This window comes from Enterobacter cloacae complex sp. S3, from assembly GCF_014930495.1.
Classification (GTDB): Bacteria; Pseudomonadota; Gammaproteobacteria; order Enterobacterales; family Enterobacteriaceae; genus Enterobacter; species Enterobacter asburiae_B.
The window spans coordinates 1-115343 of the sequence record NZ_JADBRD010000031.1 but is presented as its reverse complement, the minus strand read 5'-3'; the positions used below and the strand labels follow the sequence as shown (position 1 = coordinate 115343).

The 115343-nt window shown below is 57.6% G+C and carries 104 protein-coding genes and 1 pseudogene (1 of these 105 running past the window's edge); 46 read left to right on the top strand and 59 right to left on the bottom strand.

Features of this window, described 5'->3' with window-relative positions:
* A protein-coding gene (locus IM317_RS18095; protein ID WP_033145655.1) for a TetR family transcriptional regulator crosses the window boundary here: on the bottom strand, positions 1–351 show its 5' portion. It extends 243 nt beyond the left edge of the window; the window shows 351 of its 594 coding nt (coding positions 1–351); the start codon lies at positions 349–351; its stop codon lies off the left edge, out of view.
* A 116-nt stretch (positions 352–467) separates the two neighbouring features.
* Between IM317_RS18095 and IM317_RS18090 the strand changes: the two genes are divergently transcribed.
* Together IM317_RS18090 and IM317_RS18085 are read left to right on the top strand one after the other, a co-directional pair.
* The gene (locus IM317_RS18090) at positions 468–1955 is read left to right on the top strand and encodes an MFS transporter (protein ID WP_033145654.1); all 1488 of its coding nucleotides are present in this window, start codon (positions 468–470) and stop codon (positions 1953–1955) included.
* Between the two features lie 77 nt (positions 1956–2032).
* Complete coding sequence (locus tag IM317_RS18085; RefSeq protein ID WP_033146538.1) at positions 2033–3916, top strand: potassium transporter Kup; 1884 nt, start codon at positions 2033–2035, stop codon at positions 3914–3916.
* 39 nt (positions 3917–3955) lie between these two features.
* Here IM317_RS18085 and IM317_RS18080 read toward each other — a convergent pair whose 3' ends face one another.
* From IM317_RS18080 to IM317_RS18050, 7 genes are read right to left on the bottom strand one after another with little or no spacing between them, the layout of a single operon-like run.
* Positions 3956–5182, bottom strand: a complete 1227-nt coding sequence (locus IM317_RS18080) for a Zn-dependent hydrolase (RefSeq protein ID WP_033145653.1) — start codon at positions 5180–5182, stop codon at positions 3956–3958.
* Entirely contained in the window at positions 5179–5661 is a 483-nt protein-coding gene (locus tag IM317_RS18075) for an L-2-amino-thiazoline-4-carboxylic acid hydrolase (RefSeq protein ID WP_029741099.1), read from the bottom strand. Before IM317_RS18075 ends, IM317_RS18080 begins: the two co-directional genes overlap by 4 nt.
* Before the next feature lie 17 nt (positions 5662–5678).
* Positions 5679–6836, bottom strand: coding sequence for a branched-chain amino acid ABC transporter substrate-binding protein (locus IM317_RS18070; protein ID WP_033145652.1), 1158 nt, complete (start codon positions 6834–6836; stop codon positions 5679–5681).
* 28 nt (positions 6837–6864) lie between these two features.
* Positions 6865–7584, bottom strand: a complete 720-nt coding sequence (locus tag IM317_RS18065) for an ABC transporter ATP-binding protein (protein ID WP_033145651.1) — start codon at positions 7582–7584, stop codon at positions 6865–6867.
* Positions 7577–8344: an ABC transporter ATP-binding protein gene (locus IM317_RS18060; protein WP_033145650.1), complete on the bottom strand. Its 768-nt coding sequence runs from the start codon at positions 8342–8344 to the stop codon at positions 7577–7579. The genes IM317_RS18065 and IM317_RS18060 overlap by 8 nt, the downstream gene beginning before the upstream one ends.
* Positions 8341–9447 (bottom strand): branched-chain amino acid ABC transporter permease, encoded by a 1107-nt coding sequence (locus tag IM317_RS18055; RefSeq protein ID WP_033145649.1) that lies wholly within the window; start codon positions 9445–9447, stop codon positions 8341–8343. The genes IM317_RS18060 and IM317_RS18055 overlap by 4 nt, the downstream gene beginning before the upstream one ends.
* 8 nt (positions 9448–9455) lie before the next feature.
* On the bottom strand, positions 9456–10406 hold the full coding sequence (locus IM317_RS18050; RefSeq protein ID WP_033145648.1) for a branched-chain amino acid ABC transporter permease: 951 nt from the start codon (positions 10404–10406) through the stop codon (positions 9456–9458).
* Positions 10407–10576: 170 nt separating this feature from the next.
* Between IM317_RS18050 and IM317_RS18045 the strand changes: the two genes are divergently transcribed.
* The gene (locus tag IM317_RS18045; RefSeq protein WP_033145647.1) at positions 10577–11521 is read left to right on the top strand and encodes a LysR substrate-binding domain-containing protein; all 945 of its coding nucleotides are present in this window, start codon (positions 10577–10579) and stop codon (positions 11519–11521) included.
* Positions 11522–11576: 55 nt separating this feature from the next.
* Here IM317_RS18045 and IM317_RS18040 read toward each other — a convergent pair whose 3' ends face one another.
* Together IM317_RS18040 and yddG are read right to left on the bottom strand one after the other, a co-directional pair.
* Positions 11577–12686 carry a porin OmpC gene (locus IM317_RS18040; RefSeq protein ID WP_033145646.1) on the bottom strand — a complete coding sequence of 370 codons (1110 nt, stop codon included), beginning with the start codon at positions 12684–12686 and terminating at the stop codon, positions 11577–11579.
* Positions 12687–13316: 630 nt separating this feature from the next.
* Positions 13317–14195 (bottom strand): aromatic amino acid DMT transporter YddG, encoded by an 879-nt coding sequence (gene yddG, locus IM317_RS18035; protein WP_033145645.1) that lies wholly within the window; start codon positions 14193–14195, stop codon positions 13317–13319.
* Between the two features lie 221 nt (positions 14196–14416).
* Here yddG and fdnG point away from each other — a divergent pair, with 221 nt between their 5' ends.
* The 3 genes from fdnG to fdnI are packed head-to-tail and all read left to right on the top strand — an operon-like array spanning position 14417 to position 19009.
* Positions 14417–17464 (top strand): formate dehydrogenase-N subunit alpha, encoded by a 3048-nt coding sequence (gene fdnG, locus IM317_RS18030; RefSeq protein WP_123277438.1) that lies wholly within the window; start codon positions 14417–14419, stop codon positions 17462–17464.
* A gap of 11 nt (positions 17465–17475) precedes the next feature.
* A complete protein-coding gene (fdxH, locus tag IM317_RS18025) occupies positions 17476–18360 on the top strand; it encodes a formate dehydrogenase subunit beta (RefSeq protein ID WP_033145643.1) in 885 nt (294 codons plus the stop codon).
* Positions 18353–19009, top strand: coding sequence for a formate dehydrogenase-N subunit gamma (gene fdnI / locus IM317_RS18020; protein ID WP_033145642.1), 657 nt, complete (start codon positions 18353–18355; stop codon positions 19007–19009). The genes fdxH and fdnI overlap by 8 nt, the downstream gene beginning before the upstream one ends.
* Positions 19010–19080: 71 nt before the next feature.
* On the opposite strand, the gene IM317_RS18015 is transcribed toward fdnI, so the two are convergent.
* The 3 genes from IM317_RS18015 to ppk2 all read right to left on the bottom strand — a co-directional run bounded on the left by IM317_RS18015 (position 19081) and on the right by ppk2 (position 20513).
* Positions 19081–19404: a CcdB family protein gene (locus IM317_RS18015; RefSeq protein ID WP_033145641.1), complete on the bottom strand. Its 324-nt coding sequence runs from the start codon at positions 19402–19404 to the stop codon at positions 19081–19083.
* Positions 19404–19592: a hypothetical protein gene (locus tag IM317_RS18010; RefSeq protein WP_033145640.1), complete on the bottom strand. Its 189-nt coding sequence runs from the start codon at positions 19590–19592 to the stop codon at positions 19404–19406. Before IM317_RS18010 ends, IM317_RS18015 begins: the two co-directional genes overlap by 1 nt.
* Before the next feature lie 102 nt (positions 19593–19694).
* Positions 19695–20513 carry a polyphosphate kinase 2 gene (ppk2, locus tag IM317_RS18005; RefSeq protein ID WP_033145639.1) on the bottom strand — a complete coding sequence of 273 codons (819 nt, stop codon included), beginning with the start codon at positions 20511–20513 and terminating at the stop codon, positions 19695–19697.
* Between the two features lie 261 nt (positions 20514–20774).
* On the opposite strand from ppk2, the gene IM317_RS18000 reads away from it, so the two are divergent.
* From IM317_RS18000 to araJ, 3 genes are all read left to right on the top strand, one after another.
* Entirely contained in the window at positions 20775–21143 is a 369-nt protein-coding gene (locus tag IM317_RS18000; RefSeq protein WP_033145638.1) for a hypothetical protein, read from the top strand.
* Positions 21143–21649, top strand: coding sequence for a YbjP/YqhG family protein (locus IM317_RS17995; protein ID WP_033145637.1), 507 nt, complete (start codon positions 21143–21145; stop codon positions 21647–21649). The genes IM317_RS18000 and IM317_RS17995 overlap by 1 nt, the downstream gene beginning before the upstream one ends.
* A 189-nt stretch (positions 21650–21838) precedes the next feature.
* A complete protein-coding gene (gene araJ / locus IM317_RS17990) occupies positions 21839–23014 on the top strand; it encodes an MFS transporter AraJ (protein WP_033145636.1) in 1176 nt (391 codons plus the stop codon).
* 6 nt (positions 23015–23020) lie between these two features.
* On the opposite strand, the gene IM317_RS17985 is transcribed toward araJ, so the two are convergent.
* From IM317_RS17985 to IM317_RS17930, 12 genes are all read right to left on the bottom strand, one after another.
* Positions 23021–24112, bottom strand: coding sequence for an alkylhydroperoxidase domain protein (locus tag IM317_RS17985; protein WP_033145635.1), 1092 nt, complete (start codon positions 24110–24112; stop codon positions 23021–23023).
* 10 nt (positions 24113–24122) lie between these two features.
* Positions 24123–25112 (bottom strand): putative FMN-dependent luciferase-like monooxygenase, encoded by a 990-nt coding sequence (locus tag IM317_RS17980; protein ID WP_033145634.1) that lies wholly within the window; start codon positions 25110–25112, stop codon positions 24123–24125.
* Entirely contained in the window at positions 25109–26716 is a 1608-nt protein-coding gene (locus tag IM317_RS17975; protein WP_033145633.1) for an ABC transporter ATP-binding protein, read from the bottom strand. Before IM317_RS17975 ends, IM317_RS17980 begins: the two co-directional genes overlap by 4 nt.
* On the bottom strand, positions 26716–27564 hold the full coding sequence (locus IM317_RS17970; RefSeq protein WP_033145632.1) for an ABC transporter permease: 849 nt from the start codon (positions 27562–27564) through the stop codon (positions 26716–26718). Before IM317_RS17970 ends, IM317_RS17975 begins: the two co-directional genes overlap by 1 nt.
* Entirely contained in the window at positions 27561–28505 is a 945-nt protein-coding gene (locus tag IM317_RS17965) for an ABC transporter permease (RefSeq protein WP_024909556.1), read from the bottom strand. Before IM317_RS17965 ends, IM317_RS17970 begins: the two co-directional genes overlap by 4 nt.
* A gap of 10 nt (positions 28506–28515) precedes the next feature.
* Positions 28516–30135, bottom strand: a complete 1620-nt coding sequence (locus tag IM317_RS17960; protein ID WP_033145631.1) for a TIGR04028 family ABC transporter substrate-binding protein — start codon at positions 30133–30135, stop codon at positions 28516–28518.
* A gap of 149 nt (positions 30136–30284) precedes the next feature.
* Complete coding sequence (adhP, locus tag IM317_RS17955; RefSeq protein WP_033145630.1) at positions 30285–31295, bottom strand: alcohol dehydrogenase AdhP; 1011 nt, start codon at positions 31293–31295, stop codon at positions 30285–30287.
* A gap of 196 nt (positions 31296–31491) precedes the next feature.
* Positions 31492–33204 (bottom strand): ABC-F family ATP-binding cassette domain-containing protein, encoded by a 1713-nt coding sequence (locus IM317_RS17950; protein WP_033145629.1) that lies wholly within the window; start codon positions 33202–33204, stop codon positions 31492–31494.
* Between the two features lie 705 nt (positions 33205–33909).
* Positions 33910–35607, bottom strand: a complete 1698-nt coding sequence (locus IM317_RS17945; protein WP_023311897.1) for an NAD-dependent malic enzyme — start codon at positions 35605–35607, stop codon at positions 33910–33912.
* A gap of 176 nt (positions 35608–35783) precedes the next feature.
* Positions 35784–35921 carry a stationary-phase-induced ribosome-associated protein gene (gene sra, locus IM317_RS17940; RefSeq protein ID WP_008501714.1) on the bottom strand — a complete coding sequence of 46 codons (138 nt, stop codon included), beginning with the start codon at positions 35919–35921 and terminating at the stop codon, positions 35784–35786.
* Positions 35922–36016: 95 nt separating this feature from the next.
* Positions 36017–36232 carry a biofilm-dependent modulation protein gene (bdm, locus tag IM317_RS17935; protein WP_023335793.1) on the bottom strand — a complete coding sequence of 72 codons (216 nt, stop codon included), beginning with the start codon at positions 36230–36232 and terminating at the stop codon, positions 36017–36019.
* A gap of 232 nt (positions 36233–36464) precedes the next feature.
* A complete protein-coding gene (locus tag IM317_RS17930; RefSeq protein ID WP_033145628.1) occupies positions 36465–37316 on the bottom strand; it encodes a Vmh family MBL fold metallo-hydrolase in 852 nt (283 codons plus the stop codon).
* 110 nt (positions 37317–37426) lie between these two features.
* Between IM317_RS17930 and IM317_RS17925 the strand changes: the two genes are divergently transcribed.
* Complete coding sequence (locus tag IM317_RS17925; protein WP_033145627.1) at positions 37427–38302, top strand: LysR family transcriptional regulator; 876 nt, start codon at positions 37427–37429, stop codon at positions 38300–38302.
* A 7-nt stretch (positions 38303–38309) separates the two neighbouring features.
* Here the strand turns inward: IM317_RS17925 and IM317_RS17920 are convergent, their stop codons facing one another.
* Complete coding sequence (locus IM317_RS17920; protein WP_033145626.1) at positions 38310–39269, bottom strand: hypothetical protein; 960 nt, start codon at positions 39267–39269, stop codon at positions 38310–38312.
* 115 nt (positions 39270–39384) lie between these two features.
* Between IM317_RS17920 and IM317_RS17915 the strand changes: the two genes are divergently transcribed.
* A complete protein-coding gene (locus IM317_RS17915) occupies positions 39385–39813 on the top strand; it encodes an OsmC family protein (protein ID WP_023311893.1) in 429 nt (142 codons plus the stop codon).
* Between the two features lie 23 nt (positions 39814–39836).
* Here the strand turns inward: IM317_RS17915 and IM317_RS17910 are convergent, their stop codons facing one another.
* Positions 39837–40742: a LysR family transcriptional regulator gene (locus IM317_RS17910; protein ID WP_033145625.1), complete on the bottom strand. Its 906-nt coding sequence runs from the start codon at positions 40740–40742 to the stop codon at positions 39837–39839.
* A 114-nt stretch (positions 40743–40856) separates the two neighbouring features.
* Here IM317_RS17910 and IM317_RS17905 point away from each other — a divergent pair, with 114 nt between their 5' ends.
* Complete coding sequence (locus tag IM317_RS17905) at positions 40857–41606, top strand: SDR family NAD(P)-dependent oxidoreductase (protein WP_033145624.1); 750 nt, start codon at positions 40857–40859, stop codon at positions 41604–41606.
* Here IM317_RS17905 and IM317_RS17900 read toward each other — a convergent pair.
* From IM317_RS17900 to IM317_RS17870, 7 genes are read right to left on the bottom strand one after another with little or no spacing between them, the layout of a single operon-like run.
* Positions 41603–42532, bottom strand: coding sequence for an ABC transporter ATP-binding protein (locus IM317_RS17900; RefSeq protein ID WP_033145623.1), 930 nt, complete (start codon positions 42530–42532; stop codon positions 41603–41605). The genes IM317_RS17905 and IM317_RS17900 overlap by 4 nt on opposite strands.
* A complete protein-coding gene (locus tag IM317_RS17895) occupies positions 42525–43511 on the bottom strand; it encodes an ABC transporter ATP-binding protein (RefSeq protein ID WP_193362516.1) in 987 nt (328 codons plus the stop codon). Before IM317_RS17895 ends, IM317_RS17900 begins: the two co-directional genes overlap by 8 nt.
* Positions 43511–44404 (bottom strand): D,D-dipeptide ABC transporter permease, encoded by an 894-nt coding sequence (ddpC, locus tag IM317_RS17890; protein ID WP_033145621.1) that lies wholly within the window; start codon positions 44402–44404, stop codon positions 43511–43513. The genes IM317_RS17895 and ddpC overlap by 1 nt, the downstream gene beginning before the upstream one ends.
* The gene (locus IM317_RS17885) at positions 44401–45423 is read right to left on the bottom strand and encodes an ABC transporter permease (RefSeq protein ID WP_033145620.1); all 1023 of its coding nucleotides are present in this window, start codon (positions 45421–45423) and stop codon (positions 44401–44403) included. Before IM317_RS17885 ends, ddpC begins: the two co-directional genes overlap by 4 nt.
* A gap of 23 nt (positions 45424–45446) precedes the next feature.
* A complete protein-coding gene (locus tag IM317_RS17880; protein ID WP_033145619.1) occupies positions 45447–46979 on the bottom strand; it encodes an ABC transporter substrate-binding protein in 1533 nt (510 codons plus the stop codon).
* A gap of 15 nt (positions 46980–46994) precedes the next feature.
* On the bottom strand, positions 46995–47570 hold the full coding sequence (ddpX, locus tag IM317_RS17875; protein WP_033145618.1) for a D-alanyl-D-alanine dipeptidase: 576 nt from the start codon (positions 47568–47570) through the stop codon (positions 46995–46997).
* A 12-nt stretch (positions 47571–47582) separates the two neighbouring features.
* Positions 47583–48437 carry a MurR/RpiR family transcriptional regulator gene (locus tag IM317_RS17870; RefSeq protein WP_033145617.1) on the bottom strand — a complete coding sequence of 285 codons (855 nt, stop codon included), beginning with the start codon at positions 48435–48437 and terminating at the stop codon, positions 47583–47585.
* A 266-nt stretch (positions 48438–48703) separates the two neighbouring features.
* Between IM317_RS17870 and IM317_RS17865 the strand changes: the two genes are divergently transcribed.
* The 15 genes from IM317_RS17865 to dsbG all read left to right on the top strand — a co-directional run bounded on the left by IM317_RS17865 (position 48704) and on the right by dsbG (position 65406).
* Positions 48704–50185 carry an alpha/beta hydrolase gene (locus IM317_RS17865; RefSeq protein ID WP_033145616.1) on the top strand — a complete coding sequence of 494 codons (1482 nt, stop codon included), beginning with the start codon at positions 48704–48706 and terminating at the stop codon, positions 50183–50185.
* Positions 50186–50280: 95 nt separating this feature from the next.
* Positions 50281–51492: a diguanylate phosphodiesterase gene (locus IM317_RS17860; protein ID WP_033145615.1), complete on the top strand. Its 1212-nt coding sequence runs from the start codon at positions 50281–50283 to the stop codon at positions 51490–51492.
* Positions 51493–51580: 88 nt separating this feature from the next.
* A complete protein-coding gene (locus tag IM317_RS17855) occupies positions 51581–52471 on the top strand; it encodes an aminoimidazole riboside kinase (RefSeq protein WP_033145614.1) in 891 nt (296 codons plus the stop codon).
* 173 nt (positions 52472–52644) lie between these two features.
* Positions 52645–54162, top strand: coding sequence for a carbohydrate porin (locus IM317_RS17850; protein WP_033145613.1), 1518 nt, complete (start codon positions 52645–52647; stop codon positions 54160–54162).
* A gap of 66 nt (positions 54163–54228) precedes the next feature.
* A complete protein-coding gene (locus IM317_RS17845) occupies positions 54229–55599 on the top strand; it encodes a sucrose-specific PTS transporter subunit IIBC (RefSeq protein ID WP_032656958.1) in 1371 nt (456 codons plus the stop codon).
* A complete protein-coding gene (locus IM317_RS17840) occupies positions 55599–57005 on the top strand; it encodes a sucrose-6-phosphate hydrolase (RefSeq protein ID WP_033145612.1) in 1407 nt (468 codons plus the stop codon). The genes IM317_RS17845 and IM317_RS17840 overlap by 1 nt, the downstream gene beginning before the upstream one ends.
* 28 nt (positions 57006–57033) lie before the next feature.
* Entirely contained in the window at positions 57034–58050 is a 1017-nt protein-coding gene (locus IM317_RS17835) for a LacI family DNA-binding transcriptional regulator (protein ID WP_029741322.1), read from the top strand.
* 89 nt (positions 58051–58139) lie between these two features.
* The gene (locus IM317_RS17830; RefSeq protein WP_049015109.1) at positions 58140–59690 is read left to right on the top strand and encodes a methyl-accepting chemotaxis protein; all 1551 of its coding nucleotides are present in this window, start codon (positions 58140–58142) and stop codon (positions 59688–59690) included.
* A 118-nt stretch (positions 59691–59808) separates the two neighbouring features.
* Complete coding sequence (locus IM317_RS17825; protein ID WP_033145610.1) at positions 59809–60321, top strand: AAA family ATPase; 513 nt, start codon at positions 59809–59811, stop codon at positions 60319–60321.
* 149 nt (positions 60322–60470) lie between these two features.
* The gene (locus tag IM317_RS17820) at positions 60471–60890 is read left to right on the top strand and encodes a hypothetical protein (RefSeq protein WP_029741320.1); all 420 of its coding nucleotides are present in this window, start codon (positions 60471–60473) and stop codon (positions 60888–60890) included.
* Positions 60891–60895: 5 nt separating this feature from the next.
* Positions 60896–61456, top strand: coding sequence for an RNA polymerase sigma factor (locus IM317_RS17815; RefSeq protein ID WP_080277788.1), 561 nt, complete (start codon positions 60896–60898; stop codon positions 61454–61456).
* 87 nt (positions 61457–61543) lie between these two features.
* Positions 61544–61915 carry a hypothetical protein gene (locus tag IM317_RS17810; RefSeq protein WP_033145608.1) on the top strand — a complete coding sequence of 124 codons (372 nt, stop codon included), beginning with the start codon at positions 61544–61546 and terminating at the stop codon, positions 61913–61915.
* A 47-nt stretch (positions 61916–61962) separates the two neighbouring features.
* Positions 61963–63987: a protein-disulfide reductase DsbD gene (locus IM317_RS17805; RefSeq protein ID WP_060568778.1), complete on the top strand. Its 2025-nt coding sequence runs from the start codon at positions 61963–61965 to the stop codon at positions 63985–63987.
* Between the two features lie 7 nt (positions 63988–63994).
* The gene (locus IM317_RS17800) at positions 63995–64606 is read left to right on the top strand and encodes a DsbA family protein (protein WP_033145606.1); all 612 of its coding nucleotides are present in this window, start codon (positions 63995–63997) and stop codon (positions 64604–64606) included.
* Between the two features lie 41 nt (positions 64607–64647).
* Positions 64648–65406 (top strand): thiol:disulfide interchange protein DsbG, encoded by a 759-nt coding sequence (gene dsbG / locus IM317_RS17795; RefSeq protein WP_033145605.1) that lies wholly within the window; start codon positions 64648–64650, stop codon positions 65404–65406.
* 39 nt (positions 65407–65445) lie between these two features.
* On the opposite strand, the gene IM317_RS17790 is transcribed toward dsbG, so the two are convergent.
* The 9 genes from IM317_RS17790 to IM317_RS17750 form a co-directional block, all read right to left on the bottom strand.
* The gene (locus IM317_RS17790) at positions 65446–66738 is read right to left on the bottom strand and encodes a glycoside hydrolase family 10 protein (protein ID WP_033145604.1); all 1293 of its coding nucleotides are present in this window, start codon (positions 66736–66738) and stop codon (positions 65446–65448) included.
* Positions 66739–66745: 7 nt separating this feature from the next.
* Positions 66746–67033: a VF530 family DNA-binding protein gene (locus IM317_RS17785; RefSeq protein ID WP_033145603.1), complete on the bottom strand. Its 288-nt coding sequence runs from the start codon at positions 67031–67033 to the stop codon at positions 66746–66748.
* Between the two features lie 93 nt (positions 67034–67126).
* Complete coding sequence (locus IM317_RS17780) at positions 67127–69298, bottom strand: glycoside hydrolase family 2 TIM barrel-domain containing protein (RefSeq protein ID WP_033145602.1); 2172 nt, start codon at positions 69296–69298, stop codon at positions 67127–67129.
* On the bottom strand, positions 69295–71964 hold the full coding sequence (locus IM317_RS17775) for a response regulator (RefSeq protein WP_033145601.1): 2670 nt from the start codon (positions 71962–71964) through the stop codon (positions 69295–69297). The genes IM317_RS17780 and IM317_RS17775 overlap by 4 nt, the downstream gene beginning before the upstream one ends.
* 11 nt (positions 71965–71975) lie before the next feature.
* Positions 71976–72401 carry a globin gene (locus tag IM317_RS17770; RefSeq protein ID WP_033145600.1) on the bottom strand — a complete coding sequence of 142 codons (426 nt, stop codon included), beginning with the start codon at positions 72399–72401 and terminating at the stop codon, positions 71976–71978.
* On the bottom strand, positions 72398–73792 hold the full coding sequence (locus IM317_RS17765) for a DUF3131 domain-containing protein (protein WP_033145599.1): 1395 nt from the start codon (positions 73790–73792) through the stop codon (positions 72398–72400). Before IM317_RS17765 ends, IM317_RS17770 begins: the two co-directional genes overlap by 4 nt.
* The gene (locus tag IM317_RS17760; RefSeq protein ID WP_033145598.1) at positions 73777–75324 is read right to left on the bottom strand and encodes a DUF3131 domain-containing protein; all 1548 of its coding nucleotides are present in this window, start codon (positions 75322–75324) and stop codon (positions 73777–73779) included. Before IM317_RS17760 ends, IM317_RS17765 begins: the two co-directional genes overlap by 16 nt.
* Positions 75321–76652, bottom strand: a complete 1332-nt coding sequence (locus IM317_RS17755; RefSeq protein WP_033145597.1) for a DUF3131 domain-containing protein — start codon at positions 76650–76652, stop codon at positions 75321–75323. The genes IM317_RS17760 and IM317_RS17755 overlap by 4 nt, the downstream gene beginning before the upstream one ends.
* Positions 76649–78466, bottom strand: coding sequence for a glycosyltransferase (locus IM317_RS17750; protein WP_033145596.1), 1818 nt, complete (start codon positions 78464–78466; stop codon positions 76649–76651). The genes IM317_RS17755 and IM317_RS17750 overlap by 4 nt, the downstream gene beginning before the upstream one ends.
* 281 nt (positions 78467–78747) lie before the next feature.
* On the opposite strand from IM317_RS17750, the gene opgC reads away from it, so the two are divergent.
* Genes opgC through IM317_RS17725 form a run of 5 tightly spaced genes read left to right on the top strand, consistent with a single transcriptional unit; the run spans position 78748 to position 82854 of the window.
* Entirely contained in the window at positions 78748–79965 is a 1218-nt protein-coding gene (gene opgC / locus IM317_RS17745) for an OpgC domain-containing protein (protein ID WP_033145595.1), read from the top strand.
* Between the two features lie 11 nt (positions 79966–79976).
* Positions 79977–80876, top strand: a complete 900-nt coding sequence (locus tag IM317_RS17740; protein WP_080277787.1) for a hypothetical protein — start codon at positions 79977–79979, stop codon at positions 80874–80876.
* A gap of 9 nt (positions 80877–80885) precedes the next feature.
* The gene (locus tag IM317_RS17735; RefSeq protein WP_033145593.1) at positions 80886–82100 is read left to right on the top strand and encodes a PP2C family protein-serine/threonine phosphatase; all 1215 of its coding nucleotides are present in this window, start codon (positions 80886–80888) and stop codon (positions 82098–82100) included.
* The gene (locus IM317_RS17730) at positions 82090–82428 is read left to right on the top strand and encodes an STAS domain-containing protein (RefSeq protein ID WP_033145592.1); all 339 of its coding nucleotides are present in this window, start codon (positions 82090–82092) and stop codon (positions 82426–82428) included. The genes IM317_RS17735 and IM317_RS17730 overlap by 11 nt, the downstream gene beginning before the upstream one ends.
* Positions 82429–82854 carry an ATP-binding protein gene (locus tag IM317_RS17725; RefSeq protein ID WP_033145591.1) on the top strand — a complete coding sequence of 142 codons (426 nt, stop codon included), beginning with the start codon at positions 82429–82431 and terminating at the stop codon, positions 82852–82854.
* Positions 82855–82881: 27 nt separating this feature from the next.
* Here the strand turns inward: IM317_RS17725 and IM317_RS17720 are convergent, their stop codons facing one another.
* The gene (locus IM317_RS17720) at positions 82882–84369 is read right to left on the bottom strand and encodes a UbiD family decarboxylase (protein ID WP_033145590.1); all 1488 of its coding nucleotides are present in this window, start codon (positions 84367–84369) and stop codon (positions 82882–82884) included.
* Positions 84370–84482: 113 nt separating this feature from the next.
* Between IM317_RS17720 and IM317_RS17715 the strand changes: the two genes are divergently transcribed.
* Positions 84483–85367, top strand: a complete 885-nt coding sequence (locus tag IM317_RS17715) for a LysR substrate-binding domain-containing protein (protein ID WP_033145589.1) — start codon at positions 84483–84485, stop codon at positions 85365–85367.
* Here the strand turns inward: IM317_RS17715 and IM317_RS17710 are convergent.
* The 4 genes from IM317_RS17710 to IM317_RS17695 form a co-directional block, all read right to left on the bottom strand.
* Positions 85358–86269, bottom strand: coding sequence for a LysR family transcriptional regulator (locus IM317_RS17710; protein WP_033145588.1), 912 nt, complete (start codon positions 86267–86269; stop codon positions 85358–85360). The two genes, IM317_RS17715 and IM317_RS17710, sit on opposite strands and share 10 nt — an antisense overlap.
* A gap of 1 nt (position 86270) precedes the next feature.
* A complete protein-coding gene (locus tag IM317_RS17705) occupies positions 86271–87257 on the bottom strand; it encodes an MBL fold metallo-hydrolase (RefSeq protein WP_033145587.1) in 987 nt (328 codons plus the stop codon).
* A 141-nt stretch (positions 87258–87398) separates the two neighbouring features.
* On the bottom strand, positions 87399–88148 hold the full coding sequence (locus tag IM317_RS17700; protein ID WP_198922072.1) for a 5'-nucleotidase, lipoprotein e(P4) family: 750 nt from the start codon (positions 88146–88148) through the stop codon (positions 87399–87401).
* 86 nt (positions 88149–88234) lie between these two features.
* Positions 88235–88762, bottom strand: a complete 528-nt coding sequence (locus IM317_RS17695) for a GNAT family N-acetyltransferase (RefSeq protein WP_033145585.1) — start codon at positions 88760–88762, stop codon at positions 88235–88237.
* A 132-nt stretch (positions 88763–88894) separates the two neighbouring features.
* Between IM317_RS17695 and treZ the strand changes: the two genes are divergently transcribed.
* From treZ to glgX, 3 genes are read left to right on the top strand one after another with little or no spacing between them, the layout of a single operon-like run.
* Positions 88895–90682, top strand: a complete 1788-nt coding sequence (gene treZ, locus IM317_RS17690; protein WP_033145584.1) for a malto-oligosyltrehalose trehalohydrolase — start codon at positions 88895–88897, stop codon at positions 90680–90682.
* On the top strand, positions 90679–93147 hold the full coding sequence (gene treY / locus IM317_RS17685; RefSeq protein WP_033145583.1) for a malto-oligosyltrehalose synthase: 2469 nt from the start codon (positions 90679–90681) through the stop codon (positions 93145–93147). Before treZ ends, treY begins: the two co-directional genes overlap by 4 nt.
* A 15-nt stretch (positions 93148–93162) precedes the next feature.
* Complete coding sequence (gene glgX / locus IM317_RS17680) at positions 93163–95238, top strand: glycogen debranching protein GlgX (RefSeq protein ID WP_033145582.1); 2076 nt, start codon at positions 93163–93165, stop codon at positions 95236–95238.
* Positions 95239–95240: 2 nt separating this feature from the next.
* Here the strand turns inward: glgX and IM317_RS17675 are convergent, their stop codons facing one another.
* Complete coding sequence (locus IM317_RS17675) at positions 95241–95786, bottom strand: winged helix DNA-binding protein (protein ID WP_033145581.1); 546 nt, start codon at positions 95784–95786, stop codon at positions 95241–95243.
* A gap of 199 nt (positions 95787–95985) precedes the next feature.
* Between IM317_RS17675 and IM317_RS17670 the strand changes: the two genes are divergently transcribed.
* Genes IM317_RS17670 through IM317_RS17660 form a run of 3 tightly spaced genes read left to right on the top strand, consistent with a single transcriptional unit; the run spans position 95986 to position 98696 of the window.
* Positions 95986–96708: a DUF969 domain-containing protein gene (locus IM317_RS17670; protein ID WP_033145580.1), complete on the top strand. Its 723-nt coding sequence runs from the start codon at positions 95986–95988 to the stop codon at positions 96706–96708.
* Positions 96705–97691 (top strand): DUF979 domain-containing protein, encoded by a 987-nt coding sequence (locus IM317_RS17665; RefSeq protein WP_033145579.1) that lies wholly within the window; start codon positions 96705–96707, stop codon positions 97689–97691. The genes IM317_RS17670 and IM317_RS17665 overlap by 4 nt, the downstream gene beginning before the upstream one ends.
* Before the next feature lie 9 nt (positions 97692–97700).
* The gene (locus tag IM317_RS17660) at positions 97701–98696 is read left to right on the top strand and encodes a DUF2891 domain-containing protein (protein WP_033145578.1); all 996 of its coding nucleotides are present in this window, start codon (positions 97701–97703) and stop codon (positions 98694–98696) included.
* Between the two features lie 34 nt (positions 98697–98730).
* Here the strand turns inward: IM317_RS17660 and IM317_RS17655 are convergent, their stop codons facing one another.
* Positions 98731–100131: an MFS transporter gene (locus IM317_RS17655; RefSeq protein WP_033145577.1), complete on the bottom strand. Its 1401-nt coding sequence runs from the start codon at positions 100129–100131 to the stop codon at positions 98731–98733.
* A gap of 117 nt (positions 100132–100248) precedes the next feature.
* Between IM317_RS17655 and IM317_RS17650 the strand changes: the two genes are divergently transcribed.
* On the top strand, positions 100249–101154 hold the full coding sequence (locus IM317_RS17650; protein ID WP_033145576.1) for a LysR family transcriptional regulator: 906 nt from the start codon (positions 100249–100251) through the stop codon (positions 101152–101154).
* A 3-nt stretch (positions 101155–101157) separates the two neighbouring features.
* Here the strand turns inward: IM317_RS17650 and IM317_RS17645 are convergent, their stop codons facing one another.
* Together IM317_RS17645 and IM317_RS17640 are read right to left on the bottom strand one after the other, a co-directional pair.
* Entirely contained in the window at positions 101158–102612 is a 1455-nt protein-coding gene (locus IM317_RS17645) for a Cu(+)/Ag(+) sensor histidine kinase (RefSeq protein ID WP_033145575.1), read from the bottom strand.
* Positions 102602–103285, bottom strand: coding sequence for a copper/silver response regulator transcription factor (locus IM317_RS17640; protein ID WP_033145574.1), 684 nt, complete (start codon positions 103283–103285; stop codon positions 102602–102604). The genes IM317_RS17645 and IM317_RS17640 overlap by 11 nt, the downstream gene beginning before the upstream one ends.
* A 162-nt stretch (positions 103286–103447) precedes the next feature.
* On the opposite strand from IM317_RS17640, the gene IM317_RS17635 reads away from it, so the two are divergent.
* Genes IM317_RS17635 through silA form a run of 4 tightly spaced genes read left to right on the top strand, consistent with a single transcriptional unit; the run spans position 103448 to position 109616 of the window.
* The gene (locus IM317_RS17635; protein ID WP_033145573.1) at positions 103448–104833 is read left to right on the top strand and encodes an efflux transporter outer membrane subunit; all 1386 of its coding nucleotides are present in this window, start codon (positions 103448–103450) and stop codon (positions 104831–104833) included.
* A 28-nt stretch (positions 104834–104861) separates the two neighbouring features.
* Positions 104862–105203 (top strand): cation efflux system protein CusF, encoded by a 342-nt coding sequence (cusF, locus tag IM317_RS17630; RefSeq protein ID WP_033145572.1) that lies wholly within the window; start codon positions 104862–104864, stop codon positions 105201–105203.
* A gap of 11 nt (positions 105204–105214) precedes the next feature.
* Positions 105215–106465: an efflux RND transporter periplasmic adaptor subunit gene (locus tag IM317_RS17625; protein WP_033145571.1), complete on the top strand. Its 1251-nt coding sequence runs from the start codon at positions 105215–105217 to the stop codon at positions 106463–106465.
* A 10-nt stretch (positions 106466–106475) separates the two neighbouring features.
* Positions 106476–109616 (top strand): Cu(+)/Ag(+) efflux RND transporter permease subunit SilA, encoded by a 3141-nt coding sequence (silA, locus tag IM317_RS17620; protein ID WP_033145570.1) that lies wholly within the window; start codon positions 106476–106478, stop codon positions 109614–109616.
* A gap of 42 nt (positions 109617–109658) precedes the next feature.
* Here silA and IM317_RS17615 read toward each other — a convergent pair whose 3' ends face one another.
* Complete coding sequence (locus tag IM317_RS17615) at positions 109659–110243, bottom strand: hypothetical protein (protein ID WP_033145569.1); 585 nt, start codon at positions 110241–110243, stop codon at positions 109659–109661.
* Between the two features lie 158 nt (positions 110244–110401).
* Here IM317_RS17615 and IM317_RS17610 point away from each other — a divergent pair.
* Together IM317_RS17610 and IM317_RS17605 are read left to right on the top strand one after the other, a co-directional pair.
* A pseudogene (locus tag IM317_RS17610) lies at positions 110402–110560 on the top strand (alpha/beta hydrolase); the annotation flags it as partial.
* A 652-nt stretch (positions 110561–111212) separates the two neighbouring features.
* Entirely contained in the window at positions 111213–111368 is a 156-nt protein-coding gene (locus IM317_RS17605; protein ID WP_016157965.1) for a hypothetical protein, read from the top strand.
* 35 nt (positions 111369–111403) lie between these two features.
* Here the strand turns inward: IM317_RS17605 and IM317_RS17600 are convergent, their stop codons facing one another.
* From IM317_RS17600 to IM317_RS24000, 6 genes are all read right to left on the bottom strand, one after another.
* Positions 111404–111691 carry a hypothetical protein gene (locus IM317_RS17600; protein WP_016157964.1) on the bottom strand — a complete coding sequence of 96 codons (288 nt, stop codon included), beginning with the start codon at positions 111689–111691 and terminating at the stop codon, positions 111404–111406.
* A 345-nt stretch (positions 111692–112036) separates the two neighbouring features.
* Positions 112037–113326, bottom strand: coding sequence for a secretin N-terminal domain-containing protein (locus IM317_RS17595; protein WP_016157963.1), 1290 nt, complete (start codon positions 113324–113326; stop codon positions 112037–112039).
* A complete protein-coding gene (locus tag IM317_RS17590) occupies positions 113307–114368 on the bottom strand; it encodes a zonular occludens toxin domain-containing protein (protein ID WP_015979776.1) in 1062 nt (353 codons plus the stop codon). The genes IM317_RS17595 and IM317_RS17590 overlap by 20 nt, the downstream gene beginning before the upstream one ends.
* A complete protein-coding gene (locus IM317_RS17585; RefSeq protein WP_015979775.1) occupies positions 114368–114709 on the bottom strand; it encodes a minor coat protein in 342 nt (113 codons plus the stop codon). Before IM317_RS17585 ends, IM317_RS17590 begins: the two co-directional genes overlap by 1 nt.
* Before the next feature lie 2 nt (positions 114710–114711).
* Positions 114712–115155 (bottom strand): hypothetical protein, encoded by a 444-nt coding sequence (locus IM317_RS17580; RefSeq protein ID WP_227010945.1) that lies wholly within the window; start codon positions 115153–115155, stop codon positions 114712–114714.
* The coding region (locus tag IM317_RS24000) for a hypothetical protein (protein ID WP_227010944.1) at positions 115128–115343 on the bottom strand (216 nt) is incomplete at its 5' end. The genes IM317_RS24000 and IM317_RS17580, both read right to left, overlap by 28 nt.

Genomic DNA, 115343 nt, shown 5'->3' with positions numbered 1-115343 from the left:
CGCGCCCTTGATATCGGCATCGCGGCTGGCCAGGATCTGCGCCTCACGCCACAGGCGAATATAGGGCTCAAACCTCCCGTCATCGCTGCCGAGCATGGCATGAAGCTGCTCCCGCCAGCTGGCCTGTTTACCCGCGACATCCGCATCCAGCAGCTCGCGAATTAGCCGTACGAAGGCCAGCGATTTTAGCTCGCCGCCGGACGTAAAATGATGATGCACCTGGCCGGTGGCGACTCCGGCTTCGGCGGCAATACGGCGTACCGTCATTGCCGCCAGTCCTTCAGCCAGCGCCACGCGCATGGCAGCCTGTAAGATGGCTTCCCGCCGTTCATCCTTGCTCAGATATCGCATGTTTACTCACTCTCAATGGGAATGAAACGAGTGTAACAAAAAGCTGGACATGCGTTCAACTTTACGTAGGATCGCATCCTGGACATGTGTCCATGTTTTAAAAGAAAAGGAAATTTATGTTTCGTCAGTGGTTAGCGTTAGTGATTATCGTGCTGGTGTATATCCCGGTGGCGATCGACGCGACGGTGCTGCACGTGGCGGCGCCGACATTGAGCATCACGCTGGGCGCCAGCGGCAATGAATTGCTGTGGATCATCGATATTTACTCGCTGGTGATGGCGGGAATGGTGCTGCCGATGGGCGCCCTGGGTGACCGCATTGGTTTTAAACGACTGCTCATGATTGGCAGCACGCTGTTTGGTCTGTCGTCGCTGGCGGCAGCGTTTGCCCCGTCAGCAGGGTGGCTGATTGCGGCGCGCGCCTCGCTGGCAATCGGCGCGGCGATGATCATTCCGGCTACGCTGGCAGGGATCCGCACGCTGTTTATCGACGCGCGGGATCGTAATATTGCGCTCGGCGTCTGGGCCGCGGTGGGGTCCGGTGGCGCGGCGTTTGGCCCGCTGATTGGCGGTATGCTGCTCGAGCATTTCTACTGGGGCTCGGTGTTTTTAATCAACGTACCGATCGTGCTGGTGGTGGTTTCGCTGGCGGCGCGTTTTGTGCCTCCTCAGCAGGGACGCCCGGAGCAGCCGCTGAATATCAGCCATGCCATTATGCTGATAGTGGCGATTTTGCTGCTGGTCTACAGCGCAAAAACAGCCCTCAAAGGCGCACTGTCGCCGTGGGTGGTCGCGTCCGCGCTGGTGACCGGCTCGGTGCTGCTGTTTATCTTCGTGCGTATTCAGCTCCGCGCCCGCGTGCCGATGATCGACATGCGTCTGTTCTGCCATCGCATCATTTTGAGCGGCGTGGTGATGGCGATGACCGCCATGATTGCCCTGGTCGGGTTTGAGCTGCTGATGGCCCAGGAGCTGCAGTTTGTTCATGGCTTTACGCCGTTTGAAGCGGGAATGTTCATGCTGCCGCTGATGGTGGCGAGCGGGTTTAGCGGTCCGATCGCGGGCGTGCTGGTCGGGCGATTAGGGCTACGCATCGTCGCGGCTGGCGGAATGGGGCTCAGCGCCGTCAGCTTTAGCGGCCTGTCCATGCTTGATTTCAGCACGCAGCAGCTGCTGGCTTCTGCCCTGATGGTTCTGCTCGGCTTTAGCGCCGCCAGCGCGCTGCTGGCCTCGACCTCGGCGATTATGGCCGCTGCGCCGAAAGAGAAAGCCGCCGCCGCAGGGGCCATTGAAACCATGTCCTATGAACTGGGCGCCGGGCTGGGGATCGCCATCTTTGGTCTGCTGTTGACCCGCAGCTTCTCGGCGTCGATTGACCTGCCGCAGGGGCTGAACGCCTCGCTCGCAGATAAAGCCTCGTCATCCATTGGCGAGGCGATGAAGGTGGCGCAGGATCTGACCCCGACGCTGGCGGAATCGGTGATTGAGGCGGCGAAAAGCGCGTTTATCACCTCGCACAGCGTGGCGCTGGGCAGCGCGGGCGGAATGCTGCTGTTGCTGGCAGTGGGGATCTGGTTCAGCCTGGCGAAGGCCAGGCCGCAGTAATACAGGGCGCGCGGTTGGCGCGGGTGGGGCAGATGGGCTATGTTTTTTAAAGGATTATCTGACTCTTGCTGGAAAATATGCGCCCTCGCCACAGCAGTGAACCGTCCCAACCGCTCTCCCGGTTAACCCTGCTTGCAGGGGGCGCGCTGGGCGTCGTTTTTGGTGATATCGGCACCAGCCCGCTCTATACCTTCCGCACGGTGCTTTCGCTCTCTGAGCATGACCCGACGCCCGGCGTCATACTGGGCCTGCTCTCCCTGATTACCTGGACACTCATCCTGGTAACGTCCATAAAATATGCCGCCTTTGCCATGCGAATTGATAATCATGGCGAGGGAGGCATCATGGCCTTAATGTCGCTTCTGGTGGAGAAAGGCAAAGGCGGGCGCTGGGTTATTTTTTCCGCCCTGATCGGTGCCGCTTTAATTTACGGTGACGGCGCGATAACCCCGGCTATCTCCGTGCTTTCTGCCCTTGAAGGGCTGGAGATGGTCATTCCTGAATCTCAGCCGTACATATTACCCCTGACGGTGGCGGTTCTGCTGGGGCTGTTTCTTCTTCAGCCTTTTGGCACTGCGCGAATAGGGAAAATATTTGGCCCGGTCATGGCGGTTTGGTTTTTGGCGATTGCTGCCCTGGGCGTGCGGGGGATCGTTCAACACCCCTCGGTATTGCTGGCCCTCAACCCTGCGTACGGCATCGCGTTTTTGTTTTCGAACGGGTACACCAGTTTCCTGGTCCTGGGCGGCGTTTTTCTCTGCGTGACGGGTGCCGAGGCCCTGTATGCAGACATGGGGCATTTTGGCAAAAAGCCCATCTGGCTTGCCTGGTACGGCATAGTCTTTCCTTCGCTGCTGCTCAACTATGCCGGCCAGTCAGCGCTGATTCTGGCCGGTGCCGACAGCAAACAAAACCTTTTCTATACGCTCTGTCCGCCGGTGCTGCAGGTTCCGCTCATCATTCTTGCCGCGCTGGCGACGATCATCGCCAGTCAGGCGATTATTACCGGCGCTTTTTCCATGACGCGCCAGGCCATACAGCTTGGCTGGTTACCCCGATTACGCATCAAGCAGACGGCGGCGGAAAGCTACGGCCAGATTTATATCGGGATAATCAACTGGCTGCTGATGGGGGTGACCATCGGGCTGGTGGTGTTCTTTAAATCCTCCGATAAGCTCGCCGCCGCGTACGGCATTGCCGTGTCGTTAACCATGCTGATGACCACGGGGCTGCTGTTTGTGGCGATGCGCGAAGTGTGGCGCTGGAGCCTGGCCAGCAGCGCGGTGATTGCCCTCTGTTTCCTGGTGATTGATGCCACCTTCTTGTTTGCCAATCTGATTAAGGTCCTGGAGGGTGGCTATATTCCGCTCCTGATGGCCGCTGCTATTTGTACGGTGATGCTGATCTGGCACCGCGGCATTAAGGCGGTATCCGCATCGGTGGGCGAGAAGGGCGTCAGCGTGGATGCGTTCTTTGCCCAGCTTCAGCAAAAAACGGTGCCCAGAGTGGCGGGCTCCGCCGTCTTTTTGACCCGTACGCAGAACAATATCCCGCCGGTCATGCGCTGGCACGTCGCGCGAAACCGGGCGCTCCAGCAGGATGTGTTGTCGCTTACCATTGATATTCTGAATGTGCCCTACGTGGGGGAAGAACAACGCATCAGGGTAGAGCAGCGCGCGCCGGGCTACTGGCACGGCGTGGCGCAGTATGGCTTTATGGAACATCCGGACATCCCGCGTTTGCTGCAGGGTGTCAGCGAGATTAACGCGCTTTTCGCCACGGATGACGCCACCTGGTATGTCGGGCATGAAACCATTGTGGCAGGCGAGGGTGAGGCAGGGATGGCGGCCTGGCAACGGCACATCTTTGCGTTCATGAAGCGCAACTGCACGCACGTCATCAACCACTATCACCTTCCCAGCGATCGGGTTGTCGAAATCAGCCGACGCGTTGCCGTGTAGATTCTGGCGAAAGCAGAGGTCCTCTGCTTTCGCACCGTTCTATCTCTCAAGGGACGCGGACAGGACGCTATGCAATAACACGTTCGCCCCTTTCTCCGCCCACTCTGGCAGGATCCTTTCCGCTTCGTTATGGCTGATGCCTTTCACGCAGGGGATAAAGATCATGCTGGCGGGCGCCATTTTGCTGACATAGCAGGCGTCATGTCCCGCACCGGAGACCATCGGTTTCGATGAATAGCCCAGTTCCGCCACGGCCTTCTCCGAACGCGCCAGGCATTCGGCGTCAAACGCGATGGGCGCGTAGTCGAAAATACGCTCAACGGCAGCCGCGACGCCGCGCAGGCTGAGGCTTTCAGCCACCTTATGCAGCGCAGCTTCCATGGCTTCCAGCGCCTGCTGCATAGGATGGCGAAACTCAACGCTGCATTCCACGCGAGACGGCACGACGTTGCGCGAGTTTGGCGTAACCTTCGCCATACCGATCGTCGCGCGTCCGTCCGGCGCATGCCGGTAGCCAATCTCTTCCACCTTCAGCGCCAGCTCTGCGAAGGCGGTCAGCGCGTCGCGGCGGCTGTGCATCGGCGTCGTGCCCGCGTGGGCGGCGAATCCGTCCAGCGTCAGGGTAAACCAGCGCTGGCCCATTGCCGCGCGGACTAACCCGATATCAATGGCTTCATCTTCCAGGATCGGGCCCTGTTCGATGTGCAGTTCGTAGCAGGCGTGAACCTGAAACGCGCGGGCAGGGGTTTCACCCCGGTAGCCAATGCTATCCAGCGCTTCGCCCACGGTGATGCCATCGTTATCCGCGCGGGCATGGGCGTACGCTTCGCTAAACTGTCCCGTCCAGACCCCTGAAGAGAGCATAGCTGGCGCAAAGCGCGCGCCCTCTTCGTTAGTCCAGTTCACCAGCACAACGTCACGCTCGGTCTCAACGTTATGATCGTTAAGGGTTCGCAGCAGCTCCAGCCCGGCCAGCACGCCGTAAACCCCGTCGTAGTTACCGCCCAGCGGCTGGGTATCCACATGTGAACCCGTCATGACCGGGGCAAGCTGCGGTTTTTTCCCCGCGCGACGGATAAACATATTGCCCATGCTGTCGACCTCGCAGGTGAAACCCGCGTCCAGCGCCCAGTCGCGCAGCAGGTTACGGGCAATCCGGTCTTCCTCGCTCAGCGCCAGGCGGGTCACGCCGCCGGCGGGCGTGCCGCCGATCTGCGCCATCATCTCTAGCGTTGACCACAGCCGTTCGGCGTTGACGCGGATCATGTTTTGTCCTTACTGCTGCGGTAGCGGAAATCACAGCACGAACCGCCCTGCATGATGGTGGTCGTGCGGGTCAGCTTCACGTCAGGCGCATAGCCAACGATGAATTTTTCATCGCGCGCGCAGGAGAGCAGATGACCAATCTCGCCCAGCCCCATTTCGTGATACATCTCCGCGTAGCGACAGCGGGTTACGTTGTAGTTGTACTGCTGGTCGTCGGCGTCGATCACCTTCACGTCCAGGGCGTTATCTTTCTCCCACAGATACTGCAGGGCGATGAAGCTCCTGACGTCCGCGCCGTTGGGTTCTTTGCTGGCAAAAGCTTTGCCAGCGTCAATCGCGGCCTGCTCAATGGCCTCGCCAATGACCGCCTGGGCGCGGGTTTTCCCTATCTCGCGCACCAGGATTTCATAAATTGGCTTTATAATTTCTGCTTCAATTTTGCGGCGGGCGAGAATGCCCAGCTCGTTATTATCACTCATCACATTGCCTCGCTGCGTTACTTCGCTTTTGCGCCACCCAGCACGGTCTGCGGCTGCCATTTGCCGTCGACAACTTTGTAAACGGTGAACGACGGCGATTTCAGGTTACCTTCTTTATCAAACGCGATCTGGCCGGTGACGCCGGAGTAGCTGATGGCGCGCAGGGCGGGCAGATAGTCGGACGGCTCAACGGAGTCTGCTTTTTCCATCGCCGCAACCAGCACGCGGGTGGCGTCATAGGCGAACGGGGCGTGCAGTTCGATATGGGTGTGGTAGCGTGACTGGTACGCCTGTTCGAACGCTTTACCGCCCGGCATCTGCTCAACCGGCAGGCCTGGTTCGAGGGCGACAACGCCTTCGCCTTCTTTCTGCGCCAGCTGCAGGAACGTCTGGCTGACAAATCCGCCTGCGCCCATCAGGGTGGCGTTCATGCCCAGCTGTTTGATACGACGCGCCAGCGGTGCGGCCTGGCTGTCGACGCCGCCGAAGAAGATCAGATCGGCGTTTTTACTCCGGATGGCGGTCAGCACGGCGCTGAAGTCCACCGTTTTGTCATCAACGTACTGACGATCGACAACCTTCACGCCCTGCGCTTCAAGGGATTTAATGAACTGGTCCGCCAGCCCCTGACCAAAGGCGGTACGGTCGTCGATCACCGCAATGCGTTTGGCTTTCAGCGTATTGACCGCGTACTGACCGGCTAGCTGACCGCCGTCGTCGTCGTGGCCCATCACGCGGAAGCTGGTATCAAAACCCTGCCTGGTATAGGCGTGACCGGTCGCGACCGGTGCCACCTGTGCGATGCCCGCATCGTGATAGATACGTGCGGCAGGAATGCTGGTACCGGTGTTCCAGTGACCGACAACGCCCGCCACGCCGCTATCCACCAGACGCTGCGCCACGGCCACGGCGGTGCGCGGGTCGGACTGATCGTCTTCGGACTGCAGTTTGAAGGTCACCGCTTTGCCGCCGATGGTCGGGTGCTGCTTGTTAATGTCGTCAATGGCCAGCTGCGCGCCGTTCTCCAGATCCTTACCGATACGGGCAGACGGGCCGGTGAGCGGGCCTGCCAGGCCGATAACCACGGTTTCACCGTCGGCTGCCCACGCGGCCGTCGAGGCAAAACTGCCGAGGAGGATAGCGGCGCTGAGCGCACTGATTTTTACTGTTTTCATTGTATTTCCCTGATGTTGGCTGGTGTTGTTAAACGGGCATTTCGCCCAAATAAATCTGTGCAATCTGGTCGTCATTGAGCAGCGCTTTCGATTCGCCATGATGAACAATGCTGCCGCTGTCCATCACCCACGCGCTGTCGGTCACCTCCAGCGCGAGACGGGCGTTTTGTTCGATGAGCAGCAGGGCAACGCCGCGCTCGCGCAGGCCGGCAATGACGGCAAAAATGTTCTCGACCATCTTCGGGGCAAGGCCCATCGAGGGTTCGTCGAGGATCAGCAGGCGCGGGCGGCTGAGCAGGGCGCGGTTAAGGGCCAGCAGCTGTTGCTCACCGCCGGACAGCAGGCCAGCGAGCTGATGCTGGCGTTCTCCCAGGCGCGGGAAGCGCTCGAAGGTCTCGTTCATCTCACGCTTAACGGTGACAATGTCACGCCTGAGCCAGGCGCCCATCTGCAGGTTTTCCAGCACCGTCATTCGGGAGAAGATCCCCCGGCCTTCCGGGACCATCACCAGACCGTCACGGAGCAGGGTTTCGGGCCTGTGCTTACGCACCGCTTTACCGTTGAATTCAATACGGCCGCTAAAGCTTTCCAGCCCGGTAATAGCGCGCACCGTGGAGCTTTTCCCCGCGCCGTTAGCGCCGATCAGCGTAGCCTGTTCGCCCTCGCGCAGGGTAAAAGAGACATCGCGTACGGCCTGAATGCCGCCGTAATGCACGTCCACGCGTTCCACCTTCAGTAATTCAGACATGGGCGTTGCCTCCAAGCCAGGCGGCGATCACCGCCGGGTCGCGACGCACGCTCTCCGGCGTGCCGCTGGCGAGCGTTTTGCCGTAATCAAGCACCGTCAGGCGATCGCAGATGCCCATCACCAGCTTGACGTCATGTTCAATCATCAGCAGGGTTTTGCCGTCATCGCGAAGGCGGATAAGCAGCTCGCCGAGCGCCACTTTTTCAGCAGCGTTCATCCCGGCGGCGGGTTCGTCCAGCGCCAGCAGCAGCGGATCCGTTGCCAGCGCGCGGGCAATCTCCAGACGTCGCTGATGGCCATACGCCAGATCGCAGGCGCGGTAGTGGGCGAACTTCGCAATGCCGGTGTACTCCAGCCAGTGCCAGGCCAGCTCCCGGGTCTGTTTCTCTTCTTCGCGAGCGCGTTTGTGACGGCTCAGCGCGGCCCACAGGCCGTTACGGGTGCGCACGTGGCGGCCCACCATCACGTTTTCCAGCACCGACATGTCGTTAAAGAGGCGCACGTTCTGGAAGGTGCGCGCGATCCCGGCGGCGGTGACTTTCTCAATGTGCTTTGGGAAATAGGGCTTATCGGCAATGGAAAATTCACCGCTGTCCGCCGGATAAAGCCCGGTGATCAGGTTAAAACAGGTGGTTTTTCCCGCCCCGTTAGGACCAATCAGGCCGTAGATCTCGCCCTTGTTCACGGTAATCGAAACGTCATCCACGGCGGTAAGCCCGCCGAAGCGTTTGGACATGTTGCGTACGGTTAACAGACTCATGTATTCACCTCCTTGTGGCGTACCGGCCAGATCCCGGCAGGACGCACCAGCATGACCAGCACCAGCGCCAGGCCGTAGAACAGCTGACGCAGCACTTCCGGGTCAATCAGTACCGTACCGAACAGCGCCTGCTGAACCGGGGCTGCCTGACTGCGCAACAGTTCCGGCAGGGCGGTAAGCAGTATCGCGCCGAGGATCACGCCCGGAATGTGTCCCATCCCGCCCAGCACCACCATCGCCAGTACGGCAATGGATTCCTGTAACGTGAAGGATTCCGGGGAGACAAAGCCCTGGAACGCGCCGAACAGGGCACCCGCCACGCCGCCAAAAGAGGCACCCATCGCAAAGGCCAGCAGCTTATAGTTACGCACGTTGATGCCCATCGCGCGGGCCACATCCTCATCTTCACGGATGGCGTGCCAGGCGCGGCCAATACGGGAATGCTGCAGGCGCAGGCAGACAAAAATAATCGCCACAATCACCAGCATCAGCAGGTAGTACCACAGCCACAGCGCGGGCACTTTGAAACCTAACCAGTGGTATACGCCGCTAAACTTCAGGCCGAACAGATTCAGCGTATCCACCCCGGTAATGCCCTTCGCACCGTTGGTGATGTTCACCGGACGGTCGAGGTTGCGCATCAGGATGCGGATGATTTCGCCAAAGCCGAGGGTCACTATCGCCAGGTAGTCCCCGCGCAGCTTCAGCGTGGGAGCACCCAGTAAAATGCCGCAGACCGCAGCGACGAGCGCCGCCAGCGGAATAATCAGCAGATATGAGGTGTGCAGCCCGTCCGGGAACCAGACGTTGAGGATCGGGAAAACCTCCAGCAGGTGTGGCGAGGCCATCAGTGCTGCGAGATAGGCGCCGACCGCGTAAAAGGCGATAAACCCCATATCCAGCAGGCCGGTATAGCCGACCACAATATTGAGCCCCAGCGCCAGCATGATGTAGAGCAGGGCGAAGTCGATAACGCGCACCCAGTAGTTGCCGCCAAGCTGCGTGGCCACCACGGGAGCAACCAGCAGCGCGAGGCAGAACAGAATCATGCCTGACCAGAATTTGCGCGTCGTCGCCGGGGTTTGTAGTTGAAGCGTTGTCATTGTTTCCCTCACGCCCTGTGCGCTACGCGCTCGCCCAGCAGGCCTGCCGGACGGAAGACCAGCACCAGAATCAGAACCATGAAGGCAAAGACGTCCTGATAGTTACTGCCGAAGACGCCGTGGGTCAGTTCACCCAGGTAACCTGCGCCCAGCGCTTCGATAATGCCGAGCAGGATCCCGCCAATCATGGCGCCACGAATGTTGCCAATGCCTCCCAGCACGGCGGCGGTAAAGGCTTTGATCCCGGGCAAAAAGCCCATCGAGAAGCTGGCGTTGCCGTAGTTGCTGGCCATCATGACGCCTGCCAGCGCGGCAAATACGCCGCCAATGGCGAACGTCAGGGTAATAATGGCATTGGGGTTAACCCCCATCAGCGTGGCCACGCGCGGGTTTTCCGCCACGGCGCGCATGCCGCGCCCCAGGCGGGTGTATTCCACCAGCAGCCATAGCCCCGTCATCACCGCAAGCGCCAGCGCCACGGTAACAATGCCGGTGACGGTCGCAATGGCGGGGGGATGCATTTCACTTCCCGACGTTACGGCGATCGGTTCCATGGGCAGGATCTGCGGGAACATCAGCGGATTGCGCGTCCAGATAATCATCGCCACGGTTTGCAGCAGGACCGAGACGCCGATACCTGAGATAAGCGGTGCCAGGCGCGGGGCGTTGCGCAGTCGACGGTAGGCAAAGCGCTCTACGGCCATTGCCAGCAGGGCGCAAACGGCCATGGCAATCGCCAGGGCAACGCCAAGCTGCAACAGCAGCGGCATGTGAGGAAAGGTAGTGTTCAGGGCGTTAATGGCGGAAAGGGTGGTGAGCGCACCGACCATCAGAATATCGCCGTGAGCAAAGTTAATAATGCGCAAGATGCCATACACCATGGTATAGCCCAGCGCGATCAGCGCGTAAATGCTGCCCAGCATCACACCGTTGATCAATTGTTGTATGAGTGTATCCAACGTCTGTTCCCGCAAAGTCTTCTTTCTGCGGCTACCATCCGATAAATGAATTTAATTGTAAAATACACATATATTATTTCTTATGATAAACCGCTATTGTTTTATCTTAATGATTTATATAAAGATAATGTAATCGCGTTCTCTGGTGAAAAGCCTAAAGAAATCAACATATGAATAAAACAGAACAATTGGCGGGTTTGCCTGCGTATGCAGACAGCCGTCTGGCAAACGATCCGCCGCTTCGGGCCGTCCGTGCCTTTGAGGCCATCGCCCGGCTGGGCAGCGTCACGCTTGCCGCGCAGGAGCTGGATATCTCACCGTCGGCGGTCAGCCATCAGCTCAAGGTGCTCGAAGGGTATCTGCAAATGCCGCTGACGGCGCGTCAGGGGCGCAGGCTGGTGCTGAGCCAGCACGGACGGGAATATTACCGTTCGATCCGTGCGGCGTTTAACGTGCTGCGCCAGGCAACGGAGCATCTGGCCGGGCAGGCGCAAACGCGTCAGGTCACCATCAGCCTGATCCCGCTTTTTGGCATGGGGTGGTTTATCCCGCGTCTGCCTGATTTTATGCGTGCCAATCCGCAGACCGAGATCAACGTAGTGTATGCCAACCATCGTAACTATCTGAGCGATGCGTCGGATATGTCGATTCGTTTTGGTAACGGCCAGTGGGCGGGCTATCAGAGCGAAAAGCTGATTTCCGGACAGATGGTGCCGGTGTGCAGCCGCGCGTTTTTGCGCATTCATGGCCATATCGACACGCCTGAGCAACTGCTGCAAATGCCGCTGCTGCATGATGAGGAGCGCACCACGTGGCCGCAGTGGTTTCTGCTGCAGGGGGTAAAACGAGCTCTGCGGCGCAGCGGCCCCCTGTTTGAAGACGGGCTGTTAACGCTGGCGGGCGTGCAGGCCGGGCTGGGCTGCGCGCTGATGCGCGAGCCGCTGATCGCGCCTTATCTTGAGAGCGGCGAGCTGGTGAAGATATTTGACTTACCCATTGATGACGGGCGCGACTATCACCTCTGCGTGCGTTCGGATTCGGAGATGACCGAGGACGGTAAGCTGCTGCAAAATTGGCTGCGTCGGGCGGCGAGCGGGGAGCCGTCAGCCGGGTAAAAGTGACGGATAAAAAAAAGCCAGCTTATTCAGCTGGCTTTTGTACAGACAAGATTTAGAACTGGTAGGTCAGACCCAGCGCAACGATGTTGTCGGTACCGATGCCTGCCTGGCGAGTGAACTGGTTGTCGTCGAGCAGGTTGATTTTGTAATCCACATAGGTGGACATGTTTTTGTTAAAATAGTAGGTCGTGCCAACATCGATGTATTTAACCAGATCCTGGTCGCCGAAGTTTTCGATGTCTTTACCTTTGGACTGCAGGTAAGCGATGGATGGGCGCAGGCCAAAGTCGAACTGATACTGAGCCACAACTTCGAAGTTTTGCGCCTTGTTTGCAAAACCGTAGATGTCGCTGCGGTTACCGTTAGAGGTACCGAAGCGGGTTGCGTTATAGGTCTGAGAGTACTGTGCAGCAAGGTAAATGTTGTTTGCGTCGTATTTCACACCACCGCTGTACACTTCAGCGCGGTCGCCTTCACCGTATACGCCAGCCGCATTCTGGTCAGCGGTACGACGTGAAGAGGACATTGCGCCACCCACGCTGAAGCCTTCACCCAGATCGTAAGTCAGGGACGCGCCGTAACCGTCGCCGTTCTGGTTCAGCAGGCTGCGACCGCTGGTGTTTTCACCGCTTACGCTGCCGTTTTTGCCCTGATACTGCAGAGCAAAGTTCAGGCCATCAACCAGACCAAAGAAGTCCTGGTTACGGTAGGTCGCAACGCCGTTTGCACGAGACTGCAGGAAGTTGTCGGCACCGTAGGTGTCGCCGCCGAATTCTGGCAGGACGTCGGTCCAGGAGGTCACGTCGTAAATTACGCCGTAGTTACGACCGTAATCAAAGGAGCCTGCTTCAGCAAACTTCAGACCTGCAAACGCCACACGGGTCCAGGACTGGTTGTCGCCTTCGTCTTTGTTACCCTGAATCTGGTATTCCCACTGGCCGTAGCCGGACAGCTGGTCGTTAACCTGAGTTTCGCCCTTGAAGCCGATACGCATGTAGGTTTTATCGCCATCTGCGCCAGCGTCATCAGAGAAATAGTGCAGACCTGTTACTTTACCGTACAGATCCAGCTTGTTACCGTCTTTGTTGTAAATTTCGGCAGCGTTAACAACGCCTGCTGCCAGCATGGAAGTGACTGCCACTGCAACTAATTTAAGTTTCATCTTAAATGTTCCTTATAATTTTTTTTGAGTATTTCCTGAACCACTGTAAACGATTTCTAAACGAGGCTGTTCGTCAATGGCATGCTATTTTTAAAAATCTCGTAGTCTTATTTCAATAATAAGTTTCAAAATATTAGAGATAATTTCAATTAGTGTGATCTCGATCGTGCAAAAAGGCTATTATTCAAACAATGCGACCGAATTTCATACGATTAATAATTGTGTATTCTGCGGGACTATTGCTATCGCTATAATTTCTGCGTGTTTTAGTCTATTGCGTTAGATTTCGGTATTGTCGATGCTTTGAGGGGGTTATTATTATTGTTTTGACTTAAGAACAGTAGGTTAGGGGTAAATCACGACGTATATTGCGAATATTGCCATGAACACGTCAGAAATGAATTATTGCATTTAATGCTATCCATGACGTTAATATTCGCAGTTAATTAATTTCATGGTGTTGTCAGTTTGTGTCAATTATCTTTTCGGCCGTTTACAGAAGACGGCAAATATAAACCGAATTTAAACGGAAATGCGATAATTATGATAAATATTCTGAGGAGCGATCACACTTTAAATTTATGTTAATTATGTTGCCGGGCTGAAATTCGCCCGGCCGTTAGAGAAGCATTATTTTCTTGTTGCGTACCAGCAGAGCAACGACCCGGCGCAGACCATCAGCGCGCCTTGCCAGAACGAGAATGAGAGGGGCGAACTCAGCACTGCGGCGGCAAGCGCGGCGGAGAGGACAGGGGTAAAATAGGATACGGCAGCGAGTACCGTGACGTTACCGTGAAGGATGCCAATATTCCATGCGGCGTAACCAAATCCAAGCGCAATACCGCACATGACCAGTTTCACGACCACCGGAAGCGTGAACACCATCTCGGGCTGATCGCTGAGAAAATATTTCACCCACAGGCTCAGCGCGGTCAGTAAAACAAACAGGGTAATGCCGTTTTGTCCTTTCGCAAATTTGCTGGTGACCGTGCAGTAGGCGGCCCAGATAAATGCCCCGGCAAACGCCAGCGCGTAGCTCAGCGGGCTGGAAACGATGTTGCGGGTTATTTCATCGAGATGTAAACCCTGTTCACCGCCCAATACCCAGCATACGCCCAGCAATGAGACGGCTAAGCCGGGGATCACCCACAGGGTCGATTTCTGCCCGTTGAACAAGATGGCAAACACAATGGTCAGGCTCGGCCAAAGGTAATTGACCATGCCCACTTCAATAGCCTGCGATCGCGTTGCGGCATAGCCCAGCGACAGCGCCAGGCATATTTCGTAGCTGACAAATAAAACGCTGCCGGCAATAAGATAGCGGGGCGAAAACCGCCTGATATCAGGAAATCCTACCGTCACCAGACACAGTAATCCGCTGAGGGTGTAGATCATCGCCGCACCGCCTACCGGGCCGAGTCCCTCACTCACGCTGCGAATAAGGCCGACCATGGTGCTCCATAACAGTATTGCCGCCAGCCCAATAAGCGTTGCTCTCTTTCTGTCCATTACTTCGCCATTGCAATAAAAATCAGAGGAAAAATGTATCGCATTCTTCCTGACGCTGTCGCCAATTATTCTCTTAAACCGTTAATCAAAAAGGAGTATTTAAAGGTTCCGGGGGTGACTATTAAGGGGGTGAAGGCAGATGACCTTGATTTGACGCAAAAAAAACAGGGGCTTTGCTGTTAGTTTGCGGCGCGAAGTCTTATATTAAAACGAGGACAACAATGGACGTCAGCCGCAGACAATTTTTTAAAATCTGCGCGGGCGGTATGGCCGGAACAACGGCAGCCATGCTGGGATTTGCTCCCAAAATGGCGCTGGCTCAGGCACGCAACTATAAGCTGCTGCGCGCGAAAGAGATCCGTAACACCTGCACATACTGCTCCGTAGGTTGTGGGCTTTTGATGTATAGCCTGGGCGATGGCGCGAAGAACGCCAGAGAAGCGATTTACCATATTGAAGGGGACCCGGATCATCCGGTGAGCCGCGGGGCGCTTTGCCCGAAAGGGGCGGGGCTGCTGGACTACGTTCACAGCGAAAACCGCCTGCGCTACCCGGAATACCGCGCGCCGGGTTCCGACAAGTGGCAGCGTATTTCCTGGGATGAGGCCTTCTCCCGTATTGCCAAATTAATGAAAGCCGACCGCGACGCCAACTTTATTGAAAAGAACGCCCAGGGCGTAACGGTTAACCGCTGGCTTTCCACCGGGATGCTGTGCGCGTCTGCGGCGAGTAATGAAACCGGCATGCTGACGCAAAAATTTGTGCGCTCTCTCGGCATGCTGGCGGTAGACAACCAGGCGCGCGTCTGACACGGACCAACGGTAGCAAGTCTTGCTCCAACATTTGGTCGCGGTGCGATGACCAACCACTGGGTTGATATCAAAAACGCTAACGTCGTGGTGGTGATGGGCGGTAACGCCGCGGAAGCCCATCCGGTGGGGTTCCGCTGGGCGATGGAAGCGAAAAACAACAACGATGCGACGCTTATCGTCGTCGATCCGCGCTTTACGCGTACGGCATCGGTGGCCGATATCTATGCGCCAATCCGCTCCGGTACGGACATTACGTTCCTGTCCGGCGTGCTGCTGTACCTGATCGAAAACAACAAAATTAACGCGGAATACGTTAAGCACTACACCAACGCGAACCTGCTGGTGCGGGATGATTTTGCCTTCGATGACGGGCTGTTTAGCGGCTATGACGCCGAAAAACGCCAGTACGATAAAACGTCCTGGAACTATCAGTTCGATGAAAACGGCTACGCGCTGCGTGATGAAACCCTGACGCACCCGCGCTGCGTGTGGAACCTGCTGAAACAGCACGTTTCCCGCTATACGCCGGAGGTGGTGGAAAACATCTGCGGCACGCCGAAAGCGGACTTCCTGAAGGTGTGTGAAGTGCTGGCCTCCACCAGCGCCGCCGACAGAACCACGACGTTCCTGTACGCGCTGGGCTGGACGCAGCACACCGTCGGCGCGCAGAACATCCGCACCATGGCGATGATCCAGCTGCTGCTCGGCAACATGGGCATGGCGGGGGGCGGCGTAAACGCGCTGCGCGGGCACTCCAACATTCAGGGGCTGACCGACCTCGGTCTGCTCTCCACCAGCCTGCCGGGCTACCTGACGCTGCCGTCGGAAAAGCAGGCCGACCTGCAAACGTATCTTGAGGCCAATACGCCGAAAGCGACGCTGCCGGACCAGGTGAACTACTGGAGCAACTATCCGAAGTTCTACGTCAGCCTGATGAAATCCTTCTACGGCGACGCGGCGCAGAAGGAGAACGACTGGGGCTTTGAGTGGCTGCCGAAGTGGGACCAGGCGTACGACGTCATCAAGTATTTCAACATGATGGATAAGGGCGACGTCACGGGGTATATCTGCCAGGGCTTTAACCCGGTGGCCTCCTTCCCGGACAAAAATAAAGTCGTTCGCAGCCTGAGCAAGCTGAAGTACATGGTGGTTATCGATCCGCTGGTGACCGAAACGTCCACCTTCTGGCAGAACCATGGGGAATCGAACGATGTCGATCCGGCGTCGATTCAGACCGAAGTGTTCCGCCTGCCGTCCACCTGCTTTGCGGAAGAGGACGGTTCTATTGCCAACTCCGGCCGCTGGCTGCAGTGGCACTGGAAAGGCCAGGATGCGCCGGGCGAAGCGCGTAACGACGGCGAAATCCTGGCCGGGATTTACCATCGCCTGCGCGAAATGTACCGCACCGAAGGCGGCAAGGGCGCTGAGCCGCTGCTGAAGATGGGCTGGAGCTACAAGCAGCCTGACCATCCTGAGTCAGAGGAAGTCGCCAAAGAGAACAACGGCGTGGCGCTGGCGGATCTCTATGACGCCAGCGGCAACCTGGTGGCGAAGAAAGGCCAGCTGCTGAACAGCTTCGCGCTGCTGCGCGATGACGGCACGACGGCGTCGTCCTGCTGGATCTACACCGGCAGCTGGACGGAGCAGGGCAACCAGATGGCCAACCGCGACAACGCCGACCCGTCCGGGCTGGGCAATACGCTGGGCTGGGCATGGGCGTGGCCGCTGAACCGTCGCGTGCTGTACAACCGCGCGTCTGCAGACGTAAACGGCAGGCCGTGGGATCCGAAACGCATGCTGATCCAGTGGAACGGGGCGAAGTGGGCAGGGAACGATATCCCGGACTACAACACCGCCGCGCCGGGCAGCAACACCGGGCCATTCATCATGCAGCCGGAAGGGCTGGGACGCCTGTTTGCCCTCAACAAGCTGGCGGAAGGGCCGTTCCCGGAACACTACGAGCCGATGGAAACGCCGCTCGGCACCAACCCGCTGCATCCGAACGTGGTCTCCAGCCCGGTGGTGCGTATCTACGAAGACGACGTCCTGCGCTTAGGCAAAAAGGACAAGTTCCCGTACGTAGGGACGACCTATCGCCTGACCGAGCATTTCCACACCTGGACCAAGCACGCGCGGCTTAACGCCATCGCGCAGCCGGAACAGTTTGTGGAGATCAGCGAGACGCTGGCGAAGGCGAAAGGCATCGCCAACGGCGACCGCGTGAAGGTAAGCAGCAAGCGCGGCTTTATTCGCGCGGTGGCGGTGGTGACGCGTCGTCTCCAAAGCCTGAACGTGCACGGCCAGCAGGTGGAAACCGTCGGGATCCCGCTGCACTGGGGCTTTGAGGGCGTGGCGCAGAAAGGCTACATCGCCAACACCCTGACGCCAAACGTCGGCGATTCCAACTCGCAAACGCCGGAGTACAAGGCGTTTCTGGTCAACATCGAGAAAGCGTAAGGAGCGATTAAATGGCGATGGAAACACAAGACGTTATCAAACGCTCCGCGACCAACCCGATTACCCCCGCGCCCCGCGCGCGGGACTACAAGGCAGAGGTCGCCAAGCTTATCGACGTCTCCTCCTGCGTGGGCTGTAAGGCCTGCCAGGTGGCCTGCTCGGAGTGGAACGATATCCGCGACGAGGTGGGGCACTGCGTGGGGGTCTACGACAATCCGGCGGATCTGAGCGCCAAATCCTGGACGGTGATGCGCTTTAGCGAAACCGACCAGAACGGCAGGCTGGAATGGCTCATCCGTAAAGACGGCTGTATGCACTGTGAAGATCCGGGCTGCCTGAAGGCGTGCCCGTCTGCCGGCGCAATTATCCAGTACGCCAACGGGATCGTCGACTTCCAGCAGGACAACTGTATCGGCTGCGGATACTGCATCGCGGGCTGTCCGTTTAATATCCCGCGCCTCAATAAAGAGGATAACCGGGTATATAAATGCACCCTGTGCGTGGACCGCGTCAGCGTCGGGCAGGAGCCTGCGTGCGTGAAAACCTGTCCGACCGGGGCGATCCACTTCGGCACCAAAAAAGAGATGCTGGACGTGGCGCAACAGCGCGTGGACAAGCTGAAAGCGCGCGGCTACGAGAATGCGGGCATTTATAACCCGCCGGGCGTGGGCGGTACGCACGTGATGTATGTGCTGCACCATAACGACCAGCCGGAGCTGTACCACAACCTGCCGAAGGAGCCGGCGATCGATACCTCCATCAACCTGTGGAAAGGGGCGCTTAAGCCGCTCTCGGCGGCGGGCTTTATCGCCACCTTTGCCGGGCTGATTTATCACTACATCGGTATCGGGCCAAACAAAGAGGTGGATGAGGACGAGGAGGAGCATCATGAGTAAGTCGAAAACGATCGTGCGCACGAAGTTTGTTGACCGCGCCTGTCACTGGACGGTCGTGATTTGCTTCTTCCTGGTGGCGGTGTCGGGGATTTCGTTCTTCTTCCCGACGCTGCAGTGGCTGACCGAAACCTTCGGCACGCCGCAGATGGGGCGCATTCTGCATCCGTTCTTTGGCGTGCTGATTTTCGTGGTGCTGATGTTTATGTTCGTGCGCTTTGTCCACCACAACATCCCGGACAAGCAGGATATCCCGTGGGTGAAAGGGATCGTCGAAGTCCTGAAGGGCAACGAGCATAAGGTCGCGAAGGTGGGAAAATACAACGCCGGGCAGAAGATGATGTTCTGGACCATCATGAGCATGATTTTTGTGCTGCTGGTGACCGGCGTGATTATCTGGCGTCCGTATTTTGCGCACTATTTTCCGATTCAGGTGATTCGCTACGCGCTGCTGATCCACGCCACCTCGGCCATCATTCTGATCCACGCCATCCTGATCCATATGTATATGGCGTTCTGGGTAAAGGGATCGATTAAAGGGATGATTGAAGGGAAGGTGAGCCGCCGCTGGGCGCAGAAACACCACCCGCGCTGGTATCGTGAAGTGGAACGACTGGAAGCGAAACGGGAAAGCACGGAAGGAATGAAGTAAGACCTGCGCCGTCGGCTTTGCCCGGCGGCGCTGAGTTTGCGCAGACAGGGCAAATGCCTGACCGGCTGGCGTCATGTATTAGTCAATAAACGATCAACTGCCGCTATAACGTCATGACGTGCGTTGCGTAAGTTACAAACAAAGTCTTTAGGATTTATTTTGTTATTGTTAAGGCTGGTTATCATTGGAGAATAAATCAGAAATGTTTCAAAATCGATATTTACGCCTGGAGCCAGATGGCTCTGCCATAACGGTAATTTATTATTTCTCGCGAGCGGCACAATGACGCGCGTGGCAAGATCATCATAACAATCATCCTGAATGAGCATATAATAGGGAAGCTTATCCCGGGTGGCCGCAGATGTATTTCGGAAAACATTAAATTGTCTCAGCATTAAAGCACCCTGAAAAACTCATCATCAGTAATGGTTCCATTTTTTTCGACAAACTCATTCATAGAGCGAATAAATGAACGATCCGCTTCTGATGGCTGACGCGGGTCAGCGGAGTCTGGTGCGGTGTTGCTCGACGGTTTTGCCGATTTTATGCGTTGGGTGGGGGTGTGCTCTGCTGGGTATGTCATCAGTATCTCCTTTGTTGGTGCGGTCATTATCAACCGCAGCCAACAAAAAACAATACCGTATCCCCTGGTAATCTACATTCTGCGAGGCGTAATCCAGTAATTTCAGAACCGCTCCTCCACATACCGGAACGGATATTTTGTGGGTTTGACTTTACCAATTTTACGTTTCGGTAAATCCACTTTTTCGACGTGAATTTCTTTATAGGGGATTTGGGTGAGCAGGTGAGAAATAATATTCAGACGCACGCGTTTTTTATCTTCTGAACGTGCTACAAACCACGGCGCCCAGGCGGTATCTGTCGCTTCAAACATGGCGTCGCGCGCGAGGGTATACTCGTCCCACAGGTTAAAGGATTTAATATCCATCGGCGATAGCTTCCAGATTTTACGACCATCGTTAATACGGTCGCGCAGGCGGCGCTCCTGCTCTTTAGGCGTGACCTCCAGCCAGTATTTCAGCAGGATAATCCCGGCATCCACCATCGCTTTTTCCATCACCGGCGCACCATCTAGAAACTTTTCAACCTGCTCGGGGGTGCAGAATCCCATTACCCGCTCGACGCCCGCGCGGTTGTACCAGCTGCGGTCGAAAATGACGATCTCCCCGGCGGCAGGTAGATGGGGAACATAACGCTGAAAATAGAGCTGGGTTTTCTCTTTCTCGGTGGGTGCAGGGAGGGCAACAACGCGAAACACGCGAGGGCTGACGCGCTCGGTAATCGCTTTAATGGTGCCGCCTTTACCCGCTCCGTCGCGTCCTTCAAAAACAATACACACCTTTAGCCCTTTGGCGACGACCCACTGCTGGAGCTTAACCAGTTCAACGTGGAGGCGACGTAGCTCTTGTTCGTACTCTTTGGTCTTTAACGGAGCATTCTTTACGACATCAACAGCGACACTGGTTTTCTTTTTGCTTCCCATGATGGTCATCCTCAGATTGTCCGGCGCGGAAAAAAGCGAGGCCGCACTATGAAGTGTAATCCACCTGATATTATACGTATTGTTTTTAGGTAATTAATTTAACAACACTTTTTCAAGCAGTTACTTAGGTATTCACGAAGGTGCTTAGCACCCGTTCCCCTTTTAGAACGTCACGGATGCGAAAAATCAGCACGTTTAATCCCACGCGCTAAATGTGGTTATCGTGATAATTTCGTTCTTATTTACTTAAAGGAACTAAGAATGAGTTGGAATAAAGAAGCTGCGGTTTCGTATCTCCGTTCACACGCTCTGGGGCACTCTCATAGTGAATGTGCGAAGTTTACCCGCCTGGCCATTCTGGCTGGAGGCGTTAAGGTGCCGAACACAGATTATGCAAAAGATTATGGGGCGCAGTTATTACGTGCTGGGTTCAGTGAGCTGCCGCCCGGCTCTACTTTAATTTCTGGCGATGTGGCTGTGATACAGCCGTATCCTGGCGGAAATGGCATAGGTCACATGACTATGTATGACGGTACGCAGTGGATTTCTGACTTTGTTCAAAAAAGCATGTATCCGGGGCCTGGGTACCGCAAAATGCAACCATCCTTTAAAATTTACAGGATGCACTGATGAAAAGGATATTTTTATCATTCGTTATGCTGCTGGTGGGATGTAGTTCGGCTGCCCGTCAAGATCAGAGCGCGCAAGACGCTACCGAATCATTTTATAAATCCTATCTTTCCGCATTCGGCAGCGATGAAGCCAGGCCTTATCCTGCCGACGCACTGCGTAAATATGTTTCTGCTGATACTATTGCTCGCATTAGCGCCATTCAGGAAATCTCTGAACAAGAGTTAATCGAATCTGATTATTTTACGTATACCCAGGATTACTCTCGCGATTGGATACCTGCGTTACGAGTGGGAAACGCAAGGCCATTTTTAAACGGTGAAGTAGTCCAGGTCATTGAGGGGGCGGGTGATGGAAGAAGCATACATCTTGAAGTCTTTCTTCGTCGTGAAGGTGATGCATGGAAAATCTACCGCGTTCGTGACATAACGAACAATCACGAGCACCCTATTTTCAATGCTGGCGCTATTACACGCGCTAAATCAGCGGCAGAAAGCGAACTGTAAAAGCTAAACCTTAAAACCTTTGTAGCCCTGACACCAGTCGGGGCTTTTTGTTTGCCATTCCCGCCGCGTAGCAATTGGAGAAAACTCCTGAATTAATGGATTAACCTGCCAGCCAACGGATTTGAACTGGCTCACCATACAAGATTATTCAATAATGTCCGTCGCGTGTGATTAACCAGTGGTTGAAGTATGAAAAAGACAATTTTTTCGTTGGCGCTTGGCACATTTGGCCTCGGAATGGCCGAATTTGGCATTATGGGCGTGTTAACCGAGCTGGCACATGACACCGGTATTTCGATTCCCTCCGCCGGGAATATGATCTCGTTTTATGCGTTCGGCGTGGTGATTGGCGCCCCGATTGTGGCGCTGTTCTCAGGCAAGTTTTCGTTAAAGACCACGCTGCTGTTTCTGGTGGCGATGTCCGCTGTCGGCAATGCCCTGTTTACGTTTTCCACGTCCTATTTCTGGCTGGCGGTGGGGCGGCTGATTTCCGGCTTTCCGCACGGGGCTATTTTTGGCGTCGGGGCGATTATCCTGTCTAAAATTGCGCCTCCGGGTAAGGTGACGGTCGCGGTGGCTGGGATGATCGCCGGTATGACCGTGGCCAACCTGATGGGCGTTCCGCTGGGGACCTGGCTCGGGCACCAGTTTAGCTGGCGCTATACCTTTTTTCTGATTGCCGTGTTCGATGCGCTGGTGATCCTTTCGGTTCTGCTCTGGGTGCCGGACATCCGCGACACATCAGAAATCAAATTAACCGAGCAGTTCCACTTTCTGAAAAAACCAGAACCCTGGCTGATCTTTGCCGCCACCATGTTTGGCAACGCCGGGGTGTTCGCGTGGTTCAGCTTCGTTAAGCCGTTTATGGTCAACGTCTCCGGTTATTCAGAAGGGATGATGACGGCCATCATGATGCTGATGGGGCTTGGCATGGTGTTGGGCAATCTGTTGAGCGGTAAGCTCTCGGGGCGTTTTAGCCCGCTGCGCATTGCGGCCACCACCGACATGGTGATTGTCGCCTCGCTGCTGCTGCTTTTCGCCTTTGGTGAACTGAAAACGGCCTCGCTGATCATGGGCTTTATCTGCTGTGCCGGGCTGTTCGCGCTCTCTGCGCCGCTACAAATTCTGCTTCTGCAAAATGCGAAGGGCGGTGAGATGCTGGGGGCGGCAGGGGGACAGATGGCGTTTAATCTCGGCAGTGCGATTGGCGCGTACTTTGGCGGAATGATGATTGTCCTCGGCTTTAGCTGGCGTTACGTCACGCTGCCGGCGGCAATACTCTCTTTCTCAGCCATGAGTGCACTGCTGATCTACGGTCACCTGCGGGCCAGACGGGCTCAGGCTAACGCTCGCGCGCTAGCCTGACAGGCTTCAGGCAAGCCAGGGCTCACCCAGGGTCAGCATCAGGCGGTTGGCCCAGGCGAAGAACGCGGCGGATTGCACCAGATCGAGCTGCGCTAAGGTATCCAGCCCCTCTTTTTCCAGCGCGGCAAGGTGCAGCGGCGTGGCGGCAGGCGGCGTGACCGACAGCGCCGCCGCAAAATCGATTTCCGCCTGCCAGCGTGCGGATTGCCCCTCGCTCAGGGACTGCCCCGGCCTCACGGCCAGCAGGGCTTCTACCGCCGCGTCATCCTTTGACAGCTGGCTGGCTTTACGCGCATGGACAGATGCGCAGTAAATGCAGCCGTTGATTTTACTGGCGACCGTTGCGGCCAGCTCGCGCTCGGCGCGCGGCAATCCCCCCGATGTATAAAAAATGCCTTTATCCGTTAACGTGCGCTGTTCAAGCACCGGCAGGTTGCGCGCCAGCAGGCGGAAGTACTCGGAATCGGTATGGCCAAATTTCGCCAGGATGGCAACCTCATCGTCACGGAAATCCGCCAGCGGTTTGGCCGCTATCCACGGTTCCCATCCCAGCTCCTGCTGGGTGAACGCGACGGGGGCCGCCTTTCCGGTGACCGTTGTTGCGGTCGTGTGCCAGATGCCTGCCGCCACCGGCGCATCGCTTTTGGCGACGGGCCTGTCATTCAGCAGCCGCAGCCCGGTGATGAGTCGGCTCTGGAAGCTCACAAACGCAATAAGCTGCGCCAGGGTAACAATGCCTTCCTTGCTCCATCCCGCCTGGGTCAGCGCCTTTAACGCTGCGGGCGTCGCTTCGACGGGGGAGAACGTCAGCAGGCGCGCGAAGTTCAGCGCCGGGGTCAGGCGTTCTGAGGTGGGATCGGCCAGGCCAAACCCCGCATAGTGCGCGGCCAGCGCCTCCGCGCTGTGCCACCTGGCGACTTTTGCCGCCACGGCGAAGCGCTCGTCGAGTGCAAAATCAGCATTCTGCTGGCTAAAGAGAATTTCGTAGCTGCCCTGCGCGTGGCGCGTGGCGGCATCACGCGTGGCGCGCGCCTCTGCCAGAGGGGAACCGGGTTTAATTTCCGCCAGCTCGGCGAGAATGTCCTGACTTAACGACATAGGTGTCTCCTCAAAGGATGTGGGGGGCAATACGTTCGGCGATCAGTTCGATGGACCGCAGCGTGTCGCGATGCGTGGGTTCGACCGAATGGACCTGGAATGAGATATCCGTGGCGCGCCTGAGAATGGAGTCGGCATTCAGCGAATGCAGCACCGTATCGGGCGAACCAATATGGGCGTCAAACTGGCGGCGATAATCGGTGACGTTGTCACCTTTAACCACGTGCCCGGCAGCGCGATGCTGCTGGGCCTGTTTCGTGAGGCCCGGCGTTGCGACCCTGAGCGCATAGTCGTCGCTGTCGGCGACGAACGCCGTACGGGAGGCCAGAATGCGCGGTGCGATGCCCGCAGGCAGCGCCTCAAGGTAGGCATCCACAATCGGGTTCTGGATCTCGTCGAGCGTTAAATCCAGCCGATCTGCCGGGCGCGGCTGCGTGCGGGAGAGCATTAAACCGTGTCCGGCCCGGGCGGCGCGAACGGCTCCGTCAACAGAGAAGGTGGCAATCCAGATACGGTCGGCAAGCTGTGGCGCAGGCGGGTAAAGGTGGTTATCCGGATGGGTCAGCGAATCCCCGCGCCAGGCGCTTTGGATAACATGCAAATGGTCAGCAAACGCCGCGCCGCGCTCCTCGAACGTCAGGCCGAACGGCAGAAATGAGGTCGGTGTGCCGCCCGAACCAAAACCGACCTCAAGACGACCATCGGCGAGTAAATCGAGCACGGCGGCATCTTCGGCGACGCGCAGCGGGTTTTCCATCGGCAGGGTGATGATGGCCGTGCCCAGCCGGATGGTTTCGGTATGCGCGGCTACGTGCGCCAGAAACAGCAGCGGCGACGGCAGGCCGCCTTCACTTTCGTGGAAGTGGTGCTGGGCAATCCAGGCGCTGTCAAAACCGTGGCGTTCGGCGTGGCGGATCTGTTCAGTTGCCAGACGATAGCGCTCCTTCGGCGCAGCGTCGTCGAGCAGGCGGGTGAAAAATCCCAGGCGTTTTCGCGTCATGCGAACTCCTCCGTAGCGGGTGAAAAATGGGGAATGGCGTCAATCAGCTCGCGGGTATAGTCGTTCTGCGGCGACGCGAATAAGGTTCCGACGTCGCCCTGTTCGACCACCTGACCGCCGCGAAGCACCGTGACGCTGTGAGCGATCCGGCGGACGGTTGACAGATCGTGCGTGATAAAGAGGTAGGTCAATCCCAGCTGCTGCTGCAGCTGCTGAAGCAGAGCCAGGATCTGCGCCTGCACGGTGACGTCCAGCGCGGAGGTGGCTTCGTCCAGCACCAGAATGGTCGGCTCCAGGATCAGCGCCCGGGCAATGGCAACGCGCTGGCGCTGTCCGCCTGAAAGCTCCCGGGCGGTGCGGGTCAGGAATTCGACGGGCAGGGCAACCCGCTGCGCCACCGTCTCCACCCGGAGCTTTCGCTGCGCCTTACTGAGTCGAGAAAAGTTCTTCAGGGGCTCCTCAATGATCTCGAACAGCGTCTGTCGCGGGTCGAGAGAGGCAAACGGGTTCTGGTAGACGAACTGGATCTTCTGGCGCAGCTGACGGCGGGCCTCGCGGCTGAGCGCGGTGGCATCAATATCATCAATGATGACCTGTCCGCTGTCGGCCTGTTCAAAACCCAGCAAAATACGGGCGAGGGTGGTTTTCCCGGAGCCGGATTCACCGACCAGCGCATGCGTGCTGCCGCGCCTGACGTCAAACGTCACCCGATCCAGCGCCTGAAGCTGATGACCTTTGCCCAGGGAGAATTGCTTGCTGATGGCGCGGGCGCGAATGGCCGGCGACGCGAGCGGGAGACCGGCTACCGGGGCGATGGTCAGGCGCTGGCCCTGGAGATCGCTCAACAGCTGGCGGGTGTAGGCGTGCTGCGGCGTGCGGACGATATCGGCGGTGTTGCCCTGTTCCTGAACCTCGCCATCGCGAAACACCAGCAGCCTGTCCGCGCGCTGTGCGGCCAGCGCCAGATCGTGGGTGACAAACAGAACGGCGGTACCCGACTCCCGGCGCAGGATATCCAGCAGATCGAGAATACGTTTTTGCACCGTCACATCCAGCGCGCTGGTGGGCTCATCGGCAACGATCACGTCCGGGCGCAGCGCTATCGCGATGGCAATCAGCACGCGCTGTTTCATCCCGCCGGAGAGCTGATGGGGATACTGCGTCATGCGCTGTTCGGGATGGCTCAGGCCGACCTTTGTCAGCAGGGCGAGCACCTGCTCGTCGCGCTCGGCGCGGGTCACCTTCTGGTGGAGCTGAATAATTTCTCCGACCTGCACACCGATGGTTTTCACCGGGTTGAGCGAATTACCCGGATCCTGCGGAACCAGGCTTATTCGCGCCCCGCGAAGGGTATCGAGACTCTTTGCGGACCATCGGCTAATCTCCTCGCCGTTGAGCGATATTTTTCCCGCATCGCGCCGGGCGTTATCGGCCAGCAGGCCAATGATCGCCTGCGCCGTGGTCGTCTTGCCGGACCCGGATTCGCCGACGAACGCCAGCATTTCCCCCCGTCCGAGCGTGAAGCTGACGTTATGCACCACTTCTCGCCACTGGCGAGCGGTACGGTAGCTGATCGTCAAATTTTCTACTGAGAGCACGGTCATTAGCGACCTCCGCTGAACTGTTGGCTGATGCGGTTGGTGGCCAGCACCACGGCGATGACGACCACGCCGGGGAAGGTGGTGAGCCACCAGGCGGTAGAGAGATAGTTACGGCCTTCGGCAATCAGTAAGCCCCATTCCGGCACGGGCGGCGGGGTGCCGTAGCCGAGAAAGCTCAGCGTGGAGAGCGCCAGGATGGCCTGACCAAACTGCAGCGTGGCAAAGGCGAGGACGGCGGTTAACGCGTTGGGCAGGATGTGTCGCCACAGCACGGCGAAAAACGTCCCGCCGCTGCCAAACGCCGCCTCGACGTAATCCGTGTGCCGGATGCGCACCACTTCACCGCGCGCGAGGCGGGCGAAGCTGGCAATGGAGGCAACGCCGACGGCAATCGCGGCGTTAACGGTGCCAAACCCGAGCAGAATAATCACCGTCAGCGAGAGTAGCAGAGACGGGATGGACAGCAGCACGTCGACGAAGCGCATCAGCAGAGACTCGACGCGTCCGGCGAACGCTCCGGCAGTCACCCCTAAGCCGGTACCGACCACCAGACCCATCGTCACGGCGGCCAGCGCCGCGCTCAGGGAGTGTGATGCACCGTAGACAATACGCGTGTAAACATCGCGGCCAAGCTGATCGGTCCCGAGCCAGTGACCGGCCTGCGGTGCCAGGCGCTGTGCCCCGGCGATGCCCTCAATCGGGCTGTAGTGGGTTAACAGGCCGGGCGCTACGGCGGCAAAAGCGGCGAGAATAATCACCCCCCATGCCAGCCACAGTCCCGGTTGCCATTCCACTCCCTGCCAGGCAGGAACGCGTTTTCGCGCGGCCGCCGCGTAATCGACCAGACTCATGATGCACCTCCGGTAACGGTTTGCAGACGGGGATCCAGCAGCGGCATCAGCAGATCCACCAGCAGATTGATCAGGACAAAACCGAGGGCGGAAATCATCACTACCGCCTGAAGCACGGCGATATCCTGATTATTCACCGCCTGCTGGGTCAGCTGCCCGAGCCCGCTGCGGCCAAAAACGGTTTCGGTGATCAGCGCCCCGGCAATCAGCTCGCCCAGCAGCAGCCCGGCAATGTTCAGGACCGGCAGCAGGGCGTTGCCGGTCACGTGACGCCACAGGACGGCGGTTTCACTCAGCCCTTTGGCCCGGGCGACGGCGACAAACGGCTGCGTCGCCACCTGGTCCAGACTGCGCATCAGAATTTGCGCCAGCGGGGCGGAAATCGGGATCGCGACGGTCACAATCGGCAGGATCAGCCCCTGCAGCGGCGTCGGGTTAATCACCGGGATCAGCCGCAGCTGAAAAGAAAAGAGCTGGATGAGGGCAATCCCCAGCCAGAACGTCGGTAAGGAGATAAACAGGACCGGCAGAGACTGAAGGGTATTGCTCAGCCAGCGCAGACCCGGCAGACGCGATGCAAAGGCCAGCGCAAAGGCCAGCAGGACCGCGAGTACAAACGCGGGCAGGGCGAGGCTCAGGGTATCCGGCAGATTGCTGGCAATCAGCTCGCTGACCGGCACGCCGGCCTGTAGCGAATAGCCGAAATCCCCGCGCAGCATCGCCAGCAGCGTGTGGCCGTATTGTTGCCACAGCGGGCTGTCCGCGCCGTAGGCCACGCGCATCTCCTCGATTTGCGCCGGGCTTAAGCCCAGGTCCGGGTTCTGAAATTTAATCAGCACCGCGTCGCCCGGCAGCACCTGGAGCAACACGAACGAGAGGGTAAAGGCGGCCCACAGTACCAGCAGCCCGTGCCCAAAGCGTTGAAGAAGTGCGTGGCGCATCGTCAGCTCCTCAGTGTTTCTCAATCCACGCGCCGTAGAACGACGGGCGGCCTACCGCTTCAAAATTGACGCCTTTCAGCCACGGCGCACCGGCGAAGACCTGCGGCTCCTCGAAAATCGGAATGACGTAGGCGTTATCCAGCAGGTAGCGCTGGGCGTCTCCCGTCAGCTGCAGGCGTTTTTGCGGGTCGACCTCAGCCGAAATGTTCACCAGCAGCGCATTCAGCCTGTCGTCACGGAAGTTTTTGACCTTGTCGCTGGATCCGCCTTTTTGCAGCAGCGCGTCGCGGTTAGCCAGGTAGAACATGCTTTTCACCACGTCCGGATCGGCGCGGCCCACTTCGGAGACGGTTAACGGGGTTTTCAGCGGGTCAAGGTTATCCAGCGTGCGGCTGCCTGCGTCTCCGGCTTTGACGCTCAGCGCCACGCCCACCTGGCGCCACTGCTGGGCAACCAGCTGCAGCACCTCTTTGTTTTGCGGCTGCGGCAGGGATTCATACACCGTCAGCGCCAGACGTTGGCCGTCTTTGGCGCGGATCCCGTCGCCGCCTGCTTTCCAGCCCGCGTCGTCCAGCAGCTGGTTGGCTTTTGCCGGGTCAAAGGTCAATTTGTCGCTGAGATCGACAAAGCCTGCGGCGGAACCGGCAATCACGGATTTCGCCTGCGGATAGTTGGCCGAGAAGAGGGTCTCGACCACCTGTTTTGCATTGGTGGCATGCAGCAGCGCCTGGCGAACGCGAATATCGGAAACCAGCGGGTTATCCGGGCGGAAGCTGATGCTGTCGTTCACCCCGCGCGTCGGGGCGGCGTAGATCTTATAGCCCCGATCGGTCGCCTGCTTTTCGTCATACGCCTGTACCTGGCGAATAAAGTCGGCCTGACCGGCCAGCAGGGCGCCCACGCGCACGCTGTCTTCCTGGGTCACGATAAACTTGATGCCGTCGAGATTGGCTGGCCCCTGCTGCGCCAGATTTTTCGGCCCCCACTGGTAGTCTTTGCGCGCTTCGAGCGTCACTTCACGACCCAGCTTCTCGTCCTTCACCACAAACGGGCCGGAACCAATGATGTGGCGGGCATCTCCCAGCTCCTCGAAGTTGCGCTTCAGCGTGCTGAGCGAGACCAGCCCCGAGCCAATGGTGGCGGTGCCCTGCAGGAACCCCGGCGACGGTTTTTTGAAGTAGAACTTCACGGTCAGCGGGTCGATGACTTCGCTGCGATCGTAGTTATTGATCACTTCTGACACCGGCAGGCGCTGCGCCTTGTTGCCTAAACCGTAGGTATCAAAGTTTTTCGCCACGGCGTTGGCGTCCAGCGGCGTGCCGTCGGAGAAGGTGATGCCGGGACGAAGCTTAAAGGTGTATTCGGTTTTATCGGTGTTGGTGGTCCAGCTTTCGGCCACCCAGGGTTCCACCTGCAGCGTCTTTGGGTTCTGCCACGTCAGCTTGTCGGTGATTTGATTCAGAATGCCGCCGTTCGGGTAAAAGCCACCGGCAGGCGGATAGAGGTTGGTGTGCGCCTGTTGCTCCAGATAAATCAGCGTGCCGCCTTTGACGGGCGCATCTGCGGCCCAGGCTGCGGTTGTCGCCAGAATCAGCGCCGTCAGCAGCGGCAGACGAAATGGGGTTTGCATGGTGAATTCCTTTGTTATCTTCTTGTTAGCGTCGGATTCATCATCGGGCGCGGGGGAAAACAAGGGAACAAAGGAATTAAGATAAGGATTGCCGGAAAATGGCTATAAAAAAACCGCCCCAGCGAGGAGCGGTAATGAAAGATGAACGATTATGAACGTAGGTCGATCACCATACGGCCGCGGATCTGGCCCTGTTCCATCTCTTTAAAGATGGCGTTGATGTCCTCGATTGGACGCATCGTGACTTTCGGCACCACCTTACCTTCAGCGGCGAACTGGAAGGCTTCCTGCAGATCCTGACGGGTGCCGACCAGCGAACCCACCACCTGGATGCCGTCCAGCACCAGACGCGGAATGTCGAGGCTCATCGCTTCCGGCGGCAGGCCAACCGCGACCACGCGGCCACCGGCACGCACGGCGTCAACGGCTGAGTTAAAGGCCGCTTTTGCGACGGCAGTGACGACTGCGGCATGCGCGCCGCCGGTTTTCTCCTGCACAATTTTCGCGGCGTCTTCGCTGCGGGAGTTGATGGTTAAATCCGCACCCATGCTGGCCGCCAGCTTCAGCTGTTCGTCGTTAACGTCGAGAGCGATGACTTTGGCGTTAAAGACGTTTTTGGCATATTGCAGCGCGAGGTTGCCCAGCCCGCCCAGACCGTAAATCGCAATCCACTGGCCTGGTTTGATTCCGGACACCTTCACCGCTTTGTAGGTAGTAACGCCGGCGCAGGTGATGCTGCTGGCCGCAGCGGATTCCAGACCATCCGGCACTTTTACCGCGTAATCCGCGGTGACGATGCACTCTTCCGCCATGCCGCCGTCAACGGAGTAACCGGCGTTTTTCACGTCGCGGCACAGGGTTTCGTTGCCGGTATTACAGTATTCGCAGTGGCCACAGCCTTCAAAAAACCAGGCCACGCTTGCGCGGTCGCCGACTTTCAGCGACTTCACGCCGGGGCCGACTTCTTTTACGATACCAATCCCTTCGTGGCCCAGGATAACCCCGGTTTTATCGCCGAAATCACCGTTCTTCACGTGGAGATCGGTATGGCATACGCCACAGCATTCCATCTTCAGCAGGGCTTCCCCGTGCTTTAGCGGGCGTAAGGTTTTTTCGGTGATATTGACCTGATGATCCTGAGTGACAACAGCAGCCTTCATGTGTATCTCCTTGTTCATGATGAGTATCTGCATAGCAGGTGTAATACCCCTCAAGGATTAGTGGTTTGGCGCTGTAATGCAAGGCAACGGCAACATAATGTCATTATTTAATCCATTTTCAGAATAAGAATACGGCGTTCCTCTAATAATTTAGGGGGAAAATACTGGCCCGACGAGAGACTCGCCGGGCGCAGACTTACAGCTGTGCCTCTATCTCCTCAATCTCTTTACGCCATTGCGCCTGCAGCTGCGGCTTTTGATGCTTCGGCTTACGCGCCAGATCGTCTTCCAGCAGCGTTTCCAGCGCGACCAGCCGTTCGAGCAGATCGTCATACGGCGAGGGTTGAACCGTCGCCGCGTCAATGGCGGGCGCGGTGGATGTCGCCAGCCCCGCGCTTTCACGCAGGCGCTCAAACACCGCTTCTGCATCGTGCCACTCGCTCAGCTTTCCCTCTTCAATCAGCCAGAAACGGTTGCAGCTTTGGCTAATTAGCTGACGATCATGGCTGACCAGCAGGACGCCGCCTTCAAACTGCTGAAGGGTTTGCGCCAGCGCCTCTTTGCCTTCCATGTCGAGGTGGTTGGTCGGCTCATCCAGCATCAGCAGGCTGTAGCGGGCAAGCGTCAGGCCAACGAACAGCAGGCGCGAGCGCTCGCCGCCGCTGAGCGTGCTGACCGTTTGCCCGTGACGCGCCCACGGGAAACCCGCGCTTATCAGCGCCATTTTGCGGTTCTGCGGATCCGGCGCGAAAGGCTCCAGCGCGTCGAGCAGCGTGGCGTTGTCCGCAAGCTGGTGAAGCGTCTGGTCGTAATAGCCTGGCGACACGCGCGGATGGATTTTCAACCCGCTGTTTGCGGACTCATCGGCAAACTGTTGCCAGATAAGCCTCATCAGCGACGATTTGCCGCAGCCGTTACGACCGACAATCGCCACGCGATCGCCGCTTTTTAGCCGCGCCATTTCGATGCTGAATAACGCCGGCAGGCCAGGTGCAGGAGGAACGTCGAGATTCTCCATTTCCAGCAAACGGTCGGCCCGCAGCGCGTCGCCGCGCAGGGTTAACGTCCACGGGCTGCCTGCCGTGAGCGCCGTCTGGCTCTCCTTCAGCCGTTCGACCTGTTTTTCCATCTGTTTGGCTTTGCGGGCCAGGTCTTCGTTGTCGTAAACCTTGCCCCAGGTCGCCAGCCGCTTGGCGCTGGCGGACACGCGGTCGATCTCCTTTTGCTCCGCCTTGTGGCGCTGCGCGTCGCTTTCATCCTTTGCTTCAAGCGCCTTGCGGGCGGCCGTGCAGGGAAGGGCGAAGTAGTGCAGCGTTTTATCGCGCAGGATCCAGCTGCCGTTAGTGACGGCGTCCAGCAGCTGTCGGTCGTGCGAGACCAGCACGAAGCTGCCTGACCAGTTCTGCAGAAAGTGTTCCAGCCAGAGCATGGTCGGCAAATCAAGGTGGTTGCTGGGTTCATCGAGCAGGAGCAGATCCGGCTCGTGAATCAGGGCCCGCGCCAGCAGCAGGCGCGTGTGCTGCCCGCCGCTCAGCGTGGCGGATTGCAGCGCCATATCCTGCGGCGTGAAGCCCATGCCTGCCAGCAGCGTTTCGGCTTTCCAGCGCAGGCTATCGCGCTCGGCTAAAGGCAGCTGTGCGAGTACGGCATCCAGCATGGTCAACGGGAAAATGGCGTCCGGAAGATGTTGTTCCACGCGCGCCATCAGGCAGTGCCCGGCCAGCGAAACCGTTCCGGCGGCGGGGGAGTCAGTGCCGTCCAGCACCTTCAGCAGCGTGCTTTTGCCGCAGCCGTTGTCGCCCAGCAGGCCAATGCGGTCGCCTTTTTTCAGCGTAAAGGAGAGTGAGTCGAAGAGCGTGCCAAACGCCGTATCAACGCGTAAAGATTGTGCAGTGAGTAAAGTGCTCATTGTTGCTTACCCAAGAGTTACAGGCATGTTTATGCCTCGTCAAACATCGCTGACGATAACTCAGTAAGCCCGAGAGAAGGGATTTCAGGGGTTGGTGTCTTCGCTCAAGCAGAAGTTATCGCAGCACGATACCGATAACGCTTGAGCTGGTGCGATCACCAAATGTATGTGAAACATTGAAAATTTCACAGTACAGCATAATTGGCCTCCTTATATATTCAGTAGGTTAATGGATGAAGGGAGTGTAGCGGGGGAAAAGGAGTTTGGCTAGTGGGGGGCGAATCTAATTCCCTCTCCCTTTGGGAGAGGGTTAGGGTGAGGGGAACATACGGCTGTAGTGGTCATTCCGTTCACTTTATGTTCCTTGCTACTCTGTAACGACATGACCTGTGAACGTGCCAGGGTGGCTCAGTCGCCACCACCCTGGCGACCCGGGCTCCCGGCGGTAAATCGCCGCTTCGCGGTGCCCTCGGCTTATTCCTTCCGGCTTATCGGGGATGGGCGGAGGTAACATCCCTGTAAAGCCCGCCCTCTCGGCGCATCCCTGCGCCTCGCCCCGGCCTGCAGGAAACGCCTCGGCGATTTACAGCCGGACCAGGGCGTGGCTGCAAGTTAATCATTTCGCTTCGAGAATCTGAATCGCTACTGGTTAATGAATTTATTGAAAGTCCCTCTCCCGAAGGGAGAGGGACCGGTCGGAGCGGATTAAATCGAGGTACGACGATAGCTGCGGTATTCAGGTTTCCAGAAGTTGTCGTCGATGGCCTGCTGCAGCGCGTCGGCAGAGGTTTTCACCGCCACGCCCTGCTGCTGCGCCATTTTACCTACCGCAAACGCGATAGCGCGCGACACCTTGTGAATGTCTTTCAGCTCCGGCAGCACCAGCCCTTCACCGTTGTTGACCAGCGGCGAGTAGCCCGCGAGGGTTTCGCTCGCCGACATCAGCATCTCATCGGTAATGCGGGACGCGCCGGAGGCGATCACGCCCAGACCAATCCCCGGGAAGATGTAAGAGTTGTTGCACTGGGCGATCGGATAGGTTTTATCCTTCCACACCACCGGGTCGAACGGGCTGCCGGTCGCGACCAGCGCGTTACCTTCGGTCCAGGCGATGATGTCCTGCGGGGTGGCTTCCACGCGGGAGGTCGGGTTGGAAAGCGGCATCACGATAGGGCGCTCGCAGTGCTTGTGCATCTCGCGAATGATCTCTTCGGTGAAGAGACCGGTTTGCCCGGAAACGCCGATCAGAATATCCGGCTTCACGTTGCGCACCACGTCCAGCAGGGAAAGGACTTCGTTGTCGGTATCCCAGTTTTTCAGGTTCTCGCGCTTCTGCACCAGCTTGTTCTGGAACGGCAGCAGGTTCGGCATAGCGTCGGTCAGCAGGCCGAAACGGTCAACCATAAAGACGCGGGAGCGGGCCAGCTCTTCGCTTAAGCCTTCGCGCTGCGTCTGGGCGATGATCTGCTCGGCGATACCACAGCCCGCAGAGCCTGCGCCCAGGAAGACGATTTTCTGGTAGCTCAGCTGGCTGCCGGCTGCGCGGCTGGCAGCGATAAGCGTACCCACGGTCACGGCCGCGGTGCCCTGGATGTCGTCGTTAAAGGAGCAGATCTCATCGCGATAGCGGTTCAGCAGCGGCATCGCGTTTTTCTGCGCGAAGTCTTCAAACTGCAGCAGAACGTCCGGCCAGCGGTGCTTCACGGCCTGAATGAAATCGTCGACAAACTGATAGTACTCGTCGTCGGTAATGCGCGGATGGCGCCAGCCCATATAGAGCGGATCGTTGAGCAACTGCTGGTTGTTGGTCCCGACGTCCAGCACCACCGGCAGGGTATACGCCGGGCTGATGCCGCCGCAGGCGGTGTAGAGAGAGAGTTTACCGATTGGGATCCCCATCCCGCCAATGCCCTGGTCGCCGAGGCCGAGAATACGTTCGCCGTCGGTCACCACAATCACTTTGATATTGTGGTTTGGCACGTTCTGCAGAATATCGTCCATGTTGTGACGGTTCTGATAGGAGATGAATACCCCGCGTGAACGACGGTAGATCTCTGAGAAACGCTCGCAGGCCGCACCCACCGTCGGGGTGTAGATCACCGGCATCATCTCTTCGAGATGGTTCTGCACCAGGCGATAGAAGAGGGTTTCATTGGTGTCCTGAATGTTGCGCAGGTAGATGTGCTTGTCGATTTCGGTTTTGAAACCCTGATACTGGATCCACGCGCGCTCCGCCTGTTCTTCAATGGTTTCAACCACTTCGGGCAGTAAACCCAGCAGGTTAAAGCTGCTGCGCTCTTCCATGCTGAAGGCGCTGCCTTTGTTGAGCAGGGGGAATTCGAGTAAAACCGGTCCGGCGTATGGGATGTATAAGGAACGATGTTTTTTCAGTTTGTTGTCCATGTCACTCACTCTTTTTATGAAGATCCGTCCCTGACACTGCTGTTTGTCATCTTTCTGGCCTGTGCGATGGGGTGCGGTCAGGCGGTATTATAAAGGAGCTAAATATTAATTACCGCAACACATAAACAAAAACACCATCGGGATTACCGATGGTGTTCTGGATCTCAGTCTGGAACTTACTTGCCGGCGTGGCGTTTTCTGCCGGTGGCGTGGGTGACCTGCGTTTCGTGGTCGCCTTCAATCACCACTTTACGCTGATTTGAAAGCTTGTAGTTCAGTCCCAGAATATGGCGTGCCTGACGGTTCGATTTCATGTTAACTCCTCAATCCTGTTGATAGTTTTAAGGACCAGTTTGCTTACGCAAACGAAATGTAACCCCTTAGGTTGCAGATCCAGCTTAGCAGGTTTTTACAAGGGTGCGTTTTGCCCGCTAACGACGTAGTTAATGGTCTGCTGGTAGATGTCACTGAGGATGTCATTATCCGTGGATTCCACCCATTTGGTCAGTTCCATCAAAATGTCATCTTCAGTCACAGCACCGTGCTCGGCGTGAAGACCCTGCGCAATCGCGTTAACGAGTTCAGGTTGTGCTGCTGTAGTATTAGCCGGGTAATAAGTAAACATGCTGCCTCCGTGTCGTTGTCTGTTTAATGGTACGGCTCGCAAAAAATTTAATTCATAAACAGAATGGCAAATATTTTCCCGGTTGTGGTTCAGATTCATCTTAGAAATAAAAATGACATAAGTTCATGCTTTTATGCGCTTTTAAAAGGTGTGGCTATATCGACGGGTAACGGCGGGGATATTTTGGCGGGGCTCCTGCTATCGCGGAAATATAGCAGGAGCCGTTTTTAAATTACCACTTCATTTCGCCAGTATTCACTTTGGCGCTTAATTCCAGCGAGCTTTCATCAGCGAGGCCCGGATACTGTTTTTTTAGGGTATTGATAACGCCTGCGGAATCTTTATGCGCGGCTAAAGCCTTTTCAAAGCGCTGCAGATAGTCGCGGGTAAACTCAATCGCGCCAGTGCCCGCTGGCGGGGTGCCCAGGTAATGGCCCGGGATCACGCGTTCAGGTTTGTGCGCGGCCATATTCTCCAGCGTTTCCTGCCACTGCTTGCGGCTTTCTGGCGTCTGGGTGTCTGCTGTCCAGACGTGAATACCCCAGGCTACCCCGGTGCCGCCGAGGATCGTTTTTGCTGACGGGATCCACACATAGGCCGCGTAGCTGTCTGGCTGCTCGATATCGACCTTTTCCCCGTCAACCATGAACGTGGTTGAGGCAAGCACCTGCGGGACAACCAGCTCCGTTGGCGCGCCGTCCTTCATCTGCGGCCCCCAGAAGGCGAGCTTGGCGTCTTTGGTGGCTTTAATATGGTCAACCACATGCTGTGTGGCCACCACTTTGGCATTCGGGAAGGCTTTGACCAGCGGCTGCAGGCCAAAATAGAAATCCGGATCGCCGGAGGTGATCACAATCTTGTTCAGGGTTTTACCGCTGCGGCGAATTTTCTCTACCAGCGCTTCGCCATCCTTCACGCTGAACTGCGCGTCAAACAGCACCGCCTCTTTCGGGCCGGAAACCAGCGTGGAGGAGACCGGGAAAATGCCTTTTTCCTGCGGGTTATAGGTATCAATGGTTAACGGCGCGGCAAAAACCGCAGGAGTGAAAAGGGTGGAAAGCAGGGCAAGGTGAGTGAATTTCATGCTGTTGTCTCTGTTGTTCAGGAATGTGTCTATTGTACGGATATTCTCATTTGCCAGAATTCCTGAAACAAGACATGCTTAGTTTCATAAATCGAGCAAATGGAGCTTATATGGATCGCGTTATCGCCGCTCAGGTTTACAACCGGATATGCGAGCTGGGCAGTTTGAGCGCGGCGGCCCGCGCGTTGGGCATTTCCCGACCGATGGTGAGCCGCTACCTTGAACAAATGGAGAAGTGGGCGGGAACGCGCCTGGTAAACCGCTCCACGCGCAAGCTGACGCTGACCGCAGCAGGGGAAAAGGTGCTGCAAAAAACGCGGACGCTCTCGCAGATTTCGCAGGAAATCGAGGGCCAGTCGGAGAAAGATCTGCCGTCCGGCACGCTGCGGGTGGCCTGCGCCCATTTTACCGCCATGCACCTGATTGCGCCGGTCCTGCCTGAGCTGCTCTCGCGCTACCCGCAGCTGCGCATCGAGCTGGACGTGAATAACCACCCGGTCAGCCTGGTGGGAGAGCGCATTGATGTCGCCGTGCGCATTACCGACAACCCCGAACCCGGCATGATTGCCCGCCGGCTGGGGGAGTGTCGCTCGGTGCTTTGCGCCTCGCCGGAGTACCTGGCACAGCACGGTATCCCCGTCAGCCCTGAAGAATTAGCGCAGCACAACTGTCTGCACTACAGCTTTTTTGCCGGGCAGTCCTGGCACTTTCTGACGCCGGAAGGGGAAAGCCTGAGCGTGGCCGTCAGCGGCAACCTGAGCGCCAGCATCTCTTCGCTGTTGATGGACGCGGCGATTAAGCACTGCGGTATCGCCATGCTGCCGGAGCGCGAAGCGTCTGCCGCGCTGGACCAGGGATTGCTGGTGCCGGTACTGGAGGCGCTTGAGCCGAAACCGCTTGCCATCCATGGCATTTATCAGTCCCGGGAATACCAGCCTGCCGCGCTGCGCGTGTTCCTTGACGAACTGTCGCGCTACCTGGCATAAGAAAGGATTACTTCGCCTTTAGCCAGGGAGACGTCGTGCTCCAGAAAATAATATCGGCACCGAGATAACTTTCGCCGAAGCGGACAAATTCCGCTTTGGTGAACGGTTTTCCGGTCTGAGGATCCTTATAGGTCAGGGTCGGCTCCTGAACCGCCATGGCGATGAGCGGCAGCGTCTGTTTATTTTTATGGAAGAAGGGATAGGCGTTCTTCATGTGGGCCTTGCGGTTGGGAACAATGTCCGGCCCACCCAGGCCGATATTGTTAGCGCTGGCATACGCAAACAGACGCCCCATGTAGTTGTGGTCATTATCCCATTCGCACGGCCAGAAGTTCACGTACTGCACCACGTGAGATTTCTGAAAAGCCTTTCGCGCAAAGGCCAGGTTTTCCATTTCACCCGCGAAATAGCTGTCGCAGGTAAATCCGGCGGGCGGATTTTTTTCGTCGAGATCAATGGCGGTTTCGGGCAGGTTTACCCCATACACCTTGCCATCAAAGCGTTTCGCGAGGGCGGCCAGCAGTGCCTGGTAGCGCTGGCGCACGGAAGGATCCCACTGACGCGCCACCCATCCTGAACCGACCGGCTTGCCTTCGCCGGGGTTATCGAACTGCGGCGCAATCCCGCCACCGTATTGTGTGTCGCGCATGAGATAGTCCGGCACGTAGCGGGCGTCCGGCTCAAAGAAACGATCCTGGATTTGAATAAAGAGTTTTTTTCCGGCGGCCTTAACGCGCGCCAGATCCTGTTCAATCCGCGAGAAGTCATAGCTGTCCTTCTCGGGTTCCAGCAGGCGCCAGTTGTAAACGATCTGCACGCCGCCGATATCGCTTCGCGCAACAAGCGGGAACGCCGCGTCGAGATCGCCCGAGCTGGTATAGATAAAGTTCTCCGGCGTTTTCGCCAGTGAAGAGAGCGACAGAGCCAGCGTGGTGACGGCAACGGCCATCCTGATTTTTAGCGCCATATCATTATCCTTTTTGTCGGTACAGCAGGTGAAAGTCCTGGAATTGTCTGTGTTCCAGGGTGGGTCAGATGCGTAGTCTATACTTAACCCTTTGTAAGCCAAAAGGAGAGCAAGAATGACTATTCATAAGCACGGTTCGGCACACTGGTCTGGCGACATTAAGCGCGGAAAAGGAACGGTTTCCACCGAGAGCGGCGTTCTCAATCAGCAGCCTTATGGTTTCAATACCCGCTTTGAGGGCGAAAAGGGGACCAACCCCGAAGAGCTGATTGGCGCGGCACATGCGGCCTGCTTCTCAATGGCGCTGTCGCTGATGCTCGGCGAAGCGGGCTATACCGCCGATTCCATTGATACCACCGCGGACGTGTCTCTGGATAAAACCGACGGCGGCTTTGCCATCACTAAAGTTGCCCTGAAAAGCAAGGTGACCGTTCCCGGCATCGCCCCACAGCAGTTCGACGGCATTATTCAGAAAGCAAAAGCCGGCTGTCCGGTCTCGCAGCTCCTGAAAGCCGAGATTACGCTGGACTATAAGCTCAATTAAGCCACAGCCGGGTTTGCGCCCGGCTATCCCTTCAGCGCGGCGGGGAACACCTCCGCCAGCCAGGCAATAAACACCTTCAGGCGGTGCGTCAAATGCCGGTTCTGCGGGTAAACCACATGAAACGGATACGCGGCAGGGCGCCAGTCGCCCAGGAGCGCCGCCAGCGTGCCCGCCTGTAAATACGACTTTGCCGAATACTCAAAGGTTTGAACGATCCCCAGCCCCGCCGCGGCAGCCGCCAGATGGGCATTACTTTCATTGACGCCGAGATAGTGCGGAATGTTGATTTCCAGCGCCTCGCCGTTCTGCCGGAAGCGAAACGGAAACGGCCGTCCGGTGACGGGCGAGAGATAGCTAATCAGCTTGTGGCCGTTGCGCAGCTCCTGCGGATAGGCCGGGACGCCGTGATTTTTCAGGTAACCCGGCGTCGCGCAGGTGACCATTTCGGCGTTACCGAGATGACGGGCGATGAGGGTCGAGTCGTCCAGCGGCCCGCCGCGGATCACGCAGTCTACGTTACCGCTGATGAGATCGACCGGCCGGTCGGCCACGCCAAGGTCGATGCGGATCTCCGGGTAGCGCTGCATAAATTCCGGAAGCAGGGGGATGAGCACGTCCCGGGCGGTGGAGCCGCCCACGTCAACCCGCAAATGCCCTTTTGGCGTCGCGCGGGAAACGCGAAACGAGGTGTCGATATCTTCGATATCTATCAAGACCCTGAGCGCTTTTTCATAGTATTCCATCCCTTCAGGCGTCGCGACCACCCGTCGAGTGGTGCGGTGCAGAAGGCGTATCTCCAGGTGCGACTCAAGCGATTTGACCAGCTTGCTCAGCGTGGCGATCGGCATATTCAGCGAGTCCGCCGCGCGGGTAAAACTGCCGGACTCCACGACCCGCGTAAAGGCGCGCATCGCCATGAGCTGGTCCATGATGACCTCGGATTATTTCTGTTTGTGAATAGTCATTTTCATTTTTGCCCGTTTTTCACTAATGCCGCAAGGGCTAAAGTTTGTCCAACGCAAACCCAACAAAAGGTAAATGACATGAACACGACTCTTTCAGGAAAAATTGCACTGGTCACCGGCGGCAGCACCGGCATTGGTCTTGCCACGGCGCAGGAACTGGCGGCGCAGGGCGCGAAGGTGTACATCACCGGTCGTCGTCAGGCCGAGCTGGACGCGGCGGTGGCGGAAATTGCTTCTGATGCTGTGGGCATTCGCGCGGACGTCTCAAAGCTTGCCGATCTGGATGAGGTTTATGCCAGGATAGCCAAAGAAGAAGGCCGTCTTGATATCCTGTTCGCCAATGCCGGTGGCGGCGATATGCTGCCGCTGGGCGCGATAACCGAAGAGCAGTTTGACCGGATTTTTGGCACCAACGTGCGCGGAGTGCTGTTCACGGTGCAGAAGGCGCTGCCGCTGCTGTCCGCCGGATCGTCGATTATTCTGACCGGATCGACGGTGTCCATTAAAGGGACGGCCAACTTCAGCGTCTACAGCGCCAGCAAGGCCGCCGTGCGCAACTTTGCCCGCTCCTGGGCGCTGGATTTGCAGGGCCGCGGGATCCGCGTCAACGTGGTGAGCCCGGGCCCGATCAAAACGCCAGGTCTCGGCGATCTGGTGCCGGAAGAACATCGTCAGGGGCTGTACGACGCGCTGGCCGCGCAGGTACCGCTGGGGCGTTTAGGCGCGCCGGGTGAGGTGGGGAAAGCGGTGGCGTTTCTGGCCTCCGACGCGGCCAGCTTTATTAACGCCACCGAGCTGTTCGTGGACGGCGGGATGGCCCAAATTTAACCCAGACTGCGCCAGCAGCGCACGTTACGGCCCTCGCGTGAGGGCTGTAGCGGCTGCGGCTGTTCACACCCCTGCGCTGCCATCGGACAACGGTCGCGGAAAAAACAGCCTTCGGGCAGATGACGGTTGCCGGGAAGCTCCGTTTTGCGCAACGCCAGATTTTCATCCAGCGGTTCACCGGTGCGGGGAACCGAGTCGAGCAACAGACGGGTATAGGGATGGCGCGGCTCGCCAAGCACCTGCGCGGCGCTGCCCAGCTCCACAATCTGCCCGAGGTACATCACCGCCACCCGGTCGCTCATGTGTCTGACCACCGAGACGTTATGCGAAATTAACACGTAGGTCAGATTACGCTGCTGCTGCAGGTTCACCAGCAGGTTGAGGATTTGCGCCTGCACGGAGATATCCAGCGCGCTGGTGGGTTCATCAAGCACGATAATATCGGGGTCGGAGGAGAGCGCCCGGGCGATGGCGATACGCTGGCGCTGCCCGCCGGAGAAGGCGTGCGGAAGCCTGTCGAGATATTCCGGGCGAATGCCCACCTGCAGCGCCAGATCCTCCGCCAGCTGACGGCGCACGCGCTCGCTGCTGCGTTTTTGCACCCACACCGGCTCGGTGATGATGCGCCAGACCGGCAATCGCGGGTCGAGGGAGGAGAGCGGATCCTGAAACACCATCTGCATGCCGCCCGCGTGGTGCGCCCGCTGGCACGCGCCGGTGCTGGGCTTAAGCATGCCCATCAGCAGCTGGGCCAGCGTGCTTTTCCCGCAGCCGGACTCACCGACAATGCCCAGCGTTTCCCCGCGACGGATCTGGAGATCGAGCCCGTTGAGGGCATGGACCTGTTCCGTTACGCGGCCCAGCCAGTTTTTGCGCGCCGCAAAGTTCACGTGCACGCTATCCAGTTCCAGCAGTACATCAGACATGGTGTTTCTCCCGTTGTGGATACCAGCAGGCAGCCTGTTGGCCTTCTGCGCCATTGGGCTGTAAGCGCGGCGTTTCGCTGCATTTCGCCCCAGCGGCAAAGCAGCGCTCGCGGAAGGCGCAACCCTGCGGAAGCTGGCTGAGGTTGGGCACCGTGCCGGGAATGGCGGGAAGCAGGTCGCGCGGCTGGCCGTTTTCCGGGGCGCACCGCAGCAGGCCGATGGAATAGGGATGCACGGGGCGGTGGATCAGCGTTTGCGTGGCACCGCTCTCGATCACGCTGCCCGCATACATCACGTACATTCTGTCGCAAAGCTGCGACACCACGGCCATATCATGGCTGATAAACAACACCGAGGTACCGCTGGCCCGCGCCTTATGCTTCAGCAATCGCAGCACCTGGAGCTGGACGGTAACGTCCAGCGCGGTGGTCGGTTCGTCGGCGATGATCAGCTCCGGCTCGCAGGAGAAGGCAAGGGCGATCATCACCCGCTGACGCATGCCGCCGGAGAGTTCAAACGGATAACGCTCCATGACCTGCTTCGCGTCCGGGATTTGCATCTCTTCCAGCAGGGTAATCGCCTTCTGCTGCGCCTCGCGCCGCGAAAGCGGCTGATGCTGGCGGATCACCTCCACCATCTGTTTGCCAATCCGCCGCGTCGGGTTGAGGGCGGTCATGGGCTCCTGAAAAATCATCGCCACTCGTGCACCGCGCCACTGGCGAAGCTGCTTCTCGGACGCCGTCAGGACGTTTTCACCGAGTAACTTCACCTGACCGTGATGAATGCGGTAGCTTCCTTCCGGCAGCAGCCGCATGGCGAGCATGGCAGTCACGGATTTACCCGACCCCGACTCGCCCGCCACGCCGACAATTTCGCCCCTGCCGATCTCCAGCGAGACGTGGTTCAGCGCGTGGACCTCTCCGCGAAAAATCGGGAAGCTCAGGTGCAGGTCCTCAATACGTAATACCGGTTCGGTCATTACTGTTTTCCTCCCGATTTCGGATCCAGCAGATCGCGGATACCGTCGCCAAACAGGTTAAAGCCCACGGCGGTAATCAAAATCGCCGCACCGGGAAAGGCGCAGTACCACCACTGGTCCAGCACGTAGTTACGGCCAACGGCCACCATCGCCCCCCATTCGGCGGTGGGCTGCTGCGCGCCCAGGCCGATAAACCCCAGCGTGGCGGCCATCAGAATGGCGCTGCCGATGTCCAGCGAAGCCTGCACAATCAGCGGCGGCAGGGCGTTGCGCAGGATATGCCAGCGGATCAAATGCCAGCGGGACGCGCCAAACGTGCGGGCGGCCTGAACGTAGGTAAACTGGCGCACCACCAGGGTTTGCCCGCGCGCCAGGCGGACGTAAAACGGGATGCGGACAATCGCAATCGCCAGCATGGCGTTGAACAGGCTCGGACCGAGCGCGGCGGCCAGCGCCATGGTCAGCACCAGGGAAGGAATGGAGAGCATGATGTCCATCACCCGCATGATGATGGCGTCGCCGCGCCCGCCCAGTACGCCGGAAAAAGAGCCCAGCAGCGAGCCAATGCCGCCCGCAATCGCCACCACCGCCAGCCCGGCGGTAATCGACTGCTGGCTGCCCGTCAGCACGCGGCTGAACAGGTCGCGTCCCACCTCATCGGTACCAAACCAGTGTTGCGCAGACGGCGCCTGCAGGCGTGCGGTCAAATCCAGCGCGTTCGGGTCATGCGGCACAATCCACGGCGAAGCCACCATCAGGAAGAGCATCGCAATCATAATGACGCCGCCAACGATCGTGAGCGGGCTTTGACGCAGCATCCAGAACAGCTTTGCCCAGTTGATGCGTTGTCCGGCGGTTTTAGCCGGGACGGGCGTTTCCTGCGTTAACATCATTCGGCACCTCCGCGCCCGATTCGCGGGTCAATCCACAGGTAAAGCAGATCGACCACCAGATTAACCAGCACGTAGGCCAGCGAAACGACGACGGCAAACCCCATTACGGCAGGGAAATCGAGCGCCTGAATGGATGTCACCACCCAGGCGCCCATGCCCGGCCAGGCAAAGACGGTTTCGGTCAGCACGGCGCCGTAAAGCAGATCGCCCAGCGCTAGCCCGAGCACGGTAATGGACGGGATCATCGCATTCGGCAGGGCGTAGCGCAGGACGATGTACCAGCCGGGCAGGCCGCTGGCGCGCGCGGTGCGGATGTAATCCTCGCTAAGCTGCTCCAGCATCGCCGAGCGAACCTGGCGCGCCACGATCCCCAGGTGAACAAACGCCAGCGTCAGCGAGGGTAAAATCAGGTGCTGAAGCGCGTTGAAGAACACCTCACCGTTGCCCTCCAGCAGCGCGTCCAGCAGATAAAATCCGGTGACGTGCGTCGGGGGATCGAGCCAGTCGTCCAGCCTGCCGCCGCCCGGCAGGATCTGCAGGTGCCCGTAGAACAGCACGATGACGCCCAGCCCGAGCCAGAAGGCCGGCGTGGAGATCCCGGTCATCGCCATTAAACGCACCAGGTGATCCAGCCAGCGGTTGCGGTACACCGCCGATAAAATCCCCAGCGGCACGCCGATGACCAGCGCCAGCAGCAGAGAACAAAAGGCCAGCTCCAGCGTGGCGGGGAAAAAGGCCTTCAGGTCTTCCGCGACCGGGCGTCCGGTGCGGATGGACGTGCCTAAATCACCGTGCGCCAGAGCGTCCACGTAGCGGCCAAACTGCACATACAGGGGCTGGTCCAGCCCCAGCTGCTGGCGGATGTTCTGCACGATTTCGTCGCTGGCGCGGTCGCCGGCCAGCAGACGGGCCGGATCGCCGGGGATCAGGTGTGAAATAATAAAGGTGATAATACAGACACCGGCCACCACCAGGATTAACCCCCAGCAGCGCTGGCGCACTATGCTCCAGAACGTCATACACTTTCCCCCGGCGAGAACCGTTATTTGCTCATGGTGGCGATGTTGAACACCTGCTCGAGCATCGGATTAAAGGTGAAGCCTTTGACCTCTTTGTTCATCGCCAGCTGGTAGTTTTTCTGGAACAGATAAACGTAGGCCGCCTCGTCGATAACCACCTTTTGCGCCTGCTGGTAATCTTTGGTGCGTTCCGCCTGGTCGGTGGTTTTCAGCGCGGCCTGCAGCAGGGAATCGACCTCTTTGTTCTCATAGAACGAGCGGTTGCCCGGCATCCCTTTTTTGTCCGATTCGAACCAGTAGTTCATGAACATGTACGGGTCGGCAAAATCCGGGCTCCAGTTGCCGATGGCAATGTCGTAATCGCCTTTTCCGACGCGGTCGCGCATGGTGGCGTTGGCCAGTTTTTCCAGCTTGACGCTAATGCCGATCTTGCCGAGGCTGGCCTGAGTGGAGAGGGCGATAGGCTCCCAGTTCGGATCGTTGTCCGAGTAGAGGAAGGTCAGGCTGGCGGGTTTGTCTTTGACCTTCTCCAGCGCGGCTTTGGCTTTGGCCTCGTCAAAACTGTACTGCATTGCCGTGGCGTCAAAGCCCCACATGCCTTCCGGGATCGGGCCGCGCATCTGCTTGCCGTTGCCGCTCAGAATGCCTTTCACCATCCCCTGGTAATCCGTCGCCCAGGAGATGGCCCGGCGTAAATCCACCTGATTGAGCGGCGCTTTGCTGTTGTTGAGATAGAGGTAAGTCACGCGCAGGGACGGGTATTCCGCGACGGCGACTTTGCCTTCCTGCTTGAGGGCCGCAAGCTGATCGACCGGCAGGGAGTCGGCAATGTCCAGATCGCCGCGGGAAAGCTGCAGTCGTCGCGAGGCGCTCTCACCGATAATTTTCACCGATACGCGCTTAAAGTGCGGCTTTTCACCCTGCCAGTGGGGGTTAGGCACCAGGATCAGCTGCTGGCCTTTCTGCCAGCTTTTCAGCATAAACGGCCCGGAACCGGCGGTGTTTTGCGCCAGAAAACCGCGAGCATCGTCTGCCGCGTTGGCCTTCAGCACCGCCGGGTTAATGATGGACGCCCCGTCGTTTGCCAGCGTGTAGAGGAACGGTGCGAAAGGCTGGCTGAGGGTGAACTTCACCGTATGGTCATCGACGGCATCAATTTTCAGGTCTTTCGGGAAGGCTTCAGACGGCCCCTGGCCGAGCTTCAGCAGGCGCTCAAAGGAGAGTTTTACCGCCTCGGCGGTGACCGGCGTGCCGTCGGAGAATTTCGCGTTATCCGCCAGGGTAAAGGTCCACTCTTTCTGGTCGTCAGACGCCTTCCAGCCCGTCGACAGATCGCCTTCCACCTCGGTAGAGCCTGGCTTGTACTTGACCAGACGCTGGTAGGACGGATAGGTGACGGTCCAGTCGTTGTTATCAATAGTGATGGCAGGATCGAGCGTTTGCGGGTCGGCGGCTTTACCGATCGCCAGCATGTCTTTCGGGACCGCAGCCAGCGCCAGCGGTGCGCTCAGGGCCAGCGTGGCGGCGATCAGCGTCGAGAGAAGCGATGTTTTCATGGCAGTGCTCCAGGTTTAGAGAGAAGTGTGCGTCAGGGGAAAACAGGCAAAACGGTCGTCAAGCAGCGGATAGCTGGCGGCGTTCGGCAGTTCGAAGTGCCACCATTCGCTGCTGATACCCACAAAACCACCGCCGAACATGATGGCGTTCAACAGAAGACGGTTGCGCTGGGCGTGCGGCGGCACGGAGGGGTGATACGGATGCGAGCGGTCGTGCATTTCGTCAAAACCGGCACCCATATCCAGCACGGCGTTATGTTCATCCATCAGGGTGACGTCGATGGCCGTACCGCGGCTGTGATTGGAGCCAGTCGCCACGTCGACCACGTATTCCGGATTCGGGCAGGCATCCCACAGCTGGGCCTGCGCCTGCTGCGGCCGATAGGCGTCGTACACCACCAGCTTCAGCCCGGCCAGCGCGGCAATGCTAATGGCTTTTGCCAGCGCGGTGGCCGCGTCGGTATGCAGCAGGCATAGCGCCTCCTGATAGATCGGACGGCCGGTGATGTTGTCGGCGGTGGCGTACTTCAGATCGATATGCAGCGTGGGAAACGTCTTCGCCACATCAATCAGTTCACTCTCTTCGGGCATAGCTCCGCTCCTTTAGCGTTCGAATTGACCAAACTCTTGTTGTAATTGCCGGTTTACCGCCAGACGCGCCGGGAGCGCCTCACCCAGCGCCTCCACCACGCCCGACAGCAGCAGGTTGAACAGACAGCTCACGGGGGCAAGCGAATCCCAGAAGTGACCGGTATCGGTTTTCACCTGCAGTAAATCCATCGGGTAATCCCGCGCCCACGGGCACCAGATGTCGGTGATCAAGGCCAGCGGAATGCCTTTCTCGCTGGCGACGCGGCAGTACTGGCGGGCCATCGCGGAGTAGGTGCGCGTATCGGTCAGCACGACGTACGGGTGCGAAAACCCCGAGTTGAGTGATTCCACCCAGCTCCCGGAAGCGCCTTCCGAATAGCTCACGCGCGGGCGGAGGTACTCGAGGTGGCTGAAGAAGGCGTTGGCAATCCCGCGCGTGGACTGGATCCCCAGCACGAACACCGCGTCGGCGTGGGCGAGGTTGTGCACCACCTGACGGAAGGCGTCCGTTTGCGCCAGCTGGTACACCTGCGTGATGGCATCCACTTCCAGCGACAGGGCGTGCTGAAGGCGGCTGGAAAGGGGGCGCTGCTGCTGCCAGGAGTCCAGCCGCTCGTTCATGCCCCAGGGCTGATACGGATCGCGCAGACTCTTTTTGGCATCTTCCAGGTTGCGATACCCCAGCTTGCGCAGGAAGCGTCCGACGGTAATTCCGCTGGTCCCGCTGGCCTGACCGATGCTCTCCGCCGTTTCAAACGGGATTTGCGCGGCGTGCGCCAGCAGCCAGCTTCCGACCCGCTTTTCGCTGGGCGTGAGCTGGCTGAACGTCGCTTCGATACGGCTCAACATCTCAGGTTTCGTCGTCATACCGCCTCGCTGTTAACAGGCTGTCAAAGGCCGAATTTTTGTTACCTGGTTAACAATGCATGACGCGTGCCATGTTCACGGGGTGGGTGAAACCCGCTGTGCAGTAAACTTCATGCAATATTTAGTTAACCAATGATCAACATTTGTGCAGCGTAGTTCACTTTTGGTGCACTGTCTGACGCGGCAGGTATGAATTTGGTGAATACGTCAGTCCGTTCACATTTTTGATAAGATAGATGTACTGTGAATATAAAAGGGATCCCGGCATGGCAAATCTGCCCTGGCGAGTCAGCGTGCGCCTGATGGCGCTTGCAAAGAAAATAGGGATGGTCGTCGGGATCGTGCTGGTCGTCCTGCTGGCGGTTCGGGTCTATCTCTCACAGAAGGGACCGGAACTGCACCTGTGGCATACCTGGCGGGCCGATGAGATGTCCGTGCGCGAAATGGATAACGCCGATTTTGCCCGGTATATCGCCCGGGAAAACGCCATTTTCGCCGATCTTGATAATGCGGTGACGGCGAAAACAGAGGGCGAGGAACGCACGCCGTTAAACCGCTATTATCGCCAGAGCCTGGTGTGGCCGGGACAGTTTACGCCCGATGCCAACCGCTCCTTTGTGCTGATGCCTGCCGGAAAGCCGCGCGGCGCGGTGGTGCTGCTGCACGGTCTGACGGACTCGCCTTACAGCGTCCGGCGGCTTGCCGTGAACTATCAACAGCACGGCTTTGTGGCCGTGGTCCCGCGTCTGCCCGGGCACGGTACCGCGCCCGGCGCGCTGACGGACGTCGACTGGGAGATGTGGCTCGCGGCAACGCGTCTTGCGGTGCGGGAAGCCACGCGTCTGGCGGGCGAGGCTGCGCCTTTGCATCTGGTGGGTTACTCCAACGGCGGGGCGCTGGCGATGAAATATGCCCTCGATGCGCTGGACGCGCCTGCGCTGCGTAAACCGCAGCAGGTGATACTGCTCTCACCTATGATTGGCGTGACGGCCTTTGCGCGGTTTGCCGGTTTCGCCGGGTTACCGGCGCTGCTGCCGGCGTTTGCCAAAGCGGCGTGGCTGAATATCTCTCCGGAATATAACCCGTACAAATATAACTCGTTCCCTGTGAACGCCGCCCGCCAGTCATGGCTTCTGACGAAGGCCCTGCAGGAGCAAATCGGCCGCGAGGCGCGTGACAACAGGCTGGCGAATTTGCCGCCGATCCTGGCGTTCCAGTCGGTCATGGATTCCACGGTCAGCACCCGCGCGGTGGTGACCGGCCTGTTTGACCAGCTTCCGGCCAACGGCAGCGAGCTGGTGGTGTTTGACATCAATCAGGCAGCCAGCTTCCGTCCGCTGTTCAAACCGTCGTCGTGGACGGCAACTTCGGCGCTGCTGCCGGTTGCGCAGAGGCGTTACGGTGTCACTATTATTACTAATTCGGACGCACACAGTTTCTCGACGGTGGCGAAAATCACTCCGGCAGGCAGCACCCGGGAGACGGTCGTGCCGTTTGCGCAGTCCTGGCCGCAGGATGTCTATTCCCTGTCGCACGTAGCGGTGCCGTTCCCGCCGGATGACGATCTCTATGGCCGTGAGCCTCGGGTGAAAAACCGCTACGGTATCAGCCTGGGGAAAATTGCGCTCTGGGGCGAAACCTCCGTGTTGAGCGTCGGGAAAGAGGCGCTTATGCGGGTGACCTCGAACCCGTTTTACGACTATATGCAGGAGAGGATAGACAGCCGAATTGGCAACGGGGAAAAGTAACGTTCCCCTGTGGTGTGAATATGTTAGGTCGCATTGATTAAGTATGTTAAATAGTAGCTTCAAGGCACCTCTCTTTCTCATCGGAACCCATTTTTGTGCTGACGACTCTGATTTACCGAAGCCAGTTGAATTTATCCCGCCCCTCCACCGAGCTGCGGGAACTGGTGGAGCGCGCCCGGATCCGCAATGCCAGTCTGAATATCACCGGGGTTCTGCTCGCAAAAGGCAGTGACGTGCTGCAAATCCTCGAAGGGTCGGAAGAGAACGTGCTTAAGCTGTTCCATAAAATCCGTGACGACAAGCGGCACAGTGGAGTGGTTGAGCTGATGCGGGACTATGGCCCGCGCAGACGCTTCGAAAACGTCGGTATGCTGCTGTTCGATCTGCAGACGCAGTCACCGAAAGAGGTGCTGCAGTCGGTTCTGAATTACAGCAAGCTGGACAGCTATCTCACATCCGATGACCGGGTGTTCAAATTTATCCAGACGTTTATCACGGGTAAACGTCCGGCCCTGTCGGGTGCACGCTACATACCTGAAAAATGGACGCTTTCACCCGAGGTGTTCCCCTTTGGCGAACACCTGGGGCTGATGGCCAACCAAACCTGTCAGTTTGCGCTTCAGCCCATCGTTGAGCCCTCGGAAGGGAAGATCAGTTCGCTTGAAGCCCTTATCCGCGGCAACGACGGCGGCAGCCCGGAGCATTTCTTCAGCACCCTCGACCCGGACAAAATCTACGAAGTCGATCTCCAGACGAAAGCGTATGCCTTTGCGCTGGCGGAAAAACTGGGGATTGGCAGCCATAAGATTGCGGTAAACCTGCTGCCGATGTCGCTGGTGAATGTTCCCAACGCCGTGGAATTCCTGGTCAGCGAGATAAAAAAACATGGGCTGCAGCCGGAGCAGGTAGTCATTGAAGTGACGGAAAACGAGATGATTTCCGGCTTCAACCAGTTCAATAGCGCCATCAAGCAGCTTCGCGGTGAGGGGATTGGCCTGGCGATCGATGATTTCGGTTCCGGCTATGCCGGTCTTTCGCTGCTGACCCGCTTTCAGCCGGACAAAATTAAGATCGACCGGGAGATAGTCAGCGATATCCACCTCAGCGGCCCGAAGCAGGCGATTGTGCGCTCCATCGTCAGCTGTTGCTCCGATCTGGAAATTACCCTGGTGGCCGAAGGGATCGAGAAGATAGAGGAGTGGTGCTGGCTCGAGTCTGCCGGGATCCGCCGCTTCCAGGGCTTTCTGTTTGCCCGCCCGCAGCTTAATGGCGTCGGTGATATTCACTGGCCGCATCTGGTGCGTTAGCCAATTTTCCTCCCGCGTTATTTCCCCTTCGTCCTGCCTGTGCTTAAATAGCTAAAACGGTTTAACATGGTTTAGCTACGAGGATCACATGAAAAAAATCTGGGTACTTGGCGATGCGGTGGTGGATTTGCTGCCCGATGGAGAAGGCAGATTGCTGCAGTGTCCCGGCGGCGCACCGGCAAACGTTGCGGTCGGTATTGCCCGGCTGGGCGGCCAGAGCGCCTTTATCGGCAGGGTTGGCGACGATCCCTTCGGGCGCTTTATGGCGAAAACTCTCGCTGACGAAAAGGTTGACGTGAAGTCTATGCGCCTTGACCCGGCGCACCGCACCTCAACGGTGGTGGTCGATCTGGATGACCAGGGCGAACGCTCGTTTACCTTTATGGTGCGCCCGAGCGCCGATCTGTTTCTCGAATCCGCCGATCTGCCGACGTTCAGCGCCGGGGAGTGGCTGCACGTCTGTTCCATCGCATTAAGCGCAGAGCCGAGCCGTTCTGCGACGTTTGAGGCGATGGCCGCCATTCACGAGGCGGGCGGTTACGTCAGCTTCGACCCCAATATTCGCCCGGATCTCTGGCCGGATGAGAACGCGCTGCGTCGCTGCCTGGAACAGGCCCTGCAGAGTGCCGACGTGGTGAAACTCTCCGTCGAAGAGCTGGCGTTTCTAACCGGAGATGTAGAGGTAAACGTCGGTCTGGACGCGCTGATGGCGCGCTGCCCGGCGCGTCTGGTGCTGGTCACCCAGGGAAAAGAGGGGGTGATCGCCTGGCATGACGGCGCCGTGAAGCACTATCCGGCAACGCCCGTCGAATGTGTCGATACCACCGGCGCGGGCGATGCCTTTGTGGCGGGGCTGCTCTACGGGCTGGCCGCCGGGCAGGATCTGACGCCGGTCATCGCCTTAGCCCAGCGCTGCGGCGCATTAGCCACCACGGCCAAAGGGGCAATGACCGCATTGCCGTGGCAGCACGATCTGTAATTCCCTCCTTCACTGGCCGCCATCCGGCGGCCTGAATTGTCGCCTCGATCACACTTACTAAAACGGTTTAGCAAAAAAGATTGCCGATCCAAAATTCATAGGTTTAGTATCAGCAACCTAAACCGGTTTAGCAATTTAGCACGTTTAATGACTTCTTTTAGGGATGCGACAAAATGTATAAAAAACGCAGACTTGCCGTGATGATAGGCATGCTGGCCGGAAGTACCTCTGTTTTTGCCCAGACGGATATGACAAGTATCGAAGCGCGTCTTTCCGCGATGGAGCAGCGCCTCCAGGCTGCGGAAACGCGTGCGCAGGTGGCTGAGAAACGCGCCACCGATGCGGAACAAAAAACGCAGCAGCTGGTGGCCGCCCAGCAGCAGACGCAAACGACAGCCCAGGCGGTGGCGCAGCGCACCACCGCGCTGGAGAAGAAGGCGGATCAAAGCAGCGGGTTTGAGTTCCACGGCTACGCCCGTTCGGGCCTTCTGATGAACGATGCGGCCTCCAGCAGCAAAAGCGGTCCTTATCTGACCCCGGCCGGTGAAACCGGCGGCGCGGTAGGGCGTCTGGGTAACGAAGCCGACACCTACGTCGAGCTGAACCTGGAGCACAAGCAAACTCTGGATAACGGGGCGACTACGCGCTTTAAAGCGATGCTGGCCGACGGTCAGCGAACCTATAACGACTGGTCAGCCGATACCAGCGATCTCAATATTCGCCAGGCCTTCGCGGAGCTGGGCAACCTGCCTGATTTTACCGGCGCGCTGAAGGGCAGCACCTTCTGGGCGGGTAAACGCTTCGACCGCGACAACTTTGATATTCACTGGCTGGACTCCGACGTGGTGTTCCTGGCCGGTACCGGCGGCGGCGTCTACGACGTGAAATGGAACGATTCGCTGCGCAGCAACTTCTCCATCTACGGCCGCAACTTCGGCAGCGTGGAGCAGACCGACAATAACGTTCAGAACTATATTCTCAGCATGAACCACTTCGCCGGACCGTTCCAGCTGATGGTGAGCGGTCTGCGTGCGAAGGATAACGACGACCGTAAAGACACCAACGGCGATCTCATCAAAACTGACGCCGCCAATACAGGCGTTCATGCGCTGGTCGGGTTGCACAACGAGAGCTTCTACGGCCTGCGGGAAGGGACAGCCAAAACGGCGCTGCTGTACGGTCACGGGCTGGGTGCGGAAGTAAAAAGCATCGGTTCCGACGGCGCGCTGCTGTCTGAGGCGGATACCTGGCGCTTCGCAAGTTACGGTGTCACGCCAATCGGCGGCGGCTGGAGCGTTGCGCCCGCCGTCCTGGCGCAGAGCAGTAAAGATCGCTACGTCAAGGGCGACAGCTATGAGTGGGTGACGCTTAACACCCGCCTGATTAAAGAGGTGACGCAGAACTTCGCCCTGGCGTTTGAGGGAAGCTATCAGTACATGGATTTAAATCCGGAAGGCTATAAGGACCGCAACGCCGTCAACGGCAGTTTCTACAAGCTGACCTTTGCGCCGACGTTAAAAGCGAGCAAAATCGGCGATTTCTTCAGCCGTCCGGAGCTGCGCCTGTTTGCCACCTGGATGGACTGGAGCAGCAAACTGGATCATTACGCCAGCGATGATGCCTTTGGCAGCAGCGGCTTCAACGCCGGCGGGGAATGGAACTTTGGGGTCCAGATGGAAACCTGGTTTTAACCCATCACGCTCCCGCCCGGCGGGAGCGTTTCGCACATCATAAAAAGAAGTCAGGCAGAGGTATCTATGGATTTTAATCAAATCGCCCGCGAGCTTATTCCGCTGCTCGGTGGCAAGGAAAATATCGCCAGCGCGGCGCACTGCGCAACGCGTCTTCGTCTGGTGCTGGTTGATGACGCGCTTGCCGATCAGCAGGCGATCGGCAAGGTCGACGGCGTAAAAGGCTGTTTTCGTAACGCCGGACAGATGCAGGTGATTTTTGGCACGGGCGTGGTCAACAAGGTCTACGCCGCGTTTATTCAGGCGGCGGGGATTAGCGAATCCAGTAAATCTGAGGCCGCGGATCTGGCGGCGCGCAAGCTGAACCCGTTCCAGCGCATTGCCCGTCTGCTCTCCAACATCTTTGTCCCGATCATTCCCGCGATTGTGGCATCCGGCCTGCTGATGGGCCTGCTCGGCATGGTGAAAACCTACGGCTGGGTCAATGCCGATAACGCTCTCTACATCATGCTGGACATGTGCAGCTCCGCGGCGTTTATCATTCTGCCTATTCTGATCGGCTTTACCGCCGCGCGGGAATTTGGCGGTAACCCGTATCTCGGCGCGACGCTGGGCGGCATTCTGACGCACCCGGCGCTGACCAACGCCTGGGGCGTGGCCTCCGGCTTCCATACCATGAACTTCTTCGGCCTTGAGATTGCGATGATTGGCTATCAGGGCACGGTGTTCCCGGTGCTGCTGGCGGTCTGGTTTATGAGCATCGTGGAGAAAAACCTGCGCCGCGCGATCCCGGACGCGTTAGACCTGATCCTGACGCCGTTCCTCACCGTCGTTATCTCCGGCTTTATCGCCTTGCTGATTATCGGCCCGGCGGGGCGCGCGCTGGGCGACGGCATCTCCTTTATCCTGAGCACGCTAATTGAACACGCGGGCTGGCTGGCCGGGCTGCTGTTCGGCGGGCTTTACTCGGTGATTGTGATCACCGGTATTCACCACAGCTTCCACGCGATCGAAGCCGGGCTGCTGGGCAACCCGTCGATTGGCGTGAACTTCCTGCTGCCGATCTGGGCCATGGCGAACGTGGCGCAGGGCGGCGCCTGTCTGGCGGTGTGGTTCAAAACCAAAGATGCCAAAATCAAAGCCATTACCTTGCCGTCGGCGTTCTCTGCGATGCTGGGCATCACCGAAGCGGCCATTTTTGGTATCAACCTGCGCTTTGTTAAGCCGTTTATCGCCGCGCTGATTGGCGGCGCTGTGGGCGGGGCCTGGGTGGTCTCAGTCCATGTGTACATGACCGCCGTTGGTTTGACCGCTATTCCGGGCATGGCCATCGTGCAGGCCAGCTCGCTGCTCAACTATATTATCGGTATGGTGATTGCCTTCGGCGTGGCGTTTACCGTCTCACTGCTGCTGAAATATAAAACGGACTCTGAATAATGACGTTACCTTCCCGCTGGCCTGCGATCCTGCAGGCCGTTATGAAAGGTCAGCCGCGGGCGCTGGCGGATAGCCACTATCCGCAGTGGCACCCCGCGCCGGTGACGGGGCTGATGAACGATCCCAACGGGTTTATCTGGTTTGCCGGCCGCTACCACCTGTTCTATCAGTGGAACCCGCTGGACTGCGAGCATCGGTTTAAATGCTGGGGGCACTGGAGCTCTGCGGACCTGGTGCACTGGCAGCACGAGCCGCTGGCGCTGATGCCGGATGAAGAGTATGACCGCAACGGCTGCTACTCCGGTAGCGCCGTGGATAACGATGGCGTTTTAACCCTGTGCTATACCGGCAACGTCAAGTTCGATGACGGCAGCCGCACCGCCTGGCAGTGCCTCGCAGTGGAACAGCCGGACGGGACCTTTACGAAGCTGGGGCCGGTGCTGGCGCTGCCGGAAGGCTATACCGGCCACGTGCGCGACCCGAAGGTGTGGCAGCACGACGGGATGTGGTACATGGTGCTCGGCGCGCAGGATCTGCAAAAGCGCGGCAAGGTGCTGCTGTTTAAGTCAGCCGATTTGCACGCCTGGGCGTCCTGCGGGGAGATCGCCGGTCACGGGGTTAACGGCCTGACGGATGCGGGGTATATGTGGGAGTGTCCGGACCTGTTTGCCCTCGACGGAACGCACATCTTAATCAGCTGTCCGCAGGGGCTGGCGCGCGAGCCGCATCGCTATCTCAACACCTATCCGGCGACCTGGATGAGCGGGGCGTTTGACTATGCAAACGCCGCGTTCGATCACGGCGACCTGCGCGAGCTGGACGCGGGCTTTGAGTTTTACGCTCCGCAAACGACGCTGGCGGAAGACGGCCGACGCATTCTGATCGGCTGGATGGGCGTACCGGACGGGGAAGAGATGCTTCAGCCAACCCGGGCGCACGGCTGGATGCATCAGATGACCTGCCCGCGCGAATTACGCTATCGCGACGGCAGGCTCTGGCAGACCCCGGCGCGCGAGCTGGCGGCGCTGCGTGAAGATGAGCAGCGCTGGCAGGGGCGCGCCAGCGAGGCGCCGGACCTGGACGCGACGCGCCTGGACTTTGAGCTGGGCGCATCGCAGGTGAATGTCGATTTTGGCGGCGCGCTGCGTCTTACGGTCGATGAGCAGGGCATACGTCTTGAACGCGCGAGCCTGAAAACCGGTGAAACGCTGACCCGCTACTGGCAGGGCGACGTCACTCATTTACGCGTTCTCTGCGACCGCTCCAGCGTTGAAATCTTCATCAATCACGGTGAAGGGGTGATGAGCAGCCGCTATTTTCCTGACCATCCGGCCCGGGTGCGATTCGAAGGTGCGTCCGATATCACATTACGCTACTGGTCGCTGCGCGCCTGCATGATAGAATGAGGGTTTTGGCAGCCGGATCTAAGTCGTTGTGAGAAAAACAAAACGCGTCACCATTAAAGACATCGCGGAGCTGGCGGGCGTGTCAAAAGCCACCGCCAGCCTGGTCCTCAACGGGCGCAGCAAAGAGCTTCGCGTGGCGGAAGAGACGCGCGAGCGCGTGCTGGCGATTGCAAAAGAGCACCACTATCAGCCCAGCATTCACGCCCGGTCGCTGCGCGATAACCGCAGCCACACCGTTGGTCTGGTGGTCCCGGAGATCACCAACTACGGTTTTGCCGTGTTTTCTCACGAGCTGGAGACGCTGTGCCGCGAGGCGGGCGTTCAGCTGCTGATCTCCTGCAGCGATGAAAACCCGGGCCAGGAGACGGTGGTGGTGAACAACATGGTGGCGCGTCAGGTGGACGGGCTGATTGTGGCCTCCAGCATGCTTAACGATGCGGACTACCACAAGCTGAGCGAGCAGCTGCCCGTTGTCCTGTTTGACCGCCACATCAACGACAGCGCGCTGCCGCTGGTGATCACCGACTCCATTACCCCGACGGCGGAACTGGTGGCCGACATTGCGCGCCAGCACCCTGATGAATTCTACTTCCTCGGCGGCCAGCCGCGCCTTTCTCCGACGCGCGACCGCCTGGAAGGGTTTAAGCAAGGTCTGCGAGAGGCGGGCGTGGAGCTGCGCCCCGAGTGGATCATTCACGGCAACTATCACCCGAGCTCCGGTTACGAGATGTTTGCTGAACTCTGCGCCCGTCTGGGGCGTCCGCCGAAAGCGCTGTTCGCCGCCGCCTGCGGGCTGCTGGAAGGGGTGCTGCGCTATATGGGCCAGCACAACCTGTTGCAAAGTGATATCAGGTTAGCCAGTTTTGACGATCATTATCTCTACGATTCGCTGACAATCCCGGTGGATACCATTCGTCAGGATAACCGCCAGCTGGCGTGGCATTGCTTTGATTTGATTAGCAAATTGATCGAAGGGGAGACGCCGCAGCCGTTGCAGCGCAAGCTCAATGCCACCCTGCAGCGACGCTATAAGCCAGCGAAATAGCCCGGTTCGATACTTCAATAACTTTAATTAATTTAAGTTTTGGAATGGCCGATAACCATAAGGAATAATTTTCCTTGAGGTATTGGTTTATGTCGTTGAAAAAGTCGTCCCTGATCGTCCTGTTCTCGCTGCTTTTCTTCTTTGTTGTCAGCACTGTCACCAGCGTTGGCCTCATCATTAAAAGTAATAATTCCCTGGATAACGTTAACAAAGAGATCCAGGTTGTGCTGTCCATTATTGACCCCATCAACCATAGCCGTACGCTGCGCGTGCGGGTGATGGAGTATGTGAAGATGGTGGAAGCGGGCAACTCGGCAGACGGGGCTGCAAAGTTAACCGCCGTGAAGGAGGCGCTGACCAAAGCGGACCACGCCTTTGCGGCCTTTATGGCTTCGCCGCGTCTGACGGATGAAGCGCCGCTGGTGACTGCCTATCAGGACGCCTGGCAAAACTACCGCAACCAGGGGCTGGCGCCGCTGATCGATGCCGCCGAGGCGCACGATGTGGCCAAATTTAACGCGCTGATCCCGGAAGTCTCCCGCCTCGACCGCCAGTACGAGATCGTTCTCGACCAGGTCCTTTCCGTCCACCAGAAATATGCCAAAAGCCTGAACGAAGATGCGAGCAGTAACTTCGTCTCAGGCCTGGCGATCATTGCCGCTATTGCCAGCCTGTTTGTGGTGGTGATTGTCGCCGTCAGCCTGCTGATGAAGCGCTTTGTCTTTGCGCCGGTTAACCTGGCGCGCGAGCACTGCAGCCAGATTGCGGCGGGCAAGCTGGACGTTCCGGTACCGGTCAAGGGGAGCGCACATAACGAAATCGATCATCTCATGAGCTCAATGGAGCAGATGCGTCAGGCGCTGCTGGCGACCATCGCCCAGGTGCGCGATGCGAGCCATACCGTAACGCACGCGGCGCAGGAGATTGCCTCCGGGAATATCGACCTGGCGTCACGTACCGAGCAGCAGGCTTCGGCGTTAACCCAGACGGCAGCGAGCATGGAAGAGCTGAGCGCGACGGTGGCGAACAATACCGACAACGTTTACCAGGCCGGGAAACTGGTGCAGGACGCGGTGAAAAATGCCCACACAGGTGAAGCGGTGACCCGTGAAGTGATCGACACGATGAACACCATCGCGGCGAACTCGAAGCGTATCGAAGACATTACCAGCGTGATTAACAGCATCGCCTTCCAGACCAATATTCTGGCGCTGAACGCGGCGGTTGAAGCGGCGCGCGCCGGAACGCAGGGCCGTGGCTTTGCGGTCGTGGCCAGCGAAGTGCGCACCCTGGCGCAGAAAAGCGCGGTGGCGGCTAAGGACATCGAAAGCCTGATTGCGCAGTCTGTCTCCAGCGTGAAAAACGGAGCAGAGCTGGTCAGCCGCTCGGGCGAGGTGATTGACTCGATTATTTCGTCGGTGAATAAAGTGAATACGCTGATGGAGCAGATCTCCGTCGCCTCCGAAGAGCAGAGCCGCGGGATCAGCCAGGTCGGCCAGGCAGTGACCGAGATGGATGGCGTGACCCAGCAGAACGCCGCGCTGGTGCAGCAGTCCGCCGCGGCAGCGGCCTCGCTGGAAGAGCAGGCGCAGCAGCTTTCGCGGAGTATTTCGAGTTTTAGTTTGCCGGTGCAGGCTTGATTGTATGAGGGGGGCTCCGCAGGGAGCCTTTTTTGTATCTGGTGTAACCGTTTCTGTATAATTCAGGACGTCTCTATAGGCAGCACAAATCTAATATTAATTATCACCAGGGAAAATTATGTTAATTATTTTTAGTGGGCTACCCGGCAGTGGTAAAAGCACCGTTGCAAAAATAGTTACTCAAAGGCTGGGGGCGGTCTATCTGCGGGTTGATACTGTTGAGCAGGCCATTCGTTCAGTCTATGAACCGGGTGAGGAAACGGGGCCGGAGGGCTATTTTGCCATCTATGGTTTAGCAAGTGAGAATCTTAAGCTCGGCTCCACCGTTGTGACCGATTCCGTTAATGATATTAACCTTGTGCGAGATGCTTTCCGCAATATTGCTCTGTCGTTGAATGTCCCTTTCCTGGAAGTTGAAATTGTCTGCTCAGACGAAAAAGAACATCGTTATCGCGTAGAGAACAGAGTATCTGATATCCCGGGACTCACGCCTCCTGACTGGGAACGGGTAAAAAACCGTGAGTATGCCCCCTGGGAGAGAGAACATCTCATATTGGACACCGCCCTGTTATCAGCGGCAGAGTGTGCAGATAAAATCCTGGAAATTAAGATCGCTCTAAACCGGCCTTAAACGGTGAACAAGCGCCAGCAATTGCTTTCACGGGGCGTGTGAAAATACGCTCTCCGCAAAATTATTCATTCACCCCAGCAATATTTCCCTCCCTCATCCGTCTACCTCATCACAAGCCATAATCAGTTACTGTAAACGAGGTAAACACCATGAGAGATTTTGATATGCACGACAGAGGTCACGGGCGCGGATTCGGTCGCCACCGTATGGGTAAGGGCTTAGTCATCGGCGCGGTGATTTTCATCGTGCTCGGCCTGGTGGTGATGACCCTGTGGAACGCCTTGCTCCCGGCGATTCTCGGCGTGAAGGCCATTGGCTTCTGGCAGGCGCTGGGCATTCTGGTGCTGAGCCGCATTCTGTTTGGCGGATTAGGTTTCCGCCCGGGGATGTTTGGCGCGCACCGCCGGATGCACGAGCGCTGGATGAACATGACGCCCGAACAGCGCGAGGCGTTTATTCAGCAGCGCCGCGAAGGGTTTGGTCGCCACGGTCGCGGCCACTGCGGCTGGCACGGTCATCGTGACGATAAGCGCGACGACGCCACGCCAAAAGCGCCGGAAGCAGAGTGAGCGAAATGAAAGCCGGGGAGGCGGGCGGATCCATGCTAATGTCGGCGCTCAATGCCTGCCGCGCCCGGCTGACAGCCTTCATTCGCGGACGGACGTCCGTCCGCGATGATGCCGACGATATTTTGCAGGAAGTGACGTATCAGCTGATGAAAGTGGAGCAGCCGGTCGAAAACGTCGCCGCCTGGCTGTTCCGCGCGGCGCGTAACGAGATGACCGACCGGGCGCGTAAAAAGCGCGAAGTGTCGCTCTCCGGCTATTTTACGGGCGAAGACGAAGAGGGTTTCCCCGAGGACGAGCTGGCCGAAACCCTGTTCGGCGTGCCGCACACGCCGGAAGAGGAGTACCTCAAAACGCTGCTGTGGGAAGAGCTGGGGCAGGCGCTGTCTGAACTTCCACCGCCGCAGAGGGAGGTGTTTGAAAAGACCGAACTCCACGGCTACAGCATTAAAATGCTGGCAGAGGAGACCGGTGCCAGCGAACAGGCTTTGTTATCCCGCAAGCACAAGGCGGTGCTGTTTCTGCGCACGCGGCTGCGCGACGTCTATGACGCGCTGACGGGCGAATAGCGGCGACAGACAAAACCTTACACTTCCGGCACTTGTAGATTCATCACTATCGTTTATGATCGGGGCGTCTTGTTACTCTGGAACGTTATGCGCAACCGTCAGCTCCTCGGAAAATGGCTTTTGATCGTCACCTGTCTCGCGATGGCGCTTTGCCTCGTGCAGCGTGCGGTGATGCTCAACCATTTTTTACAGGGACTGGATCCGCAAATTTCACTGAGTGCAGATGCCCCGGCTCAAAGCAGCAATACCGAACAGCCCGGCCCGTCGCCCTGCCAGCTGGGCGCACACTCGCTGCTTTGCGCCCAGCCGCTGTTCTTCGACGGCGCGCTGCCGGCCATTATTATCTTCTTCGCGCTGCTGCAGCTGTTTACGCAAGGGCGGGCATTGGCTCCCGCAGAACAGCCCGTTCAGGCGCCGCCTCCCCGAATACACCTTAAAAACTGCGTTTTCCGTGAATGAAAATCATCGTCCTCACACGATAATTTTCACTGTTCACGGAGTAAAACATGGTTAACCTCTTCAGGGGATTCGTCTTCCTGTGGCTGTCCTGCATCGGCATTGTCCATGCGGCAGACACCGGCTGGCAGGTTTCCCCACAAAACGATCACGCCCGCATCCGCTTTCAGGCGGAAAGGGAACAAACGCACGTTAAAGGCCTGCTAACCGTTGAGCTAAAGCCCGGCTGGAAAACCTACTGGCGATCGCCGGGCGAGGGCGGCGTCGCGCCGAAAATCAGCTGGCCGGAGGGCGTAACGGATAGCTGGTCCTGGCCGGTCCCGTCGCGCTTCGATATCTCCGACATGACCACGCAGGGCTATCACGACAAGGTCACTATCCCGATTACGCTCGACGGGGTGAAGGGCGACACGCTCGATGGGACGCTCACGCTTTCCACGTGCAGTAACGTCTGTCTGCTGACGGACTACCCGCTGCACCTCTATTTTACCCAGCCGGCGGACGAGGGCTTCCGTAGCGAGTTCGAGCAGGCGATGCGCGCCGTGCCCGGTACGTCAGGCGTATCCAGGGATCTCTCCGCATGGCTCGCTGGCGACAAGCTGGTGATTACCGGCACGACGGACGGGAAGTGGGATAATCCGGGGATCTACTTTGACCCGCTGGAGGGGGACATTCTTCCCGGCGAGCCGGTCATCAAACACGACGGCAATACCCTTCGGGTGACGGTACCCGTGACCGACGAATGGGGAGACAAGCCCGCCTCGCTGGAGGGCAAGAGGCTGTCGTTTGTGCTGACCAGCGGCGGCAATGCGCAGCAAACCACCATGACCGTTGGCGCGACGCCTGCTGCACCTTCTGCGCCTGAAGGGACGGGCAAAATGGTGCTCTTTGCGCTGCTGGGCGGGCTTATCCTCAACCTGATGCCCTGCGTGCTGCCGGTCATGGGCATGAAGCTTAACAGCATCCTGCAGGCGGGATCGGACAGGCGCGCCATCAGGCTGCGCTTTCTGGCCACCAGCGCCGGGATCCTCACCTCCTTTATGCTGCTGGCGGGGATGGTGACCGCGCTTAAGCTGGCCGGGGCGTCGCTGGGGTGGGGCATTCAGTTCCAGAACCCGTGGTTTATTGGCCTGATGGTCGCCGTCACCTTCCTGTTTGCGCTAAACCTGTTTGGCGCGTTTGAGATGCTGCTGCCTTCCGCCGCCACGGGACGGCTGGCGACGGCAGGGGGATCGGGGATTGGCGGCAGCTTCTGCGAAGGGATGTTCGCCACGCTGCTGGCCACGCCGTGCTCCGCGCCGTTCCTCGGTACGGCGGTCGCCTTTGCCCTTGGCGCACCGCTACACTCCCTGTGGCTGATCTTCCTGATGCTCGGCGTGGGCATGAGCCTGCCGTGGCTGTTTGTTGCCCTGGTGCCGAAAACGGCCATGCTGCTGCCGAAACCCGGCCGCTGGATGAACACGCTAAAAGTCGTTCTGGGCCTGATGATGCTCGCCTCCAGCCTCTGGCTGGCAACATTACTGAGCGTGCATCTGGGCAAGGCGGTCAGCCAGATTGTGATGCTGGTGCTCATCGCCGTCGCGCTGGCGCTGTTCGCGCTGAAGGGGCAAAAATCCTCACCGCTGTTCTGGCTCGTGGTTATCGCGCTGTCGGCGTTTGGTGGGTATCAGGCGCGCGGGCTGCTTAACGCGCCGCCTGCCGCTCCGGCACAAAATGCTGCGCAGACCATCCCGTGGCAGCCGCTCAGCGAGGAGGCCATCCAGCAGGCGCTGGTGCAGGGAAAACGGGTGTTTGTGGATATCTCGGCGGACTGGTGCGTGACCTGCAAAGTTAACGAGCATCGGGTGCTGAATCAGCCGGACGTTATTGCCGCGCTGCGCCAGCCGGACGTGGTGGCCCTGCGCGGAGACTGGAGCCAGCCGTCCGCGTTTATCGCCGATTTTCTGGCGAAGCGAAACCGTTACGCCATTCCGTTTAACGCAGCGTATGGCCCCGGTCTGCCTGAGGGGGAAATCCTCTCGCCGCTGCTGGACAAGCGCACTCTGATCGCCACCCTGAATAACGCAAAAGGCTAAACGTATTATGAAAAAACTCCTTATTACGCTTCTGCTCCTGCTGGCGCCGGTTCAGGTGTTCGCTGCCCAGCCGCTGACGCCGGACCAGGAGCAGCGGGCGCAGAAGATGGTGTATGATTTTCTGTTTAACGATCCAAACTCTCCGCGCATCGGCGCGAAAAACCCAAAGCTCACCCTGGTGGTGTTTACCGACTACAACTGTCCGTACTGTAAAAAATTCGATCCGTATCTGGAGAAGATCGTCGAAAAACACCCGGACGTGGCGGTAGTCTTTAAGTTTTTACCTTTCCGCTCGGAAAGTTCGCTGACCGCCGCGCGCGATGCGTTAACGCTCTGGCGTCAGGAGCCCGGGCAGTTTATGAAGCTGAACCACACCCTGATGGCGAAAAAGGGGTACCACGATGACGCCAGCATTCAGGAGGCGCAGAAGCGGGCGGGCGTGAGCGTCGCGACGCCGGATGAGGAGAGCCTGATGACGATCAAGCGCAGCCTGATCGTCGCGGAAAAAATGGGGATCCAGGGCACGCCCGCCACGCTCATCGGCGAGGGACTGCTGCCCGGCTGGGTGCCGTTTGAACAGTTCGACGAAATGGTCAGTGACGCACTGAAAAACCGCTAACCTGAAGGGGGCGGAATGCCCCCGACAAACCGGAGAGGGAAATGAAAAAATTACTGTTACTTTCAGCGCTGACGGCGTCAGGGCTGGCGCAGGCGGCTGAAGCCATACCGGACGTGGTGAAGCACTTCGGCGAGCAGCAGAACATTAAAATCATCAAGAAGCTGGATGCGCCCGGCGGCGCGCCCGCCTGGCTGGGGCAGTATCAGGACATGGGCGTGACGCTCTTTTTAACGCCGGACGGCAAGCACGTCATCTCAGGCTATCTGTACGATGACAAAGGAAAAAACCTCAGCGAGGGCTATTTCCAGAAAGAGATCTACGCCCCGATGGGACGCGAGATGTGGAAGAACCTCAACGCGGCGCATCCCCTGAAGGAAGGGGCGGATAACGCCCCGCGTAAGGTCTTTGTTTTCGCCGATCCGTTCTGTCCGTACTGCAAGCAGTTCTGGGCCGAAGCGCAGCCGTGGGTGAAGGCGGGCAAGGTGCAGCTCAACACGCTGCTGGTGGCGTTTCTCAACCCCAAAAGCGGACGTAACGCCTCGGCGATTCTGAATGCGAAAGATCCGGTTTCGGCCTGGCGCGAATACGAGCTTTCAGGTGGCAAAAAATTACCGAAGCCAGAGGGCGAGGCTTCCCGCGAAACGGTAGCGATCCTGCAGAAGCACCAGACGCTGATGGACAGCCTGGGCGCTAACGCCACGCCGGCCATTTACTATCTGAATGCGGAAAATGAGCTGCAGCAGGTGGTCGGTATGCCGGATGCGCAGCAGCTTGAGGCGATGTTCGGGCCGAAGCCGTAAAAAAACAGGCAGAAACGGGGCGTTTCTGCCTGATGGCATTTAGCTTCCCCAGCGTCCTTTCAGGTAGTTCACCGCCTGCTGGGTCTGCGGCTGGTTCAGGTAATCTTCCCGGAACAGGATGGTGCCGTTGACGTTGGGCAGCGAATCGTTGAGATCGAGCTGCTTTTTCAGCTCCGGCACGCCGCCCTGAACCGTCCAGTCCGGCTCGTTTCTCGACGGCTCGCCCACCTTGTAGAACGCAATGCCGATATACAGGCGAGTGTGGGTCGGCTTCACGACGTCGGCCCACCATTTGGTCAGCACGTCGTAGCGCGCGGCGTCCCGGGAGAAGGGCCAGTAAATCTGCGGAGCGATGTAGTCCAGCAGGCCCTGCTGAACCCACTGCCGCGTATCGGCGTAGGACTCATCGTAGGCCGCAGCGCCACGGGTGTCCGAGCCTGCCGGGTCAAAGGAGCGGTTACGCCACACGCCCGCCGGGCTGACGCCAAACTCAACGTCGGGCCTGGTCTGTTTAATCGCGCGGGAAACCTGGACGATCAGCTGCTGCGTGTTGTGTCTACGCCAGTCGGCCTTTGAGGCAAATCCCTGGCCGTACTGCCGCCAGGTCTGCGAATCATTGAGCGCGGACCCCGGCGATTCGGCGTAAAAGTAATCATCGAACTGCACGCCGTCTACCGCGTAGTTCGCCACCACTTCGGTCACCACTTTGGTTATCCAGTCGCGCACTTCCGGAATGCCGGGGTCGAGCACAAAACGATCGCCCGAGATGCGCACCCACTCAGGGTGCTGGACATAGACGCTGGACGGGGTCTGATAGGCGGTCCGGTTCAGGGCGGCGATGGTGGACGGTTTGGTGTTGGTCGACACGCGGTACGGGTTGAACCAGGCATGCACTTTCATGCCGCGCTTGTGCGCTTCATCCAGCATAAACTGCAGCGGATCGTATCCCGGATACTCGCCGATGTTGCCCGTCAGCATATCCGACCACGGCAAAATTTTTGATGACCAGAGGGCCGTGCTGTCCGGCTTCACCTGGAAAAACACAGTGTTAATGCCGAGGCGCTTAAGGTTGTCGAGCTTGCTTGTCAGCGCCTGCTTTTGCATCGCGATGCGCTGGTCCGCGCTGCGGCCGTTCACCGAGGCTACCGGCGGCCAGTCGAGACGAGAGACGGTTGCCAGCCAGATCCCGCGCATCGGCTCGTTTGCCTGCTGCGTCGGTTTGCTCGCGGTGGGAAGAGGGGTAACCAGTGATTTCGGCGGTTTGGAGGAGCAGCTCACAAGTAAAAGCGCGCAGGCAGCCAGCGCACCAATCCGTTTTACGTGTCGCGTCATTTGCGTATTAGCTCTTGATAATCCGACTGTTGGCCCAGGGATTAAAGGCGGGCGCCGCCTGTTCTGTGCTTACCTCATCGTTGAGGGAGTCCAGATACAGGGCTTCCACTTCCGCGCGCGCCCACGGGGTGCGGCGCAGAAATTTCAGGCTCGATTTAACGCTGGGATCTTTTCTGAAACAGTTAATTTTGATTCGGTCGCCCAGTTCGCTCCAGCCGTATTTTGCCACCAGGGCATTGACCATCATCTCCAGCGTTACGCCATGCAAGGGATCTTTGGAAATATGTGCAGTCATAGGTGTCCGGATGTCTCAATGTTTGTGGGGGCAGGGTTTCCGGTGAAAGGGTACAAGAAAGCAGGGGAAGCGGCAATTTTCCTTTTCCCTCGCTCATTTTATGACGGACTCCGTGCGCTGATTTTCACCAACCCTTTTTCCCGCCTTGTTTTCAATCGTAAACCCGATCGACACCTCATCCTGACCCACGGGCGTGACCGTCAGCGTTTTGACCATCGTTCCCGAATCAGCGGGGATCGTCATCGTCATCGTCCCCTTTGCCAGCACCTTAGCGCGCTGGGTGATGCGCCACGAAAGACGACACTCGCTGCACGGTTTCCAGGTGTCGTTGATGGCCCAGAGACGCACGGTCGCCGCCGTGCCGGATTTCCACTGCGGGGTGACCGGTTCAATTGAAGGCAGAACAGGCTGGTATGCGCGTTTTAACGCGTAAAAACCGGCTTTAGGCTGACGCAGGTAGTCCACCACGCCCCAGTTGATGGAGGGCCAGGTCTCGACAAACATAAAATGAAACAGGGCCGTCACCGGCTGGTAGCGCTGTCGGCGATAGCTCTCGGCCGCCGTGGCGACGAGCCGGGACTGATACGCCTGGGTATTGCGGATCATTTCCTGAATGTTGTTTCCGCGCGGTATACCGGCAAATTTAAACGTCTGAAAGGGCTGGAAGTTATGGTATTTCCAGACGCTCCAGCCGGGATCGTCGGCGGCGGTCGTTTTGGGCCAGCGATGCGCAGCCGGAATGATGGTTTTTAGCGTGGACCAGCGGGGCAGCGCCTGCGCGCCAAACTCGGTGATGATCCCCGTTTTGGCTGGCGCCAGCAGGTCGCGCACGGTACCGAAGTACCAGCCCGCCCAGTAGTGCTCCTCAACGGCGGAGAAGCGGTGCACGATGCGGGAGGTATCTTCGGCAAGCGTGTCCGCCACCCGCTGCGTGAGCTCGCGGTTGAGGTTTTTGTTCCAGTCCGGGAAGCGTTTTTCCATCCACGGCGAATTCCAGGGCGGTTCGTTATGGCCGCCCCAGACGATGATGGCGGGTGAGTTGCCAAACTGTTCGATCATCTCCCGCGTCTGTCGAACCGCATTTTTGGTAAAGGCGTCGCTGCTGTCGTAGCCCCACTGCAGCGGAACATCCTGCCAGATCATCATGCCCATCTCATCGGCAACGTCATACAGCGCGCGCCCGGCAACGTGTCCGTGCACGCGAATGGCGTTGGCGTTCATGGCTTCTGCCAGACGAAGATCGCGACGATATTTTTCTCGCGTCATGGTTCCGAGCCAGGGAGAGCCAATGTAATTGCTGCCCTTAACAAAAAGGCGCCTGTCGTTAATGAGCCAGCCTTTGTTGTCTGGCTGCTCTACGATCTTGCGCAGCCCGGTTCGGGTGACTGCCGTATCCATTAACCCTTTTTCATCCCGTAATGAGACGCGAACCGCGTACAGATGGGGTTTCCCGGTGCCGACCGGCCACCACAGTTTTGCCGCAGGCATGGGCAGCGTAACACGCGCGGAATGGGCGCCGCTTTCCAGGGTAACCGGAAAGTCTGCCTGGAAGCGTTTGCCGCTGAAATTGGCGGGCGTGGCGGTGAGCCGCACGGTTGCCGGGCGCTGACCGAGCGCGCGATAGCGAATCTCAGCCTTCAGTTCAGGGCTTTTCAGCCCCTGGGACCAGTCAGGCCGAAGGATGATTTCATCCAGGGTGGCGCCCCGGCTCAGATGCAGCCTGACCGGCGCCCAGATGCCGCCAGAGTTGGCGTCCTGTCCTTCCGGCGACCAGGCGCCGCCGGGACGCGTGTCATGCTGATTAAGAATCCCCTTCATGACCGTTTTATGCAGCGGCCAGACCTTATGCGGATCTTCGTAAGGGCTATCCACCCGAACCACCAACTGGTTGTGACGTTGTAACGCAGCGCTGGCGTCCAGCGAAAAGCGCTGAAAATAGCCCTCGTGCTTGCCCAGCGGCTGGCCGTTTAGCGTCACATCGGCAAGATAATCGACGCCGTCAAACACCAGGGTGCTCATCACGTCGGGCGGTTGAAGGGGGAGCGTAAATGCGTGCTTATACCACAGCGCGCCCTGATGATCGTACCCCGCGCTGTACCAGTTGGCAGGAACTTTCAGCCCGCGCCAGCCTGACGCGGGAGGAGGCGTGCCGTCGTTGGCGTCCTGAACCCGCCAGGTGCCAGCAAGTGACCAGCTGACCGGTGTCGGGTTCGCCGCCAGCGGTGGAATAAACAGCGCAAAGAGCAGCGCGCAGCTACGGGTCATGGTTCGTTTATCCCTCGCGCGTTGAGCCACGCCATCAGGCGCTGCGATTCCATTTGAAGTCGCCGGTTTAGCGCCGCAAGCTGTTGCCTGTCCTGCGTGTGCGCCTCGTTCTCCAGCGTCTGCAGCTGACGGGCGAGTAGCCCGAAATCCAGCGTGACGGCTTCTCCGCGCAGCTTGTGGGCCGCGCGGCGCAGCGCTTCGCGGTCATCGTTGTCGATAGCCCGGGCGATCGCTCTTATGGCCTCCTCCAGCCCTTCGCCAAACAGGGCCAGCAGCTCCTGTACCAGGACAGGGTCGTCAGCGCACTGTTTCAGCAGGCGCGCTTCATCAGGAAAAAGGGAGGAATCATCATGACGCTCAAGCACGCGAGCAATCTCCTCAGCGAGACGCTCCTGGCTGATGGGCTTGGCAATATAGCCGTCGAAGCCCATGTTAAGACAGCGCTCTTTATCCCCCTGCATAGCGTGTGCGGTCATGGCGACGGCAGGCTGAGCCGGTCCGGGCCGGGAGCGTTCCTCCTCGCGAAGCAGGCGAATGGCGGTTTCACCGTCCATCTCTGGCATCTGGAGATCGATAAGCAGAACGTCCCACACGCCCGCGCGCCAGCGCTCAAGCAGCGTGACGCCGTTATCGACGATCTGACAGGTATGGCCGAGACGTTCCAGCAGGCGCGCGGCGACCTTCTGATTGACCAGATTATCTTCAGCCAGCAGGATCCGCAGCCCCGTAGCGCCCGGGGCGGCGACGGGGGCGGGGGCGGTTTCCCCCACGGTCTTCGGCGCACGTTCAAACGCCGAGGCAATCGCCTGATGCAGCTCGTCCTGAGCAATAGGCTTATGCAGATAGGTTTTGATGCCGATCCGCTTCAGCATATTGATATCAAAATGTCGGCTCATGGAGCTCAGCATGATGATATGGCTTTCAGAAATCTGCGGCAGCACCGAAAGCTCAAGGGCCAGCGACACGCCGTCCATATCCGGCATCTGCGCGTCCAGCAGGATCAGCGGCCATGCCGTTCCGGTTTTAACCCGGTTGATGGCCTCACTGGCGTTGTTAACGCAGGTGGGTTTCAGCCCCATCTGGCTCAGCATGGCGGCCAGCAGCCGGAGGTTAGTTTCGTTATCATCCACCACCAGCACGGGTTCACCGCTAAAGCGCTGGCTACGCGGGCGTTCCTCCGGGGCAAGAAACTGCGTTGCAAGCGGCAGGACGAAAGAAAATTCGCTGCCTTTCCCCGGCTCGCTGGTGACCGTTAACTCGCCTCCCATGGCCGCAACCAGCCGCGCCGAGATGGTTAGTCCGAGCCCCGTGCCGCCGTAGCGGCGGGTGGTTGAGTTATCCGCCTGGCTGAAGGCTTCAAAGATGGCCTTCTGCTTTTCAGCCGGGATGCCAATACCGCTGTCGCGCACCCGAAAACGCCAGTAGTCCTCGCTATCGCCGGGCTCAACAACCAGGATGACTTCCCCCTGGTGCGTAAATTTCAGCGCGTTGCCCAGCAGATTGGTCAGGATCTGGCGCAGCCGCGCGCCGTCGACCATCAGCACGTCGGGGACGTCTGGGGCAATATCAACCAGAAGCTCAATGCCTTTTTCGCTCGCGCCCGGCATATGCGGGCGAATAAGCGACTGGATAAAGGGGCGGACAGGGACAGGTTCCGCCTCCAGCTCCACTTTGCCAGCTTCAATACGGGAAAAGTCGAGAATATCGTTGATGATATGCAGCAGAGACTGGGCCGAACTCATCACCAGCGTCAGGTAATCGCGCTGATCGGCGTTGAGAGTTGTGTCAAGGCACAGCTGGGTCATGCCAATAATGCCGTTCATCGGGGTGCGGATTTCATGACTCATGTTCGCCAGAAATGCACTTTTAGCCTCATTGGCTTTTTGTGCCTCAATGGCCGAGGTGAACGCCTGTATTTCAGCCTCCTTGCGCCGCGTAATATCCTGCAGCGTGCCAATCACGCGCTCGGCGTTTCCCTCAATAGAGAGCGTGACCACCTGGCCGGAGAGCAGCATCCAGCGCAGTCCTTCGGTAGGGTGATGCACGCGAATTTCACATTCAAAGACCGGACGATGATCCTGCTTCGAAGCGTGCAGCGCCTTGCGCAGCGCAGCGCGATCGTTCTCGTGGACCTGATTGAGCAGAAAACGCACCGGATATCGCCACTGGGTGCGCGACTGGCCCAGCATGGCAAGCAGGGTGTCGTTAACCTGTAACGCGTCGCCAGAAACCTGCCAGTCCCAGATCCCAATATGAATGGATTCCGCCGTCAGCAGAAAATCGTCGTGCAGCTGGTGACGCGCGCGCTGCGCTTCATCCAGCTCTGTAATATCGCTGTGCAGGCTGACAATACCGCCGTCCGCCAGGCGCTGATGCTGGACGAAGATCCGCCGCTGGCCCGCCTGCCGAACCTCACAGTGTTTATCCTGCCGACAGTTGCGAATAACCGACTCGCGCAGCGTCTGACGAAGGCCGGGGTCGACGTTATAAACGGCGTCGATAAAGCGTTCCGCCAGCGCTTCAAGCGTTGTGCCCGCCTTCAGCCACGGGGTGATGACCGGATAAAAAAGGGCCACGTTGTGATTCCAGGCCTGCAGGCGTTCATCGCGGTCATAAATCATGACGGCAGCTGGCAGCGCGTTAAGATCGTATGTAAATGCGCTCATCGTGATCCTCCCTACGCGCGGTAGTGCAGTTCGGCCTGTCGGCGCAGGTATTCCAGCCCGGGCGCTATCGCCATCGCCCAGGCCGTCAGGATCTCATCGTCGCACTGCGGGTCGCGCTCGCTGACCGCGCTCAACATCGCTTCTCGCCAGAGCGCGAAAAATCGTGGGGGGAGGTGCAGGCCGTCGTCGCTTTGCTCCCGCGCCAGACGCTCGAGAAAATCAGGGACGATCAGGGCGCCGTCCACCGCAAGCATGGCGAAGAAACTTTTAAACAGGGTTTGCTGACCCTCTCGATCCGGCAGGCGAGAAAAATGCTGCTGCGTCTCGGGTGACATATGGACGAAGGCGTCATAGAACGTCTGAAAAAACGCTGTTTTGTCATTATTCGGAAAAACGCGGTTCAGACTGGATTCAAACAGATCGCGGTAAAACTTCACGGCGTCCTCCTTGCGGCGTTTTCGCCCGGCAGACAGTGCCCGACTGGCGTATATTCCTCTGCCACACGGCGCGTAAAGTAGCTCTCTTTCTTAGACCGGCGGGCGTCAAACAGCGGCCCGGCGTTGTGCTTAAAGAAAAGGGCTTCCAGAACCGTGGCATTGGTAGAAAGGGTCAGGGAGGCGTTGGTATCGCCCGTGGCTTCAAGGCGGCCTTCGTACCAGCCTTTCTGCGGATCGTTAAGGTGCTCGGTGACCGACATCAATACGTCGGTATAAGGGGTGTCCCACAATGCCCACAGCGCAAAGACCGCTTTTGTCGACACCTGCGCGAAGCGGGTGTAATCCCGGCCATCGTCGCCAACAGAGTTCCAGGCATAGCCATTTCCCCAGACGGTATCCTGTATATGCCAGGGCGCCTGAGGGAGCGCAAAATCTGCCCTTGCCGTCAGGATCTTATCGGTCTCCCAGCGCGTTTTCTGGCTGAGCCAGACGTTTTCCGCCTGCTTGCGCAGGCGCTTTTGCCGATCGGCCGCAACGCCCTCTGGCTCCCAGCCAAACTCCAGGCCAGGCAGCATATAGGGAAGGGTAGTTATCAGGGAGGGCTGCCACGTGGTACGCGGATCGCGGGCATCCACAGCAAGGCGCCGCTGGGCGATGATGACGTGGTGCGCCGGGGGCGTAAACGCTTTATCCGGGGAAAATCCCCACAGATGAAACGCCGTCGCGGCATATTCGCTTTCGCCCAGGCGCAGCTCCTCACGGACCACCGGCTGGCCGTTTTGCAGGGAAGAGGACCACAGTTCGCCTTCACCATCGATGACCGGGCAGAAGTTCCAGCGCAGAATGATTTTATCCAGATACTCGCTGTACTGCGGCTCCCGCTCAGCGGTGAGGCGCAGGGCGAGCATCAGACGAGCCATGTCGCGCGCGGACCAGCCATTTTTAGCGGGCTTGCCGCTAAAGTCGATCGTCGCTGCCGTCTGGCTGGAATAGAGCCGTCCTGGCGTCCGGGTCTCGGTCAGCATCAGGCGGTTGAGAGTGCCCATCAGCCGCGTCAGGCGGGCGTCATACTCGGCCTCATCAATCAGCCCCAGCTCTTTTGCCGCCAGCAGGGCGATAAGCGTATCGCCCATTTGCCAGAGCGTGACGCGGGGCTGTTTGTCGCTTCCGTTGACCAGTCCGGTTTGCGGCTGGGTATTGTTGACGAAATAGCGCCAGGCGATCGCCGCCCATTTCTGTTCTTCCGGCGTCAGGGCAGCGATACGCGCGCTGGAGTGCCAGCCGCCATTGATTAGCCAGCGCCAGCCAGCCCCCTGATGGCCAAACAGAGTAAAGATGACCACACCTGCGAGGAGTAATCCCGCGAGCCCTCTGGCTAAGGTTTTAAGCATTGCGCAGTCACCGGAGGCAGTTTAACCGGCTCGTCCGCGCTGCAAGACGCGCACTGACAGGCCTGACAGGCGGGTTTGGTGCGCTGCGTGACGCCGGTCCGGTCGCACCAGCTTTTTACGGCCGGCGTGCTGGCAAGGAACGGACGGCTGCGCAGGGCGTTGTTCTCTTCAAACTGATCGAGCAGCTTTTGATCCCACAACGACGGCGCAAAATCCTTGCTCTTCGGGTTGTCGGTGTTGAAGGCCAGCAGTTTCCCCTCTTTTTTGAACAACAGGGCCTCCAGCATGATGCCGTTATTGTTCGCGGTGAACTCTTTGATCGGCCCGTCGCCGTTTTCATACAGCCCTTCGTAGTAGCCTTTTCCCTCTTCGTTGGCATTCTCAATGGTGTTCAGCAGGCGATCGGTATAAGGCGAGTTCCACAGGACCCACATTCCCAGCGCCGCCTTCAGTGAAATTGCGGCAGCGTTAGGGACGAATTGTCCTTTGTCGGTAATGGTGTTCCAGTTGTACCCGTCGCTGAAGACGGTGTCATAGACGAAGTATGGCGCTTTATCGAGCTGGTGCTCAGAGCGCGCGGTGAGGACGCCGGTGATGGTGTAGCGGTTCTCCTGAGCCTGATAAACGCGATCGGCAAAGTTTTTCATCCACGTCAGGGAGTAGTCGCGCGGAGCGTTATCCCGATCGGTCGGTTTATCAAAGCCGAACTCCAGACCGTAGAGCAGGTAGGATTCCGTCACCACATAGTTATGCTGAGACGTGTTGCGCGGGTCGCGTGAATCATACGGAACCAGCACGCAGTAGATTTCGGCCAGCTCGTACGGCTGCGGACGGCTGGCTTTACAGGTATTGAACCCCCACAGCTGGTAGCCCGCCGCGCCGTACTCTTCATAGCCCAGCCGGCCTTCCTGAACATACTTCGGCTGGCCGTTCTCCAGATAGGCTCCGTACAGCGTGCCGCAGGGGTCGATCGCATGGCTGAAATCCCAGCCGAGCACCACGTTATCAACGCTGTTGCCGTATTCCGGGTAACGTTCTTTGATGATTTTCAGCCAGACCAGCATTCGCCCGATGTCCAGAGCCGAGAAGCCAATTTCGCCGGGCTTGTTGGTGTAGTCCACCTTCTGGCCGCTGATGGTGTTATAGGCTTTGTTGGGCAGCTCGTTGCGGAACAGCACCAGGGTGTTTAGCGTGGCGAGAAATTTCAGCATCCGGCGATCGAATTCTGCTTTATCAATGATCCCCAGCTCGCGCGCCGCCGTCAGTGCGGCCAGATAGGAGGCGCTGTCCCACATGGTGGTGGAAGGATATTTGTTGACCGCATTCACCAGCCCCGTCGTGGGCTGATAGTTTGAGACGAAATACTGCCAGGCGTTTTTCGCAATGGTCATCTCTCGGGCCGTCAGCTCGCCGCTGCGAGGGGAGTAACCAGATGCAGGCAGCCCAGTTTCCGCGCGCGCGGTCGAGAGCGCCAGCCAGCAGATCGTTATTCCCGTGAGCAGGTAGAAAAGGATCGGGGATCGTGGCTTCATGGCGTTGCTCCTGCGGGAGTGGATGAATGGGGGGCCGTGTGAAGGCAGGCCAGACAGAGCATCTGGCCGTGCGCGATATACGACAGACTTTCCAGTACGATGGCGTTGGTGTCGGCGTCCACGACGCTATTAACGCTGTTATTAAGATTGAAACCGCGCTGCCAGCCTTTACCCGGCACCAGAAGCGGCAGAACCTGCTGGCGCAGCGCCTCGCTCCAGCTGTTGCGGAACAGGGCATACCAGGCAAACGCGGTGCGGGTGGAGGCGATCGCGACTTTCTCCGGCACTTCGTCACGCAGGGCGCGCGCCTGTACCGGCTGCCTGTTTGGCAGATCGGTAACGTAATCCGGTGCCGGTTCGGCATAATCCGTGCTGATAGGAGGTTTTGGTGAGCGCAGGCCGTGGCGCCGCTGCTGGATCTGCATAATCCGCCACGCAATTTCAGCGCTCTGCGCGTCAAAACCCAGTTCGAGTCCGGTTAGCAGATAGGGCAGACTGATCAGGGAGGTCTGCTTGCCCCAGGGCGTGCGCAGCCCTTCATCAGGAACCATGATCCCATCCAGGTCGATCATTTTTTGCCCCTCAGGCGGATTGGTGACCGCGAGGCCCGCCGCACTGTCAATTAAGCGCAGCGTATGGCTGGCATAGAGCCGATAGCCAAAGCTGTCCCGCTGTTCGTCATTGGTCAGAGTCCAGTGATGGAGCGGCACGGCCGCCTGGCTTTGAGTGTTGCTTTCAATCAGCTTGCCGATGCTCCAGACGCTAAACAGATCGCGGATGGCCGCCGCGTGCTGAGGATAGCGCCAAAGGAGAGTCTGAAGCGCCGTCAGCAGGCGGCTCAGGCCTATTGCGGATGCGTCAGGTTTTCCCAGAATTTTGAGGGTGTCCGCATGGTAATACGCGGCAGGGAGGCCTTTCTCATTAAGCGGCAACTGCCCCAGCGTAAACAGGGCCGCGCTGACCCTCTCGTCAAACTCATCGGTGGAAATGATATTGAGCTGCTCTGCGGCAGCGGCCGCAAACAGGTAGCTTCCCACGCTCCAGAGGCTCAGCCAGGGCTCACCGTCGCTGGCGTTCGCCAGGCCGTTTGGCTGGGTATTATTCACGTAGTATTGCCAGGCTACCCGCGCCCAGATGGCCTCGTCATAGGTCAGCTCACGTTTTGCGGGCAGCGGAGGGAAATCTTTACTGAGCGCGATGCCGCCGCTGCTCTCCACGCGCGACGGCATTTGTTTCTCAACCCATACCACAATGGCAAAGCCGAGCAGGAACCCCAGCAGAATAGTGAGATAACTGCGCGCGGAAAGCAGGGCATCACGTATTCTCATTGGGTGACCTCATCCTCTTCGGCGGGCGTCCACATGGCTGCGAATATCAGCGGCAGCATGGCGGCGATGTTCACCCCTCCCCAGAAAATATTGATGACGTAGCCGGAAGGGTCGTCGACCTGGCCGCGTGCAACCTGAATTCCTCCCCAGATAAGCCCTGCGAGGGTCAGCACTACGATGGCAATCTGCGGCTTCACCAGATAGAGAAAACGGCCCGTCTGCCGCTCTTTTGGCGTGACGTGAAATTTGATCTGCTCGCCCCGCAGCACCGTATTGAGCGCGCGCAGATTCATGGAAAAGAAAGAGAGGTAGGAGGCCCTGCCGTCCCAGGCCGAAATCCCCCATGTCCCGAACATAAAGGCCAGCTCGGAGAAAATAAAAAAGGGGAGAAAATGGAGATAGAACGGCGTCGACCAGGCCGATACCGGCGGAATGCCGGTGAACAGATAAATAATGGGTGAAATCAAAAATACCGTGTTCCACACGCAGGCCATATAAGACCAGAAGGTTGTGGCATACATCAGCGTCTGGGGGAGTGAAAGCCTGAAGCGACGACGGCTGAAGATATTGTCATGGAACAAAATATCCAGCGAACCTGCGGCATATTTAAAGCGCTGGATCATCCAGGTCAGCATATCCTGCGGAGAGAGCATCTTCGACTCAACGCGCGGGTGCATGACCGAACGCCAGCGTCGTGCGGCGTCACCGTGCAGCAGCACCGAGGTGTAAATATCTTCGGAGACGTGAAATTTGTAGGGCGTTAACTCAGTGTCAAATGCCACGTGGGGGCGCATCGCCTCCTGTAGCGCGCTCCGCGTTTCGTCATCGCGTATGTCGCGGGTATGGCGATGGATCTCCTCTTCGACGGACCAGACGTAGCTTCTCAGCGCGGCCTGCATAACCGCCTCGCGACGGTGGATGGACGCCGCGCCGCAGCAGAATGCGGCGTTGGCCCAGTTGCGCCGCCGCAGGATGACGTCATAGAACATGCGCGGATCGTTAAAAAACGGGTCGCGGCCAACCGTGACCGGGCCGACACACTTTTGGATCAGCCAGCCCAGGCCATAGCCCATTTTTCCGGCTTTCCGCTGACCCCAGCGCGACAAACTTTCTCCTTCCGGGAGATCGAAGAACCACTGCGGCGTCTGCACCCAGGCCACGTCAGGGTTGCGGAAATAGCCCAGCGTATGGCTGAGAAGGGTGGGAAATACACGGGTATCGGCGTCGCAGATAACAAGAAAATCGCCGTCGGTTTGCTCAAGACCATTGCGCAGGTTACCGGCCTTAAATCCGATGTTGGTCTGGCGACTGATGTAATTGACGCCTTCCTCATCGCAAACGGCTTTCATCTCCGGGCGACGACCGTCATCGAGGACGTGGATGCGGTAGTCAATCGGGTACGGGTAATCCATCTTCATGGCGTCACGAATGGACAGCCTCACCAGCTCGGTGTCTTCGGAGTAGGTGGCAATGAACAGATCCACCTTAACGGGACGGGGCTCTACGGCCTCCTCCGGTGACAGGCAGTCGTTAATCTCGCTCGGGGGCGGACTCTGGGGAGGATCCTGTTCTTTCCATAAGTTGATGGTAAACAGCACGGTACCGATCCAGGCCAGGGTTTCGGCGAGGACCAGCGGTATGGCGTACCATAACGCGTCCGTGTTCAGGGAGGCGGTCCAGCGCCAGTAAATATAATTTGCGCCCAGAATAAGCGCCGCGACCGCTAACACCTGCCAGGTCATCATTACCCAGCGCGGCGTTTTCAACGGTTCCGGAGGTCGACGATGTTCAAAACGGGAAAAATAAAAATCCATAGTTCCGGCGTTCCTGATTCCGTGAATATGCAGACCCATTCTGCTGCAAAGGCAGTTGCCAGAAGGTCAAAGAAAATAGCGAATAAACAAGATTTAAGGTAAGTGTAGAACGCCGAATAAAAGTGTCCAGCCACGTTCATTACTATTATTTAGTGGGGGTTAATTAAGGTTTAATTCTGCTTAATTCGCCTCATCTGTTCACGATAAATTGCGGTTACTATTCCTTTAGGCTATCTACTTTATTTAGACGTTAATTTTCGTTTCCAGGTAAAGGATACCCTATGAGCCATATTGCGCCGCCGATCGCGCAAGCGGATATAGTAAAATCAAGATCATGGCGGTATGCCATTGCAGGTGCCCGGGACCTGAGAATTGACTTTATGCGCGGGATTGCCCTCGTCATGATGGTCGTGGCGCATACGGAAGTGATGTCGGTATTTAATATATTCTTCTGGGAGCGTTTTGGGTTAACAACCGGCGCAGAAGGCTTTGTCATTCTTTCGGGATTTATGTTGGGGATGTTGAATCGCGCTCGTTTGCAAAAAGTCGTATTACTCACGGTTTCGTGGGGGCTTTATCTCAGGGCGTGGAAAATATATCGTGTAAATATCATTATCATAGTGTCGTTTATTCTCCTGGCCTATATCCCGCATATTAATCTTTTCGAGGTCACTCATTTTACCGACCGATTTTCGGGTGAAAGCTGGTCGCTTTATCCGGTCACGCCACAAATAAAAGAGACCTGGTTCAACATTATCCTCTATTTACAGATTGGCCCCCATCAGACGCAAATTCTGGGGCTGTATATCTTTTTGCTGCTACTCAGCCCGCTATTTTTGGGGATGCTACAGAAGGGTAACGTCTGGTGGCTGCTGGGGGCGTCTCTGCTGGTGTACGGCCTTTGGCAGCGGTGGCCGCTCCGGCTGACGCCGTCGGAATTCGAATTTGCCTTTCCGCTGCTGGCCTGGCAGTTCATCTTTGTGCTGGGCATGGCCAGCGGGTGGTATAAAGCCGAACTGATCTCTTTCGCACGCACGCCTGCAGGTAAAGTGGTGGTGGTTGCGCTGGTGATAGTGGCGCTCATTCTGGGGTTCATAGCACAGAACCATACCAACCCGTTTATGCCCCCCGCGCTGCTGATGCACGTGATTCCGCCTGACGGCTTCAACACCTTTTATCACACATGGGCGGCGAAAAATGGGCTGGGCCCGGTGCGGGTATTAAACGATATCGCCCTGATGGTTACCGTCTATCTGGTGCTGACATACTGCTGGACGCCGCTCGACCGCCTGCTGGGATGGTTTCTTATTCCGTTAGGCCAGCACTCGCTTTATACCTTCATTTTGCATGTGTACGTGGTGCTGCTGGTGAGTCAGTTCATCACCTTCGATTTGTGGCGTCATGCCTGGATAGAAAATACGTTAGTGCATGCTGCGGCACTGGGCATTTTGTGGCTCATGGCAAAATACAACGTCGCTGCACGCTGGATACCTAACTAAGGATGGCGGTTATGCGCGAAAAATGGCTCCTGGCGGGCATCTTACTCGCCGCAATACCCGCGGCGGATGCGGCGCAAAGCAATGAGAAAGAGACGTTGCGCGATAAAAACGGCGAGCCCGTTCAGGCAGGCGTTTTTACCAGCCGGTGGGGGCGCCTGTTCTCAGGCAATGACAAGAAATTTTCAGGCGCTCTGAGCTTTAGTTCTGGGCTGAAAGAGCAGATGGTGAGCGTGCCCAACAGCTCGGACAGCGCCGCGCAGGCGAAAAAAATTAACCAGACGTTGAATCTTAGTCTGCAGTATTCCCCCTACAGCTTCTGGTTTGCCAACATTACCTCCCGGCTGCCGGTCAGGGATACCAACCGCTACACCGCGGATTTTCGCTACAGCTTTGGCTATGACGACTGGCACGCCAACACGTTCAGCCTGGTCTACGGCAACTATGGCGATAACCACTTCTGGACGTCGGGTAGCCGGAGACACACCTATTTCGAACAGGGCGCCTTTACGCTGGCCTATAAGTTTTCGCTACCGAAACCGGTTGAAAACGCGCTCCTGATTAATAAAGGGGACTCTATCATTTGCCAGGTCGGGTACAGCTGGGTTCCGCGCTACTACGACCTCAGCAGCGATGACATCCGCAAAAATAAAAACGTCATGCTCGGCGGCTGCGGCTATACCTTCAAACAACATTTCTTCGTTCGCGCAACGGCGTTCTGGTTCCCGGACAGCAGCCAGCAGCAGCCCTGGAACGGCGATTACAGCTACAGCTTTGGCTATGCGGGCTATACGCCAGGTTCGTTCTCCATCCAGTACGCGAACTATGCGGGGACGCGCTATCCGGGGCACGGCAACGGTAACGCAAAATTCAGGGAAGGGACCGTGAGCCTCATTTGGTTCTTACCGCTATAGGAGGGATATATGTCAGCGCTGCACGTGTTAATCGTTGAAGATTCGCTGATTTATCGTCGGTTACTCTCCCGAATGCTCACCCAGTGGGGGTATATCGTGAGCGAGGCGGAAAATGGCGTCGCCGCGCTGGAAATATTGTCCAGCCAGCCGATCAGCATGGTGATAAGCGACTGGGAGATGCCGGAAATGGACGGGCTTACGCTCTGTCAGACGATCCGCAGCCGTCAGTTTGGCCACTATGTGTATATCATTCTGCTCACGGCCCGCGAGAATGCAGGAGATTTAACGCAGGGTTTTGATGCCGGGGCGGATGATTTTTTAAGCAAGCCCGTCGAACAGGCTGAGTTACGGGCGCGGCTCCATGCCGGGGTACGTATTTTGACGCTGGAAGCGACCCTCGCGGCGCATAATAAGCGCCTGAGTGAAGCGTTACGCCAGATTGAACAGGATCTTGAGCTGGCGGCGCGCGTTCAGCACTCGGTTCTGCCTTCACACCGCCTGCGCTTCGGGAACTACTTTTCCGACTGGCTTTTCTTACCGTCTGCCTGGGTATCGGGCGATGTCTTCAATATTTTTCCTCTGGACTCTCATCTGGGGTTCTACTGCGTTGACGTCTCCGGTCACGGCGTGGGGGCAGCAATGATGTCCCTCGCCGTGGCGCGTCAGTTCCTGCACGGCCGGGTGGTGGATCGTTTTTTGTTTACCGCAGAGGGCGGAATTCAGTCGCCTGCCGAGGTCGTCAGAATACTGAACAGCCGCTTTTGCAGTGAAGAAAACGACATCACCAGCTATTTCACCATCATCTACGGCGTGATCGACCCCGTCAGTGGTCAGGGGTCGTTGTGTCAGGCGGGGCATCCTACTCCCGTGATTGTGAACGCAGAGAGTGCCGTCACTTCCGTTGGCGAGGGTGGACCGCCGGTCGGGCTTATCCCCGACCTCAGCTGGGAGGACGTCGCTTTTACCCTCAATTCAGGGGATCGCTTATGCTTATTCAGTGACGGCATCACGGAATGTGAGAACAGCGAGAGCGAGCAGTTTGGCCCGCAACGTCTGGAACGCTGGCTTCATGAACATGCCCATCTGCCGGTAGACGAGCTCCTGCTGCGTTTCGGACAACACCTGACCGGCTGGCGCAATGCAAATCGTGATGAACCGACCGCCTTAACCGATGACGTTTCACTGTTAGTGATTGAGCGTCAGGGAGAACAGAATGATTATTAACACTGAACGATTACCGAATGCCAACATTCTTACGCCAGCGGTCCGGCGGCTGGATGCGTCCATTGCCGCGGCGTTTAAGGCCACCGTCACGGAAGAAATTGGCAGCGATCGCAAAGCCTTAATTGTCGATTTTAGCAAAGTGGACTTTATCGACAGCAGCGGGCTGGGGATGCTGGTGTCGTTGTTTAAGCTGATGAACGGGAAAGGCGACATGGCGCTGTGCTCCCTGAACCCCGGGATCATGAATATGTTCACCCTGACCCGAATGGATCGCATATTCCGCATCTATCCGGATAAAAACAGCGCGCTTGCGCAGCTGGGGCAGTAGATGCAGACGCCGGAGCATACGGAATTTCCGGCGGAGCTCGGCTCCCTGACGCCGCTTGCTGGCTGGCTGGGAGACCGTCTGAGCGCGCTTGCCGTTGACGATGAGTGGCGTTTCGCGCTCGATCTTGCCGTCTGTGAAGTGGCGACAAATATCATCCGGCACGCGCTGCATGAGGATGCTTCACGTACATTTAGCGTAGAGTTCGTCATTCGGGACCATAATGTCCGCGTTGTCTTTACCGACGCGGGCGATGCATTCCCGCTGGAGCGGCTTGAGGCCGCCCGACGAGACCGCTTCTGCGAAATCTCGCCGTTACTGGAGAGCGGCAGGGGGCTGATGCTCATTTTGCTGAGCGTCGATCGTTTCTCCGTGGAGCGAAAGGCAGATAAAAATATTGCCGCGCTTGAAAAGAAAATAAGCGTATGACCTGCGGGCCATACGCCCGAAATTTCCCTATTTCTTATCAGTGAACAGCTCCGGCGCCCACGGACGCGGATCCACCTCCATAAACGGCGCGCGCTCGAAGCGGTCCTTCAGCGCCCACGGCACCGTGCAGTCGAAGATGGTCTTGCAGGAGATGCCGTTTGCGCGAATTGAGGTGCTGTAATCCGGCGACTGGGACGGATCCAGCTGGTGGCCGCGGATCCCCGGAATATTGGTGATGCTGACATCGCCCTGCATGCGGGTGGTCATCGCCCACAGGATGTCGTCGCTGTCGAAAATATCCACGTCTTCGTCGACAAGAATGATGTTCTTCAGCTCCGAATAGGTGGCTAAGGCAATGAGCGCCGCCTGTCCCTGACGTCCTTCGTCTGACGGCTGGCGTTTTTTCACCTGCAGGATCCCGAGGAATTTACCGCCACCCGCAGTATGCGCATAGACGTTTTGCAGGAAGCCCGGAATCGCCTCTTCAACGGCATTGCGAATGCTGGCTTCCGTCGGTAAACCGGCCAGGGTGGTATGCTCTTCTCCCGGTCCCACCAGCGTTTGCAGGATCGCGTGGTTTCGCATGGTCACGGCTTTCACTTTGATCACGGGAAGGGACGGGTTGGCCTCGCCGCAGTAGCCCGGGAACTCCGGCATCGCGTGGCCGGTGTTGGTATGCTGATCTTCTCTTACGCGCACGCCCGGCAGCACTTCGCCCTCGATGATGATTTCCGCCCGTGCGATCGCTTTCTCTTTTACCGCCACGCCCTGCACCAGTTCGACCGGCTGCTGGCGCAGCGCCCCGGCGACGCCCAGCTCGTTGTAGCCAAACGGCGTGGTGGGCGCCTCAAAGCACGCGCCGATATAGATGGCAGGATCGAGCCCCATATTGATCGTCACCGGCAGCGGTTTTCCGGCCTCTTCCGCCTTTTTGCGGAAGACTTCGATATGCCGACCGGCGGCAAGGAACATGGAAAGCTCGTCGCGCTCCTGAACGCAGAGGCGGTGGATGGTGACATCCGTCAGCGAGCTGTCTTCCGGATCGCTTGCCAGCACCAGCCCCAGACAGAAGAACGGGCCCGCATCAATCGGCGTGTTTGTGGGGGCCGGAAGCAGCTTGCGCAGGTCGAAGTCAGGGTCGTCTGCGTAGAAAACCTGTTCCTGGCAGGGCGCCTGCGAGGCCGGAACCACAACCGGCGCAACCGGCTTTTTCACCGCCTGGCCGACGTGTTTTGCGAGTTCAGAGGGCTCGCAGCCCAGAAGGAGCGCTGCGCGCTCGCGGCTGGCGTGCATGCCCACCAGGATGCGGGAGCCCGGATAGCCCTTCACGCTGTTGAACATCATGGCCGGGCCCGTACGGGTTGGACGTTTTACCGTGCCGCCCGCGCCGATATGGCGGTAGACTCCCGCCAGCTCCGCGTTGGGATCGACCGGATGATCGGTTTCAAGATACTGCCCTTCGTGGCGCTGAAGCAGGGCGATGGCGCTGCGGAGATCGTTGATCGGGTTTTCCATAATTTCCTCCCTCGTTTTGAATACCTCCATTTTTATGGCAATGACCAATAGCATCAATTGCATCATTACTGCTAAATTGATAAGTAAACTCATATCAAAAAAGGAAGCGTTCCGTGCAGTTTCGTCAGATGCGCCATTTCATCGTGGTGGCCGAAGAGCTCCACATGCACCGGGCCGCTGAGCGTCTGAACATGGCGCAACCGGCCCTGAGCCAGCAGATAAAGGCGCTGGAAGAACGTTTAGGCGTCACGCTCTTTAGCCGGGCGAACCGCCGCTTAACCCTGACGCCCGCAGGTGAAGCGTTTCTGGTGAAAGCCAGGCTCGCCATCTCCCTGACCGAGCAGGCGGTTCTGGACGCCAGGCAAACGGCACGGGGCGAGCAGGGGGTATTAAACCTGGGGTGCGTGTCGAGCGCGATGTTCGACGGCAGGCTGCCCGCCGCGCTGCGCCAGATGCATACGCGCTGGCCGGCCATTACCATGTCGCTGGTGACGGGAAACGTGCAGACGCTCTACGCGGCCGTGCAGAGCAACCAGCTCGATGTGGCTATTATCCGGGCGCCGCTGCCGTCGCTGCCTGACGATCTGCAAAGCCGCCCGTTCACGTCAGAGAAAACGGTCCTGGCGCTGTATCGTCAGCACCCGCTGGCGGGATCTTCCGCGCTGACGCTTTCGTCAGTGAAGGACGAAAAATGGATCTCCCTGCGCGACCCGGAGGGAATGGGGCTGGAACAGTACTTTTATGACGCCTGCAGCGGGGCGGGCTTTCAGCCGGACGTGGTGCAAAACGCGACCGACGTGCCCACCGTGATAAGCTTGGTCTCGGCGGGGTTTGGGCTGGCGCTGCTGCCCGCCTCGGCAAAGGCGGTGAGCGTTGAGAACGTGGTGTACGTGGACATCCTCGACCGGCTCCGTGAAAGCGAACTGACGCTGGTTTGCCACCGGATTATTCGCTCAGAAGTGCTTAAAAAATTCCTGATTACCCTCGATCATACCTGACGCCCGGCGGCCTGCAGCAGCTGCTCGCGCAGCCAGGCATTTGCCGGATCCTGGCTGTTTTTCGGGTGCCAGTACATGTAGATGGTAATCGGCTGGAGCGGGAGCGGCGGCGCAAAGAGATCCAGCGTGCCGGCAAACTGTTTCAGCATCCGTTCCGGCAGGGTGCACACCAGGTCGGTACCGGCAACAAGCGCAGGCGCCATGGCGTAGCTCTGCGTGGACATCGCGACGTGCCGCTGGTAGCCCAGCCCGGCCAGGGTTTGATCGACAAAGCCGGTAAACGGATCTCCCGCCGATGACACCACCAGATGAGAAAGCGCGCAGTAGCTTTCCAGGTCTAACGCTCCGGTCCCGCGCGGATGGCCTTTGCGCTGGGCGGTGGCAAACGCATCGTCGAGCAGTTTGCGCCTCACCCAGCCGTCATGGGCACCCGCGCTCACGCCGATGTAGATATCCACATCACCGTTTTCCAGCTGCTGCGGCAGTTCGGACATCTGTGGCAGGGCGAAGCGCAGGCGAATACCTGGAGCTTCGGTACCCACCTGGTTAAGCAGCCCTGTGCCCAGCATCAGCGCCGGGTTTTCGTGCAGCGCGATAACAAAGGTTCGGGTGCTGGTCTGGGCATCAAACGTGGTGGGAGAAAACATCGCGCTGATGCCGCGCAGCACGCTCTCTACCTGCGGCTTAAGCGCTTCCGCTCGCGGCGTGGGTAGCACCCCACGTCCATGTGGGGAGGGAATAAACAGCGGTTCGCCAAACAGCGTTCGCAGACGCGCGAGACGGGCGGAAAGCGCGGGCTGGCTGATGCCCAGCCGCGCGGCCGCATGGGTGATATTCCTGTCCTGAAGCAGGGCGTCCAGGGTCAGGATCAGGTCGATGTCCATGTCAGAGACGGGCGTCATTTTATTTCGCGCTGCCGGCGTCCCGGTTGGTATAGTTCACAGGAACCCAGGCATAGCCGCCGTTTTCGCCTTTGGTGACGTACCCGATACCCGGGAACGGCAGATGTGGCGCGGCAACCAGGTCTTTATTTTTCACAAAGTCTGCAAACGCGTGTTCGCGCACGCTTGCGGCTTTGTTCTGATCTTCATCGTAGGTAATGGTCACGTCAGGCTGCGGGAACTGTACCGCCGCGGCATGAATGATGTCGCCGACAAAGGTGATCTTCTCGCCGTTGCTCGTCAGCGTGTAGAAGGCTGAACCCGGCGTATGGCCGGGATGAACCGTGCCGGTCAGCCCCGGGAGAATCTCAGATGTGCCGCTAAACGGCACCACTTTACCGGCGTCAAGATAGGGTTTTAAGGTCTTCTGCGCGACGTCAAAGTAGTTCTTGCCGTAGCCGGTTTTTTTCTGATTCTCGTCGTTAAAGAAAAAGTCGACGTCCGGTTTGCCAATGAAAACGCGCGCGTTGCTGAACACCACCTTGCCGTCTTTCACCAGGCCGCCCGCGTGATCGGAGTGGGCGTGGGTCAGCAGGACTTCAGTAATGTCCTCGGGTTTAATCCCCTGGGTGGCGAGGCTCTCAATCAGACGTCCGCCGTTGCCGGGGCCAAAGAGCTGGCCTGAGCCCGTATCCACCAGAATTTTATGTCCGGGCATCGCAATCAGGAACGCGTTGATGGATACCTCAGGCGGGTTGGTCTGGAAATTTTTCGCGAGCAGCGCATCGATTTTTTGCGGCGTTGTCCGGCGCAGCAGCTTGTGCAGATCCTGCGCGACGGTCCCGTCCGTAAACGAGGTGACCAGAACGTCGCCGACCTGAACGCTGTATCCGCCCGCCGGTTGTTTAACGACGTGCTGGGGCGTCTCTGCCGACGCCTGCAGCGCAGGGTAGAAAAGCAATGAACTGGAAATCAGCGTAGAAAGAGCAAGTTTTTTCACGGTAAGCATACGAGTCTCCTTTGAAAGCGCTCATCTTACTTCTTCGTAAAATTATAAGAACCTGCCCAGAAATGATAGGACCTATAAACGCAGTGGATAGCACAGCGCAGAAGCCGGGTGGCGATGCTGCCTTTCCCGGCTCGTAACACGTTATTTTTTCAGCGGCGCGTTCCAGCTGTCCGGCGTGGCTTTGGACCAGGAGCCATAAGCGGCATTAGGCAGCACAATCCAGTCGTTTCCGAAGTGTTCCGCGCTGGCTTCAACCAGCTCACGCTGCTGCTCGCTCGGCTTTTTATTTTTAAACTGCACGGCGAAATCCGGCAGGCTGTCGCCAAACAGCATTACGATCTGCTGCTTTTTGAGGATGCTCTGGCGACGCTCTTCCTTGCTGACCGTGTCCAGAAGCACGCTTTCATCGGACACCTGCGGAAGTCCCAGGGCTTTTAACGTCCTGAGCGTATCGGCTTTATTTTCCTGCATACGGTCCGAAACATAATAGATACGGACCTTGCTTTGATTCACATGGTCAAGAAACGCCTTCGCGCCCGGAATTAAGCCGGGTTTTCCCTGTTTTTCCCAGTCGCTCCAGGTGTCCCATTTTGTATAGTCGTGACACTGCTCGGTGTCGCGCACCAGCAGAGGGGTGTTATCCAGCACCGTTTCATCCAGGTCCATTACCACGGCGTAATTTTCAGGCGTTTTCAGCTCTTTTAACTTCTCGTTGAAACGCTCGGTGGCAAACCGATACGTCTGCAGCTGAAGAGCCACGATCTCTGCCGATTTCTGCTGATAGCGCAGCGCCATTTCGTACGCTTTGGGTTCACACAGCTCGCCCCCGGCGGCCGTCGCCGCGGCCGTTGCACTCAAAACAGGTAATGCCAGCAGTAATACCTTAGCCATTGAATTCACACTTTTTTCCTCAACACCCTGGTTAAAATCCCGAAAGCGTAATGAAATTCAATGACAGAAATATGAAGGCCGCACCGCTAGACCAGCATGTAATACCAGAACAGGGCGACTTCGTCTTTTTCCGGTAAGGCGTTGTAGAGATAACGATCGTATCCGCCCAGGGTAAACCCGTAGTTGCGGTAAAACAGACAGGCCGAGACGTTCACATTTTGTGTTTCAAGCCGTAATCCCGGCGCGTTTACGCTGCGGGCCCAGACGTGCGCGGCGGCCATTAATTTTTGCGCGGCGCCGGTTCTGCGTTTCGTGCGCTCCACGGCAATGTAATCCACCGAGATAAACTTATTCCAGCCGATTGACGCGGTAATAAATCCCGCAATTTCACCGTCATCCGTTTCGGCAATAAGAAATATGGCGTCCGGATTAACGCAGTGGTTTTCAAGGGTTTGGATATCGAGCTCGTAGGTTTTAATCCAGGGCACGGCGACGGCTTCGATATGCAAATCGCAGTGGATAAAGGGCTCTCGCGCAATGTGGCTAATGGTGAAAGAAAAGTCACAGCATTCAAGGCGAGCGAGGTCGGTATTGAGTCCTTTTCGAATCTGCATAGTCTTCCCGGTAGTGAGTTATTTCATAAAGAATAGACGAAGCGGTTAAATTCGCTGGCCTAACACACTTTTAATCCTGAACTAAGCTTGTACTTCGTTCCGCGTAAAATGTGGGTCATTCGAGGACAATGAATGGAATTCAGGACATTTCAAAAGCAGTGGGGTGCTGAGTTTATTTCCGATGACGTTGTACGTTTTCGCGTCTGGGCAGAAGGACAGAAAGAACTTACGCTACGTCTGGCCGCCGCCGACGTGCCGATGACGACAGCTGGCGACGGCTGGTTTCAGGCAGACGTACCCGGCGTCACGCACGGTGCAGAATATCAATTTGTTCTGCAGGACGGCATGACGGTGCCCGATCCCGCCTCGCGCGCGCAAAAAGGCGACGTTAACGGCCCCTCCATCGTTATCGATCCCCAACGCTATCAGCCGGTCAACCGGGACTGGGCAGGGCGGCCGTGGGAAGACACGGTTATCTACGAGCTGCACATCGGCACGTTTACCCCGGAGGGTACCTTCCGGGCCGCCATCGACAAGCTGCCGTATCTGGCAGAGCTCGGTATTACCCAGCTTGAAGTGATGCCCGTCTCTCAGTTTGGCGGAACACGCGGCTGGGGGTATGACGGCGTGCTGCTGTACGCCCCGCACTCTGCCTACGGTACGCCGGAGGATTTCCACGCGTTTATCGACGCCGCGCACGGGCTGGGACTCTCCGTGGTGCTGGATATCGTGCTCAACCACTTCGGCCCGGAGGGGAACTATCTGCCGCTGCTGTCGCCCGCGTTTTTTGATGCACAGCGGATGACGCCGTGGGGCAACGGCATCGCTTACGAACGCGAGCCGGTAAGGCAGTACATTACCGATGCGCCGCTCTACTGGCTGACGGAGTACCGTCTGGACGGCCTGCGCTTCGATGCCATCGACCAGATTAAAGACACCTCGGAGACGCACATTCTGGAGGAGATTGCCGCAAAAATCCGCGAGGCGATCCCGCACCGCCACGTTCACCTGACCACGGAAGACAGCCGCAACGTGATTTTCCTGCATCCGCGCGATGAACAGGGCAACACGCCGCTGTTCACCGCCGAGTGGAATGATGACTTCCACAACGCTGCCCACGTGTTTGCCACCGGCGAGACCCACGCGTATTACCAGGATTTTGCCTTTGAGCCGGAGAAAAAGTTCGCCCGGGCGCTGGCGGAAGGCTTTGTCTACCAGGGCGAGATTTCGCTGCAAACCGGCGAATCCCGCGGAGTGGAGTGCCAGACGCAGCCGCCGCAGTTCTTCGTCGATTTTATTCAGAACCACGATCAGACCGGGAATCGCGCCCAGGGCGAGCGGCTGATCGCCCTGGCCGGTGCCGACAAGACGCGGGTGCTGCTTGCCGCGCTGCTGCTTTCTCCCCATATCCCGCTGCTGTTTATGGGCGAGGAGTTTGGTGAAACGCATCCGTTCCTGTTCTTCACCGATTTTCACGGCGATCTGGCGAAGGCGGTGCGGGAAGGGCGCGCGAAAGAGTTTACGGGCCATGCCGGGCACGATGAAACCGTCCCGGATCCGAATGACATGAACACCTTCATCCGTTCAAAACTCGACTGGAATAAGATTGCCACCGACGAAGGCAAAACGTGGCTGCGCTTCACGCGCCACCTGCTGACGCTGCGTCATCGCCATATCGTTCCGCTTCTGCGTCATGGCGGCGCCGTTGAGGGCAAGATAATCAAGACCGCGCCCGGCATGGTGGCGGTGAGCTGGCATTTCACGTCGGGGACGCTCTCTCTGGCGCTGAATATCGGTAATAAGCCCGTCGCGCTGCCCGATCTCGCGGGTGAGACGCGCTTTGCCTGGCCGGAAGTCACTGACGTTTTACCGCCGAACGGTATTGTCGTTCGCTTTGCTGATGGAGAAGCATCGTTATGATCCCTTCCGCCACGTACCGTATTCAGTTCCGCAATGGCATGACCTTCGACCGCGTTGCGGCGCTGGTGCCTTATCTGAAAGATCTTGGCATCAGCCATCTCTACGCGTCGCCCGTATTTACCGCCACAGCGGGTTCCACTCACGGCTATGACGTGACCAACCCGAATGAAATTGACCCCGCAATCGGCGGACGAGACGGTTTCGACCGCATGGCCACGGCGCTTAAGCAGGCCGGCATGGGGCTGATTCTGGACATTGTCCCGAACCATATGTCCACCTCGCTGGAAAACGGCTGGTGGCGGGACGTAATTGAATACGGCCAGCAGAGCCGCTATTTCCGCTATTTCGATATCGACGGGTCGCGCCCGCTAACGCTGCCGTTCCTCGGCGACACCTTTGAGGCGGAGCTGGAGAAGGGTGCGATCGCCCTTAAACGTGACCCTGTCACGAACAAGGTCGCGCTGGTTTACTACGACGCCGAGTATCCGCTCAACCCCGGCACGTACAGCGAGGATAAGAGCATAGCTGAGCTGCATGAAGCGCAAAGCTGGCGGCTGATGTCCTGGCGGGAAGCGCCGAAGCAGCTCTCGTGGCGGCGCTTCTTTGAGATCACCGGGCTGGTCGGCGTTCGGGTTGAAGACGACGCGGTCTTCGACGATACGCACCGGCTGATCCTGGAGCTGGTTCACGCTGGCGTGGTGGACGGCCTGCGAATCGACCACGTCGACGGCCTGGCCGATCCGCTGGGGTATCTGCAGCGCCTGCGGGAGAAAACCGGGCCCGACTGCTACATCACGGTTGAAAAAATTCTCGCGAAGGGAGAACAGCTCCCCGCCGACTGGCCGGTATCCGGCACCACCGGCTACGAGTTTATCGCCTCGCTGGCGGAAGTGCTGGTCGACGACGATAACCTGTCGCGCCTGGAGACCATCCACGACGAAACGCTGGGGATAACGGTCGATCGCCACGCGGAACTGCGCGATGCCAAGGGCCTGATGACCGATCGCAATTTTGAGGGTGAATTCACCACGCTGCTTAACCTTGCTGACGATCTGGCCCGCCGCAATGAGGTTGCGCTACCGCGCGAGGAGATCCGCCACGCGCTGCGCGAGCTGCTTATCGCCTTTCCGGTCTACCGCACCTACGGTACCCGGGAAGGATTAACCCCGCCGGACGTGGCGCTGCTTAACCGCGTGATCGCCAGCGTGGAGACGTCTGAAGCGCCGCTGAGCCTGCTTGTGCGCATTCTTACCGGCGACCTGCCGGAAGATTGCCGCGAGTCCGCCGCGCTGTTCAGAACCCGCTTCCAGCAGCTTACCGGGCCGCTGATGGCGAAGTCCGTTGAAGACACGCTGTTCTTCCGCCACAACCTCGAGCTGGCGCTCAATGAAGTGGGCGCCGACCCGACGCCGCGCGCGTTTTCATTATCCCGCTTCCACCAGGAGATGCGCATTCGTCTCGCCCGACAGCCCGACGCGCTGCTGGGCACCTCCACGCACGATACCAAGCGCGGGGAAGACGCCCGGGCGCGTCTCTACACCCTGACGGAAGCGCCGGAACGCTGGGGGGAAAATCTGGCCCGCTGGCGGCAGATGAACCAGACTCAGGTGCGTTTTCTCAATGACGGTACCGCGCCGAACGCTGCCGATACCTGGATGATCTACCAGGCGCTGGCGGGCGTCTGGCCCGCCACGCAGTCGCCGGACGACGCCGAAGGGCTTAAAGCACTCGACGCGCGATTCATCGGCTTCCTCGAGAAAGCGCTGCGCGAGGCAAAACAGCGCACCGACTGGATAGACAGCAACGAGAGCTATGAGAGCGTGGTGCTGAGCTACGCGCGGCACCTGCTTTCGCCGGACAACGTGCTGTTCCTGCAGGATTTTAGCGAGGCGATGCAGCCCTTTATCCGCGCCGGGCTGATGAACAGCCTCAGCCAGACGGTAATCAAGCTGACGGCTCCCGGCGTGCCGGATATCTATCAGGGCAGCGAGGCGCTCAACTTTAGCCTCGTTGACCCGGATAACCGACGGGAGCCGGACTTCAACGCGCTGGTGCACAACCTCAGCGCGGCGGATGCCACGGTGTTTGATAACCCGGCCTGCTGGCGAGACGGGCGCGTTAAGCAGTTCGTCACCGCCACGCTGCTGCGGCTGCGTCCGCATTACGACGCGCTTTTCCGCTACGGCGACTGGCTGCCGCTTAAGGTCACCGGCGAGCGCGAGGAGAACCTGATTGTCTATGCCCGCGTTAAGGACGAGGAGGCGCTGATTGTCGCCGTACCGCGTCTGGTTTTTGATGTCACCGATAATCATCAGCTGTGGGTCAATACCACGGTGGCGATACCCGAAGAGCTGACGGGGAAACGCTATCGGGATCTGTTCAGCGGTGAGAGCCGCATTCTGCAAGAGACGCTGGATTTAACGTCAGAAAAGGGATGTGTACTGGTTCTGCTTACCTGCGAATAATCGTGGAGAACGAAAATGGCAAAGGATACTACGTTTGAAATTCGGGCCGGTCATGGCCAGCAGTTGGGGGCGAATTATGACGGGAAGGGCGTCAACTTCGCGCTGTTCTCCGCTCACGCCGAGCGGGTGGAGCTCTGTCTGTTTGATCCGTCCGGGAAAAACGAAATCGCCCGGCTGGAGCTGCCGGAATATACCCATGAGGTCTGGCACGGCTATGTGCCGGACCTGAAGCCCGGCGCGCTGTACGGCTATCGCGTCTACGGCCCTTACGATCCGGAAAACGGCCACCGCTTTAACCCGCACAAGCTGCTTATCGACCCCTACGCCCGCGAACTGGTGGGCGATATCGACTGGAACGATGCCCATTTCGGCTATGAGCTGGGGCATGACGAGTTAGATTTAAGCTTTGACACGCGCGACAGCGCGCCGTTCACGCCGAAGTGCAAGGTCATCGACCCGAACGCCTTTGACTGGCAGGACAACAGCCGGCCAAACGTGCCCTGGCCGCATACCGTCGTCTATGAGAGCCACGTGAAGGGCTTTACCCAGATGAACCCGGCCATCCCGCAGGAGCTGCGCGGCACGTTTGAGGGGATGGGACACAAAGCCTCGGTCGACTACATCAAGAGTCTTGGCATCACCTCGGTGGAGCTTCTGCCGGTTCACTGGTTCCCGGACGACCAGCATCTGCTCGATCGCGGCCTGAAGAACTTCTGGGGCTATAACACCCTCGGCTTTTTTGCTCCGGCGTCGCGCTACTACGGCCCGGCGGGGATCCAGGGCTTTCGCGACATGGTACGCGCGTATCACGATGCGGGCATCGAGGTGATTCTGGACGTGGTGTACAACCATACGGCGGAAGGAAACGAGCTTGGTCCCACGCTCTCGTTTAAGGGGATTGATAACTACAGCTATTACCGCACCCTGCCGGACCAGCACCGGTACTACATCAACGACACCGGGACGGGAAACACGGTCAACACCTCGCACCCGCGCGTGCTGCAGATGGTGATGGATTCGCTGCGCTACTGGGCGGAATCGATGCATATTGACGGTTTTCGTTTCGACCTGGGGACGATACTGGGCCGCGAGCCGGAAGGGTTTGACCCGCGCGGCGGTTTCTTCGACGCCATGACTCAGGATCCGGTGTTATCAAGACTTAAGCTGATTGGTGAACCCTGGGACATCGGTCCCGGCGGGTATCAGGTCGGCGGTTTCCCGCCGGGCTGGGGTGAGTGGAACGACAAATACCGCGATACCGTACGCGAGTACTGGAAGGGCGATAACGTCTCCAACGACTTTGCCGCACGGCTGCTGGGATCCGGGGATCTGTACGATCTGCGCGGGCGTCGTCCGTGGGCCAGCGTCAACTTCATCACCGCTCACGACGGCTTTACGCTGAATGACCTGGTGTCGTACAACGAGAAGCACAACGCCGACAACGGCGAGGACAATAACGACGGGCATAACGATAATCGCTCGTACAACTATGGCGAAGAAGGGCCGACGGAGAACCCGGATATTATTGCCACCCGCGAACGGCAGAAGCGGAATTTCCTGACCACGCTGCTGTTTTCCCACGGCACGCCGATGCTGCTGGCGGGGGACGAGTTTGGCCGCACGCAGAAGGGCAACAACAACGGTTACTGCCAGGACAGCGAAATCTCGTGGATCGACTGGAACGGGATAACCGAAAACGACGCTGCGCTGCGCGAGTTTACCCGACGGCTCATTGACCTTCGCGCGCAACAGCCGCTGCTGCGCCGTGAAAGCTGGCGCGACGGGCTGGAGATCCGCTGGTTCAATGCCGGCGGCGGCCCGCAGCAGGCCGAGCAGTGGGATGAAGGCTCGACGCTCGGCGTCTCCATCAGCAGGCCGGATCTCAGGCAGGAGGACGGCATCTGGCACGACGTGCTGACGCTGTTCAACCCGTTTGAAGGGACCGTGCCGTTCCAGATCCCGCAGTTTGGCGAAGGGGGATGGGTGCTGGAGCTGTCTACGGCAGAGGACGCTGCCACCGGGACAGCGTTCACCGAAACCGTGGAGTACGAACTGGCCGGACGCAGTATTACTCTCTTCAGACGTCCTTAGCCCTAGAGTGATGCCGCCGCGCGGGCGGCGGTGTCATACAGGGAGGAGATCGTGCGTAACAGCTGCGCGGTCTCGCCAATCGACTTCCCGGCAATGCCGCTCTCCGCGTGGATAGCGATCAGACACGCCTCCCGCACGTCCCGGTACTTCATGCACAACGCTTTCCCTTCCTCGGTAGTCGAGAAAAAGAGCTCTTTGCCCGCTTTCTCGCTCGTCACGTAGCCCGCTTTGACCAGCTTTTTCAGGGCGTAGGTCACCACGTGGGTATCTTCCACGTTAAGTACGAAACAGATATCGGCCAGCTTTTTCTTGCGGTCGCGGTGGTTCACATGATGCAGCAGCGAGACGTCAAATGCGCCCATATCGGGCTCGCCGGCAGCGGCCATGCAGCGCACCATCCATTTATTGAACGCGTTACTGGTCATGATCAGCGCGTACTCCAGCTCTGACAGTTCCGCGCAGCGCTCGGACACCAGGTGGCGGGACGAGACGATTCGGCCGTCGTTGATATCGTCGTGAGGGGGGGTAGCACTCTTTTCCGAGGTCATAACGTTCCTTAGCCAGAAATGTAAACTCATCGATAAAATAAGAACATTTTATTGATAATTTGTTTACATGTTTTTGAGGTTCAGATATAGCTTTTTAGCGCAGGTTTTCCGAAACCTGTCGAAAAACACAACATCGCTCGCCGCAAAATAAAAAAATAGCCGTCGGCGCGCAACGCTCACTTTGGATAGGGTAAACGTTATGGACGGTACTACGCTGTTGCCGCTGATCGGGATACCGATCGTGGTTATTGGTTTTGCACTGCGCTTCAACCCGCTGCTGGTGGTCGTAGTGGCGGGGCTGGCGACGGGTCTGCTGGTTGGTATGGATTTCGGGATGCTGCTGGAGACCTTTGGCGAAAAGTTCGTGAATAGCCGCTCGCTGGCGACCTTCATTCTGATTCTGCCCGTGATTGGTCTGCTGGAATATTACGGGCTCAAGGAGCGTGCCCAGGCCTGGGTGGCGAAGATCGCCAGCGCGACCTCGGCGCGTATTCTGATGCTCTATTTTGTCGCCCGTGAAGGCACCGCCGCGCTGGGGCTGATGTCGCTGGGCGGTCATGCCCAGACGGTGCGTCCGCTGCTGGCCCCGATGGCCGAAGGGGCGGCGCTGAACGAATACGGCGAGCTGCCGCAGCACATCCGCGACAAAATCAAAGCCCATGCCGCCGCGTGTGACAACATCGCGGTCTTCTTTGGGGAAGATATCTTCATTGCCTTTGGCGCGGTGCTGCTGATCGACGCGTTCCTGAAAGAGAATGGCATTCAGGGCATCGAACCGCTGCATATTGGCCTTTGGGCCATCCCAACCGCCATTGCGGCATTAGTTATTCATATGACGCGCCTGCTGCGCCTGGATGCCAGCATCCGTCGCGACGTCATGGCCTGGCGCGCGGAGCAGGGCACGCAGGGGGCCGCGCAATGATGACGCTTATCACCATTAACCGCGTGTACTACCTGATCGGCTTCGTCGTGATGCTGCTGGTTGTGATGACCCTGCGCGATCGCGCCAATCCGAAGCGTTTTACCACGGCGCTGTTCTGGTTTTTATTTGGCGGGATCTTCCTGTTCGGCGATCTGATGGTGCAGGAGCTGGGGAAATCGCTGGCGTACCGGATAATCGGCGGGGGCGTCATCGCTATCGCGCTGCTGGCGGGTTTTGGTCTGGTCGGAAAAGGGCACTATAAAATGTCCACCGAAGACGAACGTCTCGCCTCGTCAAACCGCCTTAAAAACTGGCTATTTTTGCCCGCGCTGATGATCCCGGTGGTGACGGTTATCGGGACGCTGTTCCTGAAGGGCGTGTCGGTTGGCGGCGTGTTCCTGCTCGATCAGAAACAGCTTACCCTGGCGGCGCTGTGCGTGGCCTGCGTCGCGGCGATCCTCACCGGATGGTGGCTGACCAAAGGCACGCCGCTGCACGCCATTCGCCAGTCTCGCCGTCTTGTCGACACCATCGGCTGGGCGGTGATCCTGCCGCAGATGCTGGCCATGCTCGGCGGCGTGTTCGTGGCGGCCAATACCGGTGACTCGGTGCAGAAGGTGGTGAGCCTGTTCGTTAATCCGGATAACCGCTTTATGCTGGTGGTGATTTACTGCGTGGGGATGGCGCTGTTTACCATGATCATGGGGAATGCGTTTGCGGCCTTCCCGGTGCTGAGCGCGGGGATCGCCTTGCCGTTTCTGATCAACGTGCATCACGGCAACCCGGCGCCGCTGCTGGCGATTGGCATGTACGCGGGCTACTGCGGCACGCTGATGACGCCGATGGCCGCTAACTTCAACATTGTTCCCGCCGCGCTGCTGGAGCTGAAAGATAAATATCAGGTGATCAAGATCCAGATCCCGACCGCGTTAACCCTGCTGGTGGTGAACGTGTTCCTCATGTATTTCCTCGTGTTTCGCTAAGGAGCTGTTATGGAATTAACGCAACATCAGGCTGACGCGTTTGCCCGCATGCCTTTGACCTATTTGCGCCAGGAATACCCGAACCACATCATGCACCTGCTGAATGATGATGGTGACGTTCTGCCGCCGCGCGAACTGCACCCCATTTTCTACGGCTGTTTCGACTGGCACTCGGCGGTGCACGGCTACTGGCTGCTGCTGCGCTGCGTGCGCCTCTACCCGGAGCTGCCGAGCCGGGACGCGATCGTCGCGCTTGTCGACGAGCACCTGACGGAAGAGAACGTGGCGAAGGAGCTGGCCTATTTCACCGCGCCGTTCCGCGCCTCGTTTGAGCGCCCGTATGGCTACGGCTGGCTGCTGGCGCTGGCCCAGGAGCTAAAGCAGTCGTCGCTGCCGCAGGCCGCAGGCTGGTACCGGACGCTTGAGCCGTTAACCCAGGATATTCGTAACCGCCTGGTAGATTATCTCAGCAAGCTCACCTATCCGATCCGCGTCGGGACGCACTACAACACGGCGTTTGCCCTCGCGCTTGGGTTGGACTACGCCCGAGCAGTAGAAGATAGCGCGCTTGAGCAGGCGATTGTCACGGCGGCGGAGCGATTTTATCTCGCCGACACGCGCTATCCGGCCCACTACGAGCCCGGCGGTGATGAGTATATTTCCGGCGCGCTGACGGAAGCGCTGCTGATGAGCAAGGTGCAGAAAGACTTCCCGGCCTGGTTTGACGCGTTTCTCCCGGAGGCGGGCACCATTGCGGCGCTGATGAACCCGGCGGAAGTGAGCGACCGTACCGACCCGAAAATTGCCCATCTCGACGGGTTAAACCTCAGCCGCGCCTGGTGCATGAAGCACATTGCCAGAGCGCTTCCCGCAAACCATCCGGCGCAGCAGGCGCTGCGCGAGGCGGTGGCGAAACACCTGACGGCAAGCGTTGAGCATGTGGTCGGCAGCCACTACAGCGGCGGGCACTGGCTGGCGAGCTTTGCGCTGCTGGCGCTGGCGTAAAAGAACGCGCTGCGCTGCAAGGTGCTGCATCAGTCTAGGCTGACGCCCGAACCGCAGGGCTCAGCCTGCTCACGCTAAACAACACCGATCCCGTTGAGGCGATGACGGCTATCCACAGCGCAAAATGCACGGCCCGGTCATGGTCTGATCCGGCCGTCGCCAGCAGCACGCCCACCGCGGCGGCACCGAGACACTGGCCGAATGTCCTTACAATCGACAACACGCCGGAGGCATAGCTGGCATATTCCCGCGCCACGTTAGAGAGCATCTCCCGGTTATTGGGGCTCTGAAAGCAGCCAAACCCAATCCCGCAAACCAGGCTGCGCAGGCTGATATTCCATGCGGAAGGATTTTCCGGCAACGTCGCTAGCAGGACCAGCCCACAGACAAAAATCATCAGCCCGATTGTCGAGATCAGCGGCGCGGAAATCGTATCTGCCCAGCGTCCCGCGTGCGGCGCGATCAGCACGATGCCAATCGGCCACGGGGTGAACAGCAGCGCGGAGACCACCGGGCTGTAGCCATACACGCTCTGAAACAGAAACGGCAGCGCGACAAAGGTGATGCCCTGACTGACAAACGAGGCCAGCGAGGTCAGGGCGGCGAGGGTAAAGCGTCCGTTTTTAAACATGACGGGCGGCAGGATGGGGCTTCGCGCGCGCCGAATCCGCCAGATAAAGGCGAGGGCGCTGACCAGCGCGAGCAGCCCCCAGCCTGTGGCCGTCTGGTTGATGTTTTGCGTCACGTGCTGAAGGCTGTCGGCCAGCATGATTGCTGAACCTAACAGCACGGCGGAGAGCACGGCGCCCGGCGCGTCAAAGGGCGAGCGGTCAACGGCCGTTTCCCGCGGCAAGGCCCGCCATGCCAGCAGCAGGGCGACGCTGCCCGGAACAATGTTAATGGCGAACAGCCACTGCCAGCTCAGCGCGTCCAGTATGGTTCCGCCCAGCACGGGGGCAATCGCCGTGCTGGAGGCGATAAGCAGGGCGTGCAGCCCCAGAATACGCCCAAGCAGTCGACCCGGAAAAACGGATCGCAGGATTGCCGGGGCGATACTCAGGGTGGCCGCACCGCCGATGCCCTGCAGAATACGCATGCCGGTTAACATTTCCGGCGTCGCTGCCAGCGCGCAGCCGAGTGAGGTGAGCGTAAAGGTGGCAAGCCCAACAAGAAACACCGGGCGATAGCCCACGCGCGCCGCCAGCGCCGCGAAGATGGCTAACGTCATTGCCGCTGAAAGCAGGTAACCGTTGGAGAACCAGACCGCAACGTTTGCGGGTACCTGCATCGCCCTTGCCATGGAGGGCAGCGCGATGTTGATCATGGTGCCGTCAAAGACGCCCATCAGCGTGGTGGTCATGACGGCGGCCATGACCCGGGCGCGTTCATGACCGGGTAAGCCTTCATCGCCGGGCAGGTTTGAAAAAAGCGTCATCGTCGTTACTCCGCATAAGAATAGTGATGACGAAACTATAAGCATGCGGTATACAGGGCGGAAGACGCATCAGCTGCACTTAATCGTTGCATATAACGCCTTATCTTAGGAGTCACCGTGTCCGATCCTGACTTTAACCTTCTGGTTGCGCTCGACGTTCTGCTGGCCGAAGCCAGCGTGGCGGGCGCGGCGCGACGTTTGAACCTCAGCACTTCCGCCATGAGCCGCACCCTGAGCAGGCTGCGGGAGGTGACCGGCGATCCTATCCTGGTGCGGGCCGGTCGTCATATGGTGCTGACGCCCTGGGGAGAAGCCACGCGGGACCGCGCCAGAAGCGCCGTGCATGAGGCGAGGGCGGTGCTGCAGCCTTCCACCGACGCGCTGAAGGTGGAAAATCTCGAGCGTCTGTTCACCATCAGAGCCAACGACGGCTTTGTGGTGGCGTTTGGGCCACTGCTGATTGCGGCGGTGGCGAGCGTTGCGCCCGGGGTGTGCATCCGCTTCTCGCCGAAACCTGAAAAAACCTCGCGCTATTTGCGTGAGGGGCTGGTCGACCTGGAGATCGGCGTGCAGAGCAATATGGGCCCGGAAATACGGCTGCAACGGCTCTTTCAGGATAGGTTTGTTGGCGCGGTGCGTAAGGGACACCCGCTGTCATTACGGCCTGACGTCAGCCTTGACGATTATGTCGCGTGGGGCCACGTGGTGGCCTCGCCGGACGGATCGCTACACGGGTTTGTCGATGACGCGCTGGCGGAACGGGGGATGAAGCGCAAGGTCGCCAGCGTGGTGCCTGGATTTCCAACGGCGCTATCCGTGGCGCTGGCGTCCGATCTGATTGCCATGGTGCCGGCGCTGTACCTGCTCAATCAGCCGATGAACGAGCGCGTACACGTCTTTGAACTGCCGTTTAAAACCCGGACCATTACGGTGTCACAGATGTGGCATCCGCGCATGGAAAGGGAACCGGGGCATCGATGGCTCAGGGAAAAAGTACTGGAAGTGTGTCGGGCCGTGCGCTGACGCTCAGGCCACTTTTCCCGGCACGATGAGGATGAAGCGCGTCGATACCGCATCCGATTCCACGCGGACTTTTCCGTGATGCGCGGAGACGATGGACTTCACGATGGCAAGCCCGATCCCGCTGCCTTCGCCTTTGCGCTGCCTTGACGGATCGACGCGATAGAAACGGTCAAACAGCTTTGGCAGATGCTCTTGCGGGATCGGCGTACCGGGATTTTCTATCATCAGTTCAACGTCGTTATCCTGTTCTCTGATGGAGACCGTCACCGCTTTCCCGGCTGGCGTATAGCGCAGGGCATTGGAGAGCAGATTATTTACTGCTCTTCTGAACATCTGCGGATCGCCTTCTATCAGGCAGGGCATCCCGTTAAATTTCAGCGTAACGTTGCGTTCTTCCGCCCAGGCTTCGAAGAAATCGAAGACTTTCATGACCTCCGCACTTAAATCAAACACCACCCGGTCAGGGACGAGCTGGTTATTATCCGCCTGCGCCAGGAAAAGCATGTCGCTGACCATGCGGGTCATCCGGTTGTACTCTTCAAGGCTGGAGTACAGAACGTCTTCCAGCTCTTTCTGCGAGCGGTTCTGGCTCAGCGCGATTTCCGTTTGCGTCACCAGGTTGGTGATGGGGGTTCTGATTTCATGCGCGATATCGGCGGAAAAATTCGCCTGACGGGTAAAGACATCTTCAATCTTTTCGATCATATGGTTGAAGGAGATGACCAGCTGTTCCAGCTCAACGGGCACGCGGGACGGCTCCAGCCGCGCGTCGAGGTTTTCTGAAGTGATATTTTTAATGGCGTTGCTGACGTTACGCAGGGGCAAATGTCCCTGACGAACCGCGATGCGAATGACAAGAATAATCAGCAGGCTGATCGCCGCGGCAATCGCCAGAAGATTCTTTTTCAGCGCCTCAAGGTAGTGCAGATGAAAATTGATGGAGAGCCCGATCAGCATCACGTAGCCCTGCGTTTTGCCCTGCAGCGTCGCCGTGCCTGAAGAGGCGATAATCCGGTACGTTTCCATTTTCATGTCGGACCCGGCGTGCATGTTTGCGGCAGGGTCTTCAACCGTCCAGAGAAACACATCCTGCGCGCGGCGGTGTTCGCCGAAGTCCGCCGCGTTCATCGCAGGGCGCAGTGCTTCCCCTTGCGCCGAGCTGAACAGGATATTGCCCTGCGGATCCAGGAGCAGGACGGCCACGTTGCGATAGCTGGCGATCGACTCTTTGATCTTGCTGATTTTCTTTTGGTCAGGATCGACCGGAGACTGCAGAATGCGGTGCATCGCGGTGCTGATTTGCTGCAGGTCGCTGACATCCTGCTCGGCGAAGTGCTTTTCAACGGAATGCAGCATAAACCAGGTAAAGGCGAAAAAGGCCAGTATCGTGGAGAGACTGATAAAAAAGGTCAGCCGCAGGGCAAGCGAAAAAGGGCGCCCGGGAAGCTTAAGGCGCATCCGGCACCTCCAGCATATAGCCCACGCCGCGCACCGTCTGGATCAGCTTCGGTTCAAAATCGTTATCGATTTTCGCGCGAAGCCGCTTTACCGCCACGTCAATTGCGTTTGTGTCGCTGTCAAAATTCATGTCCCATACCTGGGAGGCAATCAGGGAGCGGGGAAGCACCTCTCCCTGATGACGCAGGAAAAACTCCAGCAGGCTGAACTCTTTGCTGGTTAAGGAGATGCGGCTTCCGGCCCGGCTTACTTTTCTCGACACGAGGTCAACCGTCAGGTCCGCCACCTGAAGCTGGCTTTCCGCGATCACCGTATTTCCGCGTCTCAACAGCGTCCTCACCCGGGCGAGCAGCTCGGCAAAAGCGAATGGCTTAATCAGATAGTCATCCGCGCCCAGCTCAAGCCCTTTAACCCGGTGTTCAATCGTGCCGAGAGCCGTGAGTAACAGGATGGGCATCCCTTTTCCCGCAGAGCGGAGCATGCGGACAATGTCCCAGCCGTTCACATCGGGCAGCATGATATCCAGAATCAGCAGATCGTATTCAGCGGTCATGGCGAGATGGTAGCCGTTCAGGCCATTATCCGCGTGGTCAACCACAAACCCCGCTTCAGTCAGCCCCTTACTCAGGTACTCACCGGTTTTCATTTCGTCTTCGACGATCAGTATTTTCATCGTGCTCCCCTGACTGGCTGCTGATGACATTCTAGTGAGCGTACCGCCGTTAACAATGACTTACGCTAAAAATGACAACATTGTCATTATCCTGTCACCCGTCAAACAGGATGCGTTGCGTAGAGTAGCCCTAAAACTACTCTGGACTTTATTTGAACCGTTATGTTCCTGTTAAAACGACTAAGCATCAGTACGGTATTTATTCTGGCAGGCTGCGTCTCGCTGGCCCCGGAGTACCAGCGGCCGGAGGCACCTGTCCCCCGGCAGTTTTCGCTCTCCCGAAACGGCCTGACGCCCGCGGCGGCGGGGTATCAGGACACCGGCTGGCACAACTTTTTCGTCGACCCTCAGGTTGCCGGGCTGATTACGGAAGCCCTGAAGAACAATCGCGATCTGAAAATTGCCGCCCTGAAGGTCGAAGAGGCCCGGGCGCAGTTCAACGTGACGGATGCGGATCGCTACCCTCAGCTGAATGCCTCCTCGGGCATCACGTACAGCGGCGGGCTGAAAAGTGACAAACCCACCGCGCAGCAGTACGACGCGGGCCTTATGCTTAGCTATGAACTCGATTTCTTCGGCAAGCTAAAGAACATGAGCGAGGCCGACCGACAAAACTATTTCGCGAGCGAAGAGGCCCGTCGCGCGGTGCATATCCTGCTCGTCTCTAACGTTTCCCAGAGCTATTTCAACCAGCAGCTGGCGTATAAACAGCTGCGTATCGCGCAGGATACGCTGAACAATTACCGGCAGTCTTATGCGTTCGTTGAGCAGCAGCTGGTGACGGGCAGTACGAACGTCCTGGCGCTGGAACAGGCCCGGGGACAGATCGAAAACACGCAGGCAGAGATTGCCAAAAGAGAGGGGGAGCTGGCGCAGGCCAATAACGCCCTGCAGCTGGTCCTCGGCACGTATCGCGCGCTGCCGGGTGACGGCGGCATGAACGCCAGCGACGTTGTGCCGGTAAAACTGCCTCCTCATCTTTCCTCCGAGATACTGCTGCAGCGCCCGGATATTATGGAGGCGGAGTATCAGCTTAAAGCGGCCGATGCGAATATCGGTGCGGCGCGCGCCGCCTTTTTCCCGTCTATTTCCCTGACCAGCGGGCTTTCAACGGGCAGCACGGAGTTGTCCAGCCTCTTTACGTCCGGGAGCGGGATGTGGAATTTTATTCCTAAAATAGAAATTCCTATTTTTAATGCGGGAAGGAATAAGGCCAACCTTAAGCTGGCCGAAATTCGACTGCAGCAGTCGGTGGTTAATTACGAACAAAAAATTCAGTCCGCCTTTAAACAGGTTGCCGACGCGCTCGCGCTGCGGGACAGCATTAACCAGCAGCTTGCTGCACAACAGCGGTATCTGGATTCGCTCCGCATCACGCTTCAACGTGCCAGAGGGTTATATTCCAGCGGCGCGGTCAGCTATATCGAGGTGCTTGACGCGGAGCGTTCTCTTTTCTCTACCCAGCAAAATATTCTCGACCTTATTTATGCCCGGCAGGTTAATGAAATTAATCTCTTCACCGCGCTCGGCGGCGGTTGGGTCGAATAATCTTATTTAATTAAACAGGAAAATAACCATGCGCAATTCACTTAAGGCCGTTGTATTTGGTGCAATCTCCATTGTGTTTTCTGCCGGCCTCCAGGCTGAGGTTCATCAGCACGAGATGATGAGTGCTGCCAGTGAAGGGACCTCAGAGCAGCTCATCACGGGAACCGGCATCGTGAAGGACATTGATCTCACGAATAAAAAAGTCACGATTTCCCATGAAGCGATCCCGGAAATTGGCTGGCCCGCGATGACCATGCGTTTTACCTTTATTCAGGCTGACGAGAGTATTAATGCCTTAAAAATCGGTAACCACGTGAATTTCTCGTTTGTTCAGCAGGACAATCTCTCTTTACTCAAGAGCATTAAATAGCGAGACGCGGCATGGCCTCAGTAAAAATAAAATATGCTGCCGTGATAGCCAGCAGCCTTATCGCGGGAGGGCTGATATCGGTGACGGCATGGCAGGCGCTTCATTCATCTGAAAAAACAGAAAATAGCGCCTCTGAAAGAAAGGTGCTTTTCTGGTATGACCCGATGAAGCCCGACGTTAAATTCGATAAGCCCGGCAAATCGCCGTTTATGGATATGGATCTGGTACCGAAATATGCGGATGAAAACGCCAATAAAAGCAGTGCCGGTATCCGTATTGACCCGACGCAGGTTCAGAACCTGGGATTAAAAACGCAAAAGGTGACGCGCGGAACGCTGAATTATGCCCAGACGATCCCGGCCAACGTCAGCTATAACGACTATCAGTTTGTCATTGTGCAGGCGCGCGCGGAAGGCTTTGTGGAAAAAGTGTACCCGCTGACGACGGGCGATAAGGTGAAGAAAGGCACGCCGCTCGTTGATATAACCATTCCTGACTGGGTAGAGGCGCAGAGCGAGTTTCTGCTGTTATCCGGCACCGGCGGAACGCCGACGCAAATCAAAGGGGTTCTGGAACGGCTTCGGCTGGCGGGTATGCCGGATGAGGATATTCAGAGGCTGCGTGCGACCCGTACTATTCAGACCCGGTTTACCATCAGGGCGCCGATCGACGGAGCGATCACGGCCTTTGATCTGCGTACCGGCATGAATATTTCCAAAGATAAGGTGGTAGCGCAAATTCAGGGGATGGATCCGGTCTGGATCGGCGCGGCAGTGCCTGAATCCATTGCTTATCTGCTGAAAGAGACCTCGCAGTTTGCGGTTTCGATACCGGCTTATCCGGATAAATCCTTCCCGGTTGAAAAATGGAGTCTTCTGCCGAGCGTGGATCCAACCACCCGTACGCTGCAGGTGCGCCTGCAGGTCTCTAACAGGGATGAGCTGCTGAAACCGGGCATGAACGCGTACCTGAAGCTGAATACTCAAAGCCAGGAAATGCTGCTGATCCCTTCCCAGGCCGTTATCGATACCGGTAAAGAACAGCGCGTGATTACCGTCGATGCGGACGGGAATTTTGTACCTAAAAGGATCCACGTTCTGCATGAATCTCAGCAGCAGTCCGGCATTGGTAGCGGACTGGAAGAAGGGGAGTCGGTAGTGGTCAGCGGTCTGTTCCTGATTGACTCGGAGGCCAATATTACCGGCGCGCTGGAGCGCATGCGTCACGCTGAAGCCGCTGACGACGCGCATTCTGGCCATTAAGGAGACGATGATGATTGAATGGATTATCCGGCGGTCGGTCGCCAACCGTTTCCTGGTCATGATGGGGGCGCTGTTCCTCAGCGTCTGGGGCACATGGACGATTATTAACACGCCAGTCGATGCCTTGCCCGACCTCTCTGACGTTCAGGTGATTATCAAAACCAGCTATCCCGGCCAGGCCCCGCAGATTGTTGAAAATCAGGTCACCTATCCACTGACTACCACCATGCTGTCGGTTCCCGGCGCAAAGACCGTGCGCGGTTTTTCGCAGTTTGGCGATTCGTACGTGTACGTCATTTTTGAAGACGGCACCGATTTGTACTGGGCCCGTTCGCGCGTGCTGGAGTATCTGAACCAGGTTCAGGGCAAGCTGCCTGCCGGCGTGAGCTCTGAAATTGGTCCTGATGCCACGGGCGTGGGCTGGATATTTGAGTATGCGCTGGTGGATCGCAGCGGAAAACACGATCTCGCAGAGTTGCGCTCGCTGCAGGACTGGTTCCTGAAATTTGAATTGAAAACCATCCCGAACGTGGCTGAAGTGGCCTCCGTCGGCGGCGTGGTAAAGCAGTATCAGATCCAGGTCAATCCGTTAAAGCTGGCTCAGTACGGCATTAGCCTGCCGGAGGTTAAGCAGGCCCTTGAGTCGTCTAACCAGGAGGCGGGGGGATCGTCAGTTGAAATGGCGGAAGCGGAGTATATGGTCCGGGCCAGCGGCTATCTGCAGACGATGGATGATTTCAATAACATTGTCCTGAAAGCCGGAGAGAACGGGGTACCGATTTATCTTCGCGATGTCGCCCGCGTACAAACGGGGCCGGAAATGCGCCGCGGCATTGCCGAATTAAACGGGCAGGGGGAAGTTGCGGGCGGCGTGGTGATCCTGCGTTCGGGTAAAAATGCGCGTGAAGTCATCACGGCGGTGAAAGATAAGCTGGAGACGCTGAAGGCCAGCCTGCCGGAAGGCGTTGAGATTGTGACCACCTACGATCGCAGCCAGCTCATCGATCGGGCAATCGACAACCTGAGTTCCAAGCTGCTCGAAGAGTTTATCGTGGTGGCCATCGTCTGCGCACTGTTCCTGTGGCACGTTCGCTCTGCGCTGGTCGCGATTATCTCTCTGCCGCTTGGCCTGTGTATTGCCTTTATCGTCATGCATTTCCAGGGGCTGAACGCCAACATTATGTCGCTGGGAGGCATTGCCATTGCCGTCGGGGCGATGGTGGATGCCGCCATCGTCATGATTGAAAACGCGCACAAACGGCTCGAAGAGTGGGATCACCAGCATCCGGGAGAGCAGATTGATAACGCCACGCGCTGGAAGGTGATCACCAACGCCTCTGTCGAGGTTGGCCCCGCGCTGTTTATCAGCCTGCTGATTATCACCCTGTCCTTCATTCCCATCTTTACTCTTGAGGGGCAGGAAGGGCGGCTGTTTGGTCCGCTGGCCTTCACCAAAACGTACTCCATGGCGGGGGCGGCCGCGCTGGCCATCATCGTTATCCCCATCCTGATGGGGTTCTGGATCCGGGGTAAGATTCCCGCTGAGACCAGTAACCCACTGAACAGGCTGCTGATTAAAGCCTACCATCCGCTACTGATTAAGGTGCTCCGCTGGCCAAAAACAACCCTGCTGGTTGCGGCCTTGTCCATCTTCACGGTGATCTGGCCTCTCAGCTTGGTGGGCGGCGAGTTTTTACCGAAGATCAACGAAGGCGATCTGCTGTATATGCCGTCAACGTTGCCGGGCGTCTCTCCGGCAGAAGCGGCCGCACTGTTGCAGACCACGGACAAGTTAATCAAAACCGTGCCAGAAGTGGCCTCCGTTTTTGGTAAAACGGGTAAGGCTGAGACCGCAACGGATTCCGCGCCGCTCGAAATGGTGGAAACCACGATTCAGCTCAAACCTGAGGATCAGTGGCGGCCCGGCATGACGATTGACAAGATTATTGACGAACTCGACAAGACCGTTCGGTTGCCCGGCCTGGCGAATCTCTGGGTTCCGCCCATTCGTAACCGCATCGATATGCTTTCAACCGGGATCAAAAGCCCGATTGGTATCAAGGTGTCGGGTACCGTTCTGTCGGATATCGACGCCACGGCGCAGAGCATCGAGGCGGTAGCCAAAACGGTGCCGGGCGTGGTGTCTGCCCTGGCTGAACGTCTGGAGGGCGGGCGCTACATTGACGTTGATATCAAGCGGGAAAAAGCCTCGCGCTACGGGATGACGGTGGGCGACGTGCAGCTGTTCGTCTCCTCGGCCATCGGCGGGGCGACGGTGGGGGAAACGGTGGAAGGCGTCGCCCGGTACCCGATTAATATCCGCTATCCGCAGGACTACCGAAACAGCCCGAACGCCTTGAAGCAAATGCCGATCCTGACGCCGATGAAACAGCAGATCACGCTGGGCGATGTGGCGGATATCAACGTGGTTTCCGGCCCCACGATGCTGAAAACGGAGAATGCCCGCCCTGCGAGCTGGATTTATATCGATGCTCGCGGCAGGGATATGGTGTCGGTGGTGAACGACATTAAGACGGCCATCAGTCAGAACGTAAAGCTGAGGCCGGGCACCAGCGTCTCATTCTCCGGGCAGTTTGAGCTCCTCGAGCACGCCAACAAGAAACTGAAGCTGATGGTGCCGATGACGGTGATGATCATCTTCATTCTGCTGTATCTGGCGTTCCGCCGCGTGGATGAAGCGCTGCTGATCCTGATGAGCCTGCCGTTCGCCCTGGTCGGGGGAATATGGTTCCTCTACTGGCAGGGCTTCCACATGTCTGTGGCAACCGGCACCGGTTTTATCGCCCTGGCCGGGGTGGCGGCAGAATTTGGGGTGGTCATGCTGATGTATTTGCGTCATGCCGTTGAAGCTCAGCCGGCGTTGTCCCATCGGGACACGTTCACTGAACAGGGGCTTGATGACGCCCTTTACCATGGCGCCGTGCTGCGCGTGCGGCCAAAGGCCATGACTGTCGCGGTGATTATTGCCGGCCTGCTGCCCATTCTTTGGGGAACGGGGGCAGGGTCAGAGGTCATGAGTCGGATAGCGGCGCCGATGATTGGCGGGATGATCACGGCGCCGCTGTTATCGCTGTTTATTATTCCTGCGGCATACAAGTTAATCTGGCTGCGCAGGCATAAAAAGCCATAAAAAAACCCGCCAGCGATGGCGGGTTTTTTACGGGATGAACCCTTAGCGCGCTGTTTTAGCACGCGTCTGGCTGAGAAGCTTGCGCCAGGCACGATTATGCAGAGTAAACAGCAGCATCTTATAGAAGGCGGTGGAAAGGATACAGCTGCCGCTAAGCAGTAGCATGCCGATACTCACTAGCGCCGCGGTCAGACTGACGCCCGGAGCTGCGCTACCGCTCAGCGCGACCAGCAGATAGGCTGCTGTTAATACCTGGCTTATCACCGCCAGCGTAAGGTGTAACCTCACGGCGCGCATGCTGCCTTTGCCAATCATAAACATCGTCACGCCGTTAAGGCCAGCGAACAGAAGGGCGATCAGGACAACCCAGACGAATACGTGTTCCGCTGGCTGGTCGAGTCCGGCGAGTACGCCATACCCCAGCCACAGCTGAGGAATAGCGAAACTGACAATCACCCCGAGGGTACTGATCGCCGCTGGAATACCCATGGTGTGTAGACCTACAGGTTTGCCCATTTCGTCAGCCAACTCAGTCTTTAGCTGTTGCAGCTGTGTCGGGGAGGCATTGCTTATGCTGGTAGCCACCTCGTTACAGTGTTGCAGGCGGCGGGAAAAAACTTTAACCATTTGAATACTCAGCGTTTAGTTAGGCGAAAATGACTGCAACAGACCGACTACATAGCGCCCGGACTGGACGGTGTTTTGAGGATTGCGGATCGTTCCCGTGAGTGAACTGCCCACAAAAGCCGATGCGTTGTTCACGGCACTCATCAGCTCACGTTGCTTCGATTTACTTCTCCAGAACGGCTTATGAAGCGGCAAATCAGCCAAAAGAGCTGCTGATTGTTAAAGATGCCACGCATGTCGATTTATATGATCGTATGGATAAGATCCCGTTCGATAACATCACGGCATTCTTCAATAACTATCTGAATAAAAGATAACTTCCTCAGTAACCGATGGAGTGATCCAAAGGTTACTGCATTGATGTGAGAGGGAAGGCAGCTATGAGGGGGTTGACTGAACGGTTTATGGCTTATTCTCTGATGTCCATATTACATTTAACATAATATACATTATGCGCACCAGTAAGGCGTAAGAGAGAATCCAGCATTCTGGCACAGGAAAACCCAGCCATCAGGTCATCGTCCTTCAGGACGGCTCTGGTGAAGCTGCCGCGCCGGATTAGTCCCAAACCTATAATCAATGACTGCGCGGCTTGGCCAACCCCGGTCAGCACCAAAACAAGTTTTGTCACTGCCCGGCGTTACTGTTATAAACATGAATGCCAAAGCCTTTGCAGCCACAATTACTTCTGTCCTATTATCGTTATGCAGTCGTAAGCAATTATGCAAAGCGGATGGTCGTACTGTTTCCTCACCAGTTACACACGACAAATCGTCTGCGATGTTATAGGACGGACAAGCTCTGCGGTTATGCAATGGCTCATTCACCTTACTTGTCTCTTGCCGCAAAATGAGTCCGGATTTCGTGGGCATGTCAGGGTTCACGGTTGTTTACCACTGCTCTGAAAGCAGTTTTTTTCGCATGCGAAAAACTGGCGTTTTGTCATTCGCATAAGGAACGCTTCCCATCATGATAAAAAATGAACAGGAATATTACGCTGCACTAAAAGAAGTCTCACCGCTTTACGATCTCGACCCGCCGGATGGTTCTGAGGAAGCCAGAAAACTGGATGAACTATCAACACTGATTATGCAATATGAGGAAAAAAACTATCCCCTGGATTAGCTGAAGGCGGCACTCTGTTCCCCCTGCGTTACCTTTCACAGATCGACTATGACAGTTAACCAGCGTTCACAATGCGCATAGTCCTGATTTAATGAATATAATTCTATCCCAGCATCTTCAATGTTCAGGACATCATGTCCATCAGTTACCATTATCTGCGCTATGCTCAGGATCGCGTCTGCTGCGATCTCTGGAATCAGCGTCTGCTCGTCACTAGCCGAGCAACAGCTATAACCAGGCAAATCGAATGCCGGAACATAAATTCCGAATGCCGTGTCGTTGTCCTGCGGCAGTTCAATCCCAACTGAAAATTTACGTTTCAATGTTCTGTACCTTCCAATTAGATGAAAGCGGCACTTTGTTCCGGTCTCATTTTTGTTTCCCGTTATGCCAACGGCATGACAGCCCACCTTTAAAGTCAATAATGCAATTTAAATCCTTTTATATCAATGCATTAAATTATCACTGGATAATGATTATTCTTAACGGCATAGCTCCCCACCTTTAGGTGAAGAAGGTCGCACGGTGATTTGTTCCGCCTGTCGATGATTAAAATAGAGATAAGCGGCGATTTGTTCCACCTGATAATCGGGAGGGATTTTCCTGTCTGAGCGCCCTTCTCACCAACGTTCCCCCCGCTGCGCAGGGAGAACGCCGGTGCTACGGGATTAAAGCAGGTTAACGACGCGGGCGCGAATGAGAATGTACAGCGTGCGCTTGTTGGCATTTGAGCTTTTGGACGTGAAAAGCGCACCAATTAAGGGAATTTTTGATACCCACGGTACAGATGAATCACTGTCGCTTTCCCTGTTATCTACCATCCCGCCAAGCAGAACTGTCTGGCCTGATTTTAGCTGAACGGTTGTCGAAATTGAGCGTGTATTTGTGATGATGTCAGAAGCCGTTTGCGAATCAGAAATACTATCCGCATTTGTCGAAACATCCATGATTAACAATCCTCCGGGTGTCACGACCGGAACAACCTTCAGTGAGATCCCCACATCATGACGTTCGATCGTCTGGAATGGATTGTTAACATTTGCAGCTTCTCCCGTAACCCGCCCCGTCACAAAAGGAACATTTTGCCCTGCTGTAAATGTTCCTGGTTGACCTGACATCGTCAGAATGCGTGGCATTGATAAAAGCGTTGATTTACTCGATGTTTCAAGCGCTTTCAGGCTAAGCCCCAGAATGTTCCCGTTAAAAATACCAAAGGAACCGCCAGTGCTGGATAAAACAGACGTGAGACGGTCAGTATTGATCCCTCCCGCAACCGGACTGCCGGAAGGATCCCCCGCAGCAAATGAAAAATCAAAACCATCGGAAGCCGTTGTTTCAAAAATGACTGATTCAACAAGAACCTGAGTTCTTGGCACATCAACAGAAGGAAAAAATGCTGCAAGTTCTTTGTGTTGTGATGCTGATGCCGTTACAGCAAGAATATTCGCCCCATCAAAAGGATAAACTTTAGTACCAGCAATATTTTCCCCCTTCAGGAATATATCAATAACAGGTGCGAGATCCTTTGCTCTGACGTTATTGACCGGATACGTCTGAGTAATCAAATTGGCACGTATCTCAGGTTTAGTGAAAAAGTCTCCAGTTGGAGGAGGAACATCACCATCATAAGAAGATGCCGGAACCGGCTCTGAGAAAGAATCGGAATATTCATACGTATTACGGTTAAATTTTTGAACCACAGCAGGATTACCCGGACTGAGGTCAAAACCGTTCGCCCGGAGAACCGAAGTAAAAAACTGAGGCAGTTCATCTTTGGTGACATCCGCTGAGTAAACCGTAATTTCCCCTTTTACGTCTGGTGAAATAATCACAGGCTTTCCGGTTGTTTTTGAATACCATGAAACAAACTCCCTTACTGGCGCATTATTCAGTTCAACAGGGATAGCAAAGCTCTGAAATGACAATACACAAAGCAAACTAGCAAGTAACTTTTTCATGTTTCCCATCCTTAATAAGCTCTACCGAACAAGGTGTTATATAGACCATGCGAAAACCGTCTTTAATTAGATCGTCAGATGCAATTTTTTGCTTCTTCGCATCCATAAACTCAAAACCAACTGCATTTCCCATTCGATATGATGTTGTTATTCTCAACTCTGATGGTTTATAACGGGATGTGATAATCTGCGTCGTTACTGGTTTTATCTGAGGTGTCGCTTCCGGCTTGGACAGACTGAGGTACGTGAATGCTGATACAAAACCACAAAACAGGCACAATACTCTGGAATATTTCTTTAAATAGATTCTGGTGAGTCTCATATAAAACGTAGCGTCCCTCTTTACGGCATACCTGCCATGTGAAAGATATGGTGTCAGGTATGAAAATGATGAATGCTCATAAGCATCTGAAAATGCCTGTTTGGTATCATAAGCGGCATAAAGGTCACGCCCCGTATAAGTCCAGCGTTCTACGGTCATTGACTGCGGAGAGTCACCATATTTAACAATCCCGACATGTACTTTTGGTAGCGGAAGTTTTGATCCCGTTATTACACTATAAATTGAGCCAATAAATGGAATTGTGATTTTATCGAGGCGTCGGCAATAAACGACATGCTCTGCCAGTGCCACACGAGCTTGCTTATCCATGATGGATAAATCCTGAATAAGAAAAATAATATCCCAGCCCAGTTTTCTGGCATGTAAAAACCAGTTAATTACGGACTGTCTTTCTTTATCAGCCCATGAGCGTGAGTTAAACCATGTCCCACATTCATCAAGAACCAGTAATCCATTTTTATTTTCATCATAGGAATTATTGCCTCTCCCGATTGCCAGTAAGTCATCCAGTGATGGTTTATCAGGTATCCGTATTACATCCGGTGACTTTGCAAATATACCCACTCTCGGTAGCTTATGAATGCGCAAATCGAGATTCGTAGCCACCCTGCAACCAGAAACAATTTTGTCCTGGATTTTACCGACAGCGACAAGTGTTTTACCTGCACCAAGTTTTCCCGTTACGACATATACAGCCATTATGATTTATTCCAGTCAAGATATCCTATAATTCTGTCTTTAACGTCAAAAATAAAAACTGCTGCTTTAAGAGAAAAAATCGCATACAAACACGGCGCAGCATTAGCCGGAACAACATAAGAGACTGCGCTGGCAATTTCAGGTGGCAATACAGAAGTAAGGTCTGAAAGATAAGAAACTAACAATCCATTCAGACCGATAATAAGGCCAAGAAATAGCGAAATTGCAAGTGCTATTCTGGCGATTCCCAATGTGAAAAATTTTGCAACGTATGCAATAAGAGCACCTGCAAGCCATCCAATAAATCTTGCCAGAACAGGAAGCCCCAGAAAAACTGGCATGGTTATCCCCTTCCCTTACGTAATATTCCAGAAAAAGAATCGTAAACAGTAACGAATGTCCAGAAATATAATATGAAAGCAAAAATCCCTTTAAACATATCAATGTATTTGCACTCAATAATAAATTCGTACTCTTTGCCGGGAGCAAATACAAATGGTGTACATTGTTTAAATTCAGGTAAGGCAGGAAATAATCCGTCTTTCAGAAATGAGTCCAGCAGAGGCGATTTGTCACCCTCACCAATTGCATTCATAGCAGCTGATGAACCTGCAAACTCACCAGAAATTGCAGAGCCGTTGCCAACAAGTCCACCTATGCTGTCGGAAAACCCGCTTAAAGAATCCAGTGTTCCCTGTACAGAACCATCAAGAGATGCCCCGGTATCGGCCTGCAAAGCTGACAAGTCAAATGATTCAGTCAGTGCATCTTTATTGGCGTTTGCCATTTTGACGTAATCAAAATCACCTGTTCCGTTGCCATTATTCCCGGTTCCGCCACCATCATTGCCTGACCCGCCTGACCCGCATCAACCCATATAAGAAAGAATACGAAAGATTCGAATATAACGATAATAAACATAATACCCAGCAGACCAAGTAGAAATAGGAGATCTAGTAGTACTAAGTAAAATAA

What these genes read in the sequence shown, in the direction of transcription:
- IM317_RS18090 (WP_033145654.1), top strand. Translation starts at nt 468, where the DNA reads ATGTTTCGTCAGTGGTTAGCGTTAGTGATTATCGTGCTGGTGTATATC.
- IM317_RS18085 (WP_033146538.1), top strand. Translation starts at nt 2,033, where the DNA reads ATGCGCCCTCGCCACAGCAGTGAACCGTCCCAACCGCTCTCCCGGTTA.
- IM317_RS18080 (WP_033145653.1), bottom strand. Translation starts at nt 5,182, where the DNA reads ATGATCCGCGTCAACGCCGAACGGCTGTGGTCAACGCTAGAGATGATG.
- IM317_RS18075 (WP_029741099.1), bottom strand. Translation starts at nt 5,661, where the DNA reads ATGAGTGATAATAACGAGCTGGGCATTCTCGCCCGCCGCAAAATTGAA.
- IM317_RS18070 (WP_033145652.1), bottom strand. Translation starts at nt 6,836, where the DNA reads ATGAAAACAGTAAAAATCAGTGCGCTCAGCGCCGCTATCCTCCTCGGC.
- IM317_RS18065 (WP_033145651.1), bottom strand. Translation starts at nt 7,584, where the DNA reads ATGTCTGAATTACTGAAGGTGGAACGCGTGGACGTGCATTACGGCGGC.
- IM317_RS18060 (WP_033145650.1), bottom strand. Translation starts at nt 8,344, where the DNA reads ATGAGTCTGTTAACCGTACGCAACATGTCCAAACGCTTCGGCGGGCTT.
- IM317_RS18055 (WP_033145649.1), bottom strand. Translation starts at nt 9,447, where the DNA reads ATGACAACGCTTCAACTACAAACCCCGGCGACGACGCGCAAATTCTGG.
- IM317_RS18045 (WP_033145647.1), top strand. Translation starts at nt 10,577, where the DNA reads ATGAATAAAACAGAACAATTGGCGGGTTTGCCTGCGTATGCAGACAGC.
- IM317_RS18040 (WP_033145646.1), bottom strand. Translation starts at nt 12,686, where the DNA reads ATGAAACTTAAATTAGTTGCAGTGGCAGTCACTTCCATGCTGGCAGCA.
- yddG (WP_033145645.1), bottom strand. Translation starts at nt 14,195, where the DNA reads ATGGACAGAAAGAGAGCAACGCTTATTGGGCTGGCGGCAATACTGTTA.
- fdxH (WP_033145643.1), top strand. Translation starts at nt 17,476, where the DNA reads ATGGCGATGGAAACACAAGACGTTATCAAACGCTCCGCGACCAACCCG.
- fdnI (WP_033145642.1), top strand. Translation starts at nt 18,353, where the DNA reads ATGAGTAAGTCGAAAACGATCGTGCGCACGAAGTTTGTTGACCGCGCC.
- IM317_RS18015 (WP_033145641.1), bottom strand. Translation starts at nt 19,404, where the DNA reads ATGCTGAGACAATTTAATGTTTTCCGAAATACATCTGCGGCCACCCGG.
- IM317_RS18010 (WP_033145640.1), bottom strand. Translation starts at nt 19,592, where the DNA reads ATGACATACCCAGCAGAGCACACCCCCACCCAACGCATAAAATCGGCA.
- ppk2 (WP_033145639.1), bottom strand. Translation starts at nt 20,513, where the DNA reads ATGGGAAGCAAAAAGAAAACCAGTGTCGCTGTTGATGTCGTAAAGAAT.
- IM317_RS18000 (WP_033145638.1), top strand. Translation starts at nt 20,775, where the DNA reads ATGAGTTGGAATAAAGAAGCTGCGGTTTCGTATCTCCGTTCACACGCT.
- IM317_RS17995 (WP_033145637.1), top strand. Translation starts at nt 21,143, where the DNA reads ATGAAAAGGATATTTTTATCATTCGTTATGCTGCTGGTGGGATGTAGT.
- araJ (WP_033145636.1), top strand. Translation starts at nt 21,839, where the DNA reads ATGAAAAAGACAATTTTTTCGTTGGCGCTTGGCACATTTGGCCTCGGA.
- IM317_RS17985 (WP_033145635.1), bottom strand. Translation starts at nt 24,112, where the DNA reads ATGTCGTTAAGTCAGGACATTCTCGCCGAGCTGGCGGAAATTAAACCC.
- IM317_RS17980 (WP_033145634.1), bottom strand. Translation starts at nt 25,112, where the DNA reads ATGACGCGAAAACGCCTGGGATTTTTCACCCGCCTGCTCGACGACGCT.
- IM317_RS17975 (WP_033145633.1), bottom strand. Translation starts at nt 26,716, where the DNA reads ATGACCGTGCTCTCAGTAGAAAATTTGACGATCAGCTACCGTACCGCT.
- IM317_RS17970 (WP_033145632.1), bottom strand. Translation starts at nt 27,564, where the DNA reads ATGAGTCTGGTCGATTACGCGGCGGCCGCGCGAAAACGCGTTCCTGCC.
- IM317_RS17965 (WP_024909556.1), bottom strand. Translation starts at nt 28,505, where the DNA reads ATGCGCCACGCACTTCTTCAACGCTTTGGGCACGGGCTGCTGGTACTG.
- IM317_RS17960 (WP_033145631.1), bottom strand. Translation starts at nt 30,135, where the DNA reads ATGCAAACCCCATTTCGTCTGCCGCTGCTGACGGCGCTGATTCTGGCG.
- adhP (WP_033145630.1), bottom strand. Translation starts at nt 31,295, where the DNA reads ATGAAGGCTGCTGTTGTCACTCAGGATCATCAGGTCAATATCACCGAA.
- IM317_RS17950 (WP_033145629.1), bottom strand. Translation starts at nt 33,204, where the DNA reads ATGAGCACTTTACTCACTGCACAATCTTTACGCGTTGATACGGCGTTT.
- IM317_RS17945 (WP_023311897.1), bottom strand. Translation starts at nt 35,607, where the DNA reads ATGGACAACAAACTGAAAAAACATCGTTCCTTATACATCCCATACGCC.
- sra (WP_008501714.1), bottom strand. Translation starts at nt 35,921, where the DNA reads ATGAAATCGAACCGTCAGGCACGCCATATTCTGGGACTGAACTACAAG.
- bdm (WP_023335793.1), bottom strand. Translation starts at nt 36,232, where the DNA reads ATGTTTACTTATTACCCGGCTAATACTACAGCAGCACAACCTGAACTC.
- IM317_RS17930 (WP_033145628.1), bottom strand. Translation starts at nt 37,316, where the DNA reads ATGAAATTCACTCACCTTGCCCTGCTTTCCACCCTTTTCACTCCTGCG.
- IM317_RS17925 (WP_033145627.1), top strand. Translation starts at nt 37,427, where the DNA reads ATGGATCGCGTTATCGCCGCTCAGGTTTACAACCGGATATGCGAGCTG.
- IM317_RS17920 (WP_033145626.1), bottom strand. Translation starts at nt 39,269, where the DNA reads ATGGCGCTAAAAATCAGGATGGCCGTTGCCGTCACCACGCTGGCTCTG.
- IM317_RS17915 (WP_023311893.1), top strand. Translation starts at nt 39,385, where the DNA reads ATGACTATTCATAAGCACGGTTCGGCACACTGGTCTGGCGACATTAAG.
- IM317_RS17910 (WP_033145625.1), bottom strand. Translation starts at nt 40,742, where the DNA reads ATGGACCAGCTCATGGCGATGCGCGCCTTTACGCGGGTCGTGGAGTCC.
- IM317_RS17905 (WP_033145624.1), top strand. Translation starts at nt 40,857, where the DNA reads ATGAACACGACTCTTTCAGGAAAAATTGCACTGGTCACCGGCGGCAGC.
- IM317_RS17900 (WP_033145623.1), bottom strand. Translation starts at nt 42,532, where the DNA reads ATGTCTGATGTACTGCTGGAACTGGATAGCGTGCACGTGAACTTTGCG.
- IM317_RS17895 (WP_193362516.1), bottom strand. Translation starts at nt 43,511, where the DNA reads ATGACCGAACCGGTATTACGTATTGAGGACCTGCACCTGAGCTTCCCG.
- ddpC (WP_033145621.1), bottom strand. Translation starts at nt 44,404, where the DNA reads ATGATGTTAACGCAGGAAACGCCCGTCCCGGCTAAAACCGCCGGACAA.
- IM317_RS17885 (WP_033145620.1), bottom strand. Translation starts at nt 45,423, where the DNA reads ATGACGTTCTGGAGCATAGTGCGCCAGCGCTGCTGGGGGTTAATCCTG.
- IM317_RS17880 (WP_033145619.1), bottom strand. Translation starts at nt 46,979, where the DNA reads ATGAAAACATCGCTTCTCTCGACGCTGATCGCCGCCACGCTGGCCCTG.
- ddpX (WP_033145618.1), bottom strand. Translation starts at nt 47,570, where the DNA reads ATGCCCGAAGAGAGTGAACTGATTGATGTGGCGAAGACGTTTCCCACG.
- IM317_RS17870 (WP_033145617.1), bottom strand. Translation starts at nt 48,437, where the DNA reads ATGACGACGAAACCTGAGATGTTGAGCCGTATCGAAGCGACGTTCAGC.
- IM317_RS17865 (WP_033145616.1), top strand. Translation starts at nt 48,704, where the DNA reads ATGGCAAATCTGCCCTGGCGAGTCAGCGTGCGCCTGATGGCGCTTGCA.
- IM317_RS17855 (WP_033145614.1), top strand. Translation starts at nt 51,581, where the DNA reads ATGAAAAAAATCTGGGTACTTGGCGATGCGGTGGTGGATTTGCTGCCC.
- IM317_RS17850 (WP_033145613.1), top strand. Translation starts at nt 52,645, where the DNA reads ATGTATAAAAAACGCAGACTTGCCGTGATGATAGGCATGCTGGCCGGA.
- IM317_RS17845 (WP_032656958.1), top strand. Translation starts at nt 54,229, where the DNA reads ATGGATTTTAATCAAATCGCCCGCGAGCTTATTCCGCTGCTCGGTGGC.
- IM317_RS17840 (WP_033145612.1), top strand. Translation starts at nt 55,599, where the DNA reads ATGACGTTACCTTCCCGCTGGCCTGCGATCCTGCAGGCCGTTATGAAA.
- IM317_RS17830 (WP_049015109.1), top strand. Translation starts at nt 58,140, where the DNA reads ATGTCGTTGAAAAAGTCGTCCCTGATCGTCCTGTTCTCGCTGCTTTTC.
- IM317_RS17825 (WP_033145610.1), top strand. Translation starts at nt 59,809, where the DNA reads ATGTTAATTATTTTTAGTGGGCTACCCGGCAGTGGTAAAAGCACCGTT.
- IM317_RS17820 (WP_029741320.1), top strand. Translation starts at nt 60,471, where the DNA reads ATGAGAGATTTTGATATGCACGACAGAGGTCACGGGCGCGGATTCGGT.
- IM317_RS17815 (WP_080277788.1), top strand. Translation starts at nt 60,896, where the DNA reads ATGAAAGCCGGGGAGGCGGGCGGATCCATGCTAATGTCGGCGCTCAAT.
- IM317_RS17810 (WP_033145608.1), top strand. Translation starts at nt 61,544, where the DNA reads ATGCGCAACCGTCAGCTCCTCGGAAAATGGCTTTTGATCGTCACCTGT.
- IM317_RS17805 (WP_060568778.1), top strand. Translation starts at nt 61,963, where the DNA reads ATGGTTAACCTCTTCAGGGGATTCGTCTTCCTGTGGCTGTCCTGCATC.
- IM317_RS17800 (WP_033145606.1), top strand. Translation starts at nt 63,995, where the DNA reads ATGAAAAAACTCCTTATTACGCTTCTGCTCCTGCTGGCGCCGGTTCAG.
- dsbG (WP_033145605.1), top strand. Translation starts at nt 64,648, where the DNA reads ATGAAAAAATTACTGTTACTTTCAGCGCTGACGGCGTCAGGGCTGGCG.
- IM317_RS17790 (WP_033145604.1), bottom strand. Translation starts at nt 66,738, where the DNA reads ATGACGCGACACGTAAAACGGATTGGTGCGCTGGCTGCCTGCGCGCTT.
- IM317_RS17785 (WP_033145603.1), bottom strand. Translation starts at nt 67,033, where the DNA reads ATGACTGCACATATTTCCAAAGATCCCTTGCATGGCGTAACGCTGGAG.
- IM317_RS17780 (WP_033145602.1), bottom strand. Translation starts at nt 69,298, where the DNA reads ATGACCCGTAGCTGCGCGCTGCTCTTTGCGCTGTTTATTCCACCGCTG.
- IM317_RS17775 (WP_033145601.1), bottom strand. Translation starts at nt 71,964, where the DNA reads ATGAGCGCATTTACATACGATCTTAACGCGCTGCCAGCTGCCGTCATG.
- IM317_RS17765 (WP_033145599.1), bottom strand. Translation starts at nt 73,792, where the DNA reads ATGCTTAAAACCTTAGCCAGAGGGCTCGCGGGATTACTCCTCGCAGGT.
- IM317_RS17760 (WP_033145598.1), bottom strand. Translation starts at nt 75,324, where the DNA reads ATGAAGCCACGATCCCCGATCCTTTTCTACCTGCTCACGGGAATAACG.
- IM317_RS17755 (WP_033145597.1), bottom strand. Translation starts at nt 76,652, where the DNA reads ATGAGAATACGTGATGCCCTGCTTTCCGCGCGCAGTTATCTCACTATT.
- IM317_RS17750 (WP_033145596.1), bottom strand. Translation starts at nt 78,466, where the DNA reads ATGGATTTTTATTTTTCCCGTTTTGAACATCGTCGACCTCCGGAACCG.
- opgC (WP_033145595.1), top strand. Translation starts at nt 78,748, where the DNA reads ATGAGCCATATTGCGCCGCCGATCGCGCAAGCGGATATAGTAAAATCA.
- IM317_RS17740 (WP_080277787.1), top strand. Translation starts at nt 79,977, where the DNA reads ATGCGCGAAAAATGGCTCCTGGCGGGCATCTTACTCGCCGCAATACCC.
- IM317_RS17735 (WP_033145593.1), top strand. Translation starts at nt 80,886, where the DNA reads ATGTCAGCGCTGCACGTGTTAATCGTTGAAGATTCGCTGATTTATCGT.
- IM317_RS17730 (WP_033145592.1), top strand. Translation starts at nt 82,090, where the DNA reads ATGATTATTAACACTGAACGATTACCGAATGCCAACATTCTTACGCCA.
- IM317_RS17725 (WP_033145591.1), top strand. Translation starts at nt 82,429, where the DNA reads ATGCAGACGCCGGAGCATACGGAATTTCCGGCGGAGCTCGGCTCCCTG.
- IM317_RS17720 (WP_033145590.1), bottom strand. Translation starts at nt 84,369, where the DNA reads ATGGAAAACCCGATCAACGATCTCCGCAGCGCCATCGCCCTGCTTCAG.
- IM317_RS17710 (WP_033145588.1), bottom strand. Translation starts at nt 86,269, where the DNA reads ATGACGCCCGTCTCTGACATGGACATCGACCTGATCCTGACCCTGGAC.
- IM317_RS17705 (WP_033145587.1), bottom strand. Translation starts at nt 87,257, where the DNA reads ATGCTTACCGTGAAAAAACTTGCTCTTTCTACGCTGATTTCCAGTTCA.
- IM317_RS17700 (WP_198922072.1), bottom strand. Translation starts at nt 88,148, where the DNA reads ATGGCTAAGGTATTACTGCTGGCATTACCTGTTTTGAGTGCAACGGCC.
- IM317_RS17695 (WP_033145585.1), bottom strand. Translation starts at nt 88,762, where the DNA reads ATGCAGATTCGAAAAGGACTCAATACCGACCTCGCTCGCCTTGAATGC.
- treZ (WP_033145584.1), top strand. Translation starts at nt 88,895, where the DNA reads ATGGAATTCAGGACATTTCAAAAGCAGTGGGGTGCTGAGTTTATTTCC.
- treY (WP_033145583.1), top strand. Translation starts at nt 90,679, where the DNA reads ATGATCCCTTCCGCCACGTACCGTATTCAGTTCCGCAATGGCATGACC.
- glgX (WP_033145582.1), top strand. Translation starts at nt 93,163, where the DNA reads ATGGCAAAGGATACTACGTTTGAAATTCGGGCCGGTCATGGCCAGCAG.
- IM317_RS17675 (WP_033145581.1), bottom strand. Translation starts at nt 95,786, where the DNA reads ATGACCTCGGAAAAGAGTGCTACCCCCCCTCACGACGATATCAACGAC.
- IM317_RS17670 (WP_033145580.1), top strand. Translation starts at nt 95,986, where the DNA reads ATGGACGGTACTACGCTGTTGCCGCTGATCGGGATACCGATCGTGGTT.
- IM317_RS17665 (WP_033145579.1), top strand. Translation starts at nt 96,705, where the DNA reads ATGATGACGCTTATCACCATTAACCGCGTGTACTACCTGATCGGCTTC.
- IM317_RS17660 (WP_033145578.1), top strand. Translation starts at nt 97,701, where the DNA reads ATGGAATTAACGCAACATCAGGCTGACGCGTTTGCCCGCATGCCTTTG.
- IM317_RS17655 (WP_033145577.1), bottom strand. Translation starts at nt 100,131, where the DNA reads ATGACGCTTTTTTCAAACCTGCCCGGCGATGAAGGCTTACCCGGTCAT.
- IM317_RS17645 (WP_033145575.1), bottom strand. Translation starts at nt 102,612, where the DNA reads ATGCGCCTTAAGCTTCCCGGGCGCCCTTTTTCGCTTGCCCTGCGGCTG.
- IM317_RS17640 (WP_033145574.1), bottom strand. Translation starts at nt 103,285, where the DNA reads ATGAAAATACTGATCGTCGAAGACGAAATGAAAACCGGTGAGTACCTG.
- IM317_RS17635 (WP_033145573.1), top strand. Translation starts at nt 103,448, where the DNA reads ATGTTCCTGTTAAAACGACTAAGCATCAGTACGGTATTTATTCTGGCA.
- cusF (WP_033145572.1), top strand. Translation starts at nt 104,862, where the DNA reads ATGCGCAATTCACTTAAGGCCGTTGTATTTGGTGCAATCTCCATTGTG.
- IM317_RS17625 (WP_033145571.1), top strand. Translation starts at nt 105,215, where the DNA reads ATGGCCTCAGTAAAAATAAAATATGCTGCCGTGATAGCCAGCAGCCTT.
- silA (WP_033145570.1), top strand. Translation starts at nt 106,476, where the DNA reads ATGATTGAATGGATTATCCGGCGGTCGGTCGCCAACCGTTTCCTGGTC.
- IM317_RS17615 (WP_033145569.1), bottom strand. Translation starts at nt 110,243, where the DNA reads ATGGTTAAAGTTTTTTCCCGCCGCCTGCAACACTGTAACGAGGTGGCT.
- IM317_RS17605 (WP_016157965.1), top strand. Translation starts at nt 111,213, where the DNA reads ATGATAAAAAATGAACAGGAATATTACGCTGCACTAAAAGAAGTCTCA.
- IM317_RS17595 (WP_016157963.1), bottom strand. Translation starts at nt 113,326, where the DNA reads ATGAAAAAGTTACTTGCTAGTTTGCTTTGTGTATTGTCATTTCAGAGC.
- IM317_RS17590 (WP_015979776.1), bottom strand. Translation starts at nt 114,368, where the DNA reads ATGGCTGTATATGTCGTAACGGGAAAACTTGGTGCAGGTAAAACACTT.
- IM317_RS17585 (WP_015979775.1), bottom strand. Translation starts at nt 114,709, where the DNA reads ATGCCAGTTTTTCTGGGGCTTCCTGTTCTGGCAAGATTTATTGGATGG.
- IM317_RS17580 (WP_227010945.1), bottom strand. Translation starts at nt 115,155, where the DNA reads ATGGCAAACGCCAATAAAGATGCACTGACTGAATCATTTGACTTGTCA.